We start from the raw sequence: 94960 nt of genomic DNA, 5'->3' as shown, positions 1-94960 counted from the left end.
ATCGGCCGGGCAATGCCCGGCCGTTTTGCTTGATGCGCGCAGCGGTGTTACTTCGTGAGCACCGTCACTGCCGTGCCTTCGGCGACCACCGTGCCGCTCACCGTGCGTGGCGCAACCGAGGCGTCTGACTTTTCAGCCTTCACCGTCCACGTGCCGGCGGGCAGCGCGTGGGTGTAGTTGTCAGACGAGTTCTCGATCACGATGGTGTCGGTGACGCCGCAGCCGCTGATCGTGTTGACCACTACGCCATAGCGCGGGCGCGTCGTCGTTACGCAGCTGCTGATCGCGTCCCACGAGGTGAGGCGCAGTGCCGGGGTGGCCTTGCGCAGGTTCACCATCTGCTTGTAGTAGGCGAACACGTCGGCGTTATCGACCTTCCACTGCCAGTTGATCTGGTTTACCGAGTCCGGCGACTTGTAGCTGTTCGCGTCGCCCCCCTTGGTGCGCAGCAGCTCTTCGCCGCCGTGCAGGAAGGGGATGCCCTGTGCAGTGAGTACCACGCCGTTGGCGAAGTCCTGAATGCGGCGCAGGTAGCTCGCGTTGGTGACGCCGTTGAGCGTGCCCCATGCAAGGATCTTGTCGCGCAGCGTCAGGTTGTCGTGGGCGGAGACGTAGTTGATCGACTGCTCCGGGTCCATCGCGAACATCGGATCCCAGGTGTCGATCGTGATGTTGGCGTCCTTCGTCGCACGGATCGCGCCACGGCTACCGACCTGGATGCGCCAGGTGTCCGGGTTGGCGTTGAACGCGAAGCAATCGCCCGCGTTGCAGCCACCGTTGTCGTTCTGGCCCTTGATCGCCTCGCGGAACTTCGAATTGAACACGCCGACATGGCTGTTCCAGATGCGGCCGATCGTACCCAGGCGCACCCGCTGCGCTTCCTTCGTATCGGTGGCGTAGCCATTCCACGGCTCGCCGTAGATCAGCAGGTTGCGGTCCGGGAACTTGGTGTTCAGGTTGTCCGCCCATTTCTGCACTTCGGCGTAGCTGAAGATGCCGATCAGATCGAAGCGGAAGCCGTCGATGTTGTACTCGCGCGCCCAGTATTCGAGCGAATCCTGGATCATGCGGCTGACCATCGGCTGGTCTGCGTCGATCGAGTTGCCGGTACCCGAAAGGTCGGTCGCGGTGTAGTACTTGCTCGTGATCGGATCGAACATCTCCTTCGCGAAGGTGTGGTTGTAGACCACGTCCATCACGACGCGAATGCCTGCCTTGTGGAAGGCGTCCACCATCTGCTTGAACTCTTTCGCCCGGTTCACGTAATCGAAGGGCGTCAGCGAATAGCGCTCTTCCGGCACGTTGTAGTTGCGCGGGTCGTAGCCCCAGTTGTAGCAGGCGGTGTCGGTGACCAGCGGGCAGGAGCCGAAGTCATACACCGGCATCAGCTGGACATGGGTGACGCCGAGTTCCTTCAGATGGTCGATGCCGGTCTTCACACCGCTGAAGGTGGTGCCCGCTTCGACCATGCCGAGGAACTTGCCCTTGTTCGCGGCCGATACGCCGGAGTTGGCGCTGATCGTGAAATCGCGGACATGCGTCTCGTAGATGATCGCGTCTTCACGATTGGTCAGCGCTGGCCGGGCGGCCCAGCCGGTGGCGAGCGCGCTGGTGCTCATGTCCATCACGATGTTGTTGTTCGTGTTGGGTTCGACCATTTTGCCGTAGGGGTCGCGCACCGATACGCCGTTCACCAGGAAGGAATACTTCTTCAGGTGTTGGTTGCCGGCTACCGAGACCTGATAGACGTCGCTGTATCCGTTGAAGTCGGCGACCCGTTTCATCGGGTAGCTGACGCCATCGAGTACCAGCTTTACATCGGTCTTGTCGGGCGACCAGAGCGAGAACACTGTCTTCGTCGCAGACCATTCGGCGCCGAGCGTCGTGGCTTCCGAGGCCGGCAGCGTGCCGCAGCTGGCCACCGGGGTGGCAGTGATGGCCTTGGTGTCGCTGTAGAAATCGATCGTGTAGCTCTTCGGGCTCGTCACGGCGTAGTCGGTGGCCGGGAAGGCCTGCGTCCAGTCGCCGTAGCGGTCGATCTTGAAGCGCGCGCCGCCGCCACTGTCGCCGCCGGCGAAGTACTGGCAGGTCTGGTAGTGCGTGCCGCCCAGCGCCGTCATCTGGGTCTTGCCCCAGGCGTTCGCCGTGCCGCGGAAGTACCACTCCGGGGGGGCGGCGGGCGTGACCACCGCGAGGCTGCTGCTCCAGGGGGATACGTTACCGGCTGCGTCAAACGCCGCCACCGCGTAGCTGTAGGCGCTTGAAGCCGCTACGGTGGTGTCGGTGAACGATGGGGAGGTCGTGGTGCCGATCTGGGCGCCGTTGCGGGCGACCTTGTAGCCGGCCACACCCACGTTATCGGTCGAGGCTGTCCAGCTCAGCGCGACGCTGTTGTAGTTCACCGTGCTGCTGGTCGGCACCCCGGGCGTTGTCGGCGGCTGGGTATCCGGCGCACAGCTCGCCACGGGGGTAACGCTGATCGCGTGGGTGTCGCTGTAGAACTTGATCGTGTAGCTGGTGTTGGCCGACACGCCGTAGTCGGCGGACGGATAGGCCTCGGTCCAGGTGCCGGTTCGGTCGATCTTGAAGCGCGGGCCGCCGTTGGCGTCGCCGGTCGTGAAGCTCTGGCAGGTCTGGTAGAGCGTACCGCCCATGGCGGTCATCGCGGTGGTGCCCCAGGCGTTGGGGGTGCCGCGGAAGTACCAGTCTGCGCTGGCTGCGAAAGGTGCTGCCGCAGCGCTGAGCAGCAGCAACGTTCCAATGGGTCTCAACACAGTCATCTCCTCGTAGATGCGCCGCACCGGGTGGTGTGGCGTTCGCTGCGAACGCGGCGGCGCGGAACTTGGGGGGCGCCGCTGCGCGGGTGGGCGAAAAAAAAGCGGGGCGATCAAGTCGCCCCGCGTTTGCTGCTGAAACTGCTTTAGAACTTGAAGTTGCCGTCAGCGCGCGATGCGGTGCAGGGCGACACGGTCGTCGTCGTGAACTCGCGGTTGCCGCTGCTGGTGGTCTGGTTGCTTTCCCAGACGGTGGCGCCAGTGCTCGGGTTGTACTTCACGTACTTGTATTGCGTGGCGGCGCCGGCCGGCAGATTCACCGTGCCGGACCAGGTCGCGTTGGCACCCGTGCCCTGGATCGTCAGCGCGAACGAGGATGCCGGCGACCAGTTGCCGATGGCAGTCTGGTTGCCAACGACATACAGGTTCTGGCCGACCACCGTGTTGGCGTTGGCGATGCTGAAGGTCACTGCCACCGAAGTGCAACCGGTGCCGCCATTCGGCGTAGTGACCGACAGTGCCGGCGAGCTGTAGGCCGACGTGTTACCCGCGGCGTCATACGCCTGCACCGCATAGGTGTAGGTGGTGTTGGCGACTGCAGTGTTGTCGGTGTAGCTGGTGCTCGTCGTGGTGCCCAGCGCGGTGCCGTTACGTGCGACGCGATAGCCGGTGACAGCCACGTTGTCGGTCGAAGCGGTCCAGGTCAGCGGCACGCTGGTCGCGGTGACGGTGCCCTTGGCGAGGTTGGTCGGCACCGTCGGCGCTTGCGTGTCGCCACCACCAGACTTCCACACGGCGTAGTTGGCGCCGGAGGCAACCTGCGTCCAGGTGCCCGAAGGCGCCCAGCTGTTCGGGCCGATCTTCATCGCCAGCTGATAGTTCGTGCCAGTGATGATTGCCGCGTAGAGGCCGGTGACTGCCTGCTGGATCGAGACTGCGGAGGTCGAGGTGATACCGGCCGCCTTGCGTGCATCGATCAGCGCCTTGATGTCAGCCTTCAGGCCCCAGTTGTACACGTGCGGGTAGTACACCGTCGGCACGCCCGGGTGGGTCAGGATGTAGGCGTAGCCCTGCATCACCTTGTCGCACGGCACCGGCCAGTGGTTCTGGCCAACCGAGCACGATTCCGACGGGCCGGTATCGTGGTTGTCGACGAAGGTGATCATCTTCATTGGCCACCAGCCGATGCCGCCGGCCGGCTTGCTGCTGCTGTCCTTGAGGCGGTAGTACTCGTTCGCCGACAGCGCCTGGTTCAGCAGGCCCTTGGTCGTGAAGTCGAATGCGCCGCACTTGCCGCTCGAACCGTCGACGTAGTTCATCAGCAGTTGGCGATGGGCATCGACGTTGTTGTAGTCGAGGTTGGTCCACACTTCGCCGACGCAGAAGTCAGCCGCCATTGCATCCTGGTACATGCCGGCGTAGCTGGCGCCATAGCCCTTCGAATAGTCGAAGCGGATGCCGGTGAAGCCGGCACCTTTGAGGCGCGACGACAGCCAGGTCTTGATGTCGTTCTGGACGAAGGTCTGCGTATGGTCGATATCGCGTGCAGCGGCGTAGCCGTCACCAGTGTCGGCATTACCGCATTTGCCGGTCCACTCGTCACTATTGACGACGGCGCGGCAATCCCAGGTCGGGTTGGTGAAATCGGCCCACCCTGCAGTGCCGACACGATGGTTGATCACCACGTCGACAACGCTCTTGATGCCCTGTGCGTTCAGCGCCGAAGTCGCTGCGGTCAGCGCGGTCTCGGTGCCGTAGCTGGAGTTCAGCACGTTGAGCTGGCGCGGCAGATAGCCCTGCGTGGATGCCGCGTCCGAAGGCGGCGGGAACCAGACATGAGTAATCCCTAGCGCCTTCAGGTCGGCAGCCTTCGACTGCAGATCGGCATACCAGCTGCCGTTGGCGGAATTCCAGTGGAAACCCTGGAACAGGATCGCCGAGCTGGCCTTGTCCTGTTCGGTGGCGGCCTGTGCGGAGGAAAGGCAGGCCAATGCACTGCTGACTGCAAGCGCCGTGAGGGCGACGCGGTGATGCACCTTCATGGGTAAGTCTCCTTCGTGTGTGACAAGAGCCCGAACGTCATGCGTCTTGCGCGAGGCACAAGGTGCCGGGGGCGCGCGGCGGACGCTGACGTCGGCCTGGTATTGGGCTGCGCGACATTGGCGCAGCCTCGTTAATGCAAGTTTCAATGGCCCGGGCGGGGCAGGCGCTACACCCGGGCCGCGCCGCTTACTGCTTCCAGACGGCGTAGTTGGTGCCGGAGGTCAGCAGCGTCCAGCCCGTGCCGGGCGACCAGCTGTTCGGGCCGATCTTCATCGCAAGCTTGCCGGTGGTGCCGGTGATGATTGCGGCGTAGAGGCCGGTGGTGGCCTGCTGGATCGAGACGGCCGACGTCGACGTCACACCGGCGGCGGTGCGGGCCTGGATCAGCGACTTGATGCCGGCGCGCAGGTTCCAGTTGTAGACGTGCGGGTAGTAGACCGTCGGGATGCCCGGGTGGGTCAGGATGTAGGCGTAACCCTGCATCACCGAACCGGCCGGAACCGGCCAGTGGTTTTGACCGGTGGTGCTGGTTTCCGACGGGCCGGTGTCGTGGTTGTCCACGAAGGTCACGGACATCTGGCCCCACCAGCCGATCGCACCGGCCGGCTTGCCTGCGCTGTCCTTCAGGCGCCAGTAATCATTGTTGTTGAGCACCTGCACCAGCAGGCCGTGGGTGGTGAAGTCGAACGCCGCGCAGGTGTTGCCGGTGCCGTTGATGTAGTTCATCAACACTTGGCGATGCGCGTCGACGTTGTTGTAGTCCAGGTTGGTCCACACTTCGCCAACGCAGAAGTCGGGCGCGAAGGCGTCGTGATAGAGCTTGGCGTAGCTGGGGGCGTAGCCCTTCGAGTAGTCATAGCGAATACCGGTGAAGCCGTCGGCCTTCAGCTTGGCCATCCAGGCCTTGATGTCGGTCTGCACAAAAGCCTGGCTGTGGTCGACGTCGCGTGCGGATGCGTAGCCGTCACCCGAATCTGCGTTGCCGCACTTGCCGGTCCACTCGTCGTTGTTGACGACCGCGCGGCAATCCCAGGTGGGGTTCGTGAAGTCGGCCCAGTTCGCCGTACCGACACGATGGTTGATCACGATGTCGGCGATCGACTTGATGCCCTGGCCTTTGAGTGCGTTGACGGCATTCTTCAGATCGGTCTCGGTGCCGTACTTGTTGCTCAGGATGTTGAGCTGGCGCGGCAGGTAGCCGTTCGCGTCAGCCGAGTCCGATGCCGGCGGGAACCAGACGTGGGTGATGCCCAGGTCCTTGAGGTCGGCAGCCTTGCCGCCGAGCGTCTGCAGCCAGTTCGGGCCGGTGTAATTGGGGGAGTTCCAGTGAAAACCTTGCAGCAGGATTGCTTTGCTGGCGCCAGCCTGTTGGGTTGCGGCGGTGGCGGAAGAGGTGGCAAACGCACCGGCGAGCGCGAGCGCAACGCCCAGTACGCGGAATTGCTGTTGCATCCAAATCTCCTTTGGTGTCGATTGTTTCGACGGCAGCGGGCGGGCGTTGTCGCCTTGACCGCATGCACGCCTGTGGATTCGGGCTGTGCGGCATTGGCACAACCTCGTCATGCAACACTGCGGGCGAACCAAATCGCCTGCAGCGGGTCGGTTATTCAGGGTGTCGGTCTGGTGGCGGTGCGTGGCCCGGAATGGGCGGCACGGCCGAGCTGCACGGTTGCAGCAAGACGCTGATGGCGGGTGGGCTGATGCGACGGCCCATGCATGGCCGACTGCGTCGCGCGGTAACGCTCAAGCAACATTGATGACACTCCGACTTGTTGCCGGCCCTGTCTGGTATCCGCACTCACGTCGCGCAGCCGGGCTCTTGGAGCCTGACCCGTGTGTGCAAACAGGGCATCGGGTGACAGCCCTCACGGGAGCCGTCTTTATGGTCTCATTAGTAAATATCGTAAATCCGAAAAAAGCAAGTAAATTCCTTTGTCATATCTGCGCACTTGTGGCGGCTTGGTTTGACTGGGCCGGTGTGCCAGCGCCTTTAAGGCAGCTAAGATCCGCCCTGGCTGTCCGTCGTTTGTCGCGCTAACGGAGACGCATGACCCTAATTTTCATGGCCCTGCTGCCCTGGTGTGCTGCACTGCTGGTGTCGCGTCTGCGCAACGGTGGCGCCGCCTTTGCACTGGCAGCATCGTCCGCTGTGGCGCTGCTGGCCCTCTTGGCAAAGACAGCTCCCGGGGTGCTTGCCGGCGCCCCGCTCAAGGTGGCCATCGAGTGGCTGCCTGCACTGGGCGTATCGGCGACCTTGCGGCTCGACGCCCTGGCATGGCTTTTCGCAGCGCTGGTGTGCGGCATCGGCGCGCTGGTCATGCTCTACGCCCGCTACTACCTTGCCGGTGACACACGCCTGCCGCGGTTCTTTGCGTTGCTGTGCGCGTTCATGGGGGCGATGCTGGGCGTCGTCCTGGCTGGCGACCTCGTGTTGCTGGCGTTGTTCTGGGAACTGACCAGCGTAGCGTCGTTCCTGTTGATTGCCTTCAATGCGCCCGATCGAGGCGCGGTCCGGGGCGCGCGGGTTTCCCTGTCGGTCACGGCGCTTGGCGGCGTGGCATTGATGGCCGGCGTCGTGCTGATCGGGCGTGTGGTCGGCAGCTACGACCTCGACATCGTGCTGCGCAGCGGCGAACTGTTGCGGGCCGATGCTGCCTATCCGTGGATCCTCACCTGTGTGCTGCTGGCCGCATTCACCAAATCGGCGCAGTTTCCATTCCAGTTCTGGCTGGCGCGCGCGATGGCGGCGCCGACGCCAGTCTCGGCTTATCTGCATTCGGCCACGCTCGTAAAGGCCGGGATCTTCCTGCTTTTGCGCTTCTATCCGGCGCTGGCCGGCACGGAGGCTTGGTTTTTCGCTGTGAGTACGGTTGGCGCGACCACCTTGTTGCTGGGCGGCGTGGCTGCTGTCTTCCAGCATGACCTGAAGGGTCTGCTGGCGTATTCGACGATCAGCCATCTCGGACTCATCACCTTGTTGATCGGTTTTTCGGCCGATACCGCGATCGTTGCGGCGGTGTTCCATGTGATCAACCACGCGACCTTCAAGGCCTCGCTGTTCATGGCCGCAGGCATCGTGGATCACGAGTGCGGCACGCGCGATCTGCGCAAAGTGAACGGCCTTTGGCGCTACATGCCGCTTACCGGCTCGCTGGCCATCGTCGCTGCGGCTGCCATGGCGGGCGTGCCTTTGCTCAACGGCTTCCTCTCGAAGGAGATGTTCTTTGGCGAGGCGTTGGCACTGGAAGGGCATGACCCCGTCGCCTTCTTCGCGCCACTGGCGGCGCTGCTGGCAGGGGCGGCCGGGGTGGCCTACTCATCTCGCTTCATCCACGATGTTTTCTTCAACGGCGAGCCGGTCGGCCTGCCGCGCACGCCGCACGAACCGCCGCTCTGGATGGCGCTGCCGGTCGCCATCCTCGTGGTGATCTGCGTCGCAGTCGGGTTTATGCCGCAACCCATCCTCGGCCAGCCGCTGGCTGCCGCCGCACGAGCTGCAATTGGTGGCTCGCTTCCCGAGTACTCGCTTGCGCTGTGGCATGGTTTCAACGCACCCCTGGCGATGAGCGCAGTGGCGCTGATTGCGGGCGTCGCGATCTACGCTGGCTTGATGCGTGGGCGCTGGTTGCATGGCCAGGCTAACCCGACGCCGACCGGTTACCTCGCTTTTGAGCGCACCTTGCTGGCGTTTGCGCGCAGTGGGCGGATGTTGGTGCGGCAAATGCGGGGCGACCGCCTGCGCCTGCAGATGGCCATCCTGGCGTTCGCCGCGGTGCTCGCGGCAGCTTTACCGCTGGTTTCAGGCGGTTTCGTTGCGCACTGGCCGGCCTTTTCCGGGGTGACCGTGACAGGCGCGTGGATGATCTGGACGGTCGGAATCGTTTTCGCGGTTGCTTCGGTGAGTACCCGAGTGCGGCCGGTCACGGTATTGCTGTTCTTGGGGGCGGTGGGCCTGGCTGTTGCGATTGCCTTTGCGGGCTTGTCGGCCCCTGATCTGGCGCTGACTCAATTGTTCGTTGAAGTCGCGACGGTGCTCTTACTGCTGCTGGCTCTCGAACGCTTGCCGGTCGAGGCGCCAAGAGTGCGCCGACTCGCCGTGCGGATGCGCTACATCGCCTTGGCCGTGGCCGGCGGCGGCGGCGCTGGGTGGCTGGCGTGGGAAGCGATGCAGCGCAAGCCCGAGGTCATATCCGACTATCACCTGACGCACGCCGTGAGCGGGGCTGGTGGCACCAACGCGGTCAACGTGATCATCGTTGACTTCCGTGGCTTCGACACCCTGGGTGAGATCACCGTTCTGGCCGCAGCGGCGCTGATCGTGTGGGCCTTCCTGGCTCGCGAGCGGGCTGGCGTGCTGGGGCGTTTCCGCGGCTCATTCATGTTGCCGCTGGCAGTTCGGCTGCTCATGCCCTGCGTGGGCCTTGTTGCTGCCTACCTGTACCTGCGGGGCCACAACCTGCCTGGCGGTGGCTTCGTGGCCGGTTTGCTGTTGGCCATCGGCTTGGTGCTTGAGGCGCTTGCCCTCGGAACCTGGCGCTCGCCGCACGCACGGCCGGTGCGCTGGTTGGCGTCCGGTCTGGCGATCGCGGGGCTGACCGGCGCGGCGAGTTTGCTGGTGGGCTATCCCTTCCTCACCAGCGCCTTTGGCCACCCGGTGTTGCCCTGGGTGGGCGAGGTTCCGCTTGCGAGCGCGGCAGCCTTCGATCTGGGGGTCATGGCTGTGGTGGTCGGCGCCACGCTGATGTTGATCCTGGCCTTTGCCTTTGGCCGCAAGGAGTCCGCCCGATGACGCTTGAACTGATGCTTGCATCGGCAATCGCCGTGCTGGTCGCGTGCGCGCTGTATTGCCTGATGCGTGGCCGGGTGTTCGACATGATCGTGGGCATCACGCTGCTGTCCTACGGTGTGAACCTGTTCCTCTTTGCCATGGGGCGTCCGGCAGCCAACAAGCCGCCGATCGTGCCGGGGCAGGGCGCCGTCACCCTGAGCGCGCATGTCGATCCGCTGCCACAGGCTTTGGTGCTGACAGCCATCGTGATCGGGTTTGCGATGACCGCGTTGGTCGTGGCGCTCGCCATCAAACGCGCGCGGCCCAGTGCCGACGCGGCGGAGGGCTGAGCCGGTGGCGTTTCTTTCCAGCGCCCATCTCACGATTGCGCCGGTCGCGTTGCCGCTGTTGTCGGCGATCCTGACACTCGCGCTGCCGCGTTTCGGCCGCACTTTGAGTGTGCTTGGTGCGCTGGCAACGCTCGCTGCCGCCATGGCGCTCGTCACCCAGGCAGCATCCGGCAACGATGCGGTCTATCTGTTGGGCAACTGGCAAGCGCCATTCGGCATCGCGTTGCTCGCGGATCGGCTGAGCGCATGGGCCGTGCTGGCTACAGCGTGGGTGCTCTTTGGCGTGCTGGTGTTCATCGTCGGGGGAGACCAGGACCGCGCCGCGTTTACACACCCCTTGTTCCATGTGCTGTGGATGGGTGTCAACGGGGCTTTCCTGACTGCTGACGTCTTCAACCTCTTCGTGTTTTTCGAGGTCATGCTTGTTGGGTCGTACGGCTTGGCTCTGCTGGGTGCGGGGCCGCGCGAAGCGGCCGCGACCTTGCGTTACGTCGCGATCAATCTGGCCGGATCCGCGCTGTTCCTGATCGCTGCGGGCTTGCTCTACGGCGTTGCGGGGAGTTTGTCCTTTGCCGATCTAGCTCAGCGTTTGCCGGCACTTGCGCCGGCCGACCAGCCGCTCGCGCGCGCCGGTGCGGGTCTGTTGGCGGTGGTATTTCTGCTCAAGGCCGCGGCGCTGCCGCTCAGCGCCTGGCTTCCGCAAACCTATGGCCGGATCTCGCCGGTATCGGCGGCGGCGTTTACCTTGCTGACCAAGCTCGGCGCCTATTCGCTACTTCGCATAACGTCGCTCTGGGGTCCGGCGCTTGACGACGGTAGCTTTTCGAACTGCGTGCTGCTCGCCGGTGTTGGCACGATGCTGTTGGCGGGTTTTGGCGCGCTTGCGAGCCTCTCGCTCACTCAAGTCGCTACATGGGGTGTCCTTGGGTCGAGTGGGTTCTTGCTGATTGTCTTCAACGTCGGATCCTTGCAAACGCTTGCGGCAGGGTTGATGTACTTGCCTGCGAGCGCGGCCAGTGCCAGTGCGTTGTACTTGGTGGCGGATCTGCACGCCCGCGGCCGTCTCGGCAACGCAAAACTCTGGTTGCTCGCCGCTGCCGTGTGCGCTGGTGGGCTGCCGCCGGCCGCGTCGTTCCTTGCAAAGATCCAGGCGCTGCATGGGTTGCTGGCGTCCTCCGCCTTCGCGTGGGTTACGGTCGCGTTGCTGCTGGCCAGTCTCATGCTGGTGATCGGTTTTGCCCGCGCCGGCCTGAGGGCTGCAGGTGCGGTGGGCGGGCCGGCGCACTGCGTCGAACGTCTAGCCTTGCTCTGGCTGTGTGGCGGTGTGGTGGCGCTCACCGTCTTTGCTGCGCCGGTGCAGCGATATGCCTTGGCCGCGGCAGCGGGGCTTGCCAGCCCGAACGCCTATGTTCGCGCTGTGCTTGGTGCCCGCCCCGTCGGGGTGATGCCGTGACGGCCCGGCGCGTGTCGATCGCGTGGGTGATCGGCCTCTGGGCCGGCTGGCTGTTGCTGCAAGGCGATGCCTCCGTTGGCAACATGTTGCTCGGCCTTCCCTTGGCCTACCTGATTGCGTATTGGCTTGCCCCCAAGCGTGCGCTTCAATCGCACATTCGGATCGTGCCCGTCATTCGGTTGATAGGTCGCGTGGCGTGGGACATTCCGGCGTCGAATCTCGCCGTGGCTTGGCTGGTCCTGACGCGCCCAGACCACCTGAAGCCCGCGTGGATCAGCGTGCCGCTCGCGTTGCCGGACGACGTGCGGGTGCAGGCATTGGCAGCGATCGTGTCGCTAACGCCGGGAACTCTGTCGGTCGACTACGATGTCAAGACGGCGCGGCTCCAGGTGCATGTGCTGGATACCGACGACGCAGAAGCCGTGGCTCAGACGATCAAGACGCGCTATGAATCCTTGCTGTTGGAGATCTACGCATGACCGCACAGGTTCTGCCGTTCGCCGCGCTTGCCTATCTGCTTGCCCTGCTGCTCTGCGGTGTCCGCCTTCTGCGCGGGCCTGCGGCACACGACCGCGTGTTGGCACTTGATACGCTTTACGTTGTGGCGCTGTCGCTGATTGCAGTGCTCGGCATGAGCTCGGGCAATCCGTTCAATTTCGAGGGCATGCTCGCCATCGCAATGCTTGGCTTTGTCGGCACCGTGACGGCGGCCCGTTATCTGATTCGTTCGCGGGGAGGGCGCGATGCCGATCTGGGCTGATGCTATCGTCGCCGTGCTGTTGGTGGTGGGCGGCTTCGCTGCCTTGGTTGGGGCCTGGGGCCTCGTGCGGCTACCCGAATTCATGCTGCGGCTGCATGCGCCAACGAAGGCGGCCACGCTTGGTGCCGGTTGCGCGTTGGCTGCGCTGGCAATCCACTTTTACTTCCTTGATGGCCCGCTCAGCCTGCGCTACCTGATACCGCTTGGCTTTGTCTTCATCACAGCGCCGGTCAGCGCTCACATGCTGGCGCGTGCGGCTTCGGCCGACTCCAGGCGCGACGACGCGTGACCGCCTAACGCCCCGCCGCGGCGTAAGCCCGCGCTATCGACGCGTCTACGACGTCATACAGCGGCCGCATCATCGGCTTCAAGTCGCGTTTGATCACGGCCGGCCGCAGGTATGACGGCACGCGTTTGCCGCGGTGTTCGATCGGTCCGCCGATCTGGCGGATATCGAAACCAATCCGCGCGAAGTGCATCGCCAGCCGAGGCTCGGTCAGCACGAACAAGTGGTCGATGCCTTCCCGCAGCGAAATGACGACGCACGCGAGGTACAGACTCACCGGGATAAATGGGAAGCGAGGCGTTGCGCCGCCCGAGCGGAAGTCGTCGTCACTGATCGACACCGGCTTGTCCTGCTCATCTTTCCGGCGCCGGAAGTCGGAGACCACGGCCAATCTGGACACCTCGGCAATCGCCGAGCGGGGGAGTTCTGCCGGATCGATCACCGAGCGATCGAGCGTCGCGGCACAGTATTTCTCGAACGGGAGCGGCGCTGTCGGATCGTCCGGATTGGCCAGGATCATCCGAGTGCAGCCAACCGGCCGCGCATGCTCGCCGCGCGTCCGCAGTACGCAATGCAGGGACTGGGCGTCGTAGTCATCCGTCTCCTCACGGTTCGCCCGCTCGTCCTCGAAGTGCAGATCCTTGCAATACACCTCATGGCGAACGTAAAACGCCTCATGCCGAACCGCGTCGTCGAGCGCCGGAACGATCTCGAAATACTTGCTGAAGCTATCACCCAGATTGCCTGGAACCAGTTCGGCTGACATCTTTGTCTCCGTGCCTGCGGAAGCTCTGTTGTGCCAATCGCCGGGCGTATTGCCTTAATGCGCCGCTAACGTGAGGCTATGATGACGTGAGCGCCTATGTGCTTGCCGGCCTGTGCGGCTGATTACTTGAGGAGCGTCAGAAATGAATCAAAGTATGGCGTCAGGTTTTGATTACGACAACGCGTTCTCGCGCAACCTCGGCTGGACGACCGAAGCCGAGCAGGCTCGGTTGCGTAACGCGCGCGTTGCCGTCGCGGGTCTCGGGGGGGTCGGAGGCTTCCACGTCACGACGCTCGCGCGTCTTGGGGTCGGCAAGTTCTCGATCGCTGATTTCGACGCCTTCGACTACCCGAACTTCAACCGTCAAGCCGGTGCCATGGTCAGCACCGTTGGCAAGCAAAAAGCGGAAGTCATCACTGCGATGACCAAGGACATCAATCCTGAGGCCGACATCCGCGTGTTTCCGAAGGGCGTCGATGAGTCGAACATCGAGGCCTTTCTGGACGGGGCATCGGTCTATGTCGATGGCCTCGACTTCTTTGCCTTCAAGGCTCGCCAGCTCGCTTTCGCGACTTGCCACCGGCTCGGCATACCGGCAGTGACTGCTGCTCCGCTCGGGATGGGAACCTCAGTGCTGGTGTTCTTGCCGGGTGGCATGAGTTTTGAGGACTATTTTGGCTTCGAGGGGCGATCCGACACTGAAAAGGCGCTTCGCTTCCTGGTTGGGCTTGCCCCTCGTCGTTTGCACAACGACTACCTGGTTGAGCCGAACCGTATCAGTCTCAAGGATCGCAAAGGGCCGTCCACCGTCATGGGTTGCATGCTGTGCGCTGGCGCCGCTGCAACCGAGACACTCAAGCTGATCCTCAATCGCGGCGGCGTCCGCGGCGCGCCGTGGGGTTATCACTTCGATGCCTACACCAACCGCTTGGTGCGCACCTGGCGACCCGGTGGGCATCGGAATCCCTTGCAGCGCTTGGCGATCCGCATCGGCGCGCGCATGTTGGCCAAGTCCGCTTAGCCTGCGATCCGGTGGGTGTCGGCAGGCCTTACAGCCACCGGATTTGAACTTGAGCGTGATCTGTCGAGCGCGGTTTTTGAGCTCTCTAAGTGTTTGATAAATCAAAGAATCGCAAGATCGGCTAAAACGTGGCACACCGGTTGCTTATAGCTCTACGACGGGCGAACTGGCCCCGATCGATAGAGATAACTGAAAGGAAGCAACCGTGAAACTGACTAAGCTCTCAAAGATTGCTGCGTCGTTGGTGCTCGTCGGTGCGGCTGCGCAAGCGGTCGCGGGTCCGGTGTACATCAACCGTGGTGCAAGCATCTTCGGTGACGGCAAAACCGGTGAAATCACTCAACTCGGTCTGACGGGTAGCCTTGCTACCTCGATTTACGAGCCGGTGGTTCCTGGCGGCCCGATCGGCCCCGGCGCCAAGATTTACGATACGAACATCAAGTCGATTCTGAATAGCTTCGGTGTTGTGGGTACGACGACCGCGGCTTCGATCAACGGCACCCCGGGTGTCAAGATCACTGATACTGCATCTTCTGGCCAGCGCAATATTGATGCGCTCAACCCGCTTGATCCGCTGACGGATGACACCGAGGGTTTCAACACCCCGGGTGGTTGGGGCATGAGCTTCAACTACTACTTCACCGGTGGCATTAGCGCTGGCGGTACGCCGTATTTCAACGGTGGTTATTTCGACCTCTTCTACGTCAGTGGCGATGCCAACAATGGCAAGCAGCTTCTGCACATGAAGGTGAATGGTTCGGATATCGCTGCGGCTAACTTGGATGTGATGGGCACCTTTACGTTCGACTTCAATGGTGATGGCGACATCACCGATGCGAACGAAACTGCTGATCCGTTTGTGGCTGGTTTCTGGAACGACATTCTGTCGGGCAAGACCTTTGCGGAGGTTGAAGGTGACAAGGGTGTGCTGTCTTGGACGCTCGACACGAACGTTGATCCGCCGCTGCCGACCCCGTCGCAGCTGCGTGCCTTCGTTGGTGCCGATGGGAAAACCCGCTACGTTCGCCAGTCGCAACTCGACTCGTCGATCGACTTCGAAGTTCCGGAGCCGGGCACCCTGTCGCTGCTGGGTCTGAGCATGCTCGGGCTGGCTGCCGGTGCACGTCGGAAGATGAAGTAACAAGTAGCTTCGCATCAAGCAAAGCGGAACGGCCCGAAAGGGCCGTTCCGCTTTTTTGCGGTCGACAAACTGAACCGTGTCATTTTTGGCGCATCCACTGGCGGGGCTCGCGTACCATCGTCCAGGCGTTTGCGTGTTTGTGCTCGTTCATTGGGGGGTCGTCATGGCTCGCGGTACTCTTGTCAAAGCGTCTTGGTTTGCATGTGTTGTGTCCGCTCTTGCGTTGTTCGTCAGCGGGTGTGCTACTCAGTACCCGCCAGCGCCAAGCGGCGCTGTGGCCTCGGACTACAACTATCTGATCGGTGCTGGCGACATGCTGAGCGTTGTCGTGTGGCGCAACCCGGAGTTGTCGATGGGGGTTCCTGTTCGGCCTGATGGCAAGATCACGACCCCGCTGGTTGAGGATCTGCCTGCAATGGGCAAGGATCCCTCAACGCTTGCTCGTGACATCGAGAAGCAGCTAGCCAAGTACATTCGGGATCCGATTGTCACCGTTGTGGTGACGGGTTTTGTCGGGCCCTACAGCGAGCAGATCCGGGTTGTCGGCGAGGCGGCCAAGCCGCAGATCCTCCCGTACAAACAGAAGATGAGTCTTCTTGACGTCATGATCGCCGTGGGCGGTATCACTGACTTCGCGGACGGCAACAAGGCAAGCATTTTGCGCACTGCCGAAGGTGGCAAGCAGTACAGCGTTCGCTTGAAGGATCTGCTCAAGCGTGGCGACGTTTCCGCGAACGTGGATATGCGCCCGGGTGACGTTCTGATCATTCCCCAAGGCTGGTTCTAAGCACGTCTCGCGCTCATTCGACAGGTCGTACAAATTGGAAGAACTTCTCGCAAGTGCAATAGCTCACGCCCGCGGAATGTGGCGGTATCGCTGGTGGGGCTTGCTCGCGGCCTGGATCGGCGGTGTCGTACTGGCCGTGGTGGTGATGCTGATCCCCGACAAATACGAGGCACGCGCTCGCGTGTTCGTCGACACACAGTCGGTGTTGAAACCGCTCATGCAAGGTTTGGCGGTCCCAACCAACGTTGAGCAGCAGGTCACGATTCTGAGTCGGACGCTGATTAGCCGACCCAACGTTGAGAAGCTGATCCGGATGGCGGACCTTGATCTGGACGTCAAGACCCGTGAGCAACGTGAGGTGTTGATCGATGACCTGATCAAACGTCTTCAGGTCACCGGGGCCGGTCGCGACGATCTTTTTGTGCTCACCTTTAAGGACACAAATCCGGAACGCGCGAAGCGCGTTGTGCAAGCGTTGGTTTCGATCTTCGTCGAATCCGGTCTTGGCGATAAGCGTAAGGATTCCGATGAGGCGCGCCGCTTCATCGAAGAGCAGATCAAGAGTTACGAAACGAAACTGGCTGACGCCGAGAATCGCCTGAAGGAATTCAAGCTCAAGAACCTTGCGTTGTTTGGAGACTCCGGAAAAGACGCTGTTTCGCAGATTGGCGATCTAACAGCCAAGCTCAATCAGGCCAAGCTCGAACTTCGCGAGGTTCAGAACTCGCGCGATGCGCTCAAGCGTCAGCTCGCAGGCGAAGACCCGGTTTTCCTGCCTGATAGCGGCCAGGCCTCGGCCGGTAGCATCTCCATCCCGGAGATCGACGGTCGTATCGACGCCATGAAGAAACAACTGGATGCACTGCTCCAGCGCTACACCGACCAACATCCAGACGTCGTCGGGACGCGTCGGGTCATCGAGCAGCTTGAGGCGCAGAAGAAGCAAGAGGTGGAGTCACGTCGCAAGAGCGGTGGCATGTCTGGTTCGCTTGGGGCTAACCCCGTTTATCAGCAGCTCAAGCTATCGTTGAGCGAGGCGGAGGCAAACGTGGCTTCGCTGCAGACGCGCGTTGCTGAGTACGAAGCGCGCCTCGGTGCCATGCGCGGCTCGCAGCGCATGCTGCCCGAGATGGAGGCCGAGTTCGCGCAACTTAACCGTGACTACGAGATCAACAAGAAGAACTACGAGAGTTTGGTCTCTCGTCGTGAGGCAGCCAACATGTCGGTGGAGATGGATGCCTCGTCCGGTGTGGCCGAATTCCGCTTGATCGATCCCCCGTCTGTCCCAAGCAAGCCCGCGGCGCCGAATCGTGCCCTCTTGATGCCAGCTTCGGGTCTGGTATCGCTCGCGATCGGGCTGCTCGTTGCGTTCCTTGTGTTCCAGGTCCGTCCGATCTTCTTTGACGGCCGTGCCTTGCGTGACGTGACGGGGCTCCCGGTACTGGGCGTCGTTACGATGATCGACACCCCGGTACGGGCGAAGCGCGAACGCATGCAATCCATTTACTTTGCTGGTGGCCTTTTGTCGCTCGTCGGTGTTTTTGCGCTGATGACGGCGGTTCTGGCGCTTCGGGCATTCGGTCTTTAAAGGGGCTGCTATGAGCATCATTGAAAAAGCAGTCGAGCGTCTCGATCAGCTCAAGCGAGCCGGTCTTGATGTAGGGGACGATGCCGTGGCGCGGCCAGAGGCCCCGGTCGCGCAGCCGAGTGTGGTTGCTTCGGCAGCGACTCAACTGCCGCCGACGCCAGTGCCGGTGCCCGAGGCCGAACCGGCGCGCGAACGCCGCACGGTGCACATCGACCTGGACCGACTTGGCGCGCTTGGTTTCGTGTCGCCGTCCAAACCGAACAGCCCTATTGCCGAGCAATACCGGATCATCAAACGCCCAGTGCTGCGCAACGCGCAGGGCAAGGGTGCCGCTCCGATCGAGAACGGCAATCTGATCATGGTGACGAGTTCGGTGCCGGGTGAAGGTAAGAGCTTCTCGGCTATCAACCTCGCGATATCGATGGCCATGGAACTCGACCACACCGTGCTGCTGGTCGACGCCGACGTTTCAAAGCCGTCGGTTCTGGCTGCACTGGGCCTGCCAGCCTCGTCGGGCATGATGGATGTGCTCCAAGGGCATGAGTCTTCGATCGGCGACGTGATGCTGCATACGAACATCGCGAAGCTCACGATTCTGCCTGCTGGCCGGCCGCAGCAGCGCGCAACCGAAATGCTCGCCAGCGATGCCATGAACGCGCTGCTCGAAGAACTTGCGACACGCTACAAGGACCGAATCGTCATCTTCGACTCGCCGCCGGTTCTGGTAACGACCGAAGCGCGCGCGTTGGCCACGCATATGGGACAAGTGATTGTCGTGGTGGAGTCCGAGCGCAGCACGCATGCAATGGTCAAGCAGTCGCTGGCGACGCTGGAGGCGTGTCCGGTCAAGTTGATGCTGCTGAACAAGGTTCGTCAGCAATCGTCGTCGGGTCACTACGGTGTCTACGGCTATGGATACGGCTATGGCTACGGCAAAAATGAGGCTGGCTCGTAAGCCGCTTTCGCTGTGTGTCCTGGCAGCCTTTGTGGGTGCCGTTCCCGCCATGGCGGTGGCGGACTATGCATCCACAGGGCTGTTCAATGCTGCGACCCCCCAGGGCGGGGGCTTTGCAGGGGAAGGGCCGTCGAACAACTGGCGGATCGAGCCGACACTGGGCGTGGGGCTGACTTGGTCCGACAACGTTCGCTTGTCCAACGAAGGCAAGCACGTCGCGGATTGGTCTTTGCGCGTCGAGCCGGGCTTTGCGACCAGTGGCCGTACCAGCCGTTCTTACGGCTCGTTCCGCGCAAGCGTGAATGCGAACGTCTATGCGAGCGAAGATTCGCTCAACCGGACGAACCTGAACATGTATGGCACCGGTACGGTCGATTTGTATGAGCGGAAACTGCTGCTCGACGCGAGTGCAACTGCAAGTCAGGAGCAAATCACAACGCTTGGGGCGCCGGCAGGGGGCGCAGCCTACAACCCGAACAACGCAACGCAACTCACGACGTTTTCGCTGAGCCCGTACTTTCGTTGGCAGTGGGGCGCGCGTGAGAACGGCGAGATCCGATACCGCGCCACGTTGAGCGATTCGTCGAACAGTTTTCTAAACAACAGCTTGCGCCAGGATTTAAGTCTTGTGGTCGGAAATGGTGCAAGCCCTGATCCTCTCGGCTGGTTTTTGACAGGGAATCACTCCGTTACTCGCTACGACGCAGCGAATGACTCAAAGATGTCTGACGCGAGGTTGTACGGCATCTACGCACTTGACGCTCTGTTCAAGCTGCGAGCAGATGTTGGTTACGAGCGGAACAACTTTGTGTCTTTCGGCGGTGAGGAGCAGAAGATTTACGGCGCCGGCTTTGAATGGACCCCGTCGCCGCGAACGCGAGTCGCAGGTATGACCGAGAAGAGGTTTTTCGGGAACGGTTACAACTACGAAATCAACTGGCGCGGCCCGCTTAGCGCGATTTCTGCGACGTTTGTTCGCGACGTCACCACGACGTCTTCGACTTTGAGCGGGGGGCAGCTTCTCGGATTGTTGATCGCCTATGCGGATTCCTATGCAAAGGAGGTCGAGGATCCTGCTGAGCGTTTGCGGCGGGCTGCGAAGGTTTGGGTCGATCGAGGATTGCCGACGGAAATTGGCGCCAGTACAACGTTTGTGACTCGTAGTTATTATCTAGAAAAGCGCGCGCAGATAAGCGCTGCAACCAATGGTGCGCGCAACGGTCTTGCGTTGTCACTTATCTATACCGATCGGCGTCGCCTCGTGGATCCCGCGCTGCTCGTGCCGGGTGATCAGTTGGCGAACTTCGATGTCGTTGAAGACATGGGTGGAACGCTGGTGTTCAACCATCGCTTAACGCCAATCAGCAATCTCACCGCCTTGCTTGGGGCGAGCCGTTCAAACGGCGAGACCTTGGGTTTGACGACGACAACACGGCGCCGCGACGCGTCCCTGTCGGGCAGCACCTCGTTCGGCCAGAGCATCATCGGATCGGTGAGCTATCGATACCAAGCGAGCCGTGGTGCCTCCAGCTACGACGAGAACTCGGTCGCCGCGACGCTCGGCATGCGTTTCTGAGGTTTTATGTACGAGTCCTTTTACGGCTTTACTTCAAAGCCGTTCCAGCTTAACCCCGACCCGTCGTTCTACTACGGTAGCCGTGGGCATCGCCGTGCGATGGCCTATCTCGAATACGGGCTGCATCAGAGCGAGGGGTTCATCGTTATTACCGGGGACGTCGGTGCCGGCAAGACGACGCTTGTCCGCAGCTTGTTGCAGCGGCTTGATTCCAGCAAGGTTGTTGCTGCCCATCTGGTGAGTACGCAGATCGATGCGGACGACATCCTTCGTCTCGTTGCGGCGGCGTTCGGGCTCCCAGCGAAGAACGTCGAGAAGGCAGACCTGCTGCTGCAACTCGAGACTTTTCTCGTCAAGCTCACCGCTGCGGGCAAACGTGCGCTGTTGATCGTCGACGAGGCGCAGAACCTCACTCCGCGAGCGGTCGAGGAACTCCGGATGCTCTCCAATTTCCAGTTGGAGGATCACGCGCTTCTGCAGAGTTTTCTGGTTGGCCAGCCCGAGTTCCGCCAGACGATGCAAAGCGAGCACATGCAGCAACTGCGGCAACGCGTGATCGCCTCGTACCACCTCGGGCCGCTGGATCTGGCGGAAACCCGGGCCTACGTTGAACACCGGCTCGGCTGCGTTGGCTGGAAGGGGGATCCCCGCATCGAGGTCAGCGCATTCGACGTGATTCATGCAGCCTCCGGTGGTATTCCTCGGCGGATCAATACGCTCTGCGATCGCGTGCTGCTGGCAGGCTTTCTTTCGGAGAAGCATGGGCTTACGGCAAGCGATGTCGACAACGTTGTGACCGAGATGCGTGAAGAGTCAGGGCCTGAGCGCTCGGTTACGCCGATCAATGCCATGCCAGGCCTCGATTCGTCTGCGCTGGCGAGGTTGATGGCTGATCCGGCCGCTGCACGGCGGCTGGCAGAGGTGGCTGCCGGCTATCAGGCGTCGCGCCTTGAAGCGCGTGTAGAGCAGCTCGAAAAGGTCATTTGTGCACTGTTGGGGTTGAGTGCCAACACCACGGACGGTGCGGATCAAGACAAGGAACGCCGGCATGCCGGTTGAAGGAGCCCGGATGAAACCGGTTATTTGCGTGGTGGGCGCGCGCCCTAACTACATGAAGATGGCGCCGATCGTCAAAGCGTTTGCGGCGCACCAGCCCCCTCTGCCGTATCTGTTGGTTCATACGGGGCAGCATTACGACCACGCCATGAACGCCAAACTCTTTGGCGATCTGAAGCTGCCCGATCCCGACGTGAACCTGGAGGTGGGGTCGGCTTCGCACGCGGTGCAGACCGCCGAGATCATGAAGCGATTCGAACCGATCCTGGATGAGCACGGCGCGTCCGCGGTACTGGTTGTCGGCGACGTCAATTCAACGATTGCCTGTGCGCTGGTGGCGACAAAGAAGAACATCCCGGTCGTGCATGTCGAGGCTGGTTTGCGCAGTTTTGACCGTGGCATGCCTGAAGAGATCAATCGGGTTCTGACCGACCAGATTGCGGATCTTCTCTACACGACAGAGGCGGGCGCCTCGGTCAACTTGGCACGCGAGGGCATTGCGGAGCCGCGCATACAGTTCGTCGGCAACGTGATGATCGATTCGTTGCGTGCCAACCTTGCGCAGGCGGTTCCCGTCGCACAGACGCTCAGCGCGGCCGGGCATGCGTCGGATGCGCTGCACTCGCCCAACGGATTTGCGCTTGTAACACTCCATCGACCGTCCAACGTTGATGATCAGGAAACGCTGAGTGGTTTGGTCAATACGCTGTGCGAAGCGAGCAAGCGTTTGCCGATTGCGTTTGCTGTGCATCCCCGCACGCGCAGCAACCTGGAGCGTTTCGGCCTGTTTGCCCGCCTTGCAGGCGAGCGAATCGTGCAGCTGCCGCCGCAGGGATACCTTGAGATGCTTGGGCTGATGTCAGCGGCGCGAGTGGTGATGACGGATTCCGGCGGCATCCAGGAGGAGACCACCGCGCTCGGCGTCGCATGCCTGACCTTGCGTGAAAACACCGAACGCCCGATTACCGTTGATGAGGGCACCAACACGCTTGTTGGCCGCGACCACGACGCAATCGTCCGGGCGTTGGATCAGATTCTGATCGGCGGTGGCAAGGCCGGACGCTCTCCGGCGTTGTGGGACGGGCGCGCCGCGGAACGTATTGCTGCGCACTTGCATGCCTGGTTGGTCGCCCGTGCCAACTGATGGCGCCAAGATGAAGTCGGCGGTGTCGAACGCGCTGACGATCGACGTGGAAGATTACTTCCAGGTCTCAGCGCTGGCCTCACATTTCCCTCGCGCCCAGTGGGATGCTGTGCCTTGCCGAGTCGAAGCGAACGTCGATCGAATCCTGAGCCTGCTTCACGAGTACGGCGCGAAGGCAACGTTTTTCACCTTGGGGTGGGTTGCCGAGCGATATCCGAAACTTGTGCGTCTGATCGTCATGGAAGGGCATGAACTCGCGAGCCATGGCTATGGCCACGAGCGGGCAAGTGCCCAGACGCCGGAAGCTTTCCGCGCAGATGTTTCTCTTGCGAAAGCGGTGCTGGAGGACATCTCCGGCGTCGAGATCCGTGGCTACCGCGCGCCAAGCTTCTCGGTTGGGGCGAAGAACCTGTGGGTGCACGATGTGCTCCGCGAAACCGGGCATAGCTACAGCTCCAGCGTGTACCCGATCGCGCATGATCACTATGGCATGCCCGATTCGCCGCGGTTTCCGTACTACCTGACCAACGGGCTGCTCGAGATCCCGGTGACGACGGTACGTTGGGCTGGCCGTAACTGGCCTGCCGGTGGCGGCGGATATTTCCGCTTGTTGCCCTATCCGGTATCGCGTTGGTCCTTGAGGCGGGTGAACGAGTTGGACAAGCGTTCTGCAATCTTCTACTTCCATCCTTGGGAGATCGATCCCGCCCAGCCGCGCGTTGATGCTGCGGATGCGCGGACGAAGTTTCGGCACTACGTAAACCTCGAACACATGGAAGGTCGGCTGCGTCGATTGCTGGGCGATTTCGCCTGGGATCGCGTCGATCAGGTGTTTCTTCCCAAGGCCTGAACGAATGATGCGAGATGCTGTGATGCAGCCGGTCGTCGTGCGGCGACTGGAATTGGCTGAGCGTGCGCGCTGGGATGCCTTCGTGCGCGCGTGTCCGTCTGCGACCTTCTTCCACCTGTCTGCCTGGCAGGGGTTGATCGAGAACCATCAAGGGCACGACACCTACTTCCTGCTTGCGGAGCGCGGCAGCGAAATCGTTGGCGTCCTACCGCTGGCCGAGGTGCGAAGCCGCCTTTTCGGGCATTCCCTGTCCTCGCTCCCGTTCTGTGTATATGGCGGCGTTGCCAGTGAGGACGCGGAGGCTATCGCTGCACTTGAGCTGGAAGCCGAACGGATCGCTCAACGCCTCGGGGTGGGTCATCTGGAATATCGCAACGCCGCACCGCGACATGCCGATTGGCCTAGCCAGGATCTCTACGTGACGTTTCGCAAAACGCTGGCGGCCGATGACGAGGCGAACATGGCGGCGATTCCGCGGAAGCAGCGGGCGATGGTGCGTAAAGGCATCAAAAACGGCCTGATCGCCAGCCGTGACGCCGACGTAAATCGGTTCTTCTCGGTGTACGCCGACAATGTGCGCCGCCACGGCACGCCGGCCATGTCCCGCCGCTGGTTTGCGGCGCTGATGGATGCCTTCGCCGATGATTGCGAAGTCATGACGGTCACAACGGCCGATGGTGCGCCGCTGTCGAGCGTCCTGAGCTTTTTCTTCCGCGATGAGATCCTTCCGTACTACGCTGGGGACCTGCCTGCGGCGCGTGACCTCGCCGCCAATGATTTCAAGTACTGGTCGCTAATGTGTCGCGCCCGCGAACGCGATTGCAAAGTATTCGATTACGGCCGTAGCAAGGTGGGCACCGGCCCGTATGCGTTCAAGAAGAACTGGGGCTTTGAGCCGACGCCGCTCGCCTATGAATACCGTTTGTTCAAGCGCGACAGCATCCCGCAGAACAATCCGATGAATCCGAAGTACCGCGCGTTCATCGCGCTCTGGCAGCGCCTGCCATTGGCCGTGGCCAATCGTCTTGGTCCGATGATTGTCCGCAACCTGGGTTGACCGGTATCGATGAGCAAACCGTCGCTGCTGTATCTGGTGCACCGCATCCCCTATCCCCCGAACAAGGGCGACAAGGTCAGATCCTTCAATCTGCTGAAGTACCTTTCGCGTCACTATCGGGTGTACCTCGGTGCCTTCGTCGACGATCCGGCCGACGAACAGCATGTAGCGGCGCTTTCTGAATGGTGTGAGGGCGTGCACTGCGAGCGGCTCGCGCCGCGCTGGGCGCGGATTGCCAGTCTGCGCGGCCTTTTGACCAATGAAGCACTGACGCTGGCGTACTACCGTACGTCATCGATGCTTGAGTGGGCGCGCAGCGTCGTTGCTGCTCAGGGGATTCAGGAAGCAGCGGTGTTCTGCTCCGCCATGATGCAATACATCGAGGCGATACCGGGTCTGCGTACCTTGGCGGACTATTGTGATGTCGACTCGGCGAAGTGGACGCAATACGCCCCGCAGCACAGCGGCCCGATGGCTTGGCTGTACCGCCGCGAGGGGAGGAAGTTGCTGGCGTATGAACGCCACGCAGCAACCCATGCGCGTGCGGTGACGTTTGTATCCGAGGCTGAGGCTGAGCTCTTCCGGTCGCGGGCCCCGGAGGTGGCAGCCAAGGTTTTTGCCGTCAGCAACGGCGTGAATGCGACGTACTTTTCGCCACAGGGCGACCAGCCCTCGCCTTACCCCGGGAGCGGGCCGCATATCGTCTTCACCGGCGCGATGGACTATTGGCCGAATGTCGATGCCGTTACTTGGTTTGTGCGCGAGGCCTGGCCGGCGATTGCAGCACTCGATGCGCAGGCGCAGTTCTGGATTGTCGGCATGAACCCGACCCCCGAGGTGCTGGCGCTGGCGCTTGATCCCCGCGTTCACGTCACCGGCACGGTTCCGGACGTCCGCCCCTATCTGCGCCATGCCGTAGCCGTCGTCGCACCGTTGCGGGTTGCGCGCGGCGTGCAGAACAAGGTGCTGGAGGCAATGGCGATGAGCCGCGCGGTCGTGGTGTCGACCGACGCTGCGACCGGCATCAACGCGATCAATGGGCAGGACTTCCTGATCGCGCAGACGAGTTCCGATTATGTCGAGGCGATCCGTTCGTTGCTGGCAGACCCTCAACGGGCGGGCTCGATAGGGCGAGCCGCGCGCCAATGTGTGCTAGATCGCTACAGCTGGGAGGCGCACCTTGCGCAGCTGGACGTTCTGATGGAGAGGGCGCCACGGACATGAGCACAGCAACGATGGATGCAGTGAAGACCTCGTCGTCTGGGGCATTGATTGTCGGCAGCGGACTGGCCGCGTTTGCGCTGGTGGTTGGCGTGTTTTGGCCGACTGCGCGTGAGATGGCATCGATTTGGTGGCGATCCGAGACCTTCGCTCACGGAATGGTCGTAGTGCCGATCTCGCTCTGGCTGCTCTGGGGGATGCGCGATCAGCTTCTGCGCCAGAGCCTGCGCCCGGCTCCGATTGCGCTGATTCCGCTTGCAGTGGCCGGTTTCATCTGGCTCGCAGGGGAGAGCGCGAGCGTGGCCGCCGTGACTCACTTCGCGCTGGTGGCGATGGTCTGCGCGGCGCTGTGGTGCGTCTGGGGCAACGCGCTGGCGCGCACGGCCGTTTTTCCGCTGGCCTTCCTGTTCTTCGGTGTGCCGTTCGGGGAGTTCCTGATTCCGACCCTGATGAATCACACGGCGGACTTCACGGTTACCGCCTTGCGGCTTACCGGCGTGCCAGTGTTCAGGGAAGGGAACAGTTTTGTGATCCCCAGTGGCGCGTGGTCGGTGGTCGAAGCCTGTAGCGGGATTCGCTACCTGATCGCATCCGTGATGGTGGGGGTCCTGTTTGCCTGGCTCAACTATCGAACCCTGCGCCGACGGCTGCTCTTCATTCTTGCCGCCACTCTGGTGCCACTGGTTGCCAATTGGCTGCGCGCTTACCTGATCGTGATGCTGGGTCACCTATCGGGCAACAAGATCGCGACCGGCGTTGATCACCTGATCTATGGCTGGCTGTTCTTTGGTGTCGTCATCGTTGCCTTGTTCTGGGTTGGCTCGTTCTGGCGTGAGTCCGATGCGGCCGAATCCGGCGTGGAACAGTCTACCGACCGCCTCGCGACGACACCGCCGGCTTCGACGCGGGCGATTGCGGTTTGCTGTTTCGGAATTCTGGCGGTGTTGCTCGTCTGGCGGCCTCTTGAAGCCTGGCTTGCCGCGACGCCAGGTGCGGCGGCCTACACGCTGGAGGCACCGCATGCCACGGCCGGCTGGGTCATGACGAACGAACCGCCCGTCGCCGGCTGGCAACCGACCTATGTGGGCGAGCGGGCGCGTTTGGTGCGGACGTATCGTCACGGCGACGATGTGGTCACGCTTTTTATCGCCTACTACGCGAGCCAGACGCCGGGCCATGAGTTGGTGCAGTGGGACAACCGCTTCGTTACCGCGGAAGATAAGCGCTGGCGCTATGGTGGCGAGCAGCCCGATCAGTTCAGCAACGGATACGTCCTTTTGCGGACCCAGCTGCTGGGCGAGCCGGATCGGCTGGAAGTGTGGTCTTGGCTCTGGTTAGGCGACAGCGTGACGTCGGACCCGAAGCGCGCCAAGTTGGCATTGGTGGCAGATCGCTTCGCGCATCGACCGGACGATTCCGCGGCCGTGATCGTGATTGCGCGCAAGGGTGAAGGTTTGCCGGAGGCACGCGGTCTGGTCGAGCGTTTCGTGCTGGCACATCAGGCCGAGATCGAGCGCGTACTGCGCGCCACGCCACGAAGCTGATGCCGCCGCTGATTGCGCACATCGTCTTCAGTTTTCGCGTCGGCGGGCTGGAGAACGGCATGGTCAACCTGATCAACCGGCTGCCTGCCTCGCAGTTTTGCCACGCCATCATTTCGCTTACCGACGCCGATCCGGCCTTCGTCGCCCGGATAACACGGCCCGATGTGCAGGTCATTGAACTGCATAAGCAACCCGGCCCCGGCGCGGCCCTGTTCCCGAGAATGTTTCGAGTCCTGCGCGAGTTGCAGCCCGCCATCGTTCACACGCGCAATCTGGCCGCGCTGGAAATGGTGGCGCCAGCCTGGGCGGCGCGGGTGCCGGTGCGCATTCACGGAGAGCACGGTCGTGACGTGGATGATCCGCAGGGTGATCGTGCCAAACCTCGCTGGGTACGGCGCGCGTACAGCCCCTTCGTGACGCAATACATTGCGCTGTCGCGTGAGCTGGAGAACTATCTCACCACCCGCGTCGGCATTGGAAAACAGCGTGTTCACGTGTTTTGCAATGGCGTAGACGCGACGCGATTCCATCCGGCGGCTGGGGCTCGACAACGTTTGGACGGCTCACCGTTCAACGACCCCGCGCTGTGCGTGGTGGGCACTGTGGGGCGCCTTCAGGCCGTAAAGGATCAGGTTGGATTGGTCAAGGCGTTCGGGCTGATCGCTGATCGTGCGCCGAACCTGAGACTGGCTATCGTTGGCGAAGGCGGCATGCGCGGCGCGATCGAGACCGCTGTTCGGGACTCCGGACTTGCGTCGAAGGTCTGGCTCGCCGGCGAGCGGGCGGACGTGCCGGACGTCATGCGGAGTTTTGACATCTTCACGTTGCCATCCGTCGCCGAGGGGATTTCGAATACCGTGCTTGAGGCGATGGCGAGCGGCTTGCCCGTGGTTGCAACCGCCGTCGGTGGAACGCCGGAGCTCGTGCGCGACGGTGAAACGGGTTGCTTGGTTCCGCCTGCTGCGCCGCAGGTTTTGGCCGATGCATTGTTGGCCCTTGCGACGGATCCTGCGCGGATAAGAGCGCAGGGGCTCGCGTCGCGTCGCCGTATCGAGGCCGATTTCAGCCTCGACGCCATGGTGGCGCGCTATGGAAGTCTGTATTCGCGTGCGCTCGAGGCAATCGATCGGCGCGCTTGAATCGCAAACCCGATGCGCCGCAGCGCATCGAATGATGAGGTAGCGCGAGTATGTGCGGTATTGCCGGCATGTTTGATACGCGGGGGCGACGCGAGCCGCCGCGCGAAATCGTCGAGCGCATGGCGGACGTGCAGCGCCACCGTGGGCCGGATGAGACCGGGTTTCACTTCGAACCGGGCGTGGCGTTCGCCCACCGCCGCCTGTCGGTCATCGATCCGACGCTGGGCCAACAGCCTTTGAGTAACGAAGACGGTTCCGTTGTCGTCGTTTTCAACGGGGAGATCTACAACTTCCAGGAGCTGGTGCCGGAGCTTAAGGCGCTTGGCCACACCTTCCGCACGCATAGCGATACCGAAGTGATCGTGCATGCCTGGGAGTCCTGGGGCGAGGCGTGTGTGGCGCGCTTCCGCGGCATGTTTGCGTTCGTGCTGTGGGACCGCAAGCGCGAGACGCTCTTCGTTGCGCGTGACCGTCTTGGCGTAAAGCCCCTGTTCTACGCCTTGCTGGACGACGGCATGTTCCTGTTCGGCTCCGAACTCAAAGCCCTGCTCGCGCATCCGCGGTTCCCGCGCGAGATTGAACCGGAGTGTGTCGAGGATTACTTTGCGTTGGGCTACATCCCGGAGCCGCGTTGCATTTTCCGCGGTGCGTTCAAGCTGCCGCCAGGCGAGTCGTTTGTCCTGCGCCGAGGTGACACGCAGTGCCGGCCAGCGCCCTATTGGGACGTCCGCTTCACCTGCGATAACCGGCTCAGTGTTGAAGCAGCCTCGGATGAATTGGTCGAGCGCCTGCGCGAATCGGTGCGACTGCGCATGATCGCGGATGTGCCGCTCGGTGCTTTCCTGTCGGGCGGCGTGGACTCAAGTGCCGTCGTGGCAACGATGGCGCATCTATCGTCGGAGCCCGTCAACACCTGTTCGATCGCATTCGATGACCCAGCGTTCAACGAGTCCGAGTTCGCCGCAATGGTTGCACGCCGGTATGGCACCAATCACCATGTGGAGACGGTGGCGAGCGACGATTTCGACTTGATCGACGAACTCGCCCGGCTGTACGACGAACCCTATGCCGACAGCTCTGCGATTCCGACCTACAGGGTGTGCCAGCTCGCTCGCAAGCGGGTGACGGTGGCCTTGTCCGGCGACGGCGGTGACGAAAGCCTCGGCGGCTACCGCCGACACCGGCTGCATGTGATGGAGGAGCGCATGCGTACAGCCTTGCCGTTGGGCGTGCGCAAACCGGTCTTCGGCCTGTTGGGGCGTCTGTACCCGAAAGCAGACTGGGCGCCGCGCGTGTTTCGTGCAAAGACGACGTTCGAGGCGCTCGCACGCGATTCGGTCGAAGCCTACTTCCATACCATGTCGATCCTCCGCGACAACCAACGGCACGCGCTCTACAGCAATGCGTTCCGCGCACGTCTGGGCGGTTACTCGGCGGTCGAGGTGTTCCACCGCCATGCCCGCCACGCCGGCACTGACGACCCGCTCGCGCTGATCCAGTACCTTGACTTGAAGACCTACCTCGTCGGTGACATCAATACCAAGGTCGATCGCGCATCAATGGCGCATTCGCTGGAAGTACGCGAGCCCTTGATGGACCACAAGCTGGTCGAATGGCTTGCAACCCTGCCATCGGATCTGAAGCTGCGCGGCATGGAGGGGAAATTCATTTTCAAGAAGGCGATGGAACCCTATCTGCCAGCGGATGTGCTCTATCGGCCCAAAATGGGCTTCGCGGTGCCGCTTGCCCGCTGGTTCCGTGGCCCCCTGCGCGAACGCGTTCGAGAGTCCTTGCTTGGCGAGCGCATGGCCGATACCGGCTTGTTCAACCAATCGTACTTGCAGCATCTCGTCAGCGATCACCAGTCTGGCGTGAAGGATTACAGCGCCTCCATCTGGGCGCTGCTGATGTTCGAAGCGTTCCTGCGTAATGTTGCCGGTGATGCGGTACAACCCGCCGCCCTTGGGATGGCAAGCTGACATGCGTGTTCTTCATATCCTCGACCACTCCATTCCGCTGCACAGCGGCTACACCTTCCGAACTGCGGCGATCCTTCGCGAGCAGCGCCGCCTGGGGTGGGAGACCTTCCATGTGACCTCGCCAAAACAGGGGCCATGCGCGGCTGCGGACGAAACGGTCGACGGCCTGCGGTTCTTTCGTACACCAATGCCCACCGCAGCGTGGTCGGGCAAGCCCCTGTTGGGCGAACTGGAGCTGATGCGCCAGTTGGAACGGCGGATTGACGAGTTGATTGTTCAGCTCAAGCCGCAGGTCCTGCATGCGCATTCGCCCGTCCTTAACGCAATTCCCGCAATCCGTGCTGCGCGCCGACATGGGCTGCCTGTGGTCTATGAAGTGCGGGCGTTCTGGGAGGACGCTGCGGTTGATCATGGCACCACACAGGAGGGCAGCCTGCGTTACCGCGCTACCCGTGCGCTGGAGACCTGGGCGCTGCGTCGCGTGGATCATGTCACCTGCATTTGCGAGGGGTTGCGTGCGGACATCGTTGCTCGCGGAATTCCTGCCGAGCGGGTCACGGTGATTCCGAACGCGGTCGACGCGGAGGCGTTCGACGCAGGGGCGGCCCCGGACCTCGCACTCAAACAGTCGCTCGGGCTCGATGGCGCCGAGGTGCTTGGTTTCATCGGTTCCTTCTATGCCTACGAAGGGCTCGATCTCTTACTTGAAGCGATGCCCGATATTCTCGCGCGACGCCCGAAGGCGCGGTTGCTGCTGGTCGGCGGTGGTCCGCAGGATGCTGCGCTGAAGCGTCAGGCGGAGACCCTGGGCTTGGGGGACAAAGTGGTATTCACCGGGCGGGTGCCGCATGCAGAGGTCGGCCGCTACTACGACCTCGTCGATGTGCTGGTCTATCCGCGACACCCGATGCGGCTTACCGAGCTTGTGACGCCGCTCAAGCCGCTGGAGGCGATGGCGCAGCAACGTGTGTTCGTCGCGTCGGACGTCGGCGGCCATCGCGAGCTTGTCCGCGACGGCGAGACCGGTGTGTTGTTCCGCGCCGGCAACCCGGTTGCGCTTGCTGACGCGGTGTCGCGTCTGCTGGCGTCGCCAGAGCACTGGCCCGCCTTGCGTGCAGCTGGCCGGCAGTTCGTCGAAAGCGAACGGACCTGGCGAAACAGCGTTGCGCGCTATCAAGCAATTTACCGTCGGCTGGTTGCCGGGCCTGTCTGCGCGTGAGTCGGCCGATCCGTACCCTGCTGTTTTCGACGCTTTATCCAAGCGTCGCGCGGCCGACACATGGCGTGTTTGTCGAAACGCGGCTGCGCGAACTGCTCAAGACCGGCAAGGTTGAAACGCGCGTCGTCGCGCCGGTGCCATGGTTCCCGTCGCGCGCTGAACGCTTCGGCGACTGGGCGCGAATGGCCGCGACCCCGGCATACGAAGAACGCGATGGCGTCAAGATCTGGCATCCACGCTACCTGCTACCGCCAAAGGTAGGGATGACCGTTGCACCGCTGACCCTTGCGCTGGGTGCGCGGGCGACGGTTTCCCGGTTGCTGCGCGAGGGCTTCGATTTCGACTTGATCGACGCGCACTACTACTACCCGGACGGCGTGGCGGCCGCCATGCTTGCGGGCTGGTTCAAGAAGCCGTTCGTGATTACCGCGCGCGGCACCGACCTCAACCTGATCCCGTCCTACCCCCTGCCGCGGCGCATGATTCAGTGGGCGGCGGCGCAGGCGGCTGGCTCGATCGGGGTCTGCAGCGCGTTGCTCGATGTGCTGCGCGAGATGGGGGCGGACGACAGCCGTCTCCATGTAATGCGAAACGGCGTCGATCTTCAGCGCTTCTCGCCGCGCTCGCAGTCTGAATGCCGAGTGCGACTAGGCTTGCCGATACAGGGGCGGTTGCTGGTGTCAGTCGGGCATCTGGTCGAACGCAAGGGGCATCATCTAGTGATTGAGGCGTTGGATCACCTGCCTGATGTCTGCCTTGTCATCGTGGGCGACGGCGAGGAGCGCGCGCGTTTGCATGAAGCGGCTGCGATGCCGGGGCGTCAGGGCCGCGTGCTCTTCGCTGGGGCGCAACCCAATACCGCGCTTTCCGAGTGGTACAGCGCTGCGGATGCCCTCGTGCTGGCGTCGAGCCGCGAGGGCTGGGCGAACGTCCTACTTGAGAGCATGGCCTGCGGCACGCCCGTGGTGGCGACGCGGATCTGGGGTACGCCGGAGGTCGTCGCTGCGCCGGAGGCCGGCGAACTGGTCGACCGACGCGATGCGCAAAGCATTGCTCAAGCTGTACAGCGACTCTTCGAGCGTTCGCCCGACCGCGCCGCGGTGCGCCGCTATGCAGAGAACTTCGGTTGGGAGCCGACCTCACAGGCGCAGGTGGATCTCTTTTCCCGCATCAGCGGTGCGGCGGCGTGAGGCGCAAATATGCGTGACATACTGATCCTGCTTCTCATCCTTGGCTTTGCCTTGGCTGCGTTGCGTCGACCATGGATCGGCGTGATGGGGTGGACCTGGATCTCTATCATGAACCCCCACCGCCTGACCTGGCGGCTTGAAGACTTGCCCGTTGCTGCGCTGATGGCCGGCTGCACCCTGATCGGCCTGACGCTCACGAGGGAGAAGCGTCAGCCTTTCATCTCGCCCTCGGTTGCCGTGCTGCTCATGTTCATGATCTGGATGTGCATCACCTATCCGTTCTCAATCTTCGAGGACAAGAGCTGGGAGATGTTCACCCGTGTCATGAAGATTGATTTCATGATTCTCGTCGCACTGATGCTGTTGCGAACGCGCGCGCATATTCAGTGGCTGACCTGGGCTATCGTGTTTTCGATCGGGTTCTTCGGTGTCAAGGGCGGCCTATTCACGATTGCCACCGGCGGCAACTTCCGCGTCTGGGGCCCGGCTGAATCCTTCATCGAAGGCAACAACGAGATCGCGCTCGCGCTGATCATCACGATTCCGCTGATGCGCTACCTGCAACTGCAATTGGCGCCCGACAAAAAGTGGCAGCGGCACGCCTTTACTTTGGCGATGCTCTTGACCGCGGCCGCGGCCGTGGGTAGCCACTCACGCGGTGCGCTGCTGGCCATCGCGGCCATGTCCGGGTTCCTCTGGTTGCGCAGTCCGAACAAGCTGGCGGGTGGCATTGTCATGGTCGTTGCAGCTGTCGGGCTGGTCGCCTTCATGCCCGAGCAGTGGAGCTCGCGCATGCACACCATCGGCGAGTATCAGCAAGACGCCTCAGCGATGGGCCGGATCAATGCCTGGTGGATGGCCTGGAATCTGGCGAGTGATCGCTTCTTCGGCGGGGGGTTCCAGATCTATTCGCTGATCGTGTTCCAGCAGTACGCCCCCGATCCGACCGATGTGCATGCGGCACACAGCATTTATTTCCAGGTGCTGGGCGAGCATGGTTTCGTCGGCCTGTTCCTGTTCCTGCTGCTGTGGTTCATGGTTTGGCGCGATGGCGCATGGCTACGCAAGCACACTCAGGACCTGCCGGAGGCGCGGTGGGCCCGGGATCTGGGGTCGATGTGCCAAGTGGCGCTGGTCGGTTATCTGGTTGGCGGCGCATTCCTCAGCCTCGCGTACTTTGACCTTCCGTATAACCTTCTGGTGCTGACGGCGCTTACGCGGCGCTGGGTTGCCGAGCGTGCATGGCTGACTGAGCCTGCCGACGCGCCGCTCATTGGAAACAGATCCGCCAAACGAGTGGAAGCCGCCACATGATCCGTGCAGGCCTGACCGTTTTGTCGCCTCGGGGCACGCGTTCGCGATTGTCGGTGTTCATCTGGCACCGGGTTGCTCCGACGCCGGATCCGATGTTCCCGGGCGAACTGCATGCTGAGCGCTTTGCGCGCACGCTGGGCTGGATCAAGCGCTGGTTCAATGTGCTGCCCTTGGACGAGGCTGTACGGCGCCTGAGCGACGGCGCCTTACCGGCTCGTGCTGCCGCCATTACCTTCGATGACGGCTATGCAGACAACCTGACCGTCGCCGCGCCCATTTTGCAGGCTGCTGGTTTGCATGCCACCTTCTTCGTTGCCACCGGCTATCTCGATGGTGGGCGCATGTGGAACGACGGTTTGATCGAAGCGGTGCGCCGTTCGCCGCTCGATGTGCTCGACACCCCGCAGTGGGGCCGCTTCTCCATGGCTGACTGGCGAGGGCGGGAAGCGGCTGCGTTGCGCTTGATCGACGAGATCAAGTACCTCGAACCCACTGAGCGGGAACAGGCTGTCGTTGACGTGGCGCGCGCCGCTCACACGACGCTGCCGACCGATCTGATGATGAGCAGTGCTCAGGTCGTTCAGTTACACCGCCTTGGTTTCGCGATCGGCGCGCATACGGTGAGCCACCCGATCCTGGCGAAGATCTCGCTGCCGCGTGCGAGGGAAGAGATCGGAGGCGGGCGTGACGCGTTGGAGCGGCTGATTGGCGCGCGCGTGCCATTGTTTGCCTATCCGAACGGTAAGCCCGGGCGCGACTACCTGCCCGAGCACGTTGCGCTCGTGCGCGAACTTGGCTTCGATGCAGCGGTGTCGACGGCCTGGGGGGCCTCTGCCTCCGGTGACGATATCTTCCAGCTACGCCGGTTCACGCCTTGGGACGCGGGGCGCCTTCGTTTCGGGATCCGGATGGCACAGAACCTCGCGCAACCCTTGCGCGAGGCACTGGTATAACGGGCTAGAAACGGGTGTCGGGCGCGTTGGCGCGTAGCCACTGCTCAAGCATCATGCCGATCCACACCATCTCACCGTAATAGCCGGGATGGGCGGGCAACAGCTCACCGAAGAGCGCATCGACGAAGCCCCGCTGCAGGATGCCGCGGTCTACTAGCCCATGCACCGAATTGCGCGAGAGCGTGCGCAAGGCGGGGTCCGACAAGGCCCAGTGGCCAAAGGGGAGGCCGAAGCCGTGCTTCTTCTTCGTCAGAATTTCGTCGGGCAGGAAGCCCCGCAGTGCGTCCTTGAAGAACCAGCGAAGCTTGAAACCCTTGAGTTTCATCGCATCAGGCAGCGACAAGGCGATTGCGATGAGATCCTCGTTCAGCAGAGGGAAGCCAACATCAAGCCCTGCCAATGAGGTCGTGCCGATCACCTTCGGCAAGTCGTTGTCGGCGAGGGTGAAACGCCAGTCGAACCCGAGCTCGTGATCGAGCACGGTGTCGGCATGCACGCCATCCCAGACGCGCCGACGCAATTGCAGCGGCGTGTCGGCGTCAGTCAGGGCGCGGAATTGCGGGCCGAGCACCGAGTCCTGCCCGAGACGTTGCAACAGGTTGTATTGCTCCGTTCGAGCGAGCGGCGACATACGTGCCTGCTCGACATAGCTGCAGGCCTTGCTTATGCCGGGAATGCGGCTTGCCCATCCGGCGCCCGCAACTGGTTCGATCAGACTGCTGCGTATCGCGGCGGGAATCGCTTGGTAGAGTTCAAAAACCTTTTGCTTCGCGTAACGCGCGTTGCCGCCAAAGAGTTCGTCGCCGCCGTCGCCCGCGAGCAGCTTGTCGTAACCGTCGGCACGTGCCATCAGTCCAAGGCAGTAGGCCGGCAGCGCTGACGAATTTCCGAACGGCTGGTCGTAGCTGGCTGCGACGGTAGGGATATGGCTGACGAGATCCTGTGCCGTGATGTAGTACTCGCGGTGGTCGACGCCGTAAGCCTTGGCCGCAATCCGTGCGTACTCCATTTCGTCGTAGCCCGCTGTGTCGAAACCGATCGAGTAGCCCCGTGGCTGCTCACCGGAGACGTCACGCAGCATGCCGATGACGGTTGAGCTATCCGTTCCGCCAGAAAGGAAGGCTGCGACGCGTCCGGAGCCCGATGATTCCCGTTCGACGGCCCCACGGATCGCGCCGACGAACTGCGCCTTGAGCGTGTCGATATCGCTGACAGGCGTTTGCGTGAAACGCGGTTGCCACCATTGCGTATCGCGAAGCCCGACGCTGTCGCGGCTGAGCATGTGGCCGGGCTCCAGGCGCGCAACGCCGCGGAATATCGTTCTTGGCGCAGGAATGACGTGGAAATAGAGGTAATCGAAGATCGCCTGCGGATCGATTTCCCTCTGGCTGATCGGGACCGCATCTGCGCGCGAGGCTACTGCGATGGCCGAGGCTTCCGCGGCCCAGCATAGTGGATGGGTGGCGAAGCGATCGTTGAGGCTGCCGAGGCGAGCGCGATCGAGGTCGATCCAAAGCAATGCGAAGCGGCCACCCAGCCTGTTGGCGAGCCCGATCGGATCGTTTATCAACGCGTCGAGCAACGCCGACGGACCGGCGCTTGCATAGGCCGAAGCGAGAGCGGGGTCTTGCACTGTGGGGCGGCCGATTTGTACCACGAGTTGCCGGCTCGACCCGCCAAAACGAATATCAGGCCCCGCTGCTTGAAGCCGGAGGCCAGGCAACGTGATGTCTAACGCTTCGCTTAACGTCGCGGGCAGGTCGCGACTGGAGTCGATCCGAGTAGGATCGAAGCGGCAGACCAGCCGGTTGAGGCGGGCCGTCATACCAGCACCTCAAGCGGCTGCGGGTGAGATAGGAAGTCGCGCGGGCTGGCCGTGAAGCCGTAGGCACCGGACTGGAAAACGACCACCAGATCGCCCTCTTGCGCCGGCGGAAGGTCCATTTTGTCCGCCAGCAAGTCCAGCGGCGTGCAGAGCGGGCCAACGACCGATACATTTTCAGTTTCGCCCGCACGCATGCGGTTTCCGATCGCAACCGGATAGTTCTTGCGGATCACTTGGCCGAAGTTGCCTGATGCGGCCAGGTGGTGATGCATGCCGCCATCGGTAACGAGGTAAACATGGCCGCGCGACAGCTTGCGTTCGACTACGCGGGCGACGTACACGCCGGCCTCCCCGACGAGGTAGCGCCCGAGTTCGATGACAAGGCGAGCTCCTGGCGCCTTGGCGGCCGCTTCCTGCTGAAGCTGTGCAAGGTTGTCGGCGACCGGCGCCAGGTCCAGACGACCCTCACCCGGGAAGTACGGAATGCCGAACCCGCCGCCGAGATTGAAGCTCTTGACCTCGGAGGGGGCTGACTCGGCGAGGCGCACGCAGAGTTCAAAACTCTTGCGCTGCGCCTCGACGATGGACTCTGCGCGCAAGTTCTGCGACCCGGCGTAAAGATGAAAGCCCTCGAACTGCAGACCCAGTTGGCCGATCTCGGCGAGCAGCGCAGGCACGCTCTCGGCATCGACGCCGAACTGCTTCGGTCCGCCGCCCATCTTCATGCCGGAACTCTTCAGTTCAAAGTCCGGATTCACTCGCACTGCGACGCGTGCAACCCAGCCGGTCCGCTCACCGATATCGCTCAGAAGCCGAGCTTCGCGCGCCGACTCGATGTTCAGCAGTACGTTGCTGGCCACTGCCTGCTCCAGCTCCGCGAGGCTTTTGCCTGGCCCGGCGAAGCTGATCTCGCTCGGGTCCATGCCGGTATCGAGTGCCACGCGCAGTTCGCGTCCCGACGCGACGTCAAGCCCATCGACGAGCCGCGCCATGAAGCTCACCAGCGCCGGCATGGGGTTGGCCTTCATCGCATAGTGAAGCTGGATGCCGGTGGGCAGGGTGCTGCGAAGCGTATCGACCCGCGCCGCAAGCAGGCCGCGATCGTACGCGTAGAAGGGAGTCCGCCCCACGCGTGCCGCAAGTCGGCTCAACGGTATGCCACCGACCAGTAGCTCGCCGCCTTCGTGCGGAAACTGGCTCATCTCGACGTGGCGCGGCGGGGTTCGCGTTTCGCTCATTTTGTGGCGTCTAGAAAAAAGGTCTGAAATTCGGCGGACAGCGCTTTGCGGTCGATCTTGCCGTTCGGGTTGCGGGGCAGCGCGCCGTCGCGGATCACAATGTGCGCCGGCACTTGCCACGCGGGCAGTCGTGCACGGCATTCGGTTTGCAGCGCAGCTTGATCAAGGGTACGACCAGCGGGTGCGCACGCGACGAGTACGATGGCCTGGCCCAGCGCCGGATGCTCGACGCCAAACGCTGCGCACTCGCCGACCAGTTGTGTGCCGTAGATGACTTCTTCCACTTCGGTCGGGCTGACGCGGTAGCCCGAGGTCTTGATCATCTCGTCGCGGCGACCAATGAAATACAAAAAGCCCTCTTCGTCCATTCGGACGGTGTCGCCCGAAAATACGGCGATCTCCGGTAGCACGATGCCACTCTCACGCCCGGCAACGCCTGACGGCAATGGCCGGAAGCGTTCGGCCGTCTTCTCGGCGTCATTCCAGTAACCCATTGCAACCAGCGCACCACGTTGGACCAGTTCCCCGGGTTCGTGCGGCGCGCAAGGAGTGCCGTCTTCTCGCAGCACCATGACCTCGGAGTTGGGAATCGACTTGCCGATCGAGTCCGGGCGGCGATCGACCTCCTCGGGCGGAAGGTAGGTGGCGCGGAAGGCTTCGGTAAGGCCGTACATCAGGAAGGGCTTGGCCTCCGGCACGCGCTGGCGCAGCGCTTTGAGCGTTTCGAGCGGCATGCGCCCACCCGTGTTGGCGAAATAGCGCAAATGGCTTCGGATCGCGTCTGGCCATTCGACCTGCGTGAGCTGAATCCAGAGCGGAGGGACTGCTGTCAGCCCGGTAACCTGCTCGCGTTCCATCGCCTTGATGACATCGCGTGGGAGCAGGTAGTTGAGGAGCACGACGCGCGCGCCTACCGCAAAGCCGGTGGTCAGCTGCGAGAAGCCTGCATCGAAGGAGAGCGGAAGTGCGGCCAGTAGTGTGTCGTCTGCAGTGTTTTGCAGATAGCTTGCAACGCTCTTCGCGCCAGCGACCATGTTCCGGTGCGATAGCACGACACCCTTGGGCCGCCCGGTGCTGCCCGAAGTGTAGAGAATCGCCGCCATGTCACTGTCGATGACGCGATGCGGCGTTCGGGCAGCTGAATTCGTCAATGCCTCCCAAGCCGTGACCGGTTGCGGCGAGGCAAGCGTTGGTGAGGTGCTGGTAGAAACCAGATGACGCAGATCGTGACAGTCGGACAAGACCGAGTCGAGCAAGGCCAGGCGTTCCGGCGAGCTGACGAGAATCCGCACGTTACAGTCGCGGAGGATGTACGCGACTTGCTCAGGCTTCAGCAGCGGATTGATCGGTACGAAGACGCCGCCCGCCGCGGTGGCACCGAAGCTTGCGACAACCGTCTCCGGCCGTTTGTCGAGCCAGATTGCGACGCGTTCGCCACGTGACAGGCCTAGCGCCAGAACGCCGTGGGCGAAGCGCTCGATCTGTTCGGCCAGTTCGCCGTAGTGCAGCGTCTGCCCGGAAAACGTGAGCGCGGGCCTTTCTGGTGCGCGGTCTGACCAAACGCAGGGGAGTTGGTGCAGCAATGTCGTCATGATCTGCGGGGAGCCCGGAAGACAAGGCTTCATTCTAGTGCGCGAGCGTGGGGGCGCTTGTGCGGCTTGGCACGGCGCGACGGCAACACTGCGCGCCGGCAACGCCGCGAGCGCTTCAAATCTGTGACAGGCGAGTGTCGACCCGGGTTTGCCAGTCTTCGTGAAGGGCCGCCAATTCGCTTCCGCGTTTCACAAGAGCCGGTCGGCAGTCCGACGTGGCCATCTTGGTCAGCGTTTCGTATAGCGAGTCGGGCGAGATCACCCGGTCGTCCAACGCCCACTCCGGGTGTCCAAACGCGGTCATGAGACCCCCAATCTTGTCGCGGTAATACGGCTTGTGCCAGAGCCCCAGCACCGGAACTGCCGCAGCTAAGGCAAATACTGAAAAATGGTAGGCCATGCCAATTCCGAGCGTGCAGCGCGCTATCTCAGCACGAAGCACTCTAGGGTCTTGATCCCGAACGATGCGCGCTCCTGGCCAGCGTCGAGACGCGACCCAGTGCTCGTAGATCTGCGCTTCGTAGTTGTCTCGTTCATGAAACTGGAAGAGCCAGATCGTCCAGCCTTCTTCGGAGAGCCTGTCGAGCAGCGCTTCAAGAATGAACTGCACACGGCTTGTGTCCGCTTGGTGCGGCGAAACGCGCCAGTGGACGCCAATGGTTCTTGGCCTGGGCGCCAGCGTGTTACTCGGGGGCAGAGTCAGCGCGTCGTCGCAGACGATTTCTGTGCGGTTTACGGGTGCCCCGAGCCTTGATAGAACACGAATTCCGCCGCCCGCATCCCGCAAACCAACCATGTCGGCCTTCTTAACAACCTGACGCATCAGGTATTGAGTGAGAAAGGTCGAATAAGGGCCGAGACCTTGACCACTCAGGATGATCGGCTTCTTAAGCCACGCAGCCAGCAGCGCGGTGGTCAATAAGGCGCGGCATTCCAGCTTTCCCTGGTCCGTGAGGTAGCCGCCGCCTATGAAATAGACGGCATCTGCATCCAGCAGTGAGTTGAGCAGCTCGGCTTCCATGATGTGGCTGATGGGCCTGATCTGGAACGTTCGGCATGCCATGACTACGAGCGTCAGGAGAAAGAACTCGGCGGTGCCGAGTGTTGCATGGAAGAACCGAGTAAGCCGCGCGGAGGTTCTGGTTGGCCGCCGGCGGAAGCTCCAGCGGCTCAAACAGTCGACCACGAAGCTGACTTTCGTGAGGTGAAACTCTGCCACCAGAAAGTCTGGCGTGCGGGCGCAGACAAGAAGGCGCCAATCAGGGTGCTTCTGCCGCAACTGCCGAACGGTGTTGGTCAGCATGGCGCGATCGCCGAGGTTTTCACCGACGCCGGTATTCAGCAACAGAAGGGTCTTCGTCGCTGCGCGCATGCAGTTTGGACACAATCAGGTGTTCAGGGACCTCGTGAGCGGAACTGCCGGTACATCCGACCCAGCTCCATGCGATAGGGATGCTTCATGGAATATAGACTAGCGAGCCAGCAGGCACCGAAAAGCACGCCGCCGCCGATCGCGATCGTGAACGCGGGGAGCTCTTTGGAACGAGCCCAAACAAGGAAGAGTGCAGGCGCAGCGAGTGAGGTGATAACAACGAGAACGCTTGGCCCTAGCGCACGCAGAAGCGACGCCATCGAAACGTCGTGAACCCTTTTGATCTGTCGGTGATATAGCGCGACACGCAAGACACTCATTCCGCACATGCAAAGCGCCACGGCTTCGATGCTGAACGTCGCGGCGATGCTGATCGCGACAATTTGCACTGGGTTTGCGACAAGCTGTGCCCGGAACAGCTTATCAATCGCACCGGATCCCGTTAGAGCCGGGGCTGCAAGCATCGTCGGGGTTGAGAGCAAGCCTGCAATGGCAATCAATGACATGGCCGGCGCTGCGGGGAGCCATTGCTGCCCGAACAAGACATGAATCACCGGCTCTGCGTACAGCGCCATGAAACTGAAAAACGACAGCGGGATGCACGCAAACATACGATACGTTTCGATGTAGGTAGCCCCAAGCGGCTTACCTTCATGCCTTATCTTTGCGAACTGAGGCAAAGCGACGCGATACACGGTCCCAACGACGAAGTCGCCAAAGGTGTCTGCAAGGCCGTTTGCGCGGCTATAGAGCCCTGAGGCCGAGAATCCAAGCGAGCGAGAAAGTGCGAAGTCGGGCGTTCGGCGCGCGAGTTGTTCCAATAGCATGCCGCTTGTTTTGTAGAGGCCAAACCCGCCGATTTTTCGCCACGCCGAAAAGTCGGGCCTGAAAGCGACGCTTGCTGGACGCACCGCTAGCAGCATCAGTGTGTTGGCCACCATGGCTGCGACCAGTGACCAGGCAAGCCCGATGGCTCCAAAACCATGCCAAGCCAACAGAATTGCAGCGATGGAGCCGACCACGGCGCTGCTGGTCTGGATGATCAACATGGTGCCGAAGCGCATCTCCCGAGTCAGGAGCGCATGCGTGATGTAGCCGAAAGGCACGAGGAAGAAGTTGATCGACAGAATGCGCACGACGTTGGCGACGACCGGTTCCTTGTAGAAATGGGCGGCGGGAATTGCGGCTGCGAGCAGTAGTCCGCCGAGCGTCCATGCCAGCAGCAACGACATGCCGAAAGCCGAGCGGATCGTCTTTTCCGTGAGTTCTTGTGCTTGGACGAGGTACTCGCCGACACCGAAGTCACGGAACATCTGAACGATGGCAACCAGCCCCACTGCCAGCGAATAGATCCCACTCTCGGCCGGCGTGATCAACCGAGCGATCGTCATCGTGGTGACGAGGTTGATGGCAAAAGCTAGCAGGCGCTGCGTTGCAGCCAGGCCGAGCGCCTGACGAACAGTGGTCATCCGCGCTCCCGAGTGATCGGAAAGACGCTACGCATGGCCGACCAAGTACGCTCCGTGGCGCCCTGTGCGTGTTCGAGCAACGAGCGAATTCGGTCGGTTTGCTGCTTGCGCCGGCCGCTGTCTGTCAGCAGCGATTGCCAGAGCGTTTCGAGCGTTGCGGCGTTGTCGGATTCGATCAGCAACCCGCCGTCGCGCGTCATTTCGTACACCGGGAAACTCGGGTAGGTGCTGTTCCAGCCAGGCCGAACGCTGACAGGGCAGGCGTAAGCGAGCGGTTCGAGAATGTTGTGGTCGCGGCCCACGTGGGCGATCGAGGCCAGCGCATAAAAGTCGCGCAACTCGCCCATCGTGTCGAGCACGAGGACTTTCACGTCATCATCGAGCGCCTGGTCCCCGTGTTCCGCGCGACGTACGAAGGGTAGCCCGCTGGCGTTCAGTCGTTCGCTCAAGGCCTGCATGACATTCGGGTTTTCCGGATGGCGCGGCGCCAGCACGAGCAGGGCGCGCGGCACGGCTACGGCAAGTGGCTCGAACGCGGCAAGCACCAGATCACGCTCATCGGCCTCGGTGACGCAGCCTGCCACCACCGTTGGGCGGCCTGATGACTGAATCGACTGCAGCAGGCGCGGGCTGCGGGTGTTCTCGAAGGCGCGCGGTAGCGTCTCGAGTGCGTCGAACTTGATATTGCCGGTGATGTGGACGAGGTTTGCACCTGCGCCACGCAGTGTGTTTGCAACCCGTTCATTCTGGGCGCAAACGACGTCAATCAGGCGTAGCCATTCTCGCTGGAATAGCCTTCGTTCGATCGCGTCGGCGCGGCACGAGGTGGGATAGCCGTAGAGCCATCCATTTATGAGCGCGGTGCCGGCGCCGAGGCGTTTTGCTTCGTATAGAAAGCCGAAGGGTAGGCGGCATGGCGCATCGGACGGCCAGCAGGGGATCTCTGCGATGACGAACAAGGTTGGCCGGAACGCTGCTGCCAGGGCCTCGGCCTGGAACTGACTACCGGTCACGCGGACGACATGGGCCGACGGGTGGAGGCTCTGATACGACTCGGCGTAGCCATCCCGGTCGGTCAACAGAACGATCTCTTGGCCATCAGCGGTTGCGAGTTCGATGAGGGCGTTGAGGAACGGCGCCGTGGCGTGTAACTCGCCAATCGTTGACACGAAAACCCAAAGTGACGGTTTCGCCGCTTCCGGTGCGGGGGGCGCTTCAGTCTTCGCGTGCGAACGCTCTGCGATTCGCGACATCAAGTTGAAGAGCTGCCAGCGAAGTTTGAGGCCCAACGACAGCGGGCGCGGCGTCACGCTAAGCATTAGATTCACTCGCCGCTTGGGGCTCGTCCACTGCTTGGCTGCGCCTTGCAGCCACCCAGTCGCGAAGGCGGTGCAGGGTTGACCAACGGAACGCGGTCACATGGAAGAGCTTGCGCGACTCCGTTGTCCAGCGCGTGTGCCACTCCATCACGCGGCCATAGAATTCGATGCGTCGGATCTGCTTTGCGTCGAAGACCGCGTTGAAGGCATCGTGATGCATAAGCGTGGCGGGTGACACGGCCTTGTGTGCTGCGTCGAAGGCAGTCTTGAGGATTACCAACGTATTGCCGGCGCTGATGCAAAGATCCATGGCGACCGTTGCGTCGCCGAAGCAATAGCGCCAGATCTGTCCTCGGCCGGCGGCACAGAAGCGCTCCATCATGGCGCTGTAGAACTGGACCTGAGCATTGCCTTCCGACACAGCGGTGCCGGTCTCGGCCTTCCATCCACTCGCTTCAAGCCGGCCGTATTCCGCGATTGCACCCGCGACATCGTCGGGCCGGGTAAGGATATCGAGCTTCGCTTCAATCCCATCGGCCGCCAGCTTGGTCTTCTGCTTTTTGACGTTGGTGCGCAGGTTCTTGCCGCGTTGGTTCCAATAGTCGGAGAAGTCGCCTTTTACGTCGACCCATGCGGTATCGATGTAGTCGAGCGAGCGCAGGTTTGCCGCACCATCGGGACGTTTACAAAACAACGGGTCCAGTTGGGTGATGCCGAGGCCCAGGCTCAGTCCGGGCAATGATGGCACGAGCGCCTTTGTGAGGGCTTCGAGCGACTCACCGGGCAAGGCGATCCATGCGCCCAGCGGGAGCTGAGATGGCTGAAAGGTTTGCCATTGAGCAAGCCCCTTGGGTTCGAGGATCGCCGCGGCGATGATCTGATCGTTTCGCCGCGCGAACGCGATGTGTTCGTTACCCGTGCCGAAGGTTTCAAGCAGCGGATGCAAGAAGATCGATTCGAGAAACGGCAGGTCGCCGATCTTTTGCGCCAGTTCGTCCCAGTCGGCGCAGAGGCCAGGAAACGCTTTCGCTGGCTGTAGTGACCATGCGATCGTCATGATGGACGAAGACTCCTTTACGAGGCCCGCGATCGTAGTGCCGCGTTGTTCGAAGTGCCAAGGAACAAATCACTTGCGCGCGGAAATCAACCGACGATTTGGTCGAAAAGCCTTGCGAGTTCCAGGGTGCGCGATTCGCGAGAGTGCGATTGCGCCACCATATCCGATGCGACGCTTGCGTTGCCACTGCGCAAGAGTTCGCTGAACTGCCGAAGCGCCCCCTCGACGGCGTGTTCGTCCTCCAGGGCTGCCAGCGTTTGTACGCCGGCGTTGCGCAGCAGACCCGCGGTGTCACCCACCGGGTCTGCGAGCGCAAGGATTGGTCTGCGCGCGCGGATGTATTCGTACGCTTTGGCTGGGATCTGCGCGTTGCAGCCTCGCCCTTGCATGACCAGCAGGCCGTCTGCCGATAGCATCTCGCTGAGCGCTTCGCGGTAGCGGATTGGCGGGAGCAGTTTGATCAGGTCGGTAATGTCGTGCTTGTGTGCAAGTTCGGAAAGCATCGCGTCATTGTCGGACGCGCGGAAGCGGATCGACCAATGGTCGGCGGTCATCACGCCCTCGCGTTTCAAGCGTCCGAGCGCGGCGAACAGTGGTCGAGGATCGCGCTCTGAGGGATAGACGATGCCGCTATGCAGCAGCGTGAACTTGCCGGGTTCGAGCGCCGCGCTGGTGTTGCTTGCAGCGCTGAAACTCGACTCGTCGTAGCCATTCTCGATGACCGCGATCTTGCCGGCGTGATTCGGATAGCGACGTCGGTACTCGTCCGCGGCGCCAGGTGTTGTGAAGACCGAGTGCGCAGCACGGCTGACGGCTTCGGTTTCGATCTGCTTGAATTGCTTCCAGGTTTCCGGGTCCGCCGGATAGCCCGATTGGGCCATCGGATCACGGAAATCCGCGACCCAAGGAACGCCACTGCGCGCCGCAAGCCGAGCACCGATCAGATGCGCCGTCGCGATTGGGTAAGTGCTCCAGATGACATCCGGCCGATACTTGCGGATCAGGTGCATGCCGAGTGGCACCGCGGCAAGACGCCAACTCACCCAACGATCAGGCCGCGCCATGCTGGCAATGTAGCGTCCGCCAATCGCCAGGTGCTTGGAAGTGTTCAGCGCCCAGGCGCGGTGGACCGGCGTGCTCGTCGGAACCTCACCCAGCAGATCGCTACTGGTCTGATCGTAGGCGAGCGGATTTGCTGTCAGCACGATCGGCTCCCAGCCGTGCTGCGGGAGTTGCTGGACGAAGCGCAGCGTGCGCTGAATGCCGCTGCTCCCCGCCAAAGGCGGGAAGTGATACGCAACCATCAGCACCCTGCGCACGGGGCAGCTCCTTCGTCGATGATCTGTTTGAGCGTTTGAACGATCCATGCAAGTTCCGCGCTATTCAGGTCCTGATGGCAGCCGATCTGGAATATGTGGCGGGACCATTCGCCGCCTGCGTCGTCGATCAGTTCCGGCGTACCTGGCCAGCGATCGTCCCAGCGAAACACCGGCACCCCGCTTCGGCGCACGGCTTGATAAACCCGCTCGGGGTCGTCTACCCAGAGCGGAAACACGTAGGGCGCGGCGTCTTCGCCCGCCTTCATGACCAGAGGACGAGCCCCTTTCAGCTGCGAGAGCTGCTCCGCGAGGCGGTTGAAATTAGCCTGGCGCCTCGCGACGATGCGACCGGTACCGCCGGCTTTCACGATGCGCCAGGCGACCGCCGCGATCTTGCGGAATGGCAGCGCATGTTCCGCGAAGTCCGCTTCTGCGCGCGCGGTCGCCGTGTGCAAGTCGATCGGTTCTACCGGCGTGAGGTGGGCTTGAGTGGGCTCGCCTTTGCGGCGATGCTTGGCGCGCACAAGTCCGCCAAGCAGCACATTCAGCCCCGCGAGCCGATGATGCATTACGCCCAGTTCCAGCGCATCGACCGCGACTTTCAGGTTTACGCTGTGTGATCGACGCCCCAGGCTCACCCGGCGTGCCTCGGTCTGGTGCTGGATCAGGCAGCCACCTTCGGTAACCGGGAAGAACTTCGTCAGGCTCGCGATCGCGAAATCTCCCCATTCGCCGATGCCTCGCCCGTCCACCCGACCGAAGAACGCGTGCGCGCAGTCTTCGATCAACGCGGCGCGGTATCGATCACAGAGCGCGCGTATCGCACGCATCGGCCGCGGCAAACCGAAGTAATGCGGGACGATGACTGCCGTGGCGCCGTCTTTCAACAGTTGCTCGAGCACATCGAGTTTCGCGCAGCCGTCGGCGTTGATCGGGTAGAAAACGGGTTGCCCGCCCAGCGCAACGATGGGGGCCACCATCGTGGGGCAGTGGTAGGTGGGCACCAACACGCGTTGCCCTGGACCACAGCCCAGCGCCTTCAGCGCAATGGCAATCGCGGCTCTTCCGCTTGTCGTGGGCAGTGCCGGCCCGGCGTCGGTGACGGCCGGCAGCGGGCAGGCGCGCCGGTCGAGAAAGTAGCGCCAGGAGAGTACCGGAAGCCGGGGAACGGGTAGGGCGCGGAGCGGTACGGGCATCGTGAAGGTTTGTGCTTGCAGTTTGTCACGAGGGCACACCCCTCGGATCCCTATAATACGGGCCTTGCAATCTGGGTTGCCGTTAAGTCCTTGGCGCCTGCCTGTTCACGGTTTTGGGGAATCTCTTGGATATTCGCAAGGAACTTGCAGCCATTCTTGATGAGCTGCTGAGTCTGGGTGGCCGCGCTGCGGCCTTTGATGACGCGACGCCCTTGCTGGGGGCATTGCCCGAGCTCGACTCGATGGCAGTGGTTGGCGTGATCGGCGCGATCGAAGAGCGTTTTGGGCTGGTCTTCGACGACGACGAGATTGATGGCACCTCGTTCGCCAGTTTTGGGAGCCTCGCCAAGTTGATCGACGCGAAACTGTCGTGACCGTGTCGTCTGCCATCGTCGGCCAGCCCGGCTTTCTGCCGGGGCCGGGTGGCGATCGTTTCATCCTGAGCTTTTCCCCGCGCGCGGCACCGGTCGGGCGTCTGATATTGCTGCAGCCCTTTGCAGAAGAGGCCAACAAGTCGCGGCGCATGTTGAGCGAATGTGCCCGCGCGGCTGCAGGGTCTGGCTGGCAGGTGCTGCTGGGCGACGTGTTCGGGACCGGCGACAGTGCGGGCGATTTCGCCGATGCGGACTGGGATGCCTGGCTTGCTGACGTTGTGCGTTTCTGCGAGGCGGCGCCCGGTAATACGCCCTTAGTGTTGTGTGGCGTTCGGTTCGGGGCGCTCCTGGCTGCTGGAGCTCTCCAGCGCGGGCTGACCGCCGACGCCGTTGTGCTGCTCAATCCTGTGATCTCGGGAAAGATGGCGTTGACGCAGTTTTTGCGGCTCGGGGCTGCCGGCGAACTGGGAGCGGATGCCAGTGCGCGGATCGACACCCGCGGGCTTCGCGAGCGGCTCGACCGCGGCGAAACCGTTGAGATTGCCGGCTACGGTTTGTCGCCAGCGCTTGCGGCTGGCATGGAAGCGACCGAGTTCGACCTGTTTGGTGGCGCCTCGCGGCTAGGCTGGATCGAGATTGGTAGTGTCGCGGGGGGCGATCTGCCGCCAGCCGCTGCGCGCGCAATAGATAGATTGCGTGCGAAAGGCGCCGATATTCAAACGGAAGCGCTGGTCGGGCCCGCTTTTTGGCAGACTCAGGAAATCGAGACGGTTGCGGCGCTCCCCGCTGCGCTCGTTTCGATGCTGGGCCGCCTAACTTCCGGAGCGGCCGGGTGATCGAACAGGCGTTTCTGATTGATTGCGACGGCACTCCGATGACGGCGATCCTCGCGATGCCGCCGGTACCAGCGTCCGTCGGCGTAGTGATTGTCGTCGGCGGGCCGCAGACACGCGTTGGCTCGCACCGCCAGTTTGTACTGCTTGCTCGCGCGTTGGCGGTGGCAGGCGTACCGTGCTTGCGATTCGACTATCGCGGAATGGGCGATTCCTCTGGCGAGCAACGTGATTTCGAGCGCGTCGCGGACGACATCGGCGCTGCCGTGGCGTCGTTGCGCATGCGCGTGCCGTCGATCAAGCGTGTTGTGCTGTGGGGGCTATGCGATGGCGCGACCGCGTCCGCGTTCTACGCAGCTGAGAATGCCGGGGTCAGTGGACTGGTGATGCTCAACCCTTGGGTGCGAACGACCGCGGGCGAAGCTGCAGCATTGGTCTCAAATTACTATGGCAAGCGCTTCATGTCGGCAGATTTCTGGCGCAAGCTGCTCAGCGGAGAGATGGATCTGCTCGGGCGCCTGCGTGAATTCGTCGCGAACTGGCGCAGCGCTCGTGCGCGCAATGTAAGCGATTCCGAACCGTCAAACAGCCTGCCGGACCGCCTCGGCGTGAGCCTTGCGCGATTTGGAAAGCCTATCCTTCTGATTACGTCCGGTAACGACTTCACAGCAGCCGAGTTCCTGCGTGCCGCAGAGTCCGGTTACCTTTCAAAAGGCCTCGCGCGATGTCAGATCACGCGCCATGCGATCGAAGCGGCGAATCACACGTTTTCGTCAGCCGCATGGCGCGCTGAGGTGGAAAACGCGACGAGCGGTTGGTTGAGCGCCAACTTCCCGGACTGATCCGTGCGGGTACCCGTCGCGCCCGCCCTGCGCCAGAACCGAAATTCTCACTGGAGTGTGCTCAGTTGATACGAACCCTGCTTTGTTTTGCGATGGTGACGGCTGCGAGCGCTACGTTTGCGGACGAGTCCATGAGTTTCATGTGCGGCGAATTGGCGAATGCCTTTGGTCCGTTTGATTACCGTAGCGAAGTCGGCAAGACGGTCGGCAGTGACGGTGGGCACAGCAATATCCAGCTTGTCGAGGGGGCGCACTTCACGCCGGAAGTTGAGGCCCTAGTAAGAGGCAAGACCTCGACTACCGCCGGGCACGATATTGACTACACGCTGCGTGCGTTCCCGAACCATCATCGCGCGTTGCTGGCGATGATGAACCTCTCGTTCAAAGAGAAGAAGACGAAGCCCGTGGGGTCGCGCTACAGCATTGACTGCTGGTTTGAGCGCGGAGCCCGCTGGCGACCGGACGACGCGGTGGTCAAGATGCTGTGGGGAATCTACAAGCTCAAGACCGGGCGGCAGCAGGAGGCGGTGGATCTGTTTCAGCAGGCGGAGAAAGCTGAGACCGAAGACCCGAACCTTTACTACAACCTCGGCTTGGCGTACTTTGAGCTGAAGCGCTATGACGACGCACTGCGCTATGCACACAAGGCCTATGCGCTGAACTACCCGCTGCCGGGATTGCGGGAGAAGCTCAAGCGTGCGGGGGCGTGGCGCGACATGCCACCGCCTGCGGCCGAGCAGTCTGCCCCGGTCGCGACGCAGTCGGCGCCCGCAGCATTGCAGTCGCAACCCGTAGTGCCACAGTCAGCACCCGCTGCCGCGGCACCGCCGAAGACGCCCTAGCCATCAAGCGGGCGATAAACAAAGGGCCACGTTTTGCGTGGCCCTTTGTTTTTCTCGATGGCGTCTCGCTAGCGAGACGCGCCGGATCACCGGCTCTTGATCATCGTGCCGACGCCATGGTCGGTCAGGATCTCAAGCAATAGGCAGTGTTCGACACGGCCATCGATGATGTGAACCGAACGCACGCCGTTACGTGCGGCTTCCAGGGCCGAGTGGATCTTTGGAAGCATGCCGCCGGACAGCGTGCCGTCCGCGACCATTTCGTCGATCTCACGTGGCGTGATGCCGGTCAGCAGGTGACCATCCTTGTCGAGCACGCCGGGCGTGTTCGTCAGCAGCACCAGCTTCTCTGCCTTGAGGATCTCCGCCAGTTTTCCGGCGACGACGTCGGCATTGATGTTGTACGTCTCGCCCTCTTCGCCGACGCCAATCGGCGCGATCACCGGGATGAAGTCCCCCTGGTCGAGGAAACTGATCAGGCTTGGGTCGATCGACGTGATTTCACCGACGAGACCGATGTCGATCATCTCTTCCGGCTTGTCCTTGTTTGGCATCAGCAGCTTGCGGGCGCGGATGAAATTGCCATCTTGCCCCGTCAGACCAACCGCCTTACCGCCGTGCCGGTTGATCAGGTTCACGATTTCCTTGTTTACATGGCCGCCGAGCACCATCTCAACGACGTCCATGGTCTCTTCGTCGGTAACTCGCATGCCCTGAATGAACTGACCCTGCTTGCCGATGCGCTTGAGCAGGTCATCAATCTGCGGGCCGCCGCCGTGAACAACCACCGGATTGAGGCCGACCAGCTTGAGCAGCACCACGTCGCGCGCAAAGCAGTCTTTCAGGTTCGCATCGGTCATGGCGTTGCCGCCGTACTTGATCACGATGGTCTTGTCGAAGAAGCGCTTGATGTAGGGGAGCGCTTCGGCGAGCACGCTGGCCTTGAGCGCCGGCGCGAGGGATTCGAGGTCGGACATTGCGATTCCAGGAAACGGAAATAACTGCGCGAGTTTAGCGCAAACGAAAACGGCGGAAGGCCTAAGCCTTCCGCCGCGGGGGACGAGTTTGTAAGGATCAGTTGATTGTCAGGCGGCGCGCTTGCGTCGTGGCCTTTTTCGGCAGCGTCAATTCAAGGACACCGTCGTTGAATTTGGCGACCGCACGAGCGTCATCAATGTCGGTGCCGAGCTGGAAGCTGCGGCTGACTTTGCCGAAGTAACGTTCGGTACGCAGCACTTTCTCGCCTTCCTTGATCTCTTTTTCTTCCTTGCGTTCGGCGGCGATCGACACGATCGGACCGTCGATATGGACATGGATGTCCTCTTTCTTCACGCCGGGCAATTCGGCATGGACGGTAAAGTTCTCAGCCGCTTCCTTCACGTCGAGCTTGATGCTCGGTGCTTCGGTATCTTGGGCAAACTCCACCGGGCGTACGAAGAAGCCACGGAAGAGGTCGTCCAGCGGATCATGTCTAATCAGATTGGCCATGATGTCCTCCGTTGCTGTGATTCAGGAATGCCGGGCCGTATTCGGCCCTTGTTCCTACTCTGAATCTAGAGCCGGTCGCCGCATGTGCAAGGAGATGGACGCCGCGATTTGCCTCTCGTCAAAGCTCTGGTGTGGCGCCAGATCCTTGTTCTGGAAGGGTTTTTGTCAGGGCGGGAGTAGCGAGGAATTGTTTGGGTTGCGCTTAGACCGAGCCGCTTGCTGCCGCGATTCGCTGTGGCAGCGCTAGGATTGCGTCGCGATTGCTCCATGAGAAGCACGCCTCGGCGGCCTCGCGCCGCGGCAGCCAGCGCCATGCCCGGTGTTCGTCTGGCGCAAGCGTGATTGGTGTGTCGCGTGGCACGCACAGACTGAACACATGTTCGGTGTTGTGGGTGACCCCCGGCGCATAACGGTGGCGCCACTGCGGGAAGATCTCGTATTGCTGGCTGAGGTGCCAGTCGGTCAGTGCTCCAGCCGCTGCACGAATGCCTGTCTCTTCAAATACTTCGCGCGCCGCGGTAACAAGCAGGGGTTCGTCATCCTCTTGGCTGCCGGTGACGGATTGCCAGTAGCCCGGGTGCGCCGCACGCTCGATCAGCAGTATTTCCTGCGCTGGAGAGTGAATCACCACCAGCACCGAAACGGGCTTCTTGTACGTCATCGGGTCGGTAGCTCAGCCAGCGCAGCGGGGCCATCCTCGACAAGCACACCGAAAGGAGTGCCCTCGTCTTGCCAGTACGCACAGGCATCTTCGAGCACGCCCTGAAGCATTTCCGCATCCGCGCTCCCGGCGGGAAACGCGCGGCCGTAGCCACGCAGCGTGATGAGATAGCCGGACTCATCGAGCCAGCTGAGGTCAGTCAGACAGTCGGCCAGCGCGTCCCAGTTGGCGCCAAACCATTCAGGGAAGCGCAGTGCGGATGCGAAGCCTTCAAACAATGTTGCGGGTGTGACCTGAGACGGTAAATCGATCGATGCGGTGAGATACCGCTGCGCCTCGGCCTCGCGCTTCAGCGCGCTCGCCTGTTCTGCGCTGCAACGAAAAACGCCGGCCAGGACCGGTTTGGGCTGGGCGGGGGTCATGGGCGGATTCTCCGGAAGCTGCGGTAGTGGTCTGAGGTGTAGAAGTTGCCGCCATCGCAGCTCGTGACAATGCGGCGAGCACCACGATCGTTCTCACCCGGCGTTGGCACGGTGTATTCGCGGTAGCAGCCGCGTTCGCGCGGGGGAAGGCGGCGCTCACGATTCTGGAAGACCACGCCGTCTTTGCGATATGGAAATGGGCCACCGCGCGAGATGAGCCGCAGGGTTTGTTGGGCCTCGGGTGGTAACGCGGTGACGTTGATGTCCCCGATCGCAGGGGTTTCGCGAGCGTGGCAGGCAACGCCGATGCTCAAGGCTGCCGTGATGGCGAGGGTTTGAATCAGGCGACGGAGCATGGAACGAAAATTGGTGGTGGCGGCGGCAGTGTAGCAGGGCCCCGGCGCGGGGCACCTCGCTAGGCGCGTTTGTCGCCGCGCACGCCGAAGCGTTTGACGAGGCCGTCGAAGTACAGGTGTAGCGCCCCGAGTTTCGGGTTGCCCGGGTCGGCTTTTTGCAGCCTGTCGATCAGGCCGCGAGCCTGTTCGGCGTGATGGGGCTCCCAACCGCAGTGCTCGATGTACTTGAGCAGTGCGAGCGCGGCGTTATAGAGGACCATCGTGTTACCCGGCATGCGCCGCACCGCTTCCAGCATGTGCTCGACGGCCCCTTCGAAATCGCCGCGCTGCGCCATCCGCGCGCCTTCGCCCATCATGTCGCGGACTTCGCTCTTCATCTTCTGCGCCAGATGGTTGCCGAGCTCCGATCGCCCGAGGTCGCCAAGCATTTTCGTCACGCCATCGACAGCCGCATCGTCAGGGGCGTTCCGCATGATGTCCATCACAACGTCGGCGGCTTGGGCGTCGAGCTTCTGTTCGATACAGACTTTGGCGAGGTCCTTCTTGAGCGACGAAGTGGCGCCGAGGCGCGGGTCAAGCAGGTTGACCGCCCGTTCCGCGGCCTCGCTGGCCTTGGCAGTGTCGCCCTGCTGGGCGAACACCATCGCGGACGAGAGCGCTTTGCAGAGTTCGGTTTTCGGCAAGCCTTGCATCGACTTCTCAAGATCGCGCATCGTCGCGGTGGCACGGTCTGGCGCACCGACGCCCAGTTGAGCCTTTACGAGCTTGACGTGGTCCTCTGGGTCGCGGAAATCGGAATATTTGCCCTTTCGCACTACTTCGTTAAGTGTTCGCTCGGCGGTTTCGAGGTCACCGAGCTCCAGCGCCACCTCGCCAATCCGCCGCATGCGGCGAAGCGTGTGCGGGGAGAGTTCGGATGCTTTCTCCAGCGCGGCGCGCGCTTCTGCAAGGGCGCCAACGGCCTCGCGTGTCTTTGCCAGCCAATCCCAGGCGTCGAGATACTGCTCGCTCTCGTTCAGCAGGCCGATCAGTACTTGCTCTGCCTCGTCGTAACGCTTGCGCATATGAAGCGCTTTGGCGAGGCCCAGCTTGGCCCACGGCACGGCTCTGCGTTCCAGCACCTTTTCGTAGACCGCTTGAGCATCCTCGGCACGGCCGGTATTTGCGAGCAGCTCCGCACGCAGGCGCAGGAAGTCGATCGCGTAGGCCGGGTATTTCAGCTCGCCTTCTTCGCAGGCGGTGATGGCGTCCGCTGCATTGCCGGCCTCGATCAATTGCCAGGCATGCATGAAGGCCTCGCGCTTGTTCAGCGCGCGCTCCAGACGGTTGCGCAGCAGATCGGGCGCAAAGGGTTTGAGGATGTAGTCATTGGGCGCCAGCTCTGCCGCGCCGACCACGCGTTCATAGCTGCGCTCCCCGGTGACCATGATGAACAGCGTCGAGAGCGGAATCAGGTGATGATTGCGGATGTCCTCAAGGAAGTGCTGCCCGTCCTGGCCTTCGCCGAGGTGGTATTCGCACAGGATGATGTCGAAGACCTCGTCGCGCAGCTTGCGGATCGCGGTGCCAGCGCTTTGCGCAGCCTGCAGCTTGGTGATGCCGCACATCGCCAGCATGTTGCGCAGCTGCGTGCGCATGTTGCTCTGGTTTTCGACTACGAGGACGGTGAGATCCTCGACCTTGCCCGCCATGTTGCGCCCCCCGCCTGAGTGCACCGGTCAACGGCAGCAAGGCCAACAGGCTTGAGACATTCCGCCGCTGGTCGCTCGGCGGGGTGAGAGCCCCCGCTCGGCGACACCAAACAAAACGGCCGCGCTCCGAAGGGAGACGCGGCCGTTTTGTTGGCGTGATGCGTTGGTCAGGCTGCGGGTTGAACGTTGCGCAGGCGGATGTGCAGTTCGCGCAGTTGCTTCTCGTCGACCGGGCTTGGGGCCTGCGTCAGCAAGCACTGGGCACGTTGGGTCTTGGGGAAGGCAATCACGTCGCGGATCGAATCGGTTCCAGCCAGCAGCATCACGACGCGGTCCAGGCCGAAGGCCAGGCCGCCGTGCGGCGGGGCGCCATAACGCAGTGCGTCGAGCAGGAAGCCGAACTTGAGTTCCGCCTCGTCCTTCGACAGGCCAATGGCCGAAAATACCTTCGACTGAACATCTTCGCGGTGGATACGGACCGAGCCGCCGCCTACCTCATAGCCGTTCAACGCGAGGTCATAGGCCTTCGCGAGGCACTTGCCCGGATCTGTGGCGAGCAGATCCACATGCTCGTCCTTCGGTGAGGTGAAGGGGTGGTGGCAGGCGTTCCAGCGCTTCTCGTCTTCGTCAAATTCGAACATCGGGAAGTCGACAACCCACACCGGCGCCCAGGCGCGGCCGTCAACATGACTCTTTTCGTGGCCGATCTTGATACGCAGTGCACCCAGTGCATCCGAAACGATCTTTGCCTTGTCTGCGCCGAAGAAGATCAGGTCGCCAGACTGCGCTCCGGTGCGTTCTAGGATCGTGCGCAGCGCCTGTTCATGGATGTTCTTGACGATCGGGCTCTGCAGGCCGGTCTCGTTGGGTTGCGTGACATCGTTGACCTTGATGTATGCAAGACCCTTGGCGCCGTAGATCTTCACGAACTCGGTGTAGCCGTCGATTTCGCCCCGCGACAGTGCGGCGCCGCCCGGGATACGCAGTGCGGTGACGCGGCAGGTCGGGTCGGCCGCTGCGTGGGCGAAGACCTTGAAGGCAACGTCTTGCAATGCATCGGCGACATCGACGAGCTCGAGCGTGACGCGCAGATCGGGCTTGTCCGAACCGTACTTGGCCATCGCGTCGGCGTAGCTGATGCGCGGGAAGGGGTTCGGCAGCTCGATGCCGGCGGCTTCCTTGAAGACCGTGCGGAACATCTCTTCCATGATCGCCGTGATCTCGGTCTCGGTGAGGAACGAGGTCTCGATATCGACCTGGGTGAATTCCGGCTGGCGGTCGGCGCGCAGGTCCTCATCGCGGAAGCACTTGGTCAGCTGGTAGTAACGGTCGAAGCCGGCCACCATCAGCATCTGCTTGAAGAGCTGCGGCGACTGCGGCAGCGCGAAGAACTGGCCGTCGTGAACGCGGCTCGGCACCAGGTAGTCGCGCGCGCCTTCCGGCGTGCTCTTCGTCAGCATCGGAGTTTCGATGTCGATGAAGCCCTGGTCGTCGAGGAAGCGGCGGAAGGCACGCGCAGTGCGATAGCGCAGTTGCATGATCTTCTGCATGTACGGACGGCGCAGATCCATCACGCGGTGCGTCAGCCGCACGGTCTCGGAGAGGTTCTCATCGTCGAGCTGGAACGGGGGCGTCACGGAGGGGTTCAGCACTTCCAGTTCATGGCACAGCACTTCCACTTCGCCGGAGATCAGGTTGGCGTTGGTCGTGCCTTCGGGGCGACGACGCACCTTGCCGACCACCTTCAGGCAGAACTCGTTACGCACCGATTCTGCAACGGCGAAGGTGTCCGGACGGTCGGGATCGCAAACGACTTGCACGAGGCCTTCTCTGTCGCGCAGATCGATGAAGATCACACCGCCATGATCGCGACGGCGGTGAGCCCAGCCAGTGAGGGTAACGATTTGGTCAAGATGGGCGGCGCTGACGAGCCCGCTGTAACAGGTACGCATTAAAAACTCCGGAGTGCTTTATTTGTTCTGTTGCTGCCGCGAAGTGTTCGGCAGCAGGAATTCTGATTTGGGCGCTGCGGCGTCACACTGACGCTCAGGGCTGAATGCGAGCCAGGCATTCAACCCGGCCGATTTCGCCCTGGATTGGCCCGGCCGCCCGTTGGATTGGGCTTCTGGCAGGGCGCCCATTGTCCAGAATGGTCAGGCAGCGTCAACGCTTGTGCCCGCCGTGGTGACTGCTGGGCGTCACGACACCCATCGAGATAATGTACTTGAGCGCTTCGTCGACCGTCATATCGAGTTCGACGACGGCTTCCTTGTGCATCATCAGGAAAAAACCCGATGTGGGGTTCGGTGTGGTCGGCACGTAGACGCTGACATGCTCTCCGGGCAAATGGCGCGCAACCTCTGTGCCCGGCGCCCCGGTAAGAAACGCGATGGTCCAGCTTCCTTCACGCGGGTACTGCACCAGGAGCGCCTTGCGAAAAGCTTGGCCGTTGGGCGCGAACAGTGTGTCCGACACCTGCTTGACGCTGGAATAGATCGACTTGACCACCGGAATGCGTGCGAGCAAACCTTCCCAGAAGCCAAGAATGCGTTGGCCGAAGTAGTTGGCAACAACCACCCCAGTCAGTACGACGACCAGCAGCGTGAGCAACGCGCCCAGCCCGGGAATTGCGAACCCCAGGAAATGCTCAGGGCGCCATGTCTCGGGCAGCAGCAACAGCGACTGGTCGAGCGTACCTACAATCAGGTGGAGGACCCACACGGTGATCGTCAGTGGGACCCAAATCAGGAGCCCGGCAATCAGGTACTTCTTGAAAGGCATCAGTGACAGGCGCAGTTTCCACCGCACCCGGCGGCTTTAGGGGTTTCGGTGCCTGTGGATGTTTCGGCAGGCTTTGCGCTGGCGCCGCCGCCTTTGAAGTCAGTTGCGTACCAGCCGGAACCTTTGAGCTGAAACCCGGCCGCCGTCAACGCCTTGCTGAACGCATCGTGCCCGCAGGACGGACAGGTTGTCAGGGGCGCATCTGAGACCTTCTGCAGGACGTCCTTCTGGAAACCGCAATCCGCGCAGCGGTATTCATAGATCGGCATGGCTAAGCTCCTGAAAATCAAGCCCAAAATTCTAACGCATCGCAGCATGGATTGCTTGCGAGGGCGCTCGGTGGGAATTTCGGGGCGCCGGCCCGGTTTGACAAGAGGGCAACCCGGCCGGATGGGGTGCTGATCGTCGCACCGGATGGCGCGAACTACATCTGCGCCAAGTAGCTGCTGGTCAGGCTAGGCCCCCAGTACAGCGCAACGACTCCGGCGCCGGCGAGGTAGGGGCCAAAGGGGATTGGTGTGCTGCGACCGTGCCGTGCAAAAACGATAAGTGCGATACCAACGACTGCGCCGATCGCTGACGAGGCCAAGATCACCAGCGGAAGCTGTTGCCAACCAACAAAAGCACCAATCGCAGCCAGCAGCTTGAAATCGCCATACCCCATGCCTTCCTTGCCTGTGGCCAGCTTGAACAACCAGTAGACCGACCAAAGCGCAAGATAGCCCGCCGCAGCACCGATGACGGCGACGTCCAACGGCACATAGGTGCCACCAACGTTGAGTAACAGGCCCAACCAAAGTAGGGGCAGTGTGATGGAGTCCGGCAATAGCTGGGTGTCAAGATCGATGAAGGTCAAGGCAATCATCGCCCATCCGAACGCCATTGCTCCCAGCGCGGCCCAAGTGAGACCAAAGTGCCACGCCGCAAACGCAGCGGATACCCCACCGAGAAGCTCAACAATTGGGTATCGGATACCTATCGGCGCCTGGCAATGGGCGCACCGCCCACGCAGGATCAAGTAACTCAGCAAAGGCACATTTTGCCAGCTGGCGATAGGCGTTCCGCAGTGGGGGCAACGGGAGCGTGGGCGCGCGACCGAATACGGCTCACCGATGACAACACTTTCTCCGCGGAGTTCGGCGGCTTGTTGCTGCCATTCCCGCTCCATGATTTTGGGTAGACGGTGAATGACGACATTCAGAAAGCTCCCTATGCAAAGGCCAATAACGCCCGAAGCAATCACCCAAAGAAACGAATTCATTAAAACTCTCTGATGCGGTCAACGTCTGAGCCAGCGCAATAGTGGTAAAAGACGCCGCTGCACTGGTAATGGCTTATTTTGTGCGGTCTCGTCCATTGAGTCTTGAGGCAGTCCCTTAGGTTTACACCACCGCTCCGAGTTTGAAGATAGGCAGATACATAGCAACAACCAACCCGCCAACCACAGTTCCCAGAAAAACAATAATGAGTGGCTCAAGTAGTTGGGATAGTGCTTCTACAGCGTCATCGACCTCTCGTTCGAAGAAGTCCGCTACCTTTCCAAGCATTCCATCTAACTGGCCAGACTCTTCACCGATGGAGACCATTTGTACTACCATAGTTGGGAATACGCTGGCGTTTTGCATTGCAATCGTCAGGCTGACGCCCGTGCTAACCTCGTTCTGAACCTGACGTGTCGCGAGTTGATAAACGCGATTGCCCGCTGCACCGCCAACGGAATCTAGCGCTTCGACGAGGGGGACCCCGGCAGCGAACATCGTTGATAGTGTTCTAGTCCACCGCGCAATTGTGGCCTTTCGCATTATTTCACCAATTACTGGGACTTGAAGCATAAGTCTATCCATGGTGAATTGCATTTGCGGCGAGCGTTTGTATGCAAAACTAAGTCCGATAATCGCGGCGAATAACCCGCCGAACATTAGCCACCAGTACTCAATGAAGAAGTCGGACATTGCCATCACAAAGAGCGTCGGACCTGGAAGCTCCGCGCCGAAACTCGTAAATACCGACTTGAATTGTGGAATGACGAATAGCATCATCACGGCCACTACCCCAAGAGCAACAGATACGACAGCTACGGGATAGAAAAGAGCGCCTTTGATCTTACTCTTGATGGCGAGAATCTTTTCCTTGTAAATGGCCAGACGATCGAGCAGTGCCTCTAGCGCGCCCGATTGTTCGCCGGCGGCAACTAGGTTTGCGTAAAGTGAGTCAAAGTAGACGGGATGCTTGCGGAAAGCGTTTGCAAGGCCAGCCCCAGTCTCGATGTCTGCCCGAATTTCATTCAGCAGTCGGGCCAATGCCGGATTGGATGCACCTTTGATCGCGATATCAAACGTTTGCAGCAAAGGCACGCCGGATCGGAGCATCGTCGCAAGCTGCCGGGTAAAGAGGGCGATGTCCTTGTCGGTGACTTTTCCACCCTTGGAAAAGGAGCGTTTTTTCACCTTGGCATTGCTGATGCCCTGGCGACGTAGGTTTGCTTGAACAATCGACGCGCTTCCGGCCCGCGTTTCACCACGAACGATTCGCCCGTTCTTGTCCTTGCCTTCCCAAGTGAAGACGCCCTCTTCCGAGCCCTTTGGCTTGCGAATTGTTTTCGCTGCTGTCGCCATCTGCCTGCCCTGTTCTTAGTCGTTGGTACATGCCAGCACTTCGGCCAGCGATGTGACGCCTTGCTTGGCCTTGACCAAGCCTGACTGCCGCAGATCCCGAATTCCTTGTCGTTGGGCTTCCGCAGCGATATCGATAGAGTTGCCGTTTGTCATAATTATATGCGCTATCTCTTCGCCTACGGGCATGACTTGATAGATGCCGACACGACCCTTGTAGCCAGAACCCTTACAGCGATCGCATCCAACCGGGCCAAACAGTTCGAACGGCTCGCTCAGATCCTCGTCGGTGTAGCCTGCTTGCAGCAAAGCTTCAATCGGGACATCGATGGGCTTCTTGCAGTTGCAGAGACGTCGGGCAAGGCGCTGCGCGGTGATCATGATCACGCTCGATGCGATATTGAACGGCGCGACGCCCATGTTCTTGAGTCGTTCCAGGGTTGTCGGTGCGTCGTTGGTGTGCAGCGTGGATAACACCAGGTGGCCGGTTTGGGCTGCCTTGATCGAGATCTCGGCGGTCTCGATGTCCCGGATTTCGCCGACCATGATCACGTCCGGATCCTGGCGGAGGAAGGACTTGAGTGCCGCCGAAAACGTCAGTCCCGCCTTGTCGTTGACGTTGACCTGATTGATCCCGGGCAGATTGATTTCTGCGGGGTCTTCCGCTGTCGAAATGTTGACGCCGGCCTTGTTGAGGATATTCAGGCAGGTATAGAGCGAGACAGTCTTGCCTGAGCCGGTTGGTCCTGTCACCAGCACCATGCCGTATGGCCGTTCAACGGCATCGAGCAAGGCTTTGCGCTGATCTGGCTCATAGCCGAGAGCATCGATACCGAGCATCGCCGAACTCGGGTCAAGAATACGCATGACGATCTTCTCGCCGTGCAAGCAAGGCAGTGTGCTGACGCGAAAGTCAATTGCCTTGGTTGCGGACAGCTTCAGCTTCATGCGACCGTCTTGAGGGACGCGCTTTTCCGAAATGTCGAGCCGCGAGATCACCTTGATACGTGCAGCGATCTTTTCGCGAAGGGCGAGTGGCGGCTGCGAGACCTCGCGGAGAATGCCGTCGGTGCGGAAGCGGATGCGGTAGTACTTTTCGTACGGCTCAAAGTGGATGTCGGACGCGCCCTCGTTGATCGCGTCCACCAGAATCTTCTGGATAAATTTGACGACGGGTGCGTCATCGACGTCGGTGCTCTGGGCTGCGTCGGCTTCGGCGCCCATTTCGGCGTCGGCCATCTCGCCGAGTTCTTCGTCAATGTTTCCTGTCAGATTGGACAGTGCGTCGCTGGTGCTCTCTCCAAGCTTTTGGGCGAGCTTCGCCAGTTTGTCTGCTTCGACGATGATGGCGTCGACGGCCAAGCCGGTCTGAAAACGGATCTCATCGAGCGCGCGCAGGTTGGTCGGGTCTGCGATCGCAACGGTCAGTTTGTTGTTTCGCTTCGCCAGTGGGACAACAGAGTGTTGCCCAATCAGTTTCCGGTCAATCGCCTCACGTGGAATCTGATTTTCGTCGAAGGCGCCGATGTCGAGCATCGGGAAACCGAATGTCTCTGCACAGAACCGTGCCAAGTCACGCGCGCTAATGGCGCCGCGTTGAACGACCTCCGCCGCGTAAGGTTGTTTGGTGGTTCGTGCATGCTCCGCGATCTCTGCCGCTTGGGTTTCGGTCAGGCGACCGTGTTGCACCAAGGCTCTGGCGAGACCGCTTAGTGCGATTTGCTGAGGATTTGCAACCATGAAACAGCTGTCTCGACAAGGGATAGCGACCGGTGCGCGATCATGCGCTAGCGCTCAGGCCTTGTAAAGCCACGGCCGGCGGGGCTCGGCGGCGTGTCGCCGCTGCGGTGCCGACTCTTGGGGGGGCCGAACGTGTTGGCGGCGAGTTCTGCCATTCGGTGGCAGTAACGCGGCTATGAACTCAAACCGTTCACGGACGGCCGAGCAAGACCTCCAGAACGAAGCGCGTGCCAACGTACGCCAGCAGAAGGCAGGTGAAGCCTGCGAGGGTGAGGCGCAGGGCGCGCCGGCCACGCCATCCCCAGAGCATCCGCCCTGCGAGCAAAACGCCGAAGAGAAGCCAGGCGGCGATGGCGAAGACGGTCTTGTGAGACAGCGAGATCGCCTTGCCGAAGAGGGCTTCGGAGAAGAACACGCCTGAGCCAACGGTCAGCGTCAGCAAAACGAAGCCAACTGCGACGAGTTTGAATAGCAGGCTCTCGAGCGTCATCAAAGGGGGGAGCGAGGCAAGCGCGCGGGTTAAACGGGCGCTGTGCAACTGTTTCTCGGCGGCGGCCATCAGCAGCGCATGCAGGGCCGCAAGCGTGAACAGACTGTATGCCAGCATCGCGACAACGAAATGCATGCGGAATGCGAGAGTGCTCGCGTTGGGGAGCGCATGTTCGCTCGGGAATATCGTCGGAAGCAGCACGGCCACCGCGGCCACCGGCATGGCCAGCGCCTGCAAACCTTCGATATGCGCGAAGAAGCTCTCGATCCAGTAGAACACCAGGGCCAACCACAGCGTCATCGACAGCGCGGCGGAAAAGCCGAAGCGCGGTGCGCCGCCGTCGGTGATGTCGAGGCCCAGCGAGGCTGCGTGCAGCAGCAGTGCGCCGAGCAGCGCAAAGCGTGCCAGGAACTGTTGGCGCGCAGTCGTTTCGCCCTGCAGCCTGCGGTAGGCAATGGCCAGGCCGATGTAGATCGAGGCGGCGGGCAGATGAAGTAGAATCGCAGGCATCTTCGCAGTTTACCTGAACGGCTGTGCGCTCAGCACGGCCGAGATTGCTCCCGGATCATGCTCGATAACTTGACTCAACGGCTCGCCAAGGTCGTCAAGACCATGCGCGGCCAAGCCCGCCTTACGGAAGACAACATTTCCGAGATGTTGCGCGAGGTTCGCCTTGCGCTGCTGGAGGCGGACGTTGCACTGCCGGTGGTGAAGGACTTCATCGCGAAAGTCCGCGAGAAGGCCGTCGGTCAAGATGTGATCGGCTCGCTCACACCTGGCCAGGCGTTGGTTGGCGTTGTTCATCGCGAACTGACCGAATTGATGGGCGGTGCTCAGGCAACACTCAATCTTGCCACCCAGCCGCCGGCGATCATTCTGATGGCTGGTTTGCAGGGCGCCGGTAAGACCACCACGGTGGGCAAGCTCGCGAAGATGCTGCGCGAGAAGCAGAAGAAAAAGGTTCTCACGGTTTCGTGTGACGTGTACCGGCCTGCGGCTATCGACCAATTGCAGGCCGTCTCGCAGCAGGCGGGGGCGGAGTTCTTCCCCTCTACGGTCGCACAGAAGCCGATCGACATTGCCAATGCTGCAATTGACCACGCGCGCCGGCATTACTTCGATGTGTTGCTTGTCGATACGGCGGGTCGCCTCGCGATTGACGAGGCAATGATGGAGGAGATCAAGGCCTTGCATGCCGCGGTCAGACCCATCGAGACGCTGTTTGTCGTCGACGCGATGTTGGGCCAGGATGCCGTCAATACGGCACGGGCGTTCAATGAAGCGCTCCCGCTCACTGGTGTCGTGCTGACCAAGCTCGACGGCGACGCACGCGGCGGCGCGGCCTTGTCGGTGCGTCATGTCACCGGTAAGCCGATCAAGTTCACCGGTGTGGGCGAGAAGCTCACCGGACTTGATGAGTTCTATCCGGATCGGATGGCGAGCCGGATCCTCGGCATGGGCGACATCCTGTCGCTGGTCGAGGAGGCGCGTCAGAACGTCGACGAAGAGCAGGCCCGGGCTTTTGCGCAAAAGCTCAAGACCGGCAAAGGCTTTGACCTCAACGATTTCAAGAACCAGATCTCGCAGATGCGAAAGATGGGCGGCTTGTCCTCGCTGATGGACAAGATGCCGGCCCAGTTCGCCCAGGCCGCATCGCAACTTCAGGGCGGTGTTGAGGAGAAGGCCATTCGCCGGATCGAGGGCATCATCAATTCGATGACGCCTGCCGAGCGCGCGAAGCCCGAGTTGATCAAGGCGAGCCGAAAACGCCGGATCGCGACTGGTGCGGGTGTGCAGGTGCAGGAGGTCAATCGCCTGCTGAACCAGTTCGAACAGACTCAGAAGGTGATGAAGCAACTCTCGAAGGGCGGCATGGGCAAACTCATGCGTTCGATGAAGGGCATGCTGCCCGGCATGATGCGTTAGTCGGGGCTTTCGAGGGGCCGCCCATGTGCAGCGTAGGCTGTGGTGGGCGGCCTGTTCCGTTTACGGGACGAAACAGAGGGCTCGATTTAGCCTGGCAGGCGAAACGGGAAGCCCTCGATTGGCGGCTTTCTGCCTGCAACCAGATCCGCCAACGCAGCGCCTGAGCCGCAGGCGAGCGTCCACCCCAAGGTGCCGTGTCCAGTATTGAGCCACAGGCCTTTGGTACGCGTTGCGCCAATCAGCGGCAAGTTGTTCGGCGTCGCCGGGCGCAACCCATTCCAGGTTTCGCCTGCCTGCAGATCGGTAGCGCCGGGAAAGTGCTCCTCGGTCCAGCGCAGAAGCGCAGCGGTGCGTGCAGGGTTTGGAGCGGTGTCGAAACCGTTCAACTCTGCCGTGCCCGCGACACGCAAACGGTTGCCGAGTCGAGAGCAGACGATACGGCGTGTCTCATCTGTCAGGCTGACATGCGGTGCGGCGTCAGGCTCCAGAATCGGTAGCGTGACCGAGTAGCCCTTGACCGGATAGATCGGAAGACGCTCCCCGAGCGGCTCAAGCAGCCGCCCGCTCCATGGTCCGGCGCAGACCACGGCGGCGTCAGCGGATAGCGCGCCGGTGCGGCCGTGCTGGTCGACAATCTCAACGGTTGCAAACGCCTCGCCGACGGTCCCGATTGCCGTTGCGGTGGTGGAGTAGAGAAACTGAACGCCAGATGCTGCAAGTTCGTGCGAAAGGCGTTCGGCAAACAGGTGGGCATCTCCCGATTCGTCGTCCTGTCCGTGAAGGCCGCCAAGCAGGCGGGCGCCGCAGGCGGCCAACGCAGGCTCCAGGTCGATGCATTCACGCGCGGTGACGACGCGCGCGTGAAGCCCGCAACGTGTCAGTTCGTCCGCGCGATGCGGGGCCCGGCGGAACTCGCCTGCGTCGAAGAAGAGGTGTAGCACGCCGCGGCGTTCGGCGTCATAGTCCAGCGCTACCGCGCGCCGCATCGCCTTCAGGCATTCGAGGCTGTGCGCAGCAAGATGTGCGATGGCTTCGGTGTTGCGGCGGGTTCGGCCGGGCGTGCATTCACGCAGGAACGACAGGCCCCAGCGCCAGCGTGCCCATTCGGCCGGCATCCGGAACAGGAGGGGTGCATCCTCGCGACCCAGCCAGCGCAGTATCTGCCCTGGCGCACGCGGGTTGGCCCAGGGCTCCGGGTGGCTCACCGAAACCTGGCCGCCGTTCGCGAAACTGGTTTCGAGGGCCGCGCCTTCGCGCCTTTCGATGACGGTGATGTCGTGCCCGTCGCGGGCGAGGTACCACGCGCTGACGACGCCTTCGAGGCCGGCGCCGATGATGACTATTTTCATGTGACCGATCGTTCTACGACGGTTGCCCATCCCTGTCCCGACGGCAATTGTACCCGGCGTCTCTGGCGAGTGCCGTTGCGCCGCGCGGCATAGGTGTTGCCTCTAATGTCGGCGCGCGGGTTCGCGACCCATAATCGCAGTGCACAAACGCTACGACGTAACGGTGTGTCGGCGTCTTAAGGGCGTAATCGGATCGGGGGGTCTGTTTACGGCTGACGCGGGCGCGCCCTACGCACGAACCTTGGGGGGAGCCATGCGTCGCGTCACGCTCACGCAGTATTTGATTGAACAGCAGCGGGAGCATCAGCAGATTCCGGTGAATTTGCGGTTGCAGATCGAGGTCGTTGCGCGCGCCGTCAAGGCGATCAGCGTCAACGTCGGCAAAGGCGCCATTGCCGGCGTGCTTGGCGAGGCGGGTACTGACAATATTCAGGGGGAGGCGCAGAAGCAGCTCGATGTCGTCGCAAACGAGATTCTTCTGCTCTCAAACGAGTGGGGCGGGCACCTGGCCGCGATGGCTTCGGAAGAGATGCCGCTGCCGTATCCGATACCGAATCGTTATCCGAAGGGCGAGTACCTGTTGCTGTTTGATCCGCTCGACGGCTCGTCGAACATCGACGTCAACATCTCGGTTGGCACTATTTTCTCGGTGCTGCGTTGCCCCGAGGGCGCCGAGGCCGACGAAAACGCTTTCCTGCAACCCGGCACCCAGCAGGTCGCGGCGGGCTATGCACTTTACGGCCCGCAGACACTCCTGGTGCTAACCGTCGGGGCTGGTGTGGTCGGATTTACGCTGGATCGCGAGTTCGGCGCCTGGGTGCTGACCAACCCCGACATGCGAATTCCGGAAGACACCCGTGAATACGCCATCAACGCCTCGAATGCGCGATTCTGGGATCCCGCGATACAGCGTTATATCGACGAGCTGGTTGCGGGCAAGGAGGGGCCTCGCGGCAAGGACTTCAACATGCGCTGGGTCGCGTCCATGGTGGCGGACGTGCATCGCCTGCTGACACGTGGCGGCATCTTCATGTATCCGCGTGATAAGCGTGATCCGAGCAAGCCGGGGCGCTTGCGCTTGATGTACGAGGCGAACCCGATGTCGATGATCGTCGAGCAGGCGGGAGGGGCTGCGTCGACGGGCAACCAGCGGATTCTCGATGTTCAGCCGGAGCATCTGCATCAACGCGTGCCGGTTGTGTTGGGGTCACGCAACGAAGTCGAGCGCGTCGTTCGCTATTACTCAGAAGCGTGATTCGTCGGGGTGTCTTGTTCAGGCATGGCGCGGATAGAATCCGGCCGTGCCTTCCGACTCCCCCAAATTGCTGCGTTTGAGCCGTGCCACGAACCAGCTTTGGCTGCGAGTGGCCGCGGTCACGGTTCTATCCCTATACGCCGCCTTTGCGAACGCCGCCGCGTTGAAGTTGAGTGCGCCCGACACCGTCCGCACGCTGATCCTCAAGCATGTCTCGGCGTTCGATGCGAAGCGAGCGGACACAACAGAGGACGAGGAGGCCGAACAGATCTCGGATGAGGGCGATACCCTTGCCCGTGTTCGGCGTGCGCGCAAAGAGATCCCTGGGCTTCTCGAGACTGAAGGCTATTTCTCGCCGCGCATCGAGGTGGAGCAGGAGCCCAACGGCCGCACGCTTGTGCGTGTAACGCCCGGACGGCGGACGACGGTGCGCGAGGTCGAGATCCGTTTCGCCGGCGAGTTGGCGGCGGATAAGGATGAGCGACAGGCGAGGCGGGCGGCACTGGTTGCCGCATGGCCGCTCACTAAGGATCAGCCCTTTACGCAAGCGGCCTGGGCGGCCGCCAAGGGCAAACTGCTGGCCGATGTGTCCAGCCATGATTTCGCCGCCGCACGAATCGCCGAGTCGGCGGTGGACGTGGATCCGGAGCGTGCAGCGGCGCGGTTGCTCGTCGTCGTTGATTCTGGTCCGGCCTTCCGCCTTGGCGCGATCGACCTGCAGGGGCTGTCCCTGTACAACCGTGACCTGGTCGAGCGCTACAACGTCTTGCGTGAGGGCGAGCCCTACGACTACGAACGTTTGGTTGCTTTGCAGAATGCGCTGCAGAGCACGCCCTATTTTTCTGGCGCCATCGTCGAGATTGACCGTGACCCCGCGCTTGCCGACGCGACCCCGGTGCGGATTGCGATTACGGAAGCGGAGCCGCGCCGCTTCGGCGTGGGCGTGGGTTTCAGCAGTAATACCGGTGCGCGCTCGGAAATCAACTATCGCGACGCCAACCTTTTCGGCCGTGCCTTTGAGCTCAACAGTTCCGTGCGGGTTGAAGAGAAGCGTCAGTCCGCGTTCGCCGACGTCTTCCTGCCGCAAACGCATTCCGGCTTCCGAGACGCAGCCGGGATCACCTGGCTTAACGAAGACATACAGAATCTAGTTACCCAGCGTTTCTCCGTAGGTGTGCAGCGGATGCGTACGCTGCAGCGCACCACGGTGCGCGTCAGCCTCAACTATCAGCGTGAGATCACGCGGCCTGAGGGCGCGGAGGAGCAGGTCAGCACTGCGTTCACGCTGAACTATGGGGCCGACGTTCGCACAGTGGATAACCCGGCGGATCCACGTCGGGGTTACAGCGCCGGGTTCCAGATTGGTGGTGGAGCTCGGGCGCTGTTATCGGACCAGAATTTCCTGCGTCTCTACGGACGTGCGCAGTATTTCCAACCGGTAGCTGAGTCCGGCACGCTTATTTTGCGCGGGGAGGGCGGTTACACCATTGCGCCGTCCAGCCAAGGTATTCCTCAGGATTTCTTGTTCCGCACCGGTGGCTCCCAGTCGGTGCGTGGCTATGACTATCAGAGCCTGGGTGTGGCTGAAGGCTCGGCCGTCGTGGGTGGTCGGACCTTGATGGTCTTGAGCTCAGAGTACGTGTACTGGGTCAGCGGTCCGTGGGGTGTCGCCACCTTTGTGGATGCAGGTGACGCGAAGGATACGTGGAACGACATGCGACTCAAGCTGGGTTACGGCGTTGGTGGCCGTTGGCGTAGCCCGGCCGGTCCGCTCGGCATGGACGTCGCCTATGGCCAGGAAGACAAGAAGTTCCGCCTGCATTTCACGCTCGCCATTGCGTTCTGATTCGTCTGCAAGTGATTGTTCAACAAGGCCTGCAAGCAGATCTGCGGGTTTCGACGTGCTCTGATGTCGTAGCGCGATACTGACGTTTGTTGTGTTCGAGCAACAATCGGCGTCGTTTCCGGAGGCTAAACACGGCTTTTGCCTTGCCGCCGAAATGCTGCACCCGCAACATCCTCCCATCTCTCTCATTGAGAGGCAGGAAGGACGACGGCTTCGGGGGTTTCCGCCGGCGTCGCATCTTCAGACTAAGAGGAGAATCGCATGCAAAAGAAACTGATCGCTGTGGCCATCGCCGGCCTGGCTGCCGCCCCGGCATTCGCCGTCGATACCAGCGTGACGCTGTACGGTCTGGTGGACGCCGGCTATTCGTGGCGCGGTGACAACTACGATTCCACCAAGGCTAACCGTCAAGGTTTCGATAGCGGCCAGTTGAACGGCTCGCGCCTCGGTGTTCGTGGTGTTGAAGAAATCACTCCGGGCCTCAAGGGCAAGTTCCAGATCGAAGCCGGCGTGAAGGCTGACACCGGCGGTAGCAACCAAGGTGGCCTGGCTTGGGGCCGTCAGAGCTGGGTTGGCCTGGACTTTGGCGCTGCTGAAGTGCGCTTCGGTCGCCAGTACACCCCGCAATTTAACCTGTACGCCGGCTATATCGATCCGTTCGGCCTGGGTGGCGTTGCTGAGACGAACAACGTCTTCACGCACATCGTCGCTCGCGCTGACAACGCTGCATACCTGACCACGCCGTTCTTCGGTGATGTGTTTGCAGTGGAAGCGATGTACACCAAGTCGTTGGCTGGTGACGAAACCATCGAAAACGCGGGCAACCGTCGTTACTACTCGATCGCTCCGAAGCTGAAGTTTGGCAAGAGCGTTTTCATCATGGCCAACTACAGTGACGCCAAGGTGAAGGGTGCTGCTGCTTCGGTTCAGTCGTGGGACATCGGTGGTGCGGTTGACTTCGGCGCGGCCAAGATCACCGCTGCCTATGCGCAACCGAAGGATGGCACCAAGCTGGATGCCAACGGCAACAAGATCAAGTACAACCGTTTCTTCGTCGGTGCGACGGTTCCGGTGGGCAACTTTGCGCTGCTCGCCTCCTACACCTACTCGAAGGACAAGAACGATCTGAACGAGAAGGCTCAGCAGGGCGGCCTCGGCGGTACGTACAACCTGTCGCCGCGCACCACGCTGTACGGTATCTACGGCCAGATCAACACCAGCGACGAAGTCAAGAGCGGCTACGAAGTGGCTGACGCGACCAACAGCGGTTTTGGCTATCGCAAGGGTGCTCAGTTCGGTGTTCGTCACACGTTCTGATCTGCACGCCACGTAGTAGTTAAGAAGGGCGCCTTAGGGCGCCCTTCTTTTTTTGATGCCAGTTTGTAAGGGGGCGCGGCCACGAATAGTGCCGCGTCTGAAGTCAGCGAGCGACTTGCCTTTCCCGAATCTCATCCAGCGTCTTGCAGTCGATGCACTGGGTGGCCGTCGGGCGGGCTTCAAGACGCTTTAGACCAATCTCGACCCCGCAGCTGTCGCAATAGCCGTAGTCCTCGGCATCGATGCGTGCCAAGGTCTGATCGATCTTCTTGACGAGCTTGCGTTCCCTGTCGCGGTTCCGCAATTCAAGCGCGATGTCCGACTCCTGGCTGGCGCGATCGTTTGGATCTGCGAACGACGTTGCCTCGTCCTGCATCGTGTGCACAGTGCGCTCAATGTCTGACTGCAGATCCTGCTTCCAAGCCTCAAGGATCGAACGGAAGTGAGCAAGTTGCTTGGCGCTCATGTACTGCTCGCCTTTCTTCGGCTCGTACGGCTTGAAGTGGCGGTAGATCTCCTCAGCCATGATGGCTTTCCTCGGTCCAAGTGAGAAAGCAGCGTTAATAGCAGAATCAACTTTGGCTCGCAAGGAAATGCCAAGCGAGTGTATCCCGTTTGGTGAGCGACGTTGCGGGAAGGTTGCGTTGCGTCAGAATTCCGCCGCGGCACATGTTATGTTTGACGAACTAGGATTGGTTGTGTATATTCTTGCCCTCTCGGGGTGTAGCGCAGTCCGGTAGCGCGCTTGCTTTGGGAGCAAGATGTCGGGAGTTCGAATCTCTCCACCCCGACCAGCGAAGTTTGGGAAAATCGTTCGGACAGAACCCGCCCGTAGCTCAACTGGATAGAGCACCGGCCTTCTAAGCCGGGGGTTACAGGTTCGAGTCCTGTCGGGCGGACCAAGCAACGCAAGGTAGTACCCAGTGGCGGCATTAGCTCAGTCGGTAGAGCACTGGATTGTGATTCCAGGTGTCACCGGTTCGATCCCGGTATGTCGCCCCAAGCTTTCCCAAGAAAAACCCGCCTTCTGGCGGGTTTTTCGCTTTCAGGGACTGAGTGATCCAAGTTCGCAATTGAGGTGGCGGTTCGCTGTTCTAACTCCGCTGACGTGCGTATGCCCTTGGGCGGCTCGGCTGCGACGATTCGGCGTTTGTCGGCGAGGACGAAGCTGGTCTCTTGAGCGTCGGACTAGAATCAAAGATGCGCGTCTGGACGCGCATCTGCGGGCAGTCAGGGGAGTATCGGCTCGGGAGTCGTGCGTGAAACCGGGTCAACGTGCGTCATCAGGTACAGCACGGGGTGATTTGCCATAACCCGGAGCTTCGCCTGACGGGCGATGTCGTGGCCTTGAGCAACGGTAAGGCTGCCATCGATCTCAAGGTGAACGTCCGCAAGAATCATGTCGCCGGTTTTGCGCGTCTTGAGTTCGTGCATGCCGAGCACGCCGGGTGTGGCGAGGATGTCCGCGGCGATCCCGGCCACTTGTTCTTCTGTTGCGGCCCGGTCGGTGAGATCGTGCAGCGCGTCCCATCCGAACTCCCAGCCCATGCGAGCGACCATGAAGCCGACAATCAGGGCGGCGATCGGGTCGAGCAGGCCGAAGCCCATCAGGTTGCCGCCGATCCCGATCGCGACGACGAGCGATGACGCGGCGTCGGAGCGTGCGTGCCAGGCGTTCGCGACCAGCATGCTCGAACGCACCTTCTCGGCAACATGAAGCATGTAGCGGAAGAGCACCTCCTTGACGACGAGTGCGCCGAGTGCGACCCACAGGGCGACGATGTGGACTTTGGGAATGCTCTCCGGCGCTTCCAGCTTGTGCACTGCTGAGCCGATCATTCCCAGCCCGACTGCGAGCAGCAGCGCACCCAGCACCAGCGAGGCGGCGTTTTCGTAACGCTGATGGCCATAGTGGTGGTCGTCATCTGGTGCCTTCTGACTGTGATGAACAGCCAGCAACACGACGAAGTCCGCAACGAGATCGGATAGCGAGTGCACCCCATCGGCGATCAGGCCCTGCGATCCCGAGATCAGACCCGCAGCCACTTGCGAGATTGTCAGACCAATATTTACGGCGACGCTGACCCAGGTGCTGCGTTTGGTGGCGGCCTCGCGTTCGGGTTTTGCGTCCTCGTTGTCGAGTTCGTGCAGGTCGTGCAGATTGTTCATGGTATGCGTGTGTGCAGAGGGGAGTCGGGAAGTTTGATCCCGTGTCGGGACGGAACGCTTGATGCGCGTCGAGTGCAGCGCTGTTCAGAATGAATTCCCTGCGCCGAGCGAGCTTGACACTGATTGGGAGGGGGCGCGATTGCTTGTGCCGCGTATGCCACTGCGAGGCTACGTTGTTCTCTCGGCGTGCGGTTGTCGTGCAGAGCGAGACGTGCGAACTGCGTACGTCGCTTACGTTGGGGTTGAGGCTATCGGGGCGCTTTACGCCCCGATAGCGGGCGATCAGGGCCGGCGCTGATCGATTTGAAGGGCGAGGGCCGATACGCTGGTGTCTGCCACGTTGGCAGTGCCGTAGAGGTCGCCTGAGGCGGCTTGTGCGACGCCCGATGCCGAGATGCGCGCTTCGATTTCGAGCTTGGCTACGCTCGAGAGCGGACGCTGGGCATTGAGCGAGGCGCTGTCGTCCAGCGTGATGGTTGCCGGCAGCGTGTCGGCACTGCGGCGGACGACCGCCAGGGGCATGCGTTCGCCCGGTGCGCGGGCGATCACGAACAGTGTTTTGCCGCTGGCTTCCGCCTTCATGGCAGGCGCGATGCCGATCGCGAGTGCCAGCGAGCGTTGGCTGGCGGCCGGCGCCTGTTCGGGTGCCTTTGCGGTGGGTTCGGCGGCGGCTGGCGCTGTGGGCGCGGCACCGCCCATCTGACCCTTGACCTGTGCGATTGCATCCTTCAGGAAGCGGGCGTCCTCGGATTCCGGCGCAACCTGAGGCAGCGCGCGCTCGAAGTAGCCAACCGCCGCAGCGTAGTCGTGACGACCCGCAGCGCCGGAGCCGGCCAGCATCAAAGCGAGCAGGTTGTTCGGATCGACCTGAAGTGCTTGCTTGACGAGCGCTTCGGGCTTGCCTTCCAGCTTGCCGCCAGCGTTCATGGCGAGCACATCGGCGTATTCGGCGAGCCAGTCGGCGTTTTGCTCCAGCGCAGGGCCGATGCGCTCAAAGGCAGCGGCGGCATCGGCGAAACGGTTCATGACCTTGTACGAGCGACCCAGCATCGCCCAGCCGGTGGGGTTGTCGGGGTTGGCTTCGAGCTTGGCGGCAAGGCTCTCGACCATCTTGTTGATGTCGGGCATGCCGTTCGGCGCTGCGGCCGCATGCGGGTTGCCGGTGACGGCGGCCGGTGTGCCGAGTTGCAGGTACAACACCACGGCCAGCAACGGCAGCATCAGGGCAACCGGGCCCAAGGTCAGCCAAGGGCGGCTGGCGCGCTGCACCGGCGCGGCAGTGTCGCCTTCTTCGAGCAGGCGGCGGTGAATGTCTTCGCGTGCTGCGTCGAATTCGGCGGCGGTGAGGGCGCCACGATCGCGCTCGCGCTCAAGGGTGGCGATCTCGTCGCGCAGGATGCGGGCGTTGAGGCGCGCCATGCTGACTTCGTCGTGCTGCTTGCGGCTGAAAATGAACGGGCGCGCAATCAGTGCGAGGGCGAAGAGGGCGATCAGGGCTGCGGCGATGATGAAGGTGGTCATTGAGAGACGTTCCGTTTGTCGGCGTCGGCAAGCAGCGCGGCGACGCGGCGGCGTTCCGCTTCGTCGAGGGGGGCGTCGGTTTGGGCGTTACGTTGCCGCAAGTGCATCAACAGGCCGGCAATGCCGCCCAAGAGCAGCACGAAAGGGCCGCCCCACAGGAGCACGGTGGTGGCTTTGAGCGGTGGGCGATAGCGCACGAAATCGCCGTAACGTGCGACGAGAAAATCCATGATCTCAGTGTCGGACTTGCCGGCACGGATCATGGTGCGGATTTCGCGGCGCAAATCTTCGGCCAGCTCGGCATGCGAGCCGGCGAGCGATTCGTTCTGGCAGACGAGGCAGCGCAGCTCTTCGCTGATTGCGATCATGCGCTGTTCGACCACCGGGTCTTCCGCGAGCGGGCGTGCTTCGCCGGCGAGCACGCTGCCAGTGAGGCAGAGTGCTGCGCACATCAGGGTCAGGCGCTTCATGTCGAGAGTTTCCGGATCAGGGGCAGGATGGTCTGGTCCAGGACTTCCTGGGTGACGGGGCCGATCTGCTTGTAGCGGATCACGCCGTTGCGATCGATGACATAGGTTTCGGGTACGCCATACACGCCATAGTCGATGCCGACGCGGCCATCGGCATCCATAGCGACGATCTGGTAGGGGTTGCCGAAGCTCGCGAGCCAGCGCTTCGCGTCCTCCGGCTTGTCCTTGTAGTCGAGGCCCACCAGGGGAACCGTGTTCGTGCGGGAGAACGCAACCAGTATCGGGTGCTCGTCGCGGCAGGACACGCACCACGAAGCCCACACGTTGAGGATCCAGACCTTGCCGCGCATGTCTTCCGGGCTGAAGGTCTTGCCCTCCGTGCCGAGCTGAGGCAGGCGGAAAGCGGGGGCGGGTTTGTCGATCAAGGGCGAGGGGATGCTGTGCGGATCCTTGTTCAGACCAACGGCGAGGAAGCCCAGCAGCACCACGAACAGTGCGATCGGAATCAGCAGCACGCGTTTCATGCGCGGGCTCCTTCAGCAGCCAGCGCCTCGCGTTTGCGCAGGCGGTATCGACGATCGCTGGCGGCCAGAATGCCACCCAGCGCCATCAGCAGCGCACCGCCCCAGATCCAGTCCACCAACGGCTTGTAGTACACCCGCACCGCCCAGGCTCCGCCGTCGAGCGGCTCGCCGAGCGAGACGTAAAGATCGCGGAACAGGCCGGTGTCGATCGCGGTTTCCGTCATCGGCATGCCGGAAGTGCTGTACTGACGCTTCTCTGGCCGCAGCGTGCGGATGAACTTGCCATCGCGCGACAGCTCGACTTCGCCGACCATCGCGACGAAGTTGGGGCCCTGGCGTTCGCTGACGCCGACCAGCTTGAAGCTGTGGCCGCCGACGACGGTGGTGTCGCCCGGCGCCATGCGCACATCGCGCTCGGCTTCATAGTGCTTCACGAATGCGACGCCGAGAATGCTGATCGCCAGGCCGAAGTGCGCGATCTGCATGCCCCAGTAGGCCGCTGGCGGGCGACCGGTGCGCAGGCGTTCGCGCAGTTGCAGCAGCATCGATGCGGCCAGCCACAGCGCGCAGAAGCTTCCGATTGCAGCACCGAGGGTCCATTTACCGGCCAGCATCGGCAGCGCAATCGCGCCTGCCACGCCGAACAGTGCGGGGTTACGCAGATGTGGCAGCAGATCTTTCAGCGCTGATTCTTTCCAGCGCAGCAGGGGCCCGACCGCGGCAAGCAGGAAGATCGGCAGTACCACCGGCACGAAGACCGAGTTGAAATAGGGCGGGCCCACCGAGAGCTTGCCCAGGCCAAGCGCGTCGATCGCGAGCGGGTAGAGCGTACCCAGCAACACGCACGCGGCAGCAACGACCAGCAATACGTTGTTGCACAAGAGGAGGGTTTCGCGTGACAGCAGCGCGAAGCGGCCGCCGAGGCCACTCTTCGGCGCACGTACGGCAAAGAGCGTGAGCGAAGCGCCGATCACCAGTGCCAGCAGGATCAGGATCATGATGCCGCGGCGCGGGTCGGTCGCGAAGGCATGTACGGAAGTCAGCACGCCGGAACGGACCAGGAAGGTGCCGAGCAGCGACAGCGAGAACGCGCTGATCGCCAACAACACTGTCCAGTTGCGGAAGCTGCCACGCTTTTCGGTCACAGCCAGCGAGTGGATCAGCGCGGTGCCGACCAGCCAGGGCATGAAGGACGCGTTTTCGACCGGGTCCCAGAACCACCAGCCGCCCCAGCCCAGTTCGTAGTACGCCCAGTACGAACCGAGCGCAATGCCGAGCGTCAGCGAGACCCAGGCAGCCAGCGTCCAGGGGCGTGACCAGCGCGCCCATGCGGCATCCAGGCGGCCGGCGAGCAATGCGGCAAGGGCGAAGGCGAAGGCCACGGAGAAGCCGACGTAGCCCATGTAGAGCATCGGCGGGTGCACGACAAGGCCCGGATCCTGCAGCAGCGGATTGAGGTCGCGTCCGTCCGGTGCGGCCGGAATCAGGCGATCGAACGGGTTCGAGGTGACCAGCACGAAGACCAGGAATCCGGCGGCGACGAGCCCCAGCACGCCGATCACCCGCGCCACCATGTCATCCGGCAGGCTGCGCGAAAACAGTGACACGGCGAGCGTCCAGCCCGACAGCATCAGCAGCCAGAGCAGGAAGGAGCCCTCATGGCCGCCCCACACTGCGGCGAACTTGTAGATCGACGGCAGTTGCGAGTTCGAGTGTTCGGCGACGTAGCGCACCGAGAAGTCGTCATTGACGAAGGCGATCGCGAGGCACACGAAGCTGGTCGCGAGCATCAGGAACAGCGCCTGCGACAGCGGCCGCGCCAGGGCGACCCAGGTGCGGTCGCCGCGATGAGCGCCGATAAGAGGAAGTGATCCCTGCAGGATCGCGACCAGAAACGCCAGGATCAGCGCGAAGTGTCCGAGTTCGGGGGTCATTGTTTGAGCGTGACTCCGGCTTTGTGGGCTTGCTCCACCGCGTGCTTGGCTTCCGGCGGCATGTAGTTTTCGTCGTGCTTTGCGAGCACTTCCGTGGCGGTGAATTCGCCGCTCGGCGTGAGTTTGCCCTGCGCGACAACGCCTTTCCCTTCGCGGAAAAGGTCCGGCAGGATGCCGGTGTAGGCCACCGGAATGTCCTTCGCGGTATCGGTGACGACGAAACGTGCGGTCAATCCATCACGCTTGAGGCTGCCCGGCTTCACCAGGCCGCCTACGCGGAAGGCGGCGCCCTGAGGTGCCTTGCCCTCGGCCACCTCGGTGGGGGTGACGAAGAGCGCGATGTTGCTGTTGAGCGCGTTGAGGATCAACCCGGTCGCGACGCCGAGCGAGGCGAGCGCACCCAGAATGATCGCAAGGCGTTTGTGGCGGGCTTTCATGCAGTGTTTCCTTCAGCTTCAATGGCATTGGCCCGGCTTTCGCGGCGCAGGCTCTGCAGGATGGCTTTGCGGCGCTGACGCAGCAGCCAGAGTTCGCCGACCAGCCCTACGACGCAGGCGATGACGCTGCCCCAGACGTACAGCGCATAGCCGCCCATGGCGAAAAACTCGGCAGGTGAATTCCAGTTCATGCGTTCAGCTCCGGCAGTCGGACAACCCAGTCGGTGTGCCGTTCCCTTTCAAGAATGATGGCGCGCGCGCGGGTCAGCGCGACAGCGATCGAATACATCCACGCCGCCAGCGCGACCAGCAGCATGCCCAAAAGCATGGTGTGCGCCATTGACGGGGATCGGGTTAGCGAAATCGATGAACCCTGGTGCAGGGTGTTCCACCATTGCACCGAGAAATAGATGACGGGAATGTTGACCACGCCTACCAGCGCCAGCACCGCACAGGCGCGGTCTGCGCGGCGCGGGTCGTCGATTGCGGCGCGCAATGCGATGTAGCCCAGGTACAGGAAGAAAAGCAGGAGTTCCGAAGTCAGCCGCGCATCCCAAATCCACCACGTACCCCACATCGGCTTGCCCCACAGCGAGCCGGTGATCAGCGACAGCGCAGCGAAGATCGCGCCGGTCGGGGCCAGCGCGGTGGCCATGATGCCGGACAGGCGGGTGTTCAAGGACAGCCCGACCGCCGACCAGAAGGCCATCACCATGTAGATGAACATCGACATCCACGAGGCCGGCACATGCAGGAAGATGATGCGGTAGCCCTCGCCCTGCTGCGCGTCGGTCGGTGCGACGAAGAAGCCCACCCACAGCCCGGCAACGCCGAACAGCACGGCGAGCGCGGTGAACCACGGAATCAGCTTGCCCGCCAGCGGGTAGAACGTGGCGGGGCTGGAATAACGGAACCAGTTGATAAGGCGAAAGCTCATTCGAGTGCAATCCTGATGGCCACGGTGACGGCAAGCGGCGCGAAGAATACCGAGAGAGCCAGCATTGCTGCCAGCAAAGAAAGGTGTCCGCCGGCCTGCAGGCCGGCAATCTGCGCTTCAACGGCGCCGGCGCCGAAGATCAGCGCCGGCACATAAAGCGGCAGCACGATCAGCGACAGCAGCGCGCCGCCGCCGCGCAGGCCCAGCGTCAGCGCTGCGCCGATCGCGCCGATCATCGACAACAAGGGCGTGCCAATCAGCAGGCCAAGCGTCAGCAAGCCCAGCGCATCGACCGGCAGATCGAACTGCAGCCCCAGCATCGGTGCGAGCAACACCAGCGGCAGGCCAGACACCAGCCAGTGAGCAAGGATCTTGCCTGCCACCAGCCAACCGAGCGGCGTCGGCGATACCGCCATCTGTTCGAGCGTGCCGTCGGCGAAGTCGTCGGCGAACAGGCGGTTGAGCCCGAGCAGCGTCGAGAGCAGCGCCGCAACCCACAGCACGCCGGGGCCGATCTTTCGCAGCAGGTTCGGGTCGGGCCCGATGCCGAGCGGGAAGAGGCTCACGACGATGACGAAGAAGAACAGCGCGGTCAGCGCTTCGCTCTTGCGCCGCAGCGCTAACAGCAGATCGCGACGGATGACAGCGAGCAGCGCGTTCATGCCACGCCCTCCAGCATCAGCTCGCGCCCGCCGGGTAGTGGAATCGCCTGGTGACTGGTTAGGATCGCGATGCCGCCGCGCCCAACGTGGTCGGCCAGCACTTCGCCGAGCAGATCCACCGCACGGGTGTCGAGCGCGGCAAGCGGCTCGTCAAGAATCCACAGGCTCGCCTTGCGCGTCAGCAGGCGGCTGAGCAGCACACGCCGGCGCTGGCCCTGGGAGAGAAACTTCACCGGCAGTTCCTCACGGCCCTTTAACCCAAAACGGCGTAGGGCGACTAGCGCGGTCGCCTCATCCAGCGCATGGCCGTCCAACGCGGCGGCGAGGCACAGGTTCTCAAGCGGCGTCAGGTCTTCCTTCAAGGCGGAGTGGTGACCAAGGAACAGCAAGGCCTCACGATAGGCGTCGCCGGCTTCGCGGATGTCTTCATTGTTCCAGCGCACGCTGCCGGCCGCCGGGTGGGCCAAGCCGGCGAGCTGCCGCAGCATGCTCGTCTTGCCTGCGCCATTGCTGCCGCGCAGATACATCCACTCGCCCGCGGTGAGCGTGAAATGGATGTGCTCGAACAAGGTCCGGTGACCCCGTACGCACGCCAGATCGTGTGCCGACAAACTGCTTGCAGGCTGCGTCACTCCCCGAACTCCGTGTTGCGACAGCGGATTGGCATGGGGGGTGTTCTGGACGGCTTTACCGGGGCGTCGTTGCGGTTGCGAAGAGTCTTGAGTGCCAACAAAGCAGATTCCAGATGGTTTGGCGGCCGATGGCCGGGTTGGTCCGCGGCCCGGGCTGCGCCCCGGCACTGCTCGGGTGGCTGATTCCAACGAAGGCGATTTTGCGGACAGGGGCGGCACTCAGGCCGACCCGTGTCCTGATTTCACCACAAAGTGGCGGTTTTTTCCTTGTGCGATCTGCAAGCGCCGTGTTTTACCGATCTCGCATGCGGGTGGCGACGCGTCGAGTGGGTTTCAGTTGCTTCGGTCGCCGTAGAGCACCGATTTCAGCTCGTTCTGCTCAAAGCGGAGCACCGTCAGGAAGGTGCCGGGTCCGGCGTCGTAGGTCCAGTCCTCCACTTGGTCACATACGGTGACGAGTACCGGCTCGGTTTCGACGCCGTCGGCAAGCCGCGTGTAGCTTCGCTTTCGCTTGCACAGGTAGTCCTTGCGGGCGGGTTCGCCGCATTTCTGGATGACGGTCATCTTCGTGTCGCCTGGGCTGACCAGGTTGTTGCCGCAACGCAAAGCCTCCGCGCCGACCGGAAGGCTGGCGGCGACGAGGACGCTGGCGAGGCAGAGCTGAAGCAGGTGCGGAGCGGGCAAGGTCTGATCCTTCTTGAATGGCTGCGTGGGGGGGGGAAGGCCCCGTGCCTGCCCTCGGGCGATGCCGGCAGGTGGCTGAAAACAGTGGTGGCTGACCAGGCAACGCGTATCACGCCGTCCGCGATGACGTCGACGCGTGGAGTGGCGACGTTACGCAACACATTTCTGTCTGGGGTTCGGCGTACGGCGGCCTGATGAGGCGAGCTGCAATCCGTCGTAGGCGATGGTCGCCAGTCTTGTCGCGCTCCGCTCAAGGGGCCCGACGCTCCGGCCGATATGTGCTTGCCTTGCCGGCGATTCTGATGACAGGGCTGGATGCCCTGTTGTTAAATTGAACGAAAAATACAAATTTGGCGCTTTGCGCCTGAACCCGAGCACGCTTTGCCGTGCGAACAGGAGCCTCGATAAATGTCCCTGACCCGCAAGCTGTTGATCGCCGCGATGGCGGCTGCATTTGCTGTGTCCGCCTCTGCGGCGGCGACGAAGAAGCCGAACGTTGATACCAAGCATGCGGCGGCGACGCCGGCGTCGGCGGCGGTCGATCGTGTCGCAACGGCGCATGCGCTGACGCGCTATGGCGACGCCAGTGGCGATCCCCTGGCGCTCATCACTGCGGCAAAGATGCTCAAGGAAGCGGGCCTGCGCGACGCGACGGTCAAGCGCACGGGCGGCAAGCCGGCGGCGGACAAGGGCAAGCCCGATATCTATGCGCCGGACGCGATCCTGGCCCGCGCCAAGGCGTTGGCGGAAGGTCGCCCGGATGTCATCGCGCTGGCGGACGATGTGGCGAAGGCGGGGGCGCGCGGTCGCGACCGCGGGCCTGGCCGCATACATACGGTCGTGGGCGGCGGTGAGGTGGACTCGTTTGACGTGACCTTCAACGGCGAAGAGCCGGCGCGCGTGCTGGTCAGCGGTGACGGTGACTCGGACCTCGACCTCTACGTCTACGACGAGAACGGTAACCTGGTCTGCAAGGACGACGATAACTCCGACGACATGGTCTGCGGCTGGACGCCGCGCTGGACCGGCACTTTCACGATCCGCGTGCGCAACCGCGGCATCGCCAACGAGTATGTGATGATCACCAATTGATCATCAGCACCGCGCCTGGGTGTTGCCGTTCGGCAGCACCGGACGCGGTGGCTGTCTGCACGGGCGCGGGCCGGGGGTGGTCGGCGCCCGTGTTCCATGAACTCGCCGGAGGTCGCTCGTGGGGCGAATCGCCAAGTCCGCATTCGGTGTCGTACTGGCACTACTGATTCCCTTGATGCCCGCCCAGGCGCGCGAAATGCGCGCGCTGATCGTGGGCGTGTCCGAGTATCCCTCGCTGGCGAAGAACTACCAGCTGGAAGGCCCGCGCAACGATGTGCAGCGCCTGCGCGACATCCTGCAGCAGCGTGGCTTTGCACCACGCAACATCACCTTGCTGGCGGATGGTGTCGCGGGGGCCAGTGGCTTGCCAACGCGCGCAGCGATCCTCGCGGGGCTCGACAGCCTCGCCACGCAGTCCGCCAAGGGCGACTATGTGTTGCTGTACTTCTCGGGCCACGGCAGCCAGGAGCCTGCGGATCGCAACACGCCCGAAGGGCGCGACGAACCGGACGGCCTGTTCGAGATCTTCCTGCCGCGCGACATCGGCAAGTGGGATGAGTCCGACGATGGCGGAAAGGTACAGAACGCGCTGGTGGATTTCGAAATCCGCCGCGCCGTTGATCGCATCATCGACAAGGGCGCCTTCGTCTGGGGGGTCTTCGATTCGTGCCATAGCGCAACACTCGTGCGTGGTGCAGACGACAGCGCCGAGATCCGCTACCGGCACATTTCGCCGCAGGCGCTCGGCGTGCCGGGCGAGGCGATGGATCGCGCCGAAGCCGACGCCGTGCGCTCGCGTGGCAAGAGCGACGCAGCCGCGCCGGACCCGTTCGCGAGTGCGAAAGGGCAGGGCGGCGGGGTGTTCTTCTACGCCGCGCAGACCACTGAACTTGCACCCGAGATGCGCCTGCCGCTCGGGCATCCCGACCGCAAACCCTTCGGCCTGTTCGGCTTCACGCTGATGCAGGCGCTCGAATCCGGCGCCGTGATGACATACCGCCAACTCGCGCAGTATGTGCTGAGCCAGTACGGCGGCATGAATCAGACGCGCGTGACGCCGCTGTTTTCCGGCACCCACCTCGACGCCCCGGTGCTCGGGCAGGACGCGGTACCGATTCAGCAATGGAAGCTGGACCGTGCCGCGACGCCCGCGATACCGGCCGGTGCGCTGTCGCGCATTACCGAAGGCTCACTCTTCGCCATCGTCGCGAACCCGCTCGACAAGACGGAGTCCGCGATTGGTTATGCCGAGGCGCACAACGTCGCGCTGTCGTCATCCGCGCTGACGTTCGTCGCGCAGAACGGCAAGCCGGTGCTCGATCCGAAGGAGATCCCGGCGGCCGCGCATGCACGCCTGCTGCGGGTGGCAGGCCAGTATCAGTTGCGCGTGGTGGTTGATACCAACGCCTGTGAGGGCAATTGCCCCGCGCTGGCGCCGATTACCGCACTGCAGAAGAGCGGTATCGCCGGTGCGCAGATCGAATGGCTCAAGGCGCCGGATGCTGGCGACGTGGCGATCGTGGCGTTCCGCGACCGCGTGATGCTGGTGCCGCCGGCCTTGCAGGGCCTCAGCTGCAAGGCACGCAAGGCCGCAGCCGAGCGTCAGCGTTGCGAGGCCGAATTGCGCAGCGGCTCGCTTACGCTGGCCTGGAAGCCGGAGCAGGGTGCCGACGCGCTGCGTGAAACGCTCGCGACGGCGCTGCACGGTGTCGCCCGTGCAACCAACCTGATGCGTATCGCCAGCCAGCTCACCGAACGCAACGGCGGCGGCAAGCTGGCCGTGTCGATGAAGCAGATTACGCGGGCGGGCAAGGTTCTGCCCCTGAGTGCCGAGCGCAGCCCGGTGCTGCATGCGGGCGACAAGGTGGAAGTGTCCTTGCTCAATGAAGGGCAGATGCCGCTCGATGTGACGGTGCTATACCTCGACGCCAGCTATGGGGTCAGCGCGCTGTTCCCGTACGGCGGCGCGAGCAACCGACTCGAAGCGAAAGCCAGCTACAGTTTCGAGATCGACATCAATGACGACACGACGGGGCTGGAGCGCCTGGTGACGATCGCCGTGCAGGCGCGCAACCTGGGCGAGCGGGCAGACTTTTCCTTCCTGGCACAGTCGCCGATCGAGCAGTTGGACCGAACGCGCGGCGTCGAGGACGATGACGTTACCGCCTTCCGTGACGCCGGCTTTGCCGACTACACCACGCGGGGTGTCGGTGCACCGAAAACGCCGGGTGATCGCACCTCGATGCAGGTCTTCAACTGGACGATTCAGAAGTGAGTGCGCGGGCTGGCACATCAAAGGGTGGCGATGGACACCGCTGAACGCAACGCGCGGGACCGTGCCTGGCTGAGCGCCATTGCAGCGGGCGGGCGCGATGGCGAGCGCGCCGTCGCCGCGCTGTTCCGCGAGTACCGGCGCCCGCTTTTGGCCTTTCTGATCCGCCACGGCGCGCAGCAGGATCTGGCAGAGGATCTGCTTCAGGAGACGTTCGTGCGTGTGGTGCGTCATGCCGGAGGTTTTCGTGGCGAGGCTGCGGTTTCTAGCTGGATCTACCAGATCGCGCGTAACCTCGCGACCGATGCGTCGCGCGCACCGCGCCGCGAAGAACACCTGGACGATGCCGGCTGGCAACGCGTGGCCGACGAGACCGCATGCAGCACGGAAGGCGATGCGAAGGCCGCGCTGGACGATTGTGTGAACAGCGGTTTCGCCGCCTTCGGCCGCGCGCATCCGGAGCGGGCCGAGGCGCTGCGCCGCGCGGCGCTGGATGGCTGGAGCGTGCGCGATGTCGCGAACTTTCTCGAACGCACCGAGGCGGCAACGCGCGAGTACCTCTCGCAATGCCGCAAGCGCCTGCGCGAATTCCTTGAGCCGTGTCGAGCACTGATCGTGGAGGAGGACTGATGGCCCAGCCCCCAGACGATCTCGACCGCTGGCTCGCCGAGCTGGCCGGGCGTGAAGCAGCGCGTGGCGAGCGAAGCGAGTCGCAGGCCCTGCGGCGCGCAATTCTCAACGAGGCAAGGCTCGATGCGGCGCCGCCCGCTGCGGACGACGAGCACGCCACCGAGCAACTCTTGTTCCGTCTGCGCCGCGAAGGCCTTCTCAAACGTCGTCGCCTGCCGGCCTGGGGATTTGCGCTTGCCGCCACGCTGGCAGCTGCCGCCGTCGGCCTTGCGGTGCTGCGCCAAGCCACCCCGCCAGCGACAGAAGTGGTGGCCTATGCCGAGCCGCCCATCTGGCGCGGTGCCTACGCGCAGTTCGAAGTCAAAACGCCTCAGCCGCGCGTGAGCGCCGAAAAGCTTGTTGCCGCACTGCGGGCTGAAGGCATACAGGCTGATATCTATGCAGCGGCGCAGGTCTACACCGTGGATACTGAACTTGCCGACCCGGTTAAGCCGGCGCTGGCAGCGCATTTCAAGGCGATCGGTCTTGCCGTGAAACCCGGCCGTGTTCGCGTCGAGTTCAAACCCTGAGTGGTCTGCGTGAGCCGCGCCACCGGCGAACTCAGATCTGGAGATCTTCCGATGAAACGAATCCTGCCCTGTCTGCTCATCCTCGCGTGGCATGTGCTTGCCAGTGCCGATGTGTTGCCGCCGCAGGCGGCCGATGCGGCGGAACGTTTTCGCAACAACCCCGGCGCCTTCGACCGCACGGACCAGTGGTGCGAGGGCAAGCGCGTGGATGGCGCCTGTCAGGTTGACGGCAACGCGTTCGAGGGCGGCGGGCCGGGTATCTGCGAGCGCGACCTAAATCGCCGCGATTACCAGATCGACCTGCACTGCGTCGTGAAGCCTGCACCACGCATTGAGCGAGCGATCCCCGACGGCCTCTGGCAGGCAGACGCCGACGTGTGTGCGCTGGCAGCCCGCTCGGACTCGGTCGCGCAGACCGTGCGCTCGCAAGGCTGGGCCTGCACCGAACCGCCGGTGCTGAGTGATCGCTTCTGCAAGGGCGTGGAGGCGGGGCAACGCTGTGTAGCCGAAGTGTCGCTTGGCGACCGTGTTCAGCGGTTCGACGGCGTGTGCCGTCGTCAGCTCGATACCAAGGGCACCTACTTTCAAGGCCGTCGCACATTGACTCGCCCGATCGTGAGCTGCGAGCCGGAGCATCCAGCCCCCGCGGCAACCTTGAAGCCAGTAAGCGCCTGGCGCAAATTGTTCCAGTAAGCGCGGTTCGCACAGTGCCGGCACAGCTTGCGGCCTTGGGCATCACGCTGCTGATCGAAGCGCCGATCGTCCTCGCGGCCTCGGCGCGTGCGCCGCGCGGCCCGGGTTGGCGCGTTGCTGCGGCGCTGCTGCCAAGCTGTGTGACTCACCCGCTGGCCTGGCACGTGATCGGTAACTTTGGCGCGCACGACTACCTTGTCGGGTGGTGGCTGGTCGAAGTGCTGGTCACCTTGGCGGAAGCACTGATGCTCAGGGGCCTTACGGGTTTGCCGCTGCGCATCGCGGCGGCGGTGTCGGTAGTGGCCAATGCGGCGTCGGCTGTGCTGGGGGCGGCGCTGCTGTGAGAACGCCCATCCATCAACTGTGGATGCCGTTGGCAGCGGTGTCGGGCCTGCTCGCGGTGTGGCAACCGGCTACGCTCTATCTGGCCGCTCTGGCGGTGTTCGGCCTGCCGCATGTGCTGTGGGAGACGGCCTGGGTCTGGCGCCTCTGGCGCGATCGGGTACCGCGGTTCGTGTGGTGCGGTTTGCTGGCGGCGCTGCTGCTGCAAGCGGCATCACGCCTTGCGCTGTGGTTGGGGCGGATTGATGCGCCAACGGCGGCCGCGTGCGATGCGGCAACGCTGGCGCTCGCGCTGCTGGCAACGCTGGGCGTGGCGCGCCGACTGCCGGCCGGGCATCGCGTGGTGTTCGTCGTCGCGGCGCTCAGCCTGCCGGTGGCGCTGGTGGCGGTGGCCGACACGCCGCAGGTGTTCGGCGTGCTGGCGGTGTTGGCGATTGCGCATAACTTCACCCCGGTCGGCCTCGCGCCGCCGTCGGCATGTATCGGTGCCTGGCCCGCGCGCGGCGTGCTACTCGCATTGTTCAGCGCGCCGATCCTGCTCTTTGTCGTGCTGGCGTTCGCCGGCGCGCCATCGGCAAGCGGGGCGACGCGGCCGGCGGAGCTCGGCTGGATTCAGCAGCACGCGCCGCAATGGGTCGATGCGCTGCTGCCGGCGCTGGTGTGGGCGCAGTGCCTTCACTACCTTTCGGTGATCCATCTGATGCCCCGCGCGATCGGCAGCGCCTGGCGCGGCATGCCGCTGCGCCCGCTCGCGTTGGCCGCGAGCATCCTCTTGCTGGCCTACTTCATCGTCGATTACCCGGCCGCGCGCGGCCTCTACGCCGTCGCAGCCGGCATGCATGCGTGGCTGGAATGGCCACTGATCCTGCTTGCGGTCGCAGGGTTTGGGTCGCGCGAGCCTGATGATTGTGCGCTGGCGGCGTCCTAGTGCGGGTTGCAGCCCTTTCGGCTGGAGGCGAGGTATCAGATGCGCGAAATGGTTCAGCGCAGCGTGAGGCTTGCGAGCCTGACGGCGATGATCGTGGCGGGGCAGTGCGCGGCGGAAGCGTCCGCTGCCGCGCCGGAAAAGACGGCAGACAAGGCGCCCGCGCGTTCGGTGCACCGCAGGCAAGCCCTGGTGCTGCACTTGCCAAACAAGCCCTTGGGCCTGCGCGTGCTGCGGCTGGATTCGTTACAGTCACTGTCGGTGCTCGGCGCCGCGCTGGCGCCGCTGAAGGGTCTGGAACTGGGGCATTGCCGGCTGACGAACGCTGCGGAGCAGGGCGCGGCAGCGTCGCCCGCGGTGGGCGGCGAAAGCAATTGAATTGGGTGGCGTGGATGAACATCGTTCGATTGGGGCAGAGCCTGCGGCTGTTAAGCCTTGCGGCCGGCTTTGGTGTGGTGGCCGCGCATGCGGCCGATAACCTGGATGTTGAAACGCGCAAGGTGCAGACCGAACGTGAAGCGCGCGAAGCGGCGTTGCGTACCGAAGCGCGCAAGCTCCAGGCCGAAAGGGAACTGCGCGCAGCGGTGTCGCGTGCAGAAGCGGCGAAGAGCAGCGGTAAGCCGGATAGTGCGCGCCGCGCCGCCGAGATCGCCGCGAGGCAGAAAGCTGAAGCAGCCGCGCAAGCCAACGTCGCCCACCCGGATGAAACGCCGCGTGAACTCACACTTACCCTCGACACGCCTTTCGCGGCTGATGCCAACCAGCTGAACGACGACGCGCGGCAAGCGCTGACGCAGGTGGCGAAGCTTGCTCAAAGCCGCCGGCTCGTCGGGCCGATCCGGATCGAAGGGCATGCCAACGAGCCCGGCACTGACGAGTATCGGCTCGCCGTGGCTGGGCACCGCGCCGATCTGGTGCGCGACTTTCTGGTTGCACAAGGGGTGGCGGCCGAGCAGATCGAAACGATCGCATCGCCGGTGCGTACCTGGACACCGCCCGCGGCTTGCGACGCGGAAGCGAGCGCGACGCCAGCCGATGCGCAGTGCGACAACCCCGGCTCATCAGTGGTCACGGTGATCCACCTGCTGGAATTCGACACCCCATGAAGCGCGGCACCGGGAAGCGCTTTTCGCCTCGTGCACCCTGGCGGCAGGTGGCCGCGGTGTTCGGTGTGCTGAGTGCGCTGGCCTGCGGCACGGCATCGGGCGCCAAGCTCGAATGCACGAAAGAGGCAGCCAGCGCGGCGGCCGGCCGTAGCGGTGTGCTCGCGCTTTACGACAAGGGTTGTTACGACGAGGCGTTGCAGCGCGCGACGACATTGCTCGACGGTGCTGCCGATCGCGACGCCAGAACGCAGGCGTTGCTGCTGAATGACGCCGCGGTGGCGAGCGAGAAGCTGGGGCGCTACGCCGAGGCCGATGCCTTCTACCAGCGTGCCGTCGGGCTGTTGCAGGCAGGGCCAGACGCGGCCCTCGCCGGCACGATCGCCGGCAACCGCGCCGTGCTGCAGTACCGCGTCGGCGAGTACGAGGCGGCGCTGAAGGCCTATGGCGACGCGATCCGTATCCTTGAAACCGCGCCGGGCGCCGACCAGTCCGCACTGAGCGCGGCGCTCAGCGGGCTGGGCCTCGTCGAGCAGACACTGGGCCGGCACGACGATGCCGCGCTGCATCTGAAGCGCGCCCTGGCGATCGACGAGAGGCTGCACGGCCCCACGCATGCCGATGTGGCGACCGACCTGTCGAATCTCGGCGACCTCTACCGGGTGCTGGGCGATTTTGATCGTGCGCTGCCGACTTATCAGCGCGCCTACGAGATCCGCAGCAAGGTACTGCCGCCCGACCACGCCGATACCGCCAACAGCCTCAGCAAGCTGGCCTACGCCTACGAGAACCTGGGCCAGAACGCGCTCGCGCTGAAGCACTACCGTGATGCGCTGGCGATGCGCGAGCGGGTGTTGCCCGCCGGCCACCCGTTCATCGCCAGTGCACAGAGCAGCATTGGCGACATCCTGCGCCGCACCGGCCAGCTTGAAGCGGCGAAGCCCTGGTATGTGCAGGCGCTGGAGATCCGCCGTGCCGCCTTGCCGGCTGGCCATGCCGACATCGCCGACACCTTGCACAACCTTGGCTGGCTGCTGCAGTTGCAGGGTGAGGGCAAGGGCGCCGAACAGCACTACCGCGAAGCCCTCGCAATTCGCGAGCAGGCGCTTGGCGCGGGCCATGCCCGCACGGCGGACACGATGGCGCGGCTCGCGAGCGTGCTCGCCGCACGGGGTGAAGTGGCCGAAGCGCTGTCGCTGGCGCAGCGCGCGTTCGCCATCGCGCGCGCCGCTGGCGTGCCGCAGGTGGAATTCCAAACCGGCGTGCTGCTGGCCGCGCGCTATCACGCGGCGGGCCGCACCGAGCAGGCGGTGTTCATCGGCAAGCAGGCGATCAACGCGATGCAGCGCATCCGTGGCCAGTCGCGCACGCTGGACCCCGCGCTGCAGCGCAGCCTGATGCAGGAGCACGGCGGCGCCTATCGCGAACTGGCGGGCTGGTTGGTTGACCTTGGGCGCCTTGCCGAAGCCGAGCAGGTGCTTACGATGCTCAAGGAAGTCGAGCTCGCCGATCTGGTGCAGCGCTCGGATGTGCAGCGCACCCAGGCGGATTTCGTTGGCGCGGAGAGAGCGGCGGCGCAACAGGGCGATGCCCTCGTGGCGAGTGGCGTGGCCGAGGCCACCGAGCTGGCGGCCCTGCAACGGCGCCAGCGCGCCGGTGAGAAACTGGGCGACACGGAGCTGGTTCGACTGCAGGCCTTGAAGCTGCGGCAAGTGCAGTGGCAGGTCGAATTCGAGCAGTGGGTCAATGGGCTCAAACTCGCGCCGGCGGCGGCTGAGCGCGCCGAGATCCTGCACCGCGGCAGCGATCTGCAGACCTTGGTGCGGCGCGATCCGGGTGCGGTGGGGTTGTCGTACATCGTGGGCGAGCAGCGGCTGGCGATCGTGCTGGCCACCGGGCGCGGCAGTTTCGGGCGCGAGGTGGCGATCAGCCGGATCGAGCTCAATCGGCGTATCGCCGCACTGCGGCAAGCCATCGAAGCGCGTGCCGATGTGCTGCCGGCCGCGCAGGCGCTGCATCAGGTATTGATCGCCCCGGTCGCGGCCGAACTGGCGCAAGCCAAGGCGACCACGCTGGTGCTGGCGCTCACAGAATCGCTGCGCTACCTGCCGTTTGCCGCCCTGCACGATGGCAAGCAGTTCCTGATCGAACGCTTCGGTCTGGTGCACTGGCTGCAGGCCGGCGGCGTGCCGGCGAGCGGGCCGGTTACCGACTGGCAGGTGGCAGGGCTCGGCGCCGCACGTGGCGCGGCCGGCTTCAAGCCCCTGCCGGCGGTACCAAGCGAGTTGGCGCGCATCGTTCGCGATGCCAAGAATCCGGATGGCACCCTGCCGGGGCAGATCAAGCTCGATGCCGAGTTCGACCGCGACGGCCTGGAAGATGCGCTGTCCGGCCGCTACAACGTGGTGCACATCGCCAGCCACTTCGCCTTCCGCCCGGGGGATTCGAACAACTCGGTGCTGTTGCTGGGCGACGGGCAGACGATCAGCCTGCGCGAACTCGCCGCGATGGATTACCTGAGCCTGCAACTGCTCACACTATCTGCCTGCAACACCGCAAGCGGCGGCGGCACCAACGAGAATGGCGCCGAGGTCGAGGGCCTTGCCGCGGCGGTGCGCCGGCAGGGCGCGCGCAGCGTGCTCGCGAGCCTCTGGCCTGTGGCCGACGCAAGCACCGCCGCGCTGATGCAGCAGTTCTACGCTGGCCATGCCTGGGGCCGAGCGGCCGCACTTCGCAGCGCGCAACTGAGCCTGCTGCGCGGCGGCGCGAAAGCATCGGCGGATGACGCCGCGCGCGGCGCCACCGTCGCGGGGGCCGCGTCGACCAAGGCCGCGTCGGGCGACCCTGCGCGGCCATGGGTGCATCCGTACTTCTGGGCACCTTTCGTATTGAGTGGAGACTGGCTGTGAGCCCACGACCAAGCGGCGCAGCCTTGCTGCGTGCGGTAGCGCTGTGCGCAATGCTGATGGTGCCCACGCTTGCGCTGGCGGCATACGACGCCGCCAGTTGGCGAGCGCCCGATGCGGAGCTGAGCGAATCGGCCGCCGATTCGGCGGGGTGGCAGACGCTCGATTGCTACGGCGCTGGCTGCGAGGCGCTGCTCGCGGCGATCCGCAAGCGCCTGCCGCCCGACATGCAACGCAACAACGCGGGCAGATTGGCGGTGCGTGCCGAGGCTTGGCATACCGAACAGCTCAGCCACTTCGGCCCGTTCCGAGCCGATGAGCCGGTTGGTGGCGAGCCGCCAACGCCGGGTACGCCGTGGCTCGACGCCCGCTACAGCGCGGTCGATTGCGACTGGCGTGGCGCAGACGGCGCCCACCGTATCAGCATCGCCGCCGGGGGCGTTGCGCACTACACCGGCCCCGACGCGCGCGAGCGCCGGCTCAGCTTACGTCGGGTGAGTGGCTGCCAACGCTGCCGTGCGCACTATCTGCGCCTGGCCTGGAGCGACCCGAGCGACGCGGAGCGGGGGGCCTTGTTTGTCAGCTGGTCCGACCTTGAGTTCATCCGCGGTGGCGAGGGGCACATGGGGGGCTTCGCCGGCTGGTCCGGCCAGAACAACACGCTGATGGAATGTGTGCTGCGGCCGGCGCAGCCCTGACCGCTTCAGCGCGTATCCGGCGTGCGGATGTCGCGAAGTCGCCGCCGGGCCTTGTGCGCGAGGTGCCGGTCAGCCTTGCAGATGCGGCTGCATGATCTCGCCCAGCCAGTTCATGAACACCTGCAGGCGGCGAGACACATTGCGGCGGTTGCCGTACAAAATCGAAACCGGCATCGGTGCCGCGCGGAATTGAGGCAACACTTCGACCAGCGCGCCGCTGGCCAGCAAGGGTTTGATGCCCGGTTCCGGCACCTGGATCAGGCCAAGGCCGGCGAGGCACGCGGCCTGGTAGGCATCAGAGTTGTTCACCGTCAGCGCACCGGCCATCGCGACGAACTGCACGGTGTCATCCTGCCCGGAGGCCGTGTATTCAAAGCCCGCGGGTTTGCCACCGAGTGCCGAGGCGTAGTGGATCAGCCGATGCCGTGAGAGGTCATCGAGCGTCTGTGGCATGCCGAACGCCGCGAGGTATGCGGGGCTTGCGCAGTTGATCATGCGGTAGCGGCCGAGTGGCCGCGCCACCAGGCTTGAATCGCCGAGCGGCCCGACGCGCAGCACACAGTCGAAGCCCTCGCGCACGAGGTCGATGCGCCGGTCTGTGCTGCTCAGCTCGATCTGCAGGCCCGGGTGCGTTTGCATGAAGGCGGGTAACTGCGGAATCACGATCGCGCGCGCAACGCCCAGCGGCATGTCCACCCGCAGTCGGCCCTGTAGTTGCAGTGCGCCCTGTTTGAACATGCCTTGCAGCTCTTCGATATCGGCCAGCAGATCCTTGCTGCGGTCGTAGAAGGTCTGCCCGTCGGGGGTCATCTGCACCCGGCGTGTGGTGCGATGGAGCAGCCGCGTGCCGAGCTGCGTTTCAAGCCTCTGCACGGCCATCGAAATGCTTGCCTTCGGCAAGCCCAGGCTCTGCGCGGCCTGCGTGAAGCTCGCCATGTCGGCCACCCGCAGGAAGATCCGCAATGCATCGAGTTGATCCACCGGCGTCACCTTTATTGTTCGCCATATTTGAACAGTCTAATCAGTATCGCCTGATTTATCGCGGGCTTGTGGATCAATAGGATCTCACCCATCGCGCCGTGCTTCGGCGAGTCCCGACGTCCAGGAGATTCAACATGACCCGCAAGATCGCACTCATCACCGGTGGCAGCCGTGGCCTTGGCCGCAATGCCGCGCTCAAGCTCGCCGCCCGTGGCGTCGACATCATCCTCACCTACCGCAGCCAACAGACTGAGGCTGACGCCGCGGTCGCCGAGATCGAGGCACTCGGCGCCCGCGCGGTGGCGCTGCGGCTGGATGTGGCTGACAGCACATCGTTCGCTGCCTTCGCCACCGAAGTCCGGCGCCAGCTACAAACGCTGTGGCAGCGTGATCGCTTCGACTACCTGTTCAACAACGCCGGGGCTGGTGTCCACGCAGCCTTCGCCGAAACCACCGAAGCGCAGTTCGACCAGATGATGGCCATCCACCTCAAGGGCGTGTTCTTCCTCACGCAAGCCATGTTGCCGCTGATCGCCGACGGCGGGCGCATTCTCAATGTATCGAGCGGCCTCGCGCGCTTCGCACTGCCGGGCTACGCCGCCTACGCGGCGATGAAGGGCGCCGTCGAGGTGCTGACGCGCTACCTGGCAAAGGAGCTCGGCCCGCGCGGCATCGCCGTGAACGTGCTTGCCCCCGGCGCGATCGAAACGGACTTTGGCGGGGGGGCGGTGCGCGACAACGCCCAGCTCAACGCCTTCGTCGCCTCGCAAACCGCGCTCGGCCGCGTGGGCCAGCCCGACGACATCGGCGACCTCGTCGCTGCGCTGTTCTCGGACGACGCCCGCTGGGTCAACGCCCAGCGCATCGAAGCCTCGGGTGGCATGTTCCTGTAGCGAGATCAAGTTTTGCTGCGCGTGGCGTGTTTAGGTGCCGGGCGGCTCCGCTACCATGCGCGCTGCTCAACACCCGACCCGTATGCCATGAGCTTTACGCTGACTGTCTGGGCACAGCCCGAGAATCTGCCCCTGCCTACCGATGTGATGCAGGCGCAAGCCCAGCTCGACGCGGTGCAGGACACACCGGGCACGCAGCCCGAACCTCGCTTCCTGGCGCTGGCGCGCGCGCTGGATGCCCGCTTTCCGAACACCGAAGACGGTGACGGCGACATGTACGATCACGGGCTGGAGATCCTCGAAAAGCGCCCGGATAACGACCGCTACTACAACATCGGCCTGTGGGCGCGCGATGACAGCTTCGAGGTGGGTTTCAATCACCTGGTGGTGCAGGCCAACGACCTTGGCCTGCATGTGATGGATGGCCAGAACGGCGCGGTGTATCTGGCCAACGGCGAGGTGCTGGCCTTCGGTGCCCATTCACGCACCGCGAGGCTGGACGACGCGCTCTCGCGCAAGGATTGGGCGGCCGCGTGGGGCGAGTGTCGTCGCCTCGCGCCGCGCAAAGAAGCCGAGGCGTGGGTGGTGTGGGGGTTGATGGTGACGCAGGGCCGCATGGCGCCGGCACACCCCGCGCTGGGGGCTGCGCTGGCCCAGTTCAGCGGTGTCGATGCGACCAAGGATCGGCGCGTCGAGTGGTGCCTTAAAAAGGTGTCGCCGGCCCTCGCGGCAGAACAGTCTCGCCTGCTGGCGGGCCTGCGCGCGGCGGCGGATGTGGTCGCCTACGTCGACACCGAATTGCAGCGTACGCCTGCACCTGCGGCGGTGGGCGGTGGCGCTGCGCCTGCGACGCCGCCCGATGCCGCCACCGCAGCCGCCGCGACCGCGATGGGCATCGACCCCGCGCTGGTGGCACGGGCCGAGGCGGGCAGCGCGCAGGCGCAATGCAAGCTGGCGATCGATTTCCTGCACGCGAAGGAAGCGGTGGTGCCGGGCTCGGGCAAGCTCGCGCTGCTGTGGCTCGAACGATCCGCCGCGCAGGGGAAAAGCCTGGCGCAGGCGCTGCTCGGCGAAGGCTTGCTGCGCGGCTGGCGCGGTTTTCCGATCGACATGGAGCGCGGCATCGCTTCGCTGGAGTCGGCTGCCGCTGCGGATGACGTCGATGGCCTCAACTTCCTCGCCCAGTTCCTCTACGAAAAGAGCGTGCGCCGCCCGCCCGGCGCAGACAGGATCGAGAAGCGTAGCGACCCGACCAGCCTGCGCTACCAGGCCCGCGTGCCGGAACTGTTGATGCGTGCAGCCGCGCTGGGCAGCCCGCGCGCACTGTTCTGGCTTGCGGTGCGCCTTTACGACGAAATTGGCACGCCGCGCGACGACATTGCCGCCAAGGCGGTGATGCAACTCGCGCGCACCCGCGCCGCCAAGGTCTGCGCGGAACATCCGGGCGTGCTCCCGGTGCTCACCCCCACGCCGGACGAATCCGCCGAGGTGCTGGCGCTGGCGCGCGAGTTGGGCGCCGACATCAAGCAACTCCCCGCGCTGCTCAAGGCACGCCTTGCCGCGCGCACCCCCGCGCCAGCGCCGGTCGTTACGTCGCGGGCAACGACCAGGTCGATGCCCGCGTCGGCGGCACAACCCGAATCGGATCTTGAGGATGAGCCCGACGATGGGCCCCGCCGCGCCCTGCACTGGGGCCATGTCGCGCTTGTGATCGGCGCGCTCAGCCTTGCCGTGCTGTTG

General features: G+C 63.0%; 85 protein-coding genes and 3 tRNA genes (1 of these 88 cut by a window edge). 48 read left to right on the top strand and 40 right to left on the bottom strand.

Annotated features, from left to right (window positions below; all coding sequences use genetic code 11):
• Positions 1-47: 47 nt before the first annotated feature.
• From HH302_RS19360 to HH302_RS19350, 3 genes are all read right to left on the bottom strand, one after another.
• Positions 48-2771, bottom strand: a complete 2724-nt coding sequence (locus tag HH302_RS19360) for an alpha-amylase family glycosyl hydrolase (protein WP_216661990.1) — start codon at positions 2769-2771, stop codon at positions 48-50.
• A gap of 149 nt (positions 2772-2920) precedes the next feature.
• A complete protein-coding gene (locus tag HH302_RS22540; protein WP_216661989.1) occupies positions 2921-4816 on the bottom strand; it encodes a glucan 1,4-alpha-maltotetraohydrolase domain-containing protein in 1896 nt (631 codons plus the stop codon).
• A 187-nt stretch (positions 4817-5003) separates the two neighbouring features.
• Complete coding sequence (locus HH302_RS19350; protein ID WP_172204139.1) at positions 5004-6269, bottom strand: glucan 1,4-alpha-maltotetraohydrolase domain-containing protein; 1266 nt, start codon at positions 6267-6269, stop codon at positions 5004-5006.
• A gap of 595 nt (positions 6270-6864) precedes the next feature.
• Between HH302_RS19350 and HH302_RS19345 the strand changes: the two genes are divergently transcribed.
• The 6 genes from HH302_RS19345 to mnhG are packed head-to-tail and all read left to right on the top strand — an operon-like array spanning position 6865 to position 12437.
• The gene (locus HH302_RS19345) at positions 6865-9606 is read left to right on the top strand and encodes a monovalent cation/H+ antiporter subunit A (RefSeq protein WP_172204137.1); all 2742 of its coding nucleotides are present in this window, start codon (positions 6865-6867) and stop codon (positions 9604-9606) included.
• Positions 9603-9935: a Na+/H+ antiporter subunit C gene (locus HH302_RS19340; RefSeq protein ID WP_172204135.1), complete on the top strand. Its 333-nt coding sequence runs from the start codon at positions 9603-9605 to the stop codon at positions 9933-9935. The genes HH302_RS19345 and HH302_RS19340 overlap by 4 nt, the downstream gene beginning before the upstream one ends.
• A gap of 4 nt (positions 9936-9939) precedes the next feature.
• Complete coding sequence (locus HH302_RS22810) at positions 9940-11388, top strand: proton-conducting transporter membrane subunit (RefSeq protein WP_172204133.1); 1449 nt, start codon at positions 9940-9942, stop codon at positions 11386-11388.
• Entirely contained in the window at positions 11385-11867 is a 483-nt protein-coding gene (locus tag HH302_RS22805) for a Na+/H+ antiporter subunit E (RefSeq protein ID WP_172204131.1), read from the top strand. The genes HH302_RS22810 and HH302_RS22805 overlap by 4 nt, the downstream gene beginning before the upstream one ends.
• Positions 11864-12148 (top strand): monovalent cation/H+ antiporter complex subunit F, encoded by a 285-nt coding sequence (locus HH302_RS19325; protein WP_172204129.1) that lies wholly within the window; start codon positions 11864-11866, stop codon positions 12146-12148. The genes HH302_RS22805 and HH302_RS19325 overlap by 4 nt, the downstream gene beginning before the upstream one ends.
• Positions 12132-12437, top strand: coding sequence for a monovalent cation/H(+) antiporter subunit G (gene mnhG, locus HH302_RS19320; protein WP_172204119.1), 306 nt, complete (start codon positions 12132-12134; stop codon positions 12435-12437). The genes HH302_RS19325 and mnhG overlap by 17 nt, the downstream gene beginning before the upstream one ends.
• A 4-nt stretch (positions 12438-12441) precedes the next feature.
• On the opposite strand, the gene HH302_RS19315 is transcribed toward mnhG, so the two are convergent.
• Positions 12442-13200, bottom strand: coding sequence for a PEP-CTERM/exosortase system-associated acyltransferase (locus HH302_RS19315; RefSeq protein WP_172204117.1), 759 nt, complete (start codon positions 13198-13200; stop codon positions 12442-12444).
• Positions 13201-13354: 154 nt separating this feature from the next.
• Here HH302_RS19315 and HH302_RS19310 point away from each other — a divergent pair, with 154 nt between their 5' ends.
• The 18 genes from HH302_RS19310 (at position 13355) to HH302_RS19225 (ending at position 34934) form a co-directional block, all read left to right on the top strand.
• Positions 13355-14221: a ThiF family adenylyltransferase gene (locus HH302_RS19310; protein ID WP_172204173.1), complete on the top strand. Its 867-nt coding sequence runs from the start codon at positions 13355-13357 to the stop codon at positions 14219-14221.
• 244 nt (positions 14222-14465) lie between these two features.
• Complete coding sequence (locus HH302_RS22355) at positions 14466-15362, top strand: PEP-CTERM sorting domain-containing protein (RefSeq protein WP_371814742.1); 897 nt, start codon at positions 14466-14468, stop codon at positions 15360-15362.
• Positions 15363-15525: 163 nt separating this feature from the next.
• Positions 15526-16149: an XrtA/PEP-CTERM system exopolysaccharide export protein gene (locus HH302_RS19300; RefSeq protein ID WP_172204115.1), complete on the top strand. Its 624-nt coding sequence runs from the start codon at positions 15526-15528 to the stop codon at positions 16147-16149.
• A gap of 34 nt (positions 16150-16183) precedes the next feature.
• Complete coding sequence (locus HH302_RS19295) at positions 16184-17737, top strand: XrtA system polysaccharide chain length determinant (RefSeq protein WP_172204113.1); 1554 nt, start codon at positions 16184-16186, stop codon at positions 17735-17737.
• Between the two features lie 10 nt (positions 17738-17747).
• Positions 17748-18692, top strand: coding sequence for an XrtA-associated tyrosine autokinase (locus HH302_RS19290; RefSeq protein ID WP_172204111.1), 945 nt, complete (start codon positions 17748-17750; stop codon positions 18690-18692).
• Complete coding sequence (locus tag HH302_RS19285) at positions 18661-20268, top strand: TIGR03016 family PEP-CTERM system-associated outer membrane protein (protein ID WP_172204109.1); 1608 nt, start codon at positions 18661-18663, stop codon at positions 20266-20268. Before HH302_RS19290 ends, HH302_RS19285 begins: the two co-directional genes overlap by 32 nt.
• A 6-nt stretch (positions 20269-20274) precedes the next feature.
• Positions 20275-21327, top strand: a complete 1053-nt coding sequence (locus tag HH302_RS19280) for an XrtA/PEP-CTERM system-associated ATPase (protein WP_172204107.1) — start codon at positions 20275-20277, stop codon at positions 21325-21327.
• A gap of 10 nt (positions 21328-21337) precedes the next feature.
• Positions 21338-22468 (top strand): non-hydrolyzing UDP-N-acetylglucosamine 2-epimerase, encoded by a 1131-nt coding sequence (wecB, locus tag HH302_RS19275; RefSeq protein ID WP_253946224.1) that lies wholly within the window; start codon positions 21338-21340, stop codon positions 22466-22468.
• Positions 22469-22478: 10 nt separating this feature from the next.
• Positions 22479-23318: an XrtA system polysaccharide deacetylase gene (locus HH302_RS19270; RefSeq protein ID WP_172204103.1), complete on the top strand. Its 840-nt coding sequence runs from the start codon at positions 22479-22481 to the stop codon at positions 23316-23318.
• Between the two features lie 7 nt (positions 23319-23325).
• Positions 23326-24375, top strand: a complete 1050-nt coding sequence (locus HH302_RS19265) for a FemAB family XrtA/PEP-CTERM system-associated protein (protein WP_371814741.1) — start codon at positions 23326-23328, stop codon at positions 24373-24375.
• A 9-nt stretch (positions 24376-24384) separates the two neighbouring features.
• Positions 24385-25599, top strand: coding sequence for a TIGR03087 family PEP-CTERM/XrtA system glycosyltransferase (locus HH302_RS19260; RefSeq protein WP_172204101.1), 1215 nt, complete (start codon positions 24385-24387; stop codon positions 25597-25599).
• The gene (gene xrtA, locus HH302_RS19255; protein WP_172204099.1) at positions 25596-27140 is read left to right on the top strand and encodes an exosortase A; all 1545 of its coding nucleotides are present in this window, start codon (positions 25596-25598) and stop codon (positions 27138-27140) included. Before HH302_RS19260 ends, xrtA begins: the two co-directional genes overlap by 4 nt.
• Positions 27140-28279, top strand: coding sequence for a TIGR03088 family PEP-CTERM/XrtA system glycosyltransferase (locus tag HH302_RS19250; RefSeq protein WP_172204097.1), 1140 nt, complete (start codon positions 27140-27142; stop codon positions 28277-28279). Before xrtA ends, HH302_RS19250 begins: the two co-directional genes overlap by 1 nt.
• Positions 28280-28329: 50 nt before the next feature.
• Positions 28330-30258, top strand: coding sequence for an XrtA/PEP-CTERM system amidotransferase (locus tag HH302_RS19245; protein ID WP_172204095.1), 1929 nt, complete (start codon positions 28330-28332; stop codon positions 30256-30258).
• Position 30259: 1 nt separating this feature from the next.
• Positions 30260-31477, top strand: a complete 1218-nt coding sequence (locus tag HH302_RS19240; protein WP_172204093.1) for a TIGR04063 family PEP-CTERM/XrtA system glycosyltransferase — start codon at positions 30260-30262, stop codon at positions 31475-31477.
• Positions 31474-32667: a glycosyltransferase family 4 protein gene (locus tag HH302_RS19235; protein WP_371814740.1), complete on the top strand. Its 1194-nt coding sequence runs from the start codon at positions 31474-31476 to the stop codon at positions 32665-32667. The genes HH302_RS19240 and HH302_RS19235 overlap by 4 nt, the downstream gene beginning before the upstream one ends.
• 9 nt (positions 32668-32676) lie before the next feature.
• The gene (locus tag HH302_RS19230; protein WP_172204091.1) at positions 32677-33981 is read left to right on the top strand and encodes a putative O-glycosylation ligase, exosortase A system-associated; all 1305 of its coding nucleotides are present in this window, start codon (positions 32677-32679) and stop codon (positions 33979-33981) included.
• Between the two features lie 53 nt (positions 33982-34034).
• On the top strand, positions 34035-34934 hold the full coding sequence (locus HH302_RS19225; protein WP_371814739.1) for a polysaccharide deacetylase family protein: 900 nt from the start codon (positions 34035-34037) through the stop codon (positions 34932-34934).
• Between the two features lie 4 nt (positions 34935-34938).
• Here HH302_RS19225 and HH302_RS19220 read toward each other — a convergent pair whose 3' ends face one another.
• The 9 genes from HH302_RS19220 to HH302_RS19180 form a co-directional block, all read right to left on the bottom strand.
• A complete protein-coding gene (locus HH302_RS19220) occupies positions 34939-36567 on the bottom strand; it encodes an asparagine synthetase B (RefSeq protein ID WP_371814738.1) in 1629 nt (542 codons plus the stop codon).
• 188 nt (positions 36568-36755) lie between these two features.
• Positions 36756-37997, bottom strand: coding sequence for a pyridoxal-dependent decarboxylase, exosortase A system-associated (locus HH302_RS19215; RefSeq protein ID WP_172204074.1), 1242 nt, complete (start codon positions 37995-37997; stop codon positions 36756-36758).
• Positions 37994-39589 (bottom strand): acyl-CoA ligase (AMP-forming), exosortase A system-associated, encoded by a 1596-nt coding sequence (locus HH302_RS19210; RefSeq protein ID WP_172204072.1) that lies wholly within the window; start codon positions 39587-39589, stop codon positions 37994-37996. The genes HH302_RS19215 and HH302_RS19210 overlap by 4 nt, the downstream gene beginning before the upstream one ends.
• Before the next feature lie 115 nt (positions 39590-39704).
• Positions 39705-40934, bottom strand: coding sequence for a polysaccharide pyruvyl transferase family protein (locus HH302_RS19205; RefSeq protein WP_172204070.1), 1230 nt, complete (start codon positions 40932-40934; stop codon positions 39705-39707).
• 50 nt (positions 40935-40984) lie between these two features.
• The gene (locus HH302_RS19200) at positions 40985-42430 is read right to left on the bottom strand and encodes a lipopolysaccharide biosynthesis protein (RefSeq protein WP_172204068.1); all 1446 of its coding nucleotides are present in this window, start codon (positions 42428-42430) and stop codon (positions 40985-40987) included.
• Positions 42427-43749, bottom strand: a complete 1323-nt coding sequence (locus HH302_RS19195; RefSeq protein WP_253946235.1) for a 3-deoxy-D-manno-octulosonic acid transferase — start codon at positions 43747-43749, stop codon at positions 42427-42429. Before HH302_RS19195 ends, HH302_RS19200 begins: the two co-directional genes overlap by 4 nt.
• Entirely contained in the window at positions 43742-44806 is a 1065-nt protein-coding gene (locus HH302_RS19190) for a GNAT family N-acetyltransferase (protein ID WP_172204064.1), read from the bottom strand. Before HH302_RS19190 ends, HH302_RS19195 begins: the two co-directional genes overlap by 8 nt.
• A gap of 86 nt (positions 44807-44892) precedes the next feature.
• On the bottom strand, positions 44893-46125 hold the full coding sequence (locus HH302_RS19185) for a glycosyltransferase (RefSeq protein WP_371814737.1): 1233 nt from the start codon (positions 46123-46125) through the stop codon (positions 44893-44895).
• Positions 46110-47321, bottom strand: a complete 1212-nt coding sequence (locus HH302_RS19180; protein WP_172204062.1) for a DegT/DnrJ/EryC1/StrS family aminotransferase — start codon at positions 47319-47321, stop codon at positions 46110-46112. Before HH302_RS19180 ends, HH302_RS19185 begins: the two co-directional genes overlap by 16 nt.
• A 125-nt stretch (positions 47322-47446) precedes the next feature.
• Here HH302_RS19180 and HH302_RS19175 point away from each other — a divergent pair, with 125 nt between their 5' ends.
• From HH302_RS19175 to HH302_RS19160, 4 genes are all read left to right on the top strand, one after another.
• Positions 47447-47695, top strand: a complete 249-nt coding sequence (locus tag HH302_RS19175) for an acyl carrier protein (RefSeq protein WP_172204060.1) — start codon at positions 47447-47449, stop codon at positions 47693-47695.
• Positions 47692-48531 (top strand): hydrolase 2, exosortase A system-associated, encoded by an 840-nt coding sequence (locus HH302_RS19170; RefSeq protein WP_172204058.1) that lies wholly within the window; start codon positions 47692-47694, stop codon positions 48529-48531. Before HH302_RS19175 ends, HH302_RS19170 begins: the two co-directional genes overlap by 4 nt.
• Positions 48528-49370, top strand: a complete 843-nt coding sequence (locus tag HH302_RS19165) for a hydrolase 1, exosortase A system-associated (RefSeq protein ID WP_172204056.1) — start codon at positions 48528-48530, stop codon at positions 49368-49370. The genes HH302_RS19170 and HH302_RS19165 overlap by 4 nt, the downstream gene beginning before the upstream one ends.
• Positions 49371-49501: 131 nt before the next feature.
• Positions 49502-50212 carry a tetratricopeptide repeat protein gene (locus HH302_RS19160; RefSeq protein WP_172204054.1) on the top strand — a complete coding sequence of 237 codons (711 nt, stop codon included), beginning with the start codon at positions 49502-49504 and terminating at the stop codon, positions 50210-50212.
• Between the two features lie 86 nt (positions 50213-50298).
• Here HH302_RS19160 and argB read toward each other — a convergent pair whose 3' ends face one another.
• The 13 genes from argB to HH302_RS19095 all read right to left on the bottom strand — a co-directional run bounded on the left by argB (position 50299) and on the right by HH302_RS19095 (position 62963).
• Positions 50299-51189, bottom strand: a complete 891-nt coding sequence (argB, locus tag HH302_RS19155; RefSeq protein ID WP_172204052.1) for an acetylglutamate kinase — start codon at positions 51187-51189, stop codon at positions 50299-50301.
• 97 nt (positions 51190-51286) lie between these two features.
• Positions 51287-51700, bottom strand: a complete 414-nt coding sequence (locus tag HH302_RS19150; RefSeq protein WP_172204050.1) for an Hsp20/alpha crystallin family protein — start codon at positions 51698-51700, stop codon at positions 51287-51289.
• 202 nt (positions 51701-51902) lie between these two features.
• Positions 51903-52361 (bottom strand): dihydroneopterin triphosphate diphosphatase, encoded by a 459-nt coding sequence (nudB, locus tag HH302_RS19145; RefSeq protein ID WP_172204048.1) that lies wholly within the window; start codon positions 52359-52361, stop codon positions 51903-51905.
• Entirely contained in the window at positions 52358-52783 is a 426-nt protein-coding gene (locus HH302_RS19140; protein ID WP_172204046.1) for a barstar family protein, read from the bottom strand. Before HH302_RS19140 ends, nudB begins: the two co-directional genes overlap by 4 nt.
• Positions 52780-53139, bottom strand: coding sequence for a ribonuclease domain-containing protein (locus HH302_RS19135; protein WP_172204044.1), 360 nt, complete (start codon positions 53137-53139; stop codon positions 52780-52782). Before HH302_RS19135 ends, HH302_RS19140 begins: the two co-directional genes overlap by 4 nt.
• A gap of 59 nt (positions 53140-53198) precedes the next feature.
• Positions 53199-54830 carry a tetratricopeptide repeat-containing response regulator gene (locus tag HH302_RS19130; RefSeq protein WP_172204042.1) on the bottom strand — a complete coding sequence of 544 codons (1632 nt, stop codon included), beginning with the start codon at positions 54828-54830 and terminating at the stop codon, positions 53199-53201.
• 167 nt (positions 54831-54997) lie between these two features.
• A complete protein-coding gene (aspS, locus tag HH302_RS19125; protein ID WP_172204040.1) occupies positions 54998-56782 on the bottom strand; it encodes an aspartate--tRNA ligase in 1785 nt (594 codons plus the stop codon).
• Between the two features lie 211 nt (positions 56783-56993).
• Positions 56994-57611, bottom strand: coding sequence for a DUF502 domain-containing protein (locus tag HH302_RS19120; protein WP_172204038.1), 618 nt, complete (start codon positions 57609-57611; stop codon positions 56994-56996).
• Positions 57611-57880 (bottom strand): FmdB family zinc ribbon protein, encoded by a 270-nt coding sequence (locus HH302_RS19115; protein WP_172204036.1) that lies wholly within the window; start codon positions 57878-57880, stop codon positions 57611-57613. The genes HH302_RS19120 and HH302_RS19115 overlap by 1 nt, the downstream gene beginning before the upstream one ends.
• 155 nt (positions 57881-58035) lie before the next feature.
• On the bottom strand, positions 58036-58872 hold the full coding sequence (locus HH302_RS19110; protein ID WP_172204034.1) for an A24 family peptidase: 837 nt from the start codon (positions 58870-58872) through the stop codon (positions 58036-58038).
• A 121-nt stretch (positions 58873-58993) separates the two neighbouring features.
• Positions 58994-60226, bottom strand: coding sequence for a type II secretion system F family protein (locus tag HH302_RS19105; RefSeq protein ID WP_172204032.1), 1233 nt, complete (start codon positions 60224-60226; stop codon positions 58994-58996).
• Positions 60227-60241: 15 nt separating this feature from the next.
• The gene (gene pilB, locus HH302_RS19100) at positions 60242-61963 is read right to left on the bottom strand and encodes a type IV-A pilus assembly ATPase PilB (protein ID WP_172204030.1); all 1722 of its coding nucleotides are present in this window, start codon (positions 61961-61963) and stop codon (positions 60242-60244) included.
• 190 nt (positions 61964-62153) lie between these two features.
• On the bottom strand, positions 62154-62963 hold the full coding sequence (locus tag HH302_RS19095; RefSeq protein ID WP_172204028.1) for an inner membrane protein YpjD: 810 nt from the start codon (positions 62961-62963) through the stop codon (positions 62154-62156).
• A gap of 57 nt (positions 62964-63020) precedes the next feature.
• On the opposite strand from HH302_RS19095, the gene ffh reads away from it, so the two are divergent.
• Positions 63021-64379 carry a signal recognition particle protein gene (gene ffh, locus HH302_RS19090; protein ID WP_172204026.1) on the top strand — a complete coding sequence of 453 codons (1359 nt, stop codon included), beginning with the start codon at positions 63021-63023 and terminating at the stop codon, positions 64377-64379.
• Between the two features lie 86 nt (positions 64380-64465).
• Here the strand turns inward: ffh and HH302_RS19085 are convergent, their stop codons facing one another.
• A complete protein-coding gene (locus HH302_RS19085) occupies positions 64466-65728 on the bottom strand; it encodes a D-amino acid dehydrogenase (protein WP_172204024.1) in 1263 nt (420 codons plus the stop codon).
• Between the two features lie 253 nt (positions 65729-65981).
• Between HH302_RS19085 and HH302_RS19080 the strand changes: the two genes are divergently transcribed.
• The 3 genes from HH302_RS19080 to HH302_RS19070 all read left to right on the top strand — a co-directional run bounded on the left by HH302_RS19080 (position 65982) and on the right by HH302_RS19070 (position 70146).
• Positions 65982-66983: a class 1 fructose-bisphosphatase gene (locus HH302_RS19080; RefSeq protein WP_172204022.1), complete on the top strand. Its 1002-nt coding sequence runs from the start codon at positions 65982-65984 to the stop codon at positions 66981-66983.
• A gap of 46 nt (positions 66984-67029) precedes the next feature.
• On the top strand, positions 67030-68829 hold the full coding sequence (locus HH302_RS19075) for an autotransporter assembly complex family protein (protein WP_371814736.1): 1800 nt from the start codon (positions 67030-67032) through the stop codon (positions 68827-68829).
• A 261-nt stretch (positions 68830-69090) separates the two neighbouring features.
• Complete coding sequence (locus HH302_RS19070) at positions 69091-70146, top strand: porin (protein WP_172204020.1); 1056 nt, start codon at positions 69091-69093, stop codon at positions 70144-70146.
• A gap of 103 nt (positions 70147-70249) precedes the next feature.
• On the opposite strand, the gene dksA is transcribed toward HH302_RS19070, so the two are convergent.
• Positions 70250-70672, bottom strand: a complete 423-nt coding sequence (gene dksA, locus HH302_RS19065) for an RNA polymerase-binding protein DksA (protein WP_172204018.1) — start codon at positions 70670-70672, stop codon at positions 70250-70252.
• A 191-nt stretch (positions 70673-70863) separates the two neighbouring features.
• On the opposite strand from dksA, the gene HH302_RS19060 reads away from it, so the two are divergent.
• The 3 genes from HH302_RS19060 (at position 70864) to HH302_RS19050 (ending at position 71148) form a co-directional block, all read left to right on the top strand.
• A tRNA-Pro gene (locus HH302_RS19060) sits at positions 70864-70940 on the top strand.
• A 31-nt stretch (positions 70941-70971) separates the two neighbouring features.
• Positions 70972-71048, top strand: a tRNA-Arg gene (locus HH302_RS19055).
• 24 nt (positions 71049-71072) lie between these two features.
• Positions 71073-71148 (top strand) — tRNA-His (locus HH302_RS19050).
• A 228-nt stretch (positions 71149-71376) separates the two neighbouring features.
• On the opposite strand, the gene HH302_RS19045 is transcribed toward HH302_RS19050, so the two are convergent.
• The 11 genes from HH302_RS19045 to HH302_RS18995 form a co-directional block, all read right to left on the bottom strand.
• Positions 71377-72315 carry a cation diffusion facilitator family transporter gene (locus HH302_RS19045; protein ID WP_172204016.1) on the bottom strand — a complete coding sequence of 313 codons (939 nt, stop codon included), beginning with the start codon at positions 72313-72315 and terminating at the stop codon, positions 71377-71379.
• A gap of 282 nt (positions 72316-72597) precedes the next feature.
• Complete coding sequence (gene ccmI / locus HH302_RS19040) at positions 72598-73836, bottom strand: c-type cytochrome biogenesis protein CcmI (protein WP_172204014.1); 1239 nt, start codon at positions 73834-73836, stop codon at positions 72598-72600.
• The gene (locus HH302_RS19035) at positions 73833-74306 is read right to left on the bottom strand and encodes a cytochrome c-type biogenesis protein (RefSeq protein WP_172204012.1); all 474 of its coding nucleotides are present in this window, start codon (positions 74304-74306) and stop codon (positions 73833-73835) included. Before HH302_RS19035 ends, ccmI begins: the two co-directional genes overlap by 4 nt.
• Positions 74303-74830: a DsbE family thiol:disulfide interchange protein gene (locus tag HH302_RS19030; protein WP_172204010.1), complete on the bottom strand. Its 528-nt coding sequence runs from the start codon at positions 74828-74830 to the stop codon at positions 74303-74305. Before HH302_RS19030 ends, HH302_RS19035 begins: the two co-directional genes overlap by 4 nt.
• The gene (locus HH302_RS19025) at positions 74827-76764 is read right to left on the bottom strand and encodes a heme lyase CcmF/NrfE family subunit (protein WP_172204008.1); all 1938 of its coding nucleotides are present in this window, start codon (positions 76762-76764) and stop codon (positions 74827-74829) included. Before HH302_RS19025 ends, HH302_RS19030 begins: the two co-directional genes overlap by 4 nt.
• Complete coding sequence (ccmE, locus tag HH302_RS19020; RefSeq protein WP_172204006.1) at positions 76761-77201, bottom strand: cytochrome c maturation protein CcmE; 441 nt, start codon at positions 77199-77201, stop codon at positions 76761-76763. Before ccmE ends, HH302_RS19025 begins: the two co-directional genes overlap by 4 nt.
• Positions 77198-77392, bottom strand: coding sequence for a heme exporter protein CcmD (ccmD, locus tag HH302_RS19015; RefSeq protein ID WP_172204005.1), 195 nt, complete (start codon positions 77390-77392; stop codon positions 77198-77200). Before ccmD ends, ccmE begins: the two co-directional genes overlap by 4 nt.
• Positions 77389-78138 (bottom strand): heme ABC transporter permease CcmC, encoded by a 750-nt coding sequence (ccmC, locus tag HH302_RS19010; RefSeq protein ID WP_172204002.1) that lies wholly within the window; start codon positions 78136-78138, stop codon positions 77389-77391. Before ccmC ends, ccmD begins: the two co-directional genes overlap by 4 nt.
• Entirely contained in the window at positions 78135-78800 is a 666-nt protein-coding gene (ccmB, locus tag HH302_RS19005) for a heme exporter protein CcmB (RefSeq protein WP_172204000.1), read from the bottom strand. Before ccmB ends, ccmC begins: the two co-directional genes overlap by 4 nt.
• Complete coding sequence (gene ccmA, locus HH302_RS19000) at positions 78797-79432, bottom strand: cytochrome c biogenesis heme-transporting ATPase CcmA (protein ID WP_371814735.1); 636 nt, start codon at positions 79430-79432, stop codon at positions 78797-78799. The genes ccmB and ccmA overlap by 4 nt, the downstream gene beginning before the upstream one ends.
• Positions 79433-79765: 333 nt before the next feature.
• Positions 79766-80116 (bottom strand): DUF2845 domain-containing protein, encoded by a 351-nt coding sequence (locus HH302_RS18995; protein ID WP_172203998.1) that lies wholly within the window; start codon positions 80114-80116, stop codon positions 79766-79768.
• A gap of 408 nt (positions 80117-80524) precedes the next feature.
• Between HH302_RS18995 and HH302_RS18990 the strand changes: the two genes are divergently transcribed.
• From HH302_RS18990 to HH302_RS18940, 11 genes are all read left to right on the top strand, one after another.
• A complete protein-coding gene (locus HH302_RS18990; protein ID WP_172203996.1) occupies positions 80525-81208 on the top strand; it encodes a PPC domain-containing protein in 684 nt (227 codons plus the stop codon).
• 118 nt (positions 81209-81326) lie between these two features.
• Positions 81327-83483 (top strand): caspase family protein, encoded by a 2157-nt coding sequence (locus HH302_RS18985; protein ID WP_172203994.1) that lies wholly within the window; start codon positions 81327-81329, stop codon positions 83481-83483.
• 30 nt (positions 83484-83513) lie between these two features.
• Complete coding sequence (locus tag HH302_RS18980; protein WP_172203992.1) at positions 83514-84110, top strand: RNA polymerase sigma factor; 597 nt, start codon at positions 83514-83516, stop codon at positions 84108-84110.
• A complete protein-coding gene (locus HH302_RS18975; protein ID WP_172203990.1) occupies positions 84110-84679 on the top strand; it encodes a hypothetical protein in 570 nt (189 codons plus the stop codon). The genes HH302_RS18980 and HH302_RS18975 overlap by 1 nt, the downstream gene beginning before the upstream one ends.
• A gap of 51 nt (positions 84680-84730) precedes the next feature.
• Positions 84731-85372: a hypothetical protein gene (locus HH302_RS18970; protein ID WP_172203988.1), complete on the top strand. Its 642-nt coding sequence runs from the start codon at positions 84731-84733 to the stop codon at positions 85370-85372.
• Between the two features lie 14 nt (positions 85373-85386).
• On the top strand, positions 85387-85716 hold the full coding sequence (locus HH302_RS18965; protein ID WP_172203986.1) for a hypothetical protein: 330 nt from the start codon (positions 85387-85389) through the stop codon (positions 85714-85716).
• On the top strand, positions 85713-86642 hold the full coding sequence (locus tag HH302_RS18960; RefSeq protein ID WP_172203984.1) for a hypothetical protein: 930 nt from the start codon (positions 85713-85715) through the stop codon (positions 86640-86642). Before HH302_RS18965 ends, HH302_RS18960 begins: the two co-directional genes overlap by 4 nt.
• A 39-nt stretch (positions 86643-86681) precedes the next feature.
• The gene (locus tag HH302_RS18955; protein ID WP_172203982.1) at positions 86682-87017 is read left to right on the top strand and encodes a hypothetical protein; all 336 of its coding nucleotides are present in this window, start codon (positions 86682-86684) and stop codon (positions 87015-87017) included.
• Positions 87018-87031: 14 nt separating this feature from the next.
• Positions 87032-87745 carry an OmpA family protein gene (locus HH302_RS18950; RefSeq protein WP_172203980.1) on the top strand — a complete coding sequence of 238 codons (714 nt, stop codon included), beginning with the start codon at positions 87032-87034 and terminating at the stop codon, positions 87743-87745.
• The gene (locus HH302_RS18945) at positions 87742-90651 is read left to right on the top strand and encodes a tetratricopeptide repeat protein (RefSeq protein WP_172203978.1); all 2910 of its coding nucleotides are present in this window, start codon (positions 87742-87744) and stop codon (positions 90649-90651) included. Before HH302_RS18950 ends, HH302_RS18945 begins: the two co-directional genes overlap by 4 nt.
• A complete protein-coding gene (locus HH302_RS18940) occupies positions 90648-91346 on the top strand; it encodes a hypothetical protein (protein WP_172203976.1) in 699 nt (232 codons plus the stop codon). Before HH302_RS18945 ends, HH302_RS18940 begins: the two co-directional genes overlap by 4 nt.
• Positions 91347-91415: 69 nt before the next feature.
• Here the strand turns inward: HH302_RS18940 and HH302_RS18935 are convergent, their stop codons facing one another.
• Positions 91416-92327 carry a LysR family transcriptional regulator gene (locus HH302_RS18935; protein WP_172203974.1) on the bottom strand — a complete coding sequence of 304 codons (912 nt, stop codon included), beginning with the start codon at positions 92325-92327 and terminating at the stop codon, positions 91416-91418.
• Positions 92328-92461: 134 nt separating this feature from the next.
• Here HH302_RS18935 and HH302_RS18930 point away from each other — a divergent pair, with 134 nt between their 5' ends.
• Positions 92462-93220: an SDR family NAD(P)-dependent oxidoreductase gene (locus tag HH302_RS18930; protein WP_172203972.1), complete on the top strand. Its 759-nt coding sequence runs from the start codon at positions 92462-92464 to the stop codon at positions 93218-93220.
• A gap of 87 nt (positions 93221-93307) precedes the next feature.
• On the top strand, positions 93308-94960 hold the 5' portion of the coding sequence (locus tag HH302_RS18925; protein WP_172203970.1) for a tetratricopeptide repeat protein. 207 nt of this gene lie beyond the right edge of the window; 1653 of the gene's 1860 nt are visible here — the first part of the coding sequence; it begins with the start codon at positions 93308-93310; the stop codon falls past the right edge of the window.

The organism is Niveibacterium sp. COAC-50 (assembly GCF_013184235.1).
GTDB classification, from domain to species: domain Bacteria; phylum Pseudomonadota; class Gammaproteobacteria; order Burkholderiales; family Rhodocyclaceae; genus Niveibacterium; species Niveibacterium microcysteis.
This window is presented reverse-complemented; position numbering and strand designations above follow the sequence as displayed.

Bases quoted from the DNA above. Each gene is read 5' to 3' on its own strand.
- aspS (WP_172204040.1), bottom strand. From the start codon at position 56,782: ATGCGTACCTGTTACAGCGGGCTCGTCAGCGCCGCCCATCTTGACCAA.
- HH302_RS19315 (WP_172204117.1), bottom strand. From the start codon at position 13,200: ATGTCAGCCGAACTGGTTCCAGGCAATCTGGGTGATAGCTTCAGCAAG.
- HH302_RS19025 (WP_172204008.1), bottom strand. From the start codon at position 76,764: ATGACCCCCGAACTCGGACACTTCGCGCTGATCCTGGCGTTTCTGGTC.
- ccmC (WP_172204002.1), bottom strand. From the start codon at position 78,138: ATGAGCTTTCGCCTTATCAACTGGTTCCGTTATTCCAGCCCCGCCACG.
- HH302_RS19280 (WP_172204107.1), top strand. From the start codon at position 20,275: ATGTACGAGTCCTTTTACGGCTTTACTTCAAAGCCGTTCCAGCTTAAC.
- HH302_RS19310 (WP_172204173.1), top strand. From the start codon at position 13,355: ATGGCGTCAGGTTTTGATTACGACAACGCGTTCTCGCGCAACCTCGGC.
- HH302_RS19140 (WP_172204046.1), bottom strand. From the start codon at position 52,783: ATGACCCCCGCCCAGCCCAAACCGGTCCTGGCCGGCGTTTTTCGTTGC.
- ccmI (WP_172204014.1), bottom strand. From the start codon at position 73,836: ATGACCACCTTCATCATCGCCGCAGCCCTGATCGCCCTCTTCGCCCTC.
- HH302_RS19215 (WP_172204074.1), bottom strand. From the start codon at position 37,997: ATGAGCGAAACGCGAACCCCGCCGCGCCACGTCGAGATGAGCCAGTTT.
- HH302_RS19290 (WP_172204111.1), top strand. From the start codon at position 17,748: ATGAGCATCATTGAAAAAGCAGTCGAGCGTCTCGATCAGCTCAAGCGA.
- HH302_RS18990 (WP_172203996.1), top strand. From the start codon at position 80,525: ATGTCCCTGACCCGCAAGCTGTTGATCGCCGCGATGGCGGCTGCATTT.
- HH302_RS19240 (WP_172204093.1), top strand. From the start codon at position 30,260: ATGCGTGTTCTTCATATCCTCGACCACTCCATTCCGCTGCACAGCGGC.
- HH302_RS19115 (WP_172204036.1), bottom strand. From the start codon at position 57,880: ATGCCGATCTATGAATACCGCTGCGCGGATTGCGGTTTCCAGAAGGAC.
- HH302_RS19300 (WP_172204115.1), top strand. From the start codon at position 15,526: ATGGCTCGCGGTACTCTTGTCAAAGCGTCTTGGTTTGCATGTGTTGTG.
- HH302_RS19150 (WP_172204050.1), bottom strand. From the start codon at position 51,700: ATGGCCAATCTGATTAGACATGATCCGCTGGACGACCTCTTCCGTGGC.
- HH302_RS19325 (WP_172204129.1), top strand. From the start codon at position 11,864: ATGACCGCACAGGTTCTGCCGTTCGCCGCGCTTGCCTATCTGCTTGCC.
- argB (WP_172204052.1), bottom strand. From the start codon at position 51,189: ATGTCCGACCTCGAATCCCTCGCGCCGGCGCTCAAGGCCAGCGTGCTC.
- HH302_RS19120 (WP_172204038.1), bottom strand. From the start codon at position 57,611: ATGCCTTTCAAGAAGTACCTGATTGCCGGGCTCCTGATTTGGGTCCCA.
- HH302_RS19285 (WP_172204109.1), top strand. From the start codon at position 18,661: ATGGCTACGGCAAAAATGAGGCTGGCTCGTAAGCCGCTTTCGCTGTGT.
- HH302_RS19080 (WP_172204022.1), top strand. From the start codon at position 65,982: ATGCGTCGCGTCACGCTCACGCAGTATTTGATTGAACAGCAGCGGGAG.
- HH302_RS19070 (WP_172204020.1), top strand. From the start codon at position 69,091: ATGCAAAAGAAACTGATCGCTGTGGCCATCGCCGGCCTGGCTGCCGCC.
- HH302_RS19265 (WP_371814741.1), top strand. From the start codon at position 23,326: ATGCGAGATGCTGTGATGCAGCCGGTCGTCGTGCGGCGACTGGAATTG.
- wecB (WP_253946224.1), top strand. From the start codon at position 21,338: ATGAAACCGGTTATTTGCGTGGTGGGCGCGCGCCCTAACTACATGAAG.
- HH302_RS22540 (WP_216661989.1), bottom strand. From the start codon at position 4,816: ATGAAGGTGCATCACCGCGTCGCCCTCACGGCGCTTGCAGTCAGCAGT.
- dksA (WP_172204018.1), bottom strand. From the start codon at position 70,672: ATGGCTGAGGAGATCTACCGCCACTTCAAGCCGTACGAGCCGAAGAAA.
- HH302_RS19200 (WP_172204068.1), bottom strand. From the start codon at position 42,430: ATGACCACTGTTCGTCAGGCGCTCGGCCTGGCTGCAACGCAGCGCCTG.
- HH302_RS18930 (WP_172203972.1), top strand. From the start codon at position 92,462: ATGACCCGCAAGATCGCACTCATCACCGGTGGCAGCCGTGGCCTTGGC.
- HH302_RS19180 (WP_172204062.1), bottom strand. From the start codon at position 47,321: ATGCCCGTACCGCTCCGCGCCCTACCCGTTCCCCGGCTTCCGGTACTC.
- HH302_RS19130 (WP_172204042.1), bottom strand. From the start codon at position 54,830: ATGGCGGGCAAGGTCGAGGATCTCACCGTCCTCGTAGTCGAAAACCAG.
- HH302_RS19345 (WP_172204137.1), top strand. From the start codon at position 6,865: ATGACCCTAATTTTCATGGCCCTGCTGCCCTGGTGTGCTGCACTGCTG.
- mnhG (WP_172204119.1), top strand. From the start codon at position 12,132: ATGCCGATCTGGGCTGATGCTATCGTCGCCGTGCTGTTGGTGGTGGGC.
- HH302_RS18955 (WP_172203982.1), top strand. From the start codon at position 86,682: ATGCGCGAAATGGTTCAGCGCAGCGTGAGGCTTGCGAGCCTGACGGCG.
- HH302_RS19260 (WP_172204101.1), top strand. From the start codon at position 24,385: ATGAGCAAACCGTCGCTGCTGTATCTGGTGCACCGCATCCCCTATCCC.
- HH302_RS19195 (WP_253946235.1), bottom strand. From the start codon at position 43,749: ATGCTTAGCGTGACGCCGCGCCCGCTGTCGTTGGGCCTCAAACTTCGC.
- nudB (WP_172204048.1), bottom strand. From the start codon at position 52,361: ATGACGTACAAGAAGCCCGTTTCGGTGCTGGTGGTGATTCACTCTCCA.
- HH302_RS18950 (WP_172203980.1), top strand. From the start codon at position 87,032: ATGAACATCGTTCGATTGGGGCAGAGCCTGCGGCTGTTAAGCCTTGCG.
- ccmD (WP_172204005.1), bottom strand. From the start codon at position 77,392: ATGAACTGGAATTCACCTGCCGAGTTTTTCGCCATGGGCGGCTATGCG.
- pilB (WP_172204030.1), bottom strand. From the start codon at position 61,963: ATGGTTGCAAATCCTCAGCAAATCGCACTAAGCGGTCTCGCCAGAGCC.
- HH302_RS19045 (WP_172204016.1), bottom strand. From the start codon at position 72,315: ATGAACAATCTGCACGACCTGCACGAACTCGACAACGAGGACGCAAAA.
- HH302_RS19095 (WP_172204028.1), bottom strand. From the start codon at position 62,963: ATGCCTGCGATTCTACTTCATCTGCCCGCCGCCTCGATCTACATCGGC.
- HH302_RS19210 (WP_172204072.1), bottom strand. From the start codon at position 39,589: ATGACGACATTGCTGCACCAACTCCCCTGCGTTTGGTCAGACCGCGCA.
- HH302_RS19245 (WP_172204095.1), top strand. From the start codon at position 28,330: ATGTGCGGTATTGCCGGCATGTTTGATACGCGGGGGCGACGCGAGCCG.
- HH302_RS18980 (WP_172203992.1), top strand. From the start codon at position 83,514: ATGGACACCGCTGAACGCAACGCGCGGGACCGTGCCTGGCTGAGCGCC.
- HH302_RS19190 (WP_172204064.1), bottom strand. From the start codon at position 44,806: ATGACGATCGCATGGTCACTACAGCCAGCGAAAGCGTTTCCTGGCCTC.
- HH302_RS18970 (WP_172203988.1), top strand. From the start codon at position 84,731: ATGAAACGAATCCTGCCCTGTCTGCTCATCCTCGCGTGGCATGTGCTT.
- ccmE (WP_172204006.1), bottom strand. From the start codon at position 77,201: ATGAAAGCCCGCCACAAACGCCTTGCGATCATTCTGGGTGCGCTCGCC.
- HH302_RS19230 (WP_172204091.1), top strand. From the start codon at position 32,677: ATGCGTGACATACTGATCCTGCTTCTCATCCTTGGCTTTGCCTTGGCT.
- HH302_RS19030 (WP_172204010.1), bottom strand. From the start codon at position 74,830: ATGAAACGCGTGCTGCTGATTCCGATCGCACTGTTCGTGGTGCTGCTG.
- HH302_RS19085 (WP_172204024.1), bottom strand. From the start codon at position 65,728: ATGAAAATAGTCATCATCGGCGCCGGCCTCGAAGGCGTCGTCAGCGCG.
- HH302_RS19135 (WP_172204044.1), bottom strand. From the start codon at position 53,139: ATGCTCCGTCGCCTGATTCAAACCCTCGCCATCACGGCAGCCTTGAGC.
- xrtA (WP_172204099.1), top strand. From the start codon at position 25,596: ATGAGCACAGCAACGATGGATGCAGTGAAGACCTCGTCGTCTGGGGCA.
- HH302_RS19035 (WP_172204012.1), bottom strand. From the start codon at position 74,306: ATGAAGCGCCTGACCCTGATGTGCGCAGCACTCTGCCTCACTGGCAGC.
- HH302_RS18975 (WP_172203990.1), top strand. From the start codon at position 84,110: ATGGCCCAGCCCCCAGACGATCTCGACCGCTGGCTCGCCGAGCTGGCC.
- ccmB (WP_172204000.1), bottom strand. From the start codon at position 78,800: ATGAACGCGCTGCTCGCTGTCATCCGTCGCGATCTGCTGTTAGCGCTG.
- HH302_RS18945 (WP_172203978.1), top strand. From the start codon at position 87,742: ATGAAGCGCGGCACCGGGAAGCGCTTTTCGCCTCGTGCACCCTGGCGG.
- HH302_RS19160 (WP_172204054.1), top strand. From the start codon at position 49,502: ATGAGTTTCATGTGCGGCGAATTGGCGAATGCCTTTGGTCCGTTTGAT.
- HH302_RS19270 (WP_172204103.1), top strand. From the start codon at position 22,479: ATGAAGTCGGCGGTGTCGAACGCGCTGACGATCGACGTGGAAGATTAC.
- HH302_RS19250 (WP_172204097.1), top strand. From the start codon at position 27,140: ATGCCGCCGCTGATTGCGCACATCGTCTTCAGTTTTCGCGTCGGCGGG.
- HH302_RS19340 (WP_172204135.1), top strand. From the start codon at position 9,603: ATGACGCTTGAACTGATGCTTGCATCGGCAATCGCCGTGCTGGTCGCG.
- HH302_RS19105 (WP_172204032.1), bottom strand. From the start codon at position 60,226: ATGGCGACAGCAGCGAAAACAATTCGCAAGCCAAAGGGCTCGGAAGAG.
- HH302_RS19110 (WP_172204034.1), bottom strand. From the start codon at position 58,872: ATGAATTCGTTTCTTTGGGTGATTGCTTCGGGCGTTATTGGCCTTTGC.
- HH302_RS19350 (WP_172204139.1), bottom strand. From the start codon at position 6,269: ATGCAACAGCAATTCCGCGTACTGGGCGTTGCGCTCGCGCTCGCCGGT.
- ffh (WP_172204026.1), top strand. From the start codon at position 63,021: ATGCTCGATAACTTGACTCAACGGCTCGCCAAGGTCGTCAAGACCATG.